The organism is Nonomuraea sp. NPDC004186, assembly GCF_053603495.1.
Window position 1 is genome coordinate 1 of the sequence record NZ_JBSGFQ010000041.1, and the last position, 102,203, is coordinate 102,203.

The following is a 102,203-nucleotide window of genomic DNA, read 5'->3' on the forward strand; positions in this document are numbered from 1 at the left end:
CACGTTGAGCCGGCCCTCACGCTTGGCGGCCTCGACCAGCCGGTCCATGGTGGCGAAGCCGGCCTTCATGGAGCTCGCCTGGACGTTGACCGGCGGCAAATTCTTGGGCTGGGAAGAGGTGGAGTGGGTGGACGACGCGCCGCATCCGGCGCTGGCGAGGATGGCTGCTGCGGCGGCGCAGGTACGTACGGTCACACAACGAATACTTACCGTTACATTCGTTCAGGTCGAGGAGGCGCGGCCGGAACGACCTTGGCGGCCACCAGCGTCTCCTCCGGGATCTCCACCACAGTGCCGTCTCGTTTGCGAACTTTGAGTAGTCCGTTCTCCCACGACACGAGGATGCCCACCGCATCTCGAAATCCCCCGGGAACGCGCCTACGGGTGGTGATGCGTGCACCTATATCCTGACTTGTGATCGCGATGATGAGACGTGCGGCCACGAGTTTGCCACCCTCCGTTTCGGCCAGCTGGCAAGCACGGCAATACTAGGGCGTAGCAAACCGCGGTCAGAGACATGCCATGGTGCGGAGAAGAAGGAGCTCGAGGTGACCTACGTCATCGCGCAGCCTTGCGTGGACGTCCTGGACAAGGCGTGCATCGAGGAGTGCCCCGTCGATTGCATCTACGAGGGCGAGCGCATGCTTTACATCCACCCCGACGAGTGCGTGGACTGCGGCGCGTGTGAGCCTGTATGCCCCGTCGAGGCGATTTTCTATGAGGACGACCTTCCCGAGCAGTGGAAGGACTTCTACAAGGCGAACGTGGACTTCTTCGAGGACCTCGGCTCGCCCGGTGGCGCCTCGAAGGTCGGGAAGATCGACAAGGACCACCCGGTGGTGGCCGCCCTGCCGCCGCAGGGCGAGGACCACTAGCCGATCCTGTCGCGCCGGGTACGGGGGGCATCCTGGCCGGATGCGCCCCGGTCGGCGTGCGCTTTTTGAGTACGGCACGCACAACCCTGGAGAACCGTGAACAAGTTGCCCGACTTCCCCTGGGACCGGCTGGAGCCGTACAAGGAGCGCGCGCTCGCACATCCCGACGGCATCGTCGATCTCTCGATCGGCACGCCCGTCGATCCCGTGCCGCAGATCGTCCAGGACGCTCTCGCGCAGGCGGCCGACAGCCCCGGCTACCCCTTCACGCACGGCACCAAGGCGCTGCGCGAGGCGGCGGCCGGGTGGCTGCGGCGCAGGCACGGCGTCTCCGTCGATCAGCAGGACGTGCTCCCGCTGATCGGCTCCAAGGAGTTCGTCGCCTGGCTGCCCACCTACCTGGGCGCCGGGCGGGTGGTCTTCCCCGAGCTGGCCTACCCCACCTACGACGTGGGCGCCCGGCTGGCCGGAGCGGTGGGCACGGCCTCCGACAGCACGCTCGCGCTCGGCCCCGAGCGCGTCGACCTCGTCTGGGTCAACTCCCCGGGCAACCCCACGGGCCGGGTGCTGCCCGCCGAACACCTGCGCAAGGTGGTCTCCTGGGCCCGTGAGCGCGGCGCCGTCGTGGCCTCCGACGAGTGCTACATCGAGCTCGGCTGGGAAGAGGAGCCGATCTCGATCCTCCATCCCGACGTCTGCGGCGGCTCCCACGAGGGGTTGCTCGCGGTCCACTCGCTCTCCAAGCGCTCCAACCTGGCCGGCTACCGCGCCGGGTTCGTGACGGGAGATCCCGTCCTGGTCAAGCGACTGCTGGAGACGCGCAAGCACGCCGGCATGATCATGCCCCAGCCCGTACAGGCCGCCATGACGGTCGCGTTCGGCGACGACGAGCACGCCGACCTGCAGCGCGAACGGTACGCCGCCCGCCGCGCCCTGCTGCGGCCCGCGCTGGAGCGGGCGGGGTGGCACATCGACCATTCGACGGCCGGTCTCTACTTCTGGGCGTCGAACGGGCAGAGCGCCTGGGATCAGGTCGGAAAGCTTTCCGAAATCGGCATTTTGGTCGCGCCCGGAGAGTTCTACGGATCGGCAGGTGAGCGGCACATCCGCATCGCGGTTACCGCGACTGATGAGCGGATCGGTGCGGCGGTGCGCCGCCTCCAGTAGGATCGCCCGTCATAGCCGGGCAATCCGGCTGACACGCATAAATTGATAAGGGCTTTTGCCGAGGCAGACCGCGAGTGGAGCGAGCTGATCGATGAGCATGACCTCCATGGTCGTACTCGGGCTGAGCATCGCCACCGTCCTTCTGTTGCTTGGGGCTTTTCTGGCCACCATGCGGCAGGACAGGAAGGGCCGTACGAGCGCGCCGCCGGTCGAGGTCGCCCCCATCGAGACCCCGCTGCCGGCGCCGGTGAGCGCGCCCGGGCATGCCGGCACCGACTACACCGACCCTCGCACGATCCGGGTCGGCGACCGGATCGAGGTGCATGGATCTCCCCGCCGGGTGCTCGGCGCGTTGTTCGTCTCCTGGCAGGGACAGCAGTGGGTCGAATACCTCCTCCGGGACAGCGCCCGCCGCTTCCAGTGGCTCTCCGTCGAGGCGCACGAGGGTGATACGCCCCATCTGGAGGTCCAGCTCTGGACGGACGTGCCCACGCAGGGGATGGTTCCGGCCAAGAGCACGCTGGTGATGGAGGGCGTGGAGTTCTCCCCGATCGAGCGGGGCACGGCGGCGTTCCGGAGCGAGGGCGACACCGGCCATCCTGACCGGGGCCTGCTGGACTTCGCGGACTATCGCGCCTCGGACGGGCGGCTGCTGTCGTTCGAACGCATCCAGGGGCAGTCGTGGACGGCCAGTTACGCCCAGCCCCTGCCGCCGGGCTCGATCACCATCGTCCGCCGCGCCTCCTGACCCTGCTCAGGAGAGCTCGACCTGGGTGGTGCCGGCCTTGCCGGCGGTCTGCCAGTTCTCGAGCTTGACGTCGTTCTTCCACGTCGCCCCCGCGTACCCGACCTGGCGCAGCGCGTACTTCTGCGAGAAGGACACCGACCAGGCGGCGATCAGCCAGCCGCGCCGCTCCGAGGTGACGGCCGTGCTGCCGAGAGCCCTGGCCAGCTGCTTGCGGGCCTCGGCGGTACGGGGCTGCGGCGGCGGGGTCTTCTTGCCCGGCGGATACCAGCAGTGGACGGCGCGCGGGACACGCCCGGTGAAGGCGGCGGCGAGCAGTTTGGCCTCCGTCTCGTGCTGCGCGTACGCGTAGCCGCCCGCCGAGCGCTGCACCTCCTGGGCCGCTTCGGCCAGCGGGATCTTGCGGTAGTTCTTGACCTTCTCCAGCGCGGCGAAGAACTTGTTCGTGGCGTAGACGGGGTCCATGAGCTGCTTCTTGGTGCCCCAGCCCTGCGACTCCCGCTGCTGGAACACGCCCACCGAGTCACGGTCGCCGTAGTCGAGGTTGTAGACCTTGGATTCCTGCAGCGCCGTCGCGTACGCGATCACGACGGCCCGCTCGGGCAGCCGGCGGCGGGCCGCGACGGCCGCGATGGTGGCGGAGATCTCGGCCTGCTCGAAGTCGAGCTCGCGCTCGCCGAGCGGGGTGCGCACGGTGCAGTGCGGCTCCGGCGCCACCGCCAGCGGCTTGGTCTTCTTCAGCAGGTGGAAGAGCCCCACGGAGATGCCCACGGCGAGCACGACGACGATGATCGCGATGGTGATGACTCCACGGGAGAAGCGCAGGCGCACCCTGAAGAACCTACCCGTGGCGGATAAGCTCCGTGGCCATGAGTGACGTGAGCACCACCTCACCGATTTCCCCGGTGGTGGACGAGTTGTGGGAGCGCCGGGCGGAGCTGTCGCCGGCCGACGCCGAGGCGCGCCGGCTGATCGTCGGCGCCGTCGACCTGCTCGACAGGGGCGAGGCCAGGGCCGCGCGCCTGGAGGGTGGCGAGGTGGTCGTGGACGAACGCGCCAAACGGGCCATCCTGCTCAGCTTCAAGGTGCTCGGCATGGCGCGCTCGCAGGTGGGCGACTTCCAGCACCACGACCGGGTCCCGCTCAAGAGCTCGCTCGACGGCGTGCGCGTGGTGCCCGGCGCGATCGCCCGCTGGGGCTCGTACCTGGCGCCCGGGGTGGTGCTGATGCCGTCGTTCACGAACATCGGCGCGTACGTGGACGAGGGGACCATGGTGGACACCTGGGCCACCGTCGGCTCGTGCGCGCAGATCGGGAAGAACGTCCACCTGTCCGGCGGGGCGGGCATCGGCGGCGTGCTGGAGCCGCCCAACGCCGTGCCGGTCGTCGTCGGGGACGGCGCGCTGATCGGCAGCCGCTCGATGATCGTCGAGGGCGCCCGGGTCGGCGAGGGCGCGGTCGTCGGCGCCGGGACGATCCTGTCCGGCTCGATCCCGGTGATCGACGTGCAGACCGGCGAGGAGCTGGCCCGCGGCCACGTCCCCGCGTGGTGCGTGGCCGTCGGCGGCACCCGGCAGAAGGAGTTCCCCGGCGGCACGTTCGGCCTGCCGTGCGTGCTGGTGCTCAAGCGCCTGGAGCCGGGGCAGCGACACGACAAGGCGGCGCTCAACGACGTGCTGCGCGAACACGGAGTGAACACCTGATGCTTGATCTCACGCAGGACGTACGCGCGCTGACCGCGGCGATCGTGGACATCGAGTCGGTGAGCGGCGACGAGCGGGCGCTGGCCGACGCGGTCGAGCGGGCGCTGTCCGCGCTGCCGCATCTCAAGATCGACCGGTCGGGCGAGACGGTCGTGGCCCGCACCGAGCTGGGCCGGTCCGAGCGGGTGCTGATCGCCGGGCACCTCGACACCGTCCCCATCGCCGGCAACCTGCCCAGCCGGGTGGAGGGCGACCTCCTCTACGGGTGCGGCACGTCCGACATGAAGGCCGGCGTGGCGGTCGCGCTCAAGCTGGCGGCCACCGTCCCCGCTCCCGACAAGGACGTCACGTACGTCTTCTACGACTGCGAGGAGGTCGAGGCCGAGCGCAACGGCCTCAACCGCGTGGCCAGGGACCACCCCGACTGGCTGGCGGCCGACTTCGCGGTGCTCATGGAGCCGACCGACGGGACGATCGAGGGCGGCTGCCAGGGCACGCTGCGCGCCGAGGTCACCGTCAGGGGCAAGCGGGCCCACAGCGCCAGGTCGTGGTTCGGGGTCAACGCCATTCACGGGATCGAGCCGGTCCTCGCCAGGCTGAACGCGTACGAGGCGCGGCTGCCGGTGGTCGACGGCCTCGAATACCACGAGGGCCTGAACGCGGTCGGCGTCCGGGGCGGGGTCGCGGGCAACGTCATCCCCGACCTGTGCGTGGTGTCCGTCAACTACCGGTTCGCTCCCGATCTGACGATCGAGCAGGCGCAGGAGCACGTACGCGAGGTCTTCGACGGGTTCGAGGTGAGCTTCGTCGACGCCGCGCCCGGGGCCAGGCCGGGGCTGACGCACCCGGTGGCGGCGGCCTTCACCGAGGCGGTCGGCGGCACGCCGCGCGCCAAGCTGGGCTGGACGGACGTCGCCCGCTTCTCCGCGCTGGGGGTGCCCGCCGTGAACTACGGTCCCGGGGATCCGAACCTGGCGCACCAGCAGGGCGAGTACGTGTCGCTGTCGAAGATCGTCGAGAGCGAGCGGGCCATGCTCAACTGGCTCACAAAATGAAAGTGGCCTTCCTCGCCGGCCATTTGGCGGGGAAGACCACTTTCAGTCCCGAGCAGCACCCTCGTGCAGTTAGACGCAGGGGGGTCGAAATACGGTTCCCTGGTTTTTCCAAGTTTTTTTGGAGCCTGGGTTCACCGGTCTGACCTGCGGTGTTCGCGCTCAGGACGCCCATCTCGCCCGAAGAGGGCTAGCGTGACCAGCATGGAACAGTCACGTCCTGAACGCCGTCAGGGCCAGGCGGTCGTACGCGGCCGCCTGGTGCCCAGCTCCACGCACGACCAGCGCCTGCTCGCCCGCCAGGGGTCCTCTGACTGGGTCCACATGGACCCGTGGCGGGTGCTGCGGATCCAGGCCGAGTTCGTGGAGGGGTTCGGCCAGCTCGCCGAGCTGCCGCCGGCGGTCACGGTCTTCGGCTCGGCGCGCACCGCGGAGGGGGCGCCCGACTACCGGCAGGGCCGAGCGCTCGGCCAGGCGCTGGCCGAGGCGGGCTACGCGGTGATCACGGGCGGCGGCCCGGGCGTCATGGAGGCGGCCAACCGGGGCGCGAGCGAGGTGGACGGCGCGATGTCGGTCGGGCTCGGCATCGAGCTCCCGTTCGAGCAGAGCATGAACGACTATGTCGACCTCGGCATCGAGTTCCGCTACTTCTTCGTGCGCAAGACGATGTTCGTCAAGTACTCGTGCGGCTTCATCGCCCTGCCCGGCGGGTTCGGCACGCTGGACGAGCTGTTCGAGGCGCTGACACTGGTGCAGACCCACAAGGTCACCTCCTTCCCCGTGGTCCTGATGGGCTCGGAGTTCTGGGGCGGGCTGCTCGACTGGATCAAGAGCACCCTGCTCGGCACCGGCAAGATCGCCGCCCCGGACCTCGACCTGATCACCCTCACCGACGACGTGGACGAGGCCGTGCGCATCATCGTGGACGCCGACCTGGCCCGCTCCAGGCAGCGCGAAGAGGAGCTGGAAGCCGCCGCGGCCCAGTACGCCGAGCCCCAGTAGGCTTCCTGGATGTGAATATCTGCGTCTACTGCGCCTCCAGCCTGAACATCGACAAGAAGTACATCGATCTGGCCGGACACGTGGGCGCCGAGCTCGCCAAGCGGGGTCACACCCTGGTGAGCGGCGGCGCCACGGTCTCCTGCATGGGCGCGGTCGGCTCGGCCGTCCGGGCGGGCGGCGGCCGCACGATCGGCGTGATCCCGCAGGTGCTGGTGGACGTCGAGGTGGCGGACGAGGAGTCGGACGAGCTGATCGTCACCACCGACATGCGCGAGCGCAAGGGGATCATGGACGCCCGCTCCGACGCGTTCCTCGTGCTGCCCGGCGGCATCGGCACGCTGGAGGAGCTCTTCGAGATCTGGACCGCGCGGGTGCTCGGCATCCACGACCGGCCCCTGGTGATCCTCGACCCCTGGGGTCTGTACGACCCGCTCAAGCAGCTGATGAACCACCTGTACGACGAGGGCTTCACCCGGCCCGACGTCTTCGACGCGATCTCGTGGACCTCCACGGTGGAGGAGGCGTTCGCCCACCTGGAGGCGCGTCCGCAGCCGGTCCGGCCCAGCGTCGCCGAACTCGGCGAGGCGGTCGGCTGACCGGCGCGCTCACCGCCCGGAGACGCACGGACTGCGGCAAGTGCGGGACCTCATGCCCCGATGGTGTGAGTACGATGCCAATGTGCTGGTCATTCTCGCCATCGCCGCCATCGCCATCTTGGCGTGTGTGGTCTTGGTCTCCCTCGGTAGGGGCGGTGAGCTGACCGAGTTCCCGCCGGATGTGCCGCCTCTCGACCTGCCCGAGCCCGGACAGTTGACGGCGGTCGACTTCATGGCGCTCCAACTTCCGGTCAATCTGGTCGGCTATCACACGGCGAGCGTCGACGAGACCCTGCGCAGGGCCGCCAACGCGATCAGCGCGCGTGACACGCGGATCGCGGTGCTGGAGCAGCGGGTCTCCGAGCTGCTGTCGAGCCGGTTGCACGCGCGCCAGGAGATCTACGCCGCGCCGGGGGCGGGGCTGCGTACCGACCACGCCCCAGAAGCCCCGGCGGTGGCGCGCGAGCTGCCGGAGTCCGGCGATCCCGTGGAGGTGAGCGGCGCCACGGTGTCCTGGGACAGCACGCCGGACCTGCGGCGGGCGCCGGAGGACCCGGAGTGGCGGATCCCGCCGGGCGACGGCGAGCCGGCCCCGGTGGCCGCTCCGGACGAGCAGGCCCAGGCGGAGTCTCCCGACGGCGAGGCCCCAGCGGCCGAAAGCACAGCGGCCGAAAGCACAGCGGCCGAGACCGCAGCGGCCGAGGAGGCCGCCGCCGTTGTCGAGCCCTCCGTCGACGAGAAGCCGGACGAGAAGCTCGACGAGACCGTCGAAGCCGCCGAGGACGACGTGGTCTCCGAGCCGGTGGACGAGTCCAAGGACGGCGCGGAGGCCACGCAGGCCGCGCCACTGGCCAAGGACGGGGACGGGCGCCCGTGACCGAGCTGATCCGGTGCTCCTGGACGGGCATGGCGGGCAACGCGGCCTACATCGCCTACCACGACGACGAGTGGGGCCGCCCGCTCACGGGCGACGACGCGGTCTTCGAGCGCGTGGCCCTGGAGGCGTTCCAGTCGGGCCTGTCGTGGCTGACGATCCTGCGCAAGCGGGAGAACTTCCGCGCGGCCTTCGACCGGTTCTCGATCGCCAAGGTGGCCGCGTACACCGAGCAGGACGTGGAGCGCCTGCTCGGCGACGAGGGCATCGTGCGCAACCGGGCCAAGATCGAGGCCGTGGTCGGCAACGCCAGGGCCGCCATGGACCTTTCCGAGGGCCTGTCGGACCTGGTGTGGCGCTACGCCGACCCGGAGGCCCCCATGCCGAAGAGCATGGCCGACGTGCCCGCCACCACGTCCGGCTCCAAGGCGCTGGCCAAGGAGCTGAAGAAGCACGGTTTCAGGTTCGTCGGCCCGACCACGGCCTACGCGTTGATGCAGGCCATCGGCCTGGTCAACGATCACATCGAGGGCTGCGTGGCCCGTTCGCGCTGAGCTCGAAGGCGTGGGTCGCGCCGAGTGACCCGCCGAGCTCGACGGTCACGGCGGTCGTCCCCCCGGCCCGCGCCGTGACGGTGTCGTCGGCCCTGATGAGCCCGCCCAGCGGGTGGTCGAACGTGATCGTCACGACGTCCACCGTCCGGCTCGGGTCGGCCACCGCCACGGCCACCCGCCCGCCGGCGCGCCGCACGATCACCACGCACGGCGCGTCCACCGCGATCTCCCCGAGGGTCCCGGCCGTCCAGAACACGACCGCGAGCAGCCCCCGCGCCCGCACGGCCTGCAACTCGGCGGTGTTGGCGGCCACCCGCACGGGACGCCGCCCGCGGTACCTGCGGGTCTGCTCGCGCGCCGCGCCCGGCAGCACCGTGTACGCGTAGGAGGTGCTCACGGGGTTGACGCCGTGGTCGATCCAGAGGCTCGCGTAACGCCGCGTGACGGGCTCGACCGCGCCGCCGGTGTCGTCGCCCGCGTTGATGTCGCGCCACCTGCCCGTACGCGTCTCCACGGCGCACTGAGCGCCGTCCAGCACGTAGCCCGCGACACCGGGCAGGTGCGCCCAGCCGTCGCCGACGTGCGGCCGCGCGTCCGTGGCCCGGTTCTCCACCACGGTCACCACCCCGCGCCCGTCCGAGCCGGTGATGCCGCTGCCGAGCGCCACCACGGCCGCGTCGAGGAAGAACCACGACTTGCGCGCCCGCAGGCTCGCGTCCTCGCTCGTCAGCTCCATGACGGCGGCCCCGTACCGGCCGTCGAGCACCGCGCCGCCGGCCCACGCACCGGGCGGGCAGTGGGCGCGGAAGGAGAGGTCCGCGCGCTCGCGGTCGTCCACGGTGGTCCCGGGCAGCCGGTACGGGTCCACCGTCGGCCAGAAGCCCTCGCCGAACTGGCCCAGGTCGCTCGTGTAGAGGTAGGTCATGCCGTCGCCGGTGTACCAGCCGTGCAGGTTCTCGCCGTTGATCGCCTCGTACGCGGCGATCCGGCGCGACGAGAGGCTGAGCGCGAACGACCAGGTGGGCCGCCGGTGCACGATCCGGTCCATCGAGGGGAACACGAAGTGCCCGACGGGCCCGGGAGCGGCCTCGACGTTCACGTCGCGCAGCACCGCGACCGCCCGCCGGGTCTCCGGCACGTCCGCGTGCTCCAGGTAGGGGAGGGCCTTGCCACGCTCGATCCACCCCTTGGCCAGCTCCCGGAAGCGGCCGGCGTACGGCTCCGGCGCGCTCTGGGCCAGCAGCAGGACGGCGCCGATCAGGCCATGGCCGGCCACGGCGTCGGAGAACGCCTGCCGCGTGGCCGCCCGCCCCCTGACCGTGTCCATCAGCAGCCCGTCATGGACGAACGGCGCGTACGACCGCTCGACCGCGTCCAGGACCACGGGCAGGCCCGGATCGCGGACCTGCCACGGCGAACCGTCCAGGAGCGCGAGCGCCTCGGCGACCGCGATGATCAGCGACAGGCCGTAGGAGCCGGTGTACGCGACGCACTCGTGCTGGATGAACGACCCGTCGCGGTAGAAGCCGTCGCCGGACTCGACGTGGCGGAAGACGCTCCTGAGCCCGCCGTCGCGCACGTCCGACAGGCCGTCGCGGGCCAGCGCCAGCTTGTTCGCGCTGCGTCCCGCGATGCCGCGGAAGGCGACGATGGAGGCCTTGTCGGCCCGGTTGGCGCCGCTCTCGCCCGCCTGCGGGTTGCCGGCCCGGCGGTCGGCGTCCGGGCAGAACCGGTCCACGGCCACCAGGTAGGCGTCGAGCCTGGCGCCGTCGAGCCGGTCGCCGAGCAGCACGCACAACCGGGTCAGGTGGGCGGGCGTGCCGATCTCCCAGAACCACCAGTTGCCCGTCTCGGGGAGCCGCTCGTTGTAGTGGCGCTCGTGGAGCACGTCGAGCGCGTCCACCACCCGGGCCGCGACGGCGTCGTCGCCGTGCTGCGCGGTGCCGGGCGTGGCCCAGGCCGTGGCGATGCGCCGAAGGCGGCCGTAGCTGCCCGTGACGTTGCCGGGGCCGCCGGCCGGCGGCAGGTCCGGCCAGAGCGTTCCGGGCGCCATCGAGGCCAGCAGGCCGCCTGCGGCCCCGCTCAGCCTGGCCAGCGGCCCGGCGTAGACAGGATCGGAGACGTCGATCCCGCCGCCGGTGAGCAGGCCGAGCGCGCCCGCGCGGAGAACGTCGAACGCGGGCACGCCTCCGGCGGCGGCCTCCTGCGCGGCCATGGGCAGGCCTCGGGCGGCGGCCTTCTGCGCGGCCGGGTCCGGTGCGGACGTCACTCGGCGCGGAACGTCGGGCGTTCCTTGGCGAGGAAGGCGCGGGTGGCGTTCAGGTGATCCAGGGTGGCGGCGCATTCGTCCTGGAGGTCGGCCTCCATGGCGAGCGAGTCGGGCAGCGAGTGGGTCGCGGCGTAGGCCAGCGCCCGCTTGGTGGCGGCGTAGGCGAGGGCCGGGCCGTGCGCGAGGCGTACGGCCAGCTCGTGGGCGGTCTTCAGGACGTCGTCGGCGGGCACCACGCGCGTGACCAGGCCCAGCTCCAGCGCGCGGGCCGCGTCGAGCGGCTCGCCGAGCAGCAGCAGCTCGGCCGCGCGGCTCCGGCCGACCAGGCGCTGCAGCGTCCAGGAGGCGCCGGAGTCGGGCGCCAGGCCGATGCCGGCGAACGCCAGCGCGAACTTCGCCTTCTCCGAGGCCACCCGCAGGTCGCAGGCGAAGGCCAGGGACGCGCCCGCGCCCGCGGCGACGCCGTTGACCGCGGCCACCACCGGCTTGGCCATGGTGGTGATCAGCTCCACGATCGGGTTGTAGTGGACGCGGACCGTGTCGGCCAGGCCGCGGCCCGCCTCCAGGTTGCCGGCGTGCTCGCGAAGATCCTGGCCCGCGCAGAAGGCCCGGCCCGAGCCGGTCAGCAGCACGGCCCTGATCGCGGCGTCGCCCGCCGCGCGGCGCAGCGCGTCGAGGAGCGCGTCCTTGGTCTCGGCGGTCAGCGAGTTCATGGCGTCGGGGCGGTCGAGCGTGATGGTGGCGACCGTGTCGGCCACGTCATAGCGGATCAAAGTAACTCCCTCTCGACGAACGCGGCGGCCGCGGGCAGCAGCCGGGCGGCCTCCTGCTCGAAGTACGCCCTGGCCTTCTCGCCCGGCCAGCCCGCGGGCAGCAGCTCCGGCGGCAGGCCCGGGTCGCGGAACAGGAAGTTGCGCCAGCCGTGCACGAGCCTGCTCCGGGTGGCGAACACCTGGTCCGCCGGTGCTCTCTCGGGCAGCGTGCTGATCAGCGTGACAGCCTCGGCGAGCCAGTGCTCGTACGCCTCGCCGATGGCGGTCAGATCCCACGCCCTGGCCACCAGCTCCCGCGGGTCGCCCTCCAGCGCCGAGTCGAACCTGTCGGCCCGCACCCCCTCGCCGTCGAGCAGGTTGTCCAGCTCGATCGAGGATCGTGGACCGATCCACGTCGTCTCGGACAAGGACGCGTACCCGAGGAAGGCCAGGTCGGCCCTGAGCCGCTCCCTGCGCGGCCGCTCCTTCACCGGCGCGAAGACGATCACGTGCCACCGGCCGTGCCAGGTCAGCGTCCCGGCTCGGTAAATTCTGAGCGCGGCCTCGTCCAGGCGCCGGCCGCATTTCGGGGTCAGCCCGTAGCCGGCTCCCTGCGGCAGTTTCACCGGCCGCAGCCACCCTTGGCGCACCATTCGTGACACAGCGGTGCGGACGGCGGGAGGGGCTATTTCCAGGGGTTTCATGAGCCTTACGAGCGAGGCGACGGACGCCTGTCCACCGCGCGAGCGCAGGTGGTCTCCATAGAGATCGAACAGAGCGGCGCGAGCGTGCACGAAGTCCAGTTTGGACGCCATCGCACGGCTCGACAACGCATTCTGGGAGGAGATCGTTACCCATGAGCGCTCTCGATGCGGGAGAATAGGACATCACAGAAGACGTGAATGCGCCGACCACCCCTCACGGGCGGTCGGAAATCGCGGGCCGCGGGAGCCCAAGGCAGGAAGGGATGCACGCATGGCGGCGATGAAGCCGCGGACCGGCGATGGTCCGCTCGAGGTCACCAAGGAAGGGCGCGGCATTGTCATGCGGGTCCCCCTGGAGGGTGGCGGCCGGCTCGTCGTGGAGATTTCCGCCGACGAGGCGAAGGCGCTCGGCGAGGCGTTGAAGAACGTCGTCGGCTGAGAGCTCCCGAGAGACCACCTTTTCCACGACCCTGGCGTAATCCGGCGCCAGGGTCGCTGACGTTCGAGGAGAGAATCCGTGCCGATTGAGACCACTGCGTCGGTGGTCGCCCAGGTTCCCGACGGAGCCGAGCTGCTGGCCGTTCCCTTTGACTCCACCCTCAGCCCCGAGGTCGAGCTGCACCTGCCGGTGTCCGACCTGCTGGCCCACTACGAGGCCAAGGGGGAGGCGGGGGAGATCGTCGAGGTTCCCGTGGCCAGGGGCGGCGGTGTCGGCCGCGTCCTGCTCTACGGAGTGGGCGACGGCTCGCCGCGGGCCCTGCGCAAGGCCGGCGCCGCGCTCGCCCGCAGAGCCAGGGGCAGGGACACGCTGACCGTGGTCGCGCCCGACGGCGACGTGGCGGCGTTCGCCGAGGCGGCGCTGCTCGCGGCGTACTCGTTCAAGATCGGCAACGGGGGCAAGAAGCCGGTGCGGGCGCTGGCCCTCGCGGGCGCGGACGCGGCGCAGGTGCGGCGCGCGCAGGTCGTGGCGCAGGCGGTGGCGCTCGCCCGCGACCTGGCCAACACGCCTTCCTCCGTCAAGAACCCCGCGTGGCTGGCCGAGCGGGCCGCCGAGGTCGGGGTGCCCGCGCGGATCTGGGACGAGGAGCAGCTGCAGGCCGACGGGTTCGGCGGCATCCTCGCGGTCGGCAGGGGCTCGGCCAGCCCGCCCCGCCTCATCCAGCTCTCCTACACCCCCGCCGAGCCCACCGACCGGCACGTGGTGCTGGTGGGCAAGGGGATCACGTTCGACTCGGGCGGGCTGTCGCTCAAGCCCAACGAGAACATGAAGACCCAGAAGACCGACATGGCGGGCGGCGCGGTGGTGATCGCCGTGCTCGGCGCGCTGGCCGAGCTGGGCGCTCCCGTACGGGTCACCGGGCTGATCGCCTCCGCCGAGAACATGCCCTCGGGCACGGCGCAGCGGCCCAGCGACGTGATCAAGCATTACGGCGGGCGCACGGTCGAGGTGCTCAACACCGACGCCGAGGGCCGGCTGGTGCTGGCCGACGCCCTCGCCTACGCCGACGCCGTCCTCGACCCCGACGAGGTCGTGGACATCGCCACCCTCACCGGGGCGATCACGGTGGCGCTCGGCCGCAACGTCGGCGCCGTCTACGCCTCCGACGACGCTCTGGCCAAGGGGCTCCTGGACGCCGGGCAGGTGAGCGACGACCGGCTGTGGCGGATGCCGCTGATCGAGGACTACACGCCCGCGCTGGAGTCGTCGATCGCCGACCTGGCCAACGTCGAGGCCGGGTCCAGGTTCGGGGCCGGGTCGATCACGGCGGCGCTGTTCCTGCGGGAGTTCGCGGGACGGCGGCCGTGGGCGCACCTCGACATCGCCGGCGTCGGGCGCAGCACGGTGGACGAGGGCACGCTGACCAAGGGCGCCACGGGATTCGGCGTCCGCCTCCTGCTGGAGTGGCTCACCCGCGCCTAGCAGCCGGCTCGCTCGCGGCTGGGCGGCCCACCGGGGCCGGCCGGCTCGCGCAGGCAGCGCTCCGCCCGAGTGGCTCGCCTGCGGCTAGTCGGCGATCTTGATGGCGGCCAGCAGGCCGTCGCCCAGCGGTATGAGCACCGAGCGCAGGCGGTCGTCCGACTGCACCAGCTTGCCCACCTCGCGCAGCGCCACCGTGTCGGTGTCGCGTTGCGCGGGGTCGGCCACCCGGTTGTGCCACAGCATGTTGCCGAAGGCCACGATGCCGCCCACGCGCAGCAGGCGGACCGCCTCGGCGAGGTAGTCGGCGTACTCCTGCCTCGCGCCGTCGGCGAACACCATGTCGTAGCCGCCGTCCGACAGCCGCGGCAGCACGTCGAGCGCCCGGCCCGAGATGAGCCGCACCCGCCCGCCGGAGAAGCCCGCCTCCGCGAACGCCTGTCTGGCCAGCCGCTGGTGCTCGGGCTCGACGTCCACGCTCGTGAGCGTCCCGTCCGTACGCATGCCGCGCAGCAGCCACAGCCCCGAGACGCCGCAGCCCGTGCCGATCTCGACGACGGATTTGGCGTTGACGGCGGTGGCGAGGAAGCACAGTGCCGCCCCGCCGCCGGGAAGGATGGGTGTGGCCCCCATCTCCAGCCCGCGCTGTCGCGCCGTGTGCAGGAGCTCATCTTCCTGATGGAACTGCTCCGCATAGGCCAGAGTGGCCTCCACCGGGTTGGTCATCGGCCGCCTCCCCCGCTTTCGTGCGATTGGTCCACGTGATTGGCACCGATCGCAGCCTAGGGGAGACACGCCAGGACGGGAACTCAGGAGGGACCTAAGGCGTTGCAGGTTTAAACGGGCTTTGCCGGTCCGGAAGGCAGGCAGTGCGCACGAAGGGACGAAACCAGGCACTATGGCGGTAGCGGTGGTCCCAAAGAGAGGAGTTCTGGTGGACGAAAGCGACCACCAGGCGGATGCTCCCGTGTCGTCTGATTGGACACCTCCCACATGGGAGGAAGTGGTGCGGACTCACTCCGCACGCGTGTATCGGCTGGCATACCGGCTGACCGGCAATGTCCACGACGCGGAAGACCTCACCCAGGAGGTCTTCGTCCGCGTCTTCAGGTCGCTGTCGAGCTACACCCCGGGCACGTTCGAGGGGTGGCTGCACCGGATCACGACGAACCTGTTCCTCGACATGGCGCGGCGCAAGCAGCGCATCAGGTTCGAGGGGCTGGCCGACGACGCCGCCGAGCGGCTGCGTGGCCGTGAGCCGTCCCCGGCGCAGGCGTTCGATGACGCCCACCTGGAGCCCGACATCCAGGCCGCCCTCGACGCGCTCGCCCCCGAGTTCCGGGCCGCGATCGTGCTGTGTGACATCGAGGGCCTTTCTTACGAGGAGATCGCGGCCACGCTCGGCGTCAAGCTGGGTACGGTCCGAAGCCGTATTCACCGTGGCCGGGCGCAGTTGCGGGAGGCACTCGATCATCGAGCCCCCCGTAATTCTCAACTCCCCCCGACCGTGATCCGTGGGGAGGAATTCTGATGGCTCATCTTGGAGAACGCGTGTCCGCGCTCGTGGACGGCGAGCTCAACCACACCGAGCGCGAGCGCGCGCTGGCTCATCTGACCTTCTGTGCCGACTGTCGGCAAGAGGTCGAGTCGGTACGGGCGCTGAAGTCGCGCCTGCGCTCCCTGGAGGGGCCGGCGATGCCGGCCGATCTGACGATGTCCCTGCTCCGGATGGCGGAGCCGGGCGGCCCGCTGCCGCCGAGGGAGCGCCCTTTTCCGTCCCGCACCTTCGGCGGGGTGCCCATCCCTGGGCCGCACACCATCGCTCCGCTGGACAACCGCCCGCGGAGGGACGCCACTGGTGGGGCCTCGGGCCCTGGTCGCGGCGGTAGGCGGCGTTCGGCCTACGTGGCCGTAGGGGTGGTCTCCGCGGCCGTCGCGCTCGGCACCTTCTTCGCGGCCACCGGCGTCGGACAGAACAACCCGGCGCCGCCGGTGGAGCTGTTCCAGCAGCCGCGCACCTCGCCGGCGGGCGCGCCCTCGACGGCCACTCCTTGACCTGGGGTTGACCTCCGGCTATGCCTGGGAGACTTGGACTTGGCGTACTTGGCAGCGCGCTGGGCATACGATCTGGGTTCGGGATTTGTCACAAGCGATTCCTGACAAATGCTTTATGACCCTCGTATGCCGCAAGAGCGAGGATTGCGGTGGCCGAGCCAAGGAGTGGTGAGACTTAGATGACCGACGAGACGCGCCCCACCGAAGGACGCACGCCGTCGGACTACCCCGAACCACAGGGGCGGCCGGACTTCCTGCCCGCGGACGACTCGCCTGACCAGGCCGGCCGGTTGCCTGAGCCGCCGGCCTCGTTCGGCACCTCTTGGGGCGACCCGTCGGGTCGCCCCTCTTCGGGTGTCCCCCCGTATGGTGGCCCGACCTCCGGCGCTCCCACGTTCACCAGTCCCTCGTTCGGCTCCCCGAGCTCCTACGAGAGCCCTTCGTACAGTCACGAGGGCAGCGGCCCGTCGTTCAGCGCCTCCTACGACAGCGGCTCCGCGTTCGGAAGCCCTTCCTACGACAGCGGCTCCACGTTCGGAAGCCCTTCACACGAGAGCGCCGGCCCCTCCTACGGGAGCGGCCCCTCGTATGGGAGCGCTCCGTCCTACGGCAGCGGTCCGTCCTATGGGAGCGGTCCGACGTATGGCGGCGGACCGGACAACGGGACGCGTGCCTACGAGAGCCCGCTGTTCGGCGGCCCTTCCCCGTCCGGTCCCACCGGCGCCAACACTCCGCCGCCACCGCCCCGTCAGGCGCTTCCCCTGGGCGCGGGCTGGGCGCCGCCGCCTCCCGGCGCGGACGCGGGCTCCTCGGGGGGCAGGCGCGGGCCGAGCACGGTCCTGCTCGTCTCGACCGCCGTGGCCATCGCTCTGGTGGCCTCGCTGCTCGGCAGCGTCGGCACCTACCTGCTCACCAAGCCGAGTGACGGCAACGACCCCGGCTACAGCCTCGGCCCCCTGCCGACCGGCGGCGCCGCCAACCGGGAGCCCGGATCGGTGGCGGGCGTGGCCGCGCGGGTGCTGCCCAGCGTGGTCTCGATCGAGGCCGGCACCACCACCGAGGGCGCGACCGGGTCCGGCTTCCTGATCAAGAACGGCTACGTGGTGACCAACAACCACGTCGTCGCGCTGGCCGCCAAGGGCGGCGAGATCCGGATCATGTTCAACAACCGCAAGACCACCCCGGGCAAGATCGTGGGCCGCGACCCCGGCTCGGACCTGGCCGTGATCAAGCCCGAGGACACGTTCGGGACGCCGGAGATCACCCTCGGCAACTCCGACCAGGTCGTGGTCGGCGACCCGGTCATCGCGATCGGCTCCCCGCTGGGCCTCACGGGCACGGTGACGACGGGCATCGTCAGCTCGCTCAACCGCCCGGTCATCGCGGGCGACGAGACGGGCGCCGGCACGGAGGAGCCCGCCTACATCAGCGCCATCCAGACGGACGCCGCCATCAACCCGGGCAACTCGGGCGGCCCGCTGGTGAACGGCAAGGGCGAGGTCGTCGGCGTGAACTCGGCCATCGCCACCCTCGGCCGCTCGGTGAACAGCCAGAGCGGCAGCATCGGCCTGGGCTTCGCGATCCCCGTCAACCAGACGCGGCGCGTGGCCGAAGAGCTGATCACCACCGGCAAGGCCAAGCGGCCCAGGATCGGCGTTGTCCTGGACAAGGACTACAAGGGCCAGGGCGTGAAGATCGCGTCGGCTCCCAGCGGCGGCCGCCAGCCGGTGGACGTCAACGGGCCGGCGGACAAGGCCGGGCTGAAGGCGGGCGACGTCATCCTGGAGATCGACGGGCTGACCCTGCAGGACGGGAACGAGCTGATCGCCCTGATCCGCAGCAAGGCGCCGGGCGCCAAGATCACCATCAAGTACCAGCGCGCCGGCCAGGAACGCACCGCCACCCTCACCGTGGTCGCCGACGACGAGCCCACCCCGACGCCGTCCTGATCCGCCCGGCCGTCCTTGTCGGCGGCCCTGTGCGCTTCTTCACAGCGGCGCGGGCGGTTCGGCGTCCGTCCTTCGGGTTCTTCATCGCGGCGCGGGCAGTTTGGTGTCCGTCCTTCGGTTTTTGAAGGCCGCGCACGGTGGGGACGACCCGCGCCGCCTTTGGTTTCCGTCCTTCGAGTTTTTACGGCTGCGCACGGCAGGCACCACCCGCCGACCCGGGTGACCGGCCCTCCAGGGAGACGCTTACCAGCTTCCCGGCCGCGCCGCCGTAACGGACGGTGCGACCGGCTGGGTGGTAGACGCGTTGACCAGGGCCGAAGGGGTGTATGCGGGGAAAGTCGGTGATATGACCGAGGGGGGACGACCGACCTACGCCCGGGAGCCCTTAGTCTGTGGATAGGCCGGGGTTGTCCTCGGAGTGATTGGACTGCGGTAGGAGCTCACGGTGTTCGGACTCGGGTGGATGGAGATCGGAGCGCTGATCGTCATCGCGCTGCTCGTCTTCGGTCCCGACAAGCTGCCTCAGGCCGCATCTCAGGCCGGCAAGACGCTGCGCAACCTGCGCCGGATGGCGAACAACGCGCGTGACGACCTGCGTTCCGGGCTGGGCCCGGAGTTCGCCAATTTCGACCCCGCCGACCTCAACCCGAGGAACTTCGTCCGCAAGCACCTGCTCGACGACCTCGAGGACGACTGGAACGACAACAACCGGCCTCGGGAGCTGGAGCCCGCCACGACGGCTCCGTACTCGCCCGAGCCGGTGGACGAGCTCGGCTACGGGGAGATTCCCCCTTACGACTCAGAGGCCACCTGACGGGCCAGGGAAGGCTCGTCGCCGTCCATACGGCCCGCCGCCTCCCGGACGGCACACGGGGGCTCAAACAGCCCGCCACCCGTCCTCCTGGACCATCGTCGCCCACAAGCGCTCATATGGCCCTCTGAGGGTCCTCCACGCCCGTTCGGGCGCGCCTGGTCAACGCTGTTGACCACCCAGCCGGTCACGCCTGCCCGTTGCGGCGGCGCGCCGGGGAAGCCGGTGAGCGTTCCCCTGGAAGGCCGGTCACCCGGGTCGGTGGGTGGCGCCTGCCGTGCGCAGCCGTAAAGGATCCGAAGGACGGGCGCTGAGGACGGCGTGGATGCTCGCCGTGCGTAGCCGTGAAGGACCTCAAGGGGACTGAGAACGGCGCCCGCCCGGAGGACGGGCGCCGGAAATCAGGCAAGTGCCGAAAATCAGCGGTTGGGGGAGAGGCCGAGTTGGAGGCCCTTGAGGCTGGTGGAGCGCTTGCTGAGGCTGGAGGCGATATTGCGGAGTTCGGCCGCCGCCGGTGCGTCGGGCTCCGTCAGGACCAGCGGCTTGCCCTCGTCGCCGCCCTCGCGGAGCCGGAGGTCGATCGGGACCTGGCCCAGGAGCGGGACGCGGGCGCCCAGCGTGCGGGTGAGCGCGTCGGCGACCGTCTGGCCGCCACCCTCCCCGAACACGGCGATGCGCTCGTCGCAGTGGGGGCACGGCAGCCAGGCCATGTTCTCGATGACGCCGGCGATCTGCTGGTGCGTCTGCGCGGCGATCGAGCCCGCCCGCTCGGCCACCTCGGCGGCGGCCATCTGCGGCGTCGTCACGACCAGGATCTCCGCCGTGGGCAGCCGCTGCGCCACCGAGATCGCGATGTCGCCCGTGCCCGGGGGCAGGTCGAGGAGGAGGACGTCGAGGTCGCCCCAGTAGACGTCGGCCAGGAACTGGTGGAGCGCCCGGTCGAGCATCGGCCCGCGCCAGACCACCGGCGTGTTGCCCTCCGGCTTGAACATCCCGACCGAGATGACCTTGATGTCGTGGGCCACCGGCGGCATGATCATGTCTTCGACCTTGGTAGGCCGCTCGGCGGCACCCAGCATGCGCGGGATGCTGTGGCCGTAGATGTCGGCGTCGACGATGCCGACCTTCATGCCGCTGGAGGCCATCGCGGCGGCCAGGTTGACCGTCACGGACGATTTGCCGACCCCGCCCTTGCCGCTGGCCACCGCGAACACGCGGGTCAGCGAGCCCGGCTGGTTGAACGGGATCTCCTTCTCCGGCCCCCGGTTGCCCCGCAGCTTGGTCTGCAGCTGCTTGCGCTGCTCGGTGCTCATGACATCAAGCTCGATCTGGACGCCCGCCACGCCGTCGAGCTTGGCGACGGCGTTGGTGACGTCGCGGCGGATGGTGTCCTTCAGCGGACAGCCCGCCACGGTGAGGAAGATGCCCACGCGCACCACGCCGTCGGGAGCGATATCGATGCTCTTGACCATGTCGAGGTCCGTGATCGGGCGACGGATCTCGGGGTCGATGACGTTGGCGAGAGCCGCCGTCACCTGTTCCTGGGTAGGTGCCATCGAAGTCTCGGCACGAGGGAGTGCCGTCCCTCCTTTGTCGGTATATGTGTGACAGGCGCAGGACGCCAGTGAGGATGCCCCTCCATGGTATGAACCGGCGGCCTCACTGAGTTAATCCGTGCTGTTAGATGTCTGTGCAACAACGTCCTAAGGTTACTCCGTGACTCTTCTGCGCGACGAGGGCCTGACCGCCGAGGAGCTGGCGGTCTGGCGGATGATGCAGCGCGCCCAGGTGCGCATCACCCGGCATCTGGAGGCGGAGCTGCTCGTCGCCCACGATCTGCCGCTGGCCTCGTACGAGGTGCTCGTGCAACTGGCCGAGGCGCCGGAGCGGCGGCTGCGCATGAACGATCTCGCGGGCCGTGTCCTGCTCTCCCGCAGCGGCCTGACCAGGCTCATCGACCGGCTGCAGCGGGACGGGCTGGTGTCGCGGGAGGCCTGCGCGAACGACGCCCGCGGGCTGTTCGCCGTGCTGACGGACGCCGGCGCGGAGCGGCTGGCCGAGGCCACCCCGACCTACCTGGGCGGCGTCCGGACCCAGTTCCTCGACCTGCTGGGCGCGGAGGAGATCACCCGCGTCCGGGCGATGGTCGCCAAGCTGGACCTCAGCGACTCTCCTTGAGCTCCTCGGCGAGGCGTCCGAGCTCGGCGCGCAGGTAGTCGCGCGTGGCCAGCTCGTTCAGCGCCAGGCGCAGCCCCGCGATCTCGCGGGTCAGATACTCGATCTCGGCCTGGTTGCGGTCGGCGGTCTCGCGGTCCTGCTCGTACTGGATGCGGTCCCGGTCGCCCTGGCGGTTCTGGGCCAGCAGGATCAGCGGCGCGGCGTAGCTGGCCTGCAGCGACAGCATCAGCGTCAGGAAGATGAACGGATACGGGTCGAACTTGAGGTTCGGTGGCGTGAACGCGTTCCAGATGACCCAGATCGCGACGACCACGGTCATGTAGACGATGAAGCGCGCGGTGCCGAGGAAGCGGGCGATCTGCTCCGACAGGCGGCCGAACGCCTCCGGGTCGTAGTGCGGCCGCAGCGAGCGGCGCAGGGCCCGGGGCTCGTCAAGCCGTTCGGTCGTCATGATCGTCGGTCCCCTCACGCCAGTCCTCGGGCAGGATGTGGTCGAGCACGTCGTCCACCGTCACCGCGCCGACGAGCCGGCCCAGCTCGTCCACGACCGGGGCGGCGACGAGGTTGTAGTTGGCCAGGTAGCGGGTGACCGCGCGCAGCGTGAAGTCCGGCCTGATCGGGTCGATCGACGGGTCGATCACGCCGCCGAGCAGCGTCGACGGCGGCTCGCGCAGCAGCCGCTGGAAGTGCGAGACGCCCAGGTACGTGCCCGTCGGCGTCTCGGTGGGCGGCCGGGCCACGTAGACCTGCGCCGCCACGGCGGGCGTGAGGTCCTGCTGCCTGATGTGGGCCAGCGCCTCGGCCACCGTGGCGGTGGGGGGCAGGATGACCGGTTCGCTGGTCATCACGCCGCCCGCGCTGGTCTCAGGGTAGGTCAGCAGGCGCCGCACGGGGGCGGCCTCCCCGGGCTCCATCAGGGCCAGCAGCTTGGCCGCCTGGTCCTCCGGGAGGTCGTGCAGCAGGTCGGCCGCGTCGTCGGGGCCCATCTCCTCCAGCACGTCGGCCGCCCGCTCGGGCTCCAGCGTGCCGAGGATGGAGATCTGGTCGTCGGGCGGAAGCTCTTCGAGCACGTCGGCGAGCCGCACGTCGTTCAGGGCTCGGGCGATCTCGATGCGCCGCTTGCTCGGCAGCTCGTGCAGCGCGCTGGCCATGTCGGCGGCCCGCAGCGACTCGAACGCGGAGATCAGCCCGGCCGCCCCCTGGTCCTTCTGCAGCCTGTCGAACCCGGAGACCTCCTCCCACTCGACGATCCGCGGGTCGCGCCGCCTGCCCTTGTAGAGGGCAACCTGGGTGATCTCCCAGTGGGACGGCTTGATCTCCTCCATGGCCACGTCGTAGACGGTCATGGGCTCGCCCTTGTGGGTGACGCCCAGGTCCAGCATCTCGCCGATCACCAGCGTCTCGGTGGCGCGCTGCTCGAACCTGCGCATGTTGAGCCGCCCGGTGAAGACCACGGCCCCCGTCTCGATGCGGCGTACCCGGGTGATGGGCAGGAACACCCTGCGGCGCGGCTGCACCTCCACCACCAGGCCGTGCACCGTGGGCCGGAGGCCGATGCGCAGGCCGACCACCACGTCCCTGACCCGGCCGATCTGGTCGCCCGCGGGGTCGAAGACCGGGGTGCCCGGCAGCCGGGCCACGAAGATCTTCACGTGGCCAGGCTAACAGTGCTGCCCCATTGCGCCCCGCACGCCTCTCATGTCAGTATCAAACGTGCTTAACGGTAATTACTGCCCAGGTGGTGCGCGATGAGGTACGCGGGGCTCGGGCTCGCCTTCGTGTCCTCCTGGTGTTTCGCGTTCTCGGGTCCGATGGCCAAGTACCTGATCACCGCCGGGTTGGCGCCGATCGAGGCCGTCTGGACGCGGATGGCGGGCGCGGGGCTGCTGCTGCTGGCCGTGCTGGCCGTGGTGAAGCCCAAGGCGCTGCGGATCCCCAGGTCCAGGCTGCCGTTCTTCGGGCTGTACGCGGTGATGGCGGTGGCCGGGGTGCAGTCGCTGTATTTCGTGGCGATCACGCGGCTGCCGGTGGGGATCGCGCTGCTGCTGGAGTTCATGGCGCCGGTGATGGTGGTGGCCTGGGTGCGGTTCGTACGGAAAGTACGGCTCGCGCGGGCGGCCTACATCGGGGCGGTCGTCGCGGTCCTGGGCCTCGGGATCGTGGTCGAGGCGTGGCAGGGGATGCGGCTGGACGCGCTGGGCCTGGTGCTCGGCCTGCTGGCCGGGGCGTGCTGCGCCGGATATTTCCTGATGAACGATAGCTTCGGCGACGACGTTGACCCGCTCGGCCTCATCGCCTGGGGGATGGCGGGGGCGGCCGTGGTGCTGATCCCGTTCGCCCGGCCGTGGGACATCCCGTGGGCGGCCTTCACGGCCACCGTCGCGCCGGAGGGCGGCCGGACGTTGCCGGTGCTGGGCGCGTACCTGTGGATGGTGCTGGTCGCGACCGTGATCGCGTACATCCTGGGTGTGAACGCCGTGCGGCGGCTGTCGGCCGCGGTGGGGGCCACGGTCGCCTCGCTCGAGGTCATCGGCGGCGCGGTGGTGGCCTGGGCCCTGGTCGGCGAGACGCTGGGCGTCTTCCAGATCGTGGGCGGCCTGCTCGTGCTGTCCGGCGCGCTGCTCGCCCAGACCGCCACGGCGAGCCCCTCGCCGTCACCGGCGGCGGAGGTCGAGGCGGAGCCCGTCGCCGTCAGAGGCTGACTCTCGAAGCCCGTCGCCGTCAGAGGCTGACTCTCGAGGCGCGGCCAGGAGCCGGCCTCGTCAGCGGCGGTCGGGGGTGAGGCGCAGGACCGTGGAGTCGCGGGCCCAGCGCTCGGTGAGGTGCTCGCTGTCGAGGGCGTTGAGCCGCTCCTTGGCCAGCGCGGCCACGGCGTCGGCCGCCGCGGCCTGGTCGACGACCGCGACCGCGGCCTCGAACTCCACCAGCCTGGCGCCGTTGTCCTTGCTGCGCAGCGTGACCTGGACCCGGTCGAGCGCGTCGAGGCCGGGCAGCGCCTGCTCCTCGCCGCCCGTCACCAGGTAGATCGCGCCGTCGTGCCAGGTGTGCCAGGCCAGGCGGGGGCGGTCGAGGGTGAGCCAGAGGATGCCGGACTTCTTGGCGCCCTCCTCGATGGCCGCGGTGTCGTCGCTCACAGCTTCGACTGTAGTCCGTTCAGCGCGAGGACCCGAGCCGCTCCGAGGCGAACGAGCTGATCTCCCGGGTTTCCCGCGAGATCGAGGCCCGCATGGGAGCGACCTGGCCGGGCCAGTAGCGTGTGCGCATGCGCTCACGCCGTTCCGTGCTCGCCGTGCCAGGCAGCAACCCCAGGTTCCTGGAGAAGGCCCAGACCCTGCCCGTCGACGAGGTCTTCCTCGACCTCGAGGACGCGGTCGCGCCGCTGGCCAAGGAGGAGGCGCGCAAGAACATCGTGACCGCGCTCCGCGAGGGCGACTGGTCCGGCAAGACGCGCGTGGTCAGGGTCAACGACCTCACGACGCACTGGACGTACCGGGACGTGATCGAGGTCGTCGAGGGGGCGGGGGAGTTCCTCGACTGCCTGATCCTGCCCAAGGTGCAGGACCCGACCGAGGTCGTCTGGCTCGACACGCTGCTCACCCAGATCGAGAAGACCATGGGGTACGAGGTGGGCCGCATCGGCATCGAGGCGCAGATCGAGAACGCCCGAGGCCTGGTGAACGCCGACGCCATCGCCGGCTCGTCCAAGCGCCTGGAGGCGCTCGTCTTCGGGCCGGCGGACTTCATGGCGTCGATCAACATGCGGACGCTCGTCGTCGGCGAGCAGCCGCCCGGCTACGTCGAGGGCGACGCCTACCACTACATCCTCATGCGGCTGCTCATGGCGGCCAGGATGCACGACCTGCAGGTCATCGACGGGCCCTACCTGCAGATCAAGGACGTCGAGGGCTTCAGACGGGCCGCCAGGAGGTCGGCGGCGCTCGGGTTCGACGGGAAGTGGGTGCTGCATCCCGCCCAGGTGGACGCGGCCAACGAGGTCTTCTCGCCGTCGCAGGACGACTATGACCACGCCGAGCTCATCCTGGAGGCGTACGAGTACTACACCTCGGTCGAGAAGCGCGGCGCGGCCATGCTGGGCGACGAGATGATCGACGAGGCCTCGCGCAAGATGGCGCTCGTCGTGGCGGCCAAGGGGCGGGCCGCCGGGCTGAGGCGTACGAAGAGCTTCACACCTTGATGCCGATGGCGGTGAAGAACCAGAACGACGACGTCAGCCAGAGCCCGATCAGCGCGGTGAACGCCAGCCCGCCGAGCACCGGCAGCGTCCAGCCGGGCGCGTCATGCTTGGGCAGGGCCAGCATCTTCGCCGTGAACACGCCGTAGAAGAAGCAGCCGAGCAGCGAGTGCGCGAGCACTCGCGGCACGTCGTACTGCAGGCCCAGAGCGTAGAGGCAGTGGAAGGCGACGGGGATCGTGAGCAGGAACGCGATCCGCCCCGACCAGCGGTGCACGCCGGGCGGGATCGTGACCCCGAGCCTGCCCCACATCGACAGGGCCGAGACGACCTGCACGATCGCGAGCACGAACGCCCCCGTCGTCAGCCACGCCTTCATCGGCAGCGCGCCGGAGAACCCGGCCACGCCCACGGCGAACCCGGTGGGCGTGTGCACGCGCCCGTAGACGCCGAGCGCGAGCGCCGCCAGGCCGCCGGCCAGCAGCGGAACGAGGAGCGGGGTCAGGCCGCGGGACTGCTGGGGTACGGCGGTCATTGCATCTCCTCGATGAAGCCGTCCACGTCCTCAGGCTGGATCGTGGTGTCGCCGACGGTCACGGGCGCTGTGGGCTGGTCGTCCCGCAGCTGGGGGATCGGCACCTGCGTGTCGCCCTCGAACGCGGCGCCGACCTGGGTGTAGCCGCCTCCCGGGTTCTTCAGCACGATCCAGCCGGCCCGGAGCTTGGCGCCCCTGACGAGCGCGGTGGCGCGGTAGAGGCCCGACGGCTTGACCACCGTGGGCGCGACGAAGGTCCACTTCTTGCCGCCGAACGCGACCGAGCCCCTGGCCCGGCCGCCGCCCAGCTCGGCGGTGACCTTGGCGCTGCCGAGGCCGGTCAGCCGCAGCTCGCCGTCGGACTCGCTGCCCTTGAACCAGGCCTCGGCCTTGCCGTCGCAGAAGTAGCCGACGGCCTTGCCGTCTCTGATCGAGATCGCGATGAGGCCGCCGTTGCCCTTGACGTAGCCTCCGTAGTCCGCCTTCGCGATCTTCTTCGGTTCTGTTCGCTGAGGCGAGGGCGTGGCGTCCGCCTCGGCCTCCGATGAGCGTGACGGGGCCGCGGTGGTCTCGCCCGCCGACGGTGCCTCCGCGGCGGTGTTGGCGGCCTCGTCGTTGGCCGCCGGTGTCGCGGTGACGCTGGCGACACCCAGCCCCACGGCGAGCACTGCTCCCGCCGCGAGGGTGATGACAGGTCCCAGCCTTGACATGGACTGCTCCCAGGGTCGAAATGCCGTACGTCTCCGAGCATCCGCCTAAATCGGTGGGCCGTCTGTGAACTATTGCGCATCGCGCGGACAGAATGGATAGATGCAGGAGAATCCAGGGCACCAGCCGCCCGTCTACGGCACGCAGCCGCCGGTCCACCCGTATCAGCCGCCGCCCTGGTTCCTGCCGACGCCCATCGGTGCGAGTTACGACCACCTGGCGCGGAATGCCGCGACCCGGCCATGGCGGACGATCGTGGGCACGCTGGTCGTCGCCACCGGGTTCGTCGTGATCGGCGCGGTGGTGGTGTGGGCCGGCGTGGTGATGTCGCTGCTCCTCGGGATCCCCGCGCCGCTGGAGGCCGAGGGGCAGCTGTTCGGCGATCCGGTGTTCTCGCTGGTCGTGGTGTTGCTGTCGCTCGCGCCCGTGCTGCCCCTCGTGTACGGCACCGCGGCGCTCGTCCAGCGCAGGCGCCCCGGCACGCTCTCGTCCGTGGCCGGGCGGCTGCGCTGGCGCTGGCTGCTGACCTGCGCGGGCCTGGCGGTGCTGGCCCTGCTGCTGGGGCAGGGCGCGCAGGCGCTCGCGCTGACGGCGGCCGGCGAGGACGCCGACCTGTTCGGCTGGGGTGGATGGTCGGGGTTCCTGCCCGCGCTCGTCGTGATCGTGCTGCTGGTGCCGTTCCAGGCGGCCGCCGAGGAGTACGTCTTCCGCGGCTGGTTCGTGCAGGCCGTCGGGGCGCATATCCGGAATCCGGCCTGGTCCATCGTGCTCGGCTCCGCGCTGTTCATGTCGCTGCACGGGTATTCGTGGGCGGGGCTCGTGGACGTGTTCGGGTTCGGGGTCGTGATGGGCTTTCTCACGGTGCGCACCGGAGGGCTGGAGTCGGCGATCTCCCTGCACGTGCTGAACAACCTGCTGGCCTTCGGGCAGGCCGCCGCGGCCGGGCACCTGGCCGACGCGCTGGACCAGGGAAAGGTGCCGGTGCCCTGGCAGGCGTTGTCCGGAACGGTGGTGCAGCTCGGGGTGTATGCGTTTGGTGTGTTGTATCTAGCCAAAAAACAGTCAATTAAGACTATCTCGGAATAAATCGGTCCTGGGGTGCCGGGAATCTCGCTAGAGAGGTCTCGCTATTCCGGCTGAGTCATGCTGGTCTGGTCCTGTGGAACGGACCAGCGTCCTCGTTCCACCCGTACGACGTTCGACCCCATAGGAGGTAGGGCGCGTGGCCTCCGGCCCCAGCGAACCGCCACGGCGACCGCCGGAAGACGACGAACCTCGTCCCGAGGGCGCCTCTGAACCGCATTCCTCCGAAGAACCGAGGATCAGCCATTCGCCGCCGGGTCCCACCGACGATCGCACCAGGGGTTTACCGCTGAGCTCACCCTGGGGCATGCCGCCGTTCGCCGCGCCCATCCCGGACGACGAGCCGCAGGAGCCGCCCAAGGGGCGCCGGCCGTACAGCTCGCCGACGGCCGAGCCCGAGGTCGAGCCGCGCCGCCGCCCCCGCCGCGTCGTCAACCGCCCGGACAAGCTCGTCGCGGGCACCCCGCTCCATCCGCCGCGGGAGGCGCCCGAACGGTCCGAGCCGGACGCGGAGCCCGCCCCCGAGCGGTCGTCCCGGCCCGCGCCGCCGTACCGGCTGGTGTATCCCGTCCCGGAACGCGCCGAGGCCGCCGCGCCCGCGGAGGAGCCGACGGAGTACGACGAGACCCCCGAGACCCCCGAGGTTCCAGAGGTCCCCGAGGCCCCGGAGCAGGACGGCGAGCCCGAGGTGCGGCGCGTCGGACGCCCGCCGGCGGGCCGCCCCACGAGGCCGGACCTCCTCGTCGCCACCGACGGGGCGCGCCAGGGGTCGAGCGGCCGGCACCACAGAGGCCCGGCACCCTCCGCCGTGCGCAGGTCCAGCCCCGTACGCCGCCGCAACAGGTCCACCCCCGTCGCCCTGACCCTGGCCGTGGCGATCCTGGTGGCCGCCGGCGTGCTCGTGTGGCAGTGGACCTCGGACGAGGCCCCCGGGCTGCGGCTGGAGGCGGGCACGGGGCGCTCGGGGGACGAGCTGTTCACCGTGCCGGCCGCGGGAGAGGGCGCCAACCAGAAGCTCAACGACATGACGTCCGTGGGCCGCGCGGTCGTGGCGGTCGGCAGCGACACGACGAGCCCGACCCCGCGCCCGCTCTTCCTGTTCTCGCCGGACGGCGGCAAAACCTGGCAGCTCGGCCAGGTGAACGGCGCCTCCACCCCCACGGTCCAGCGGGTCGTCGGCGGCGGCGGGCGCTGGCTGGCCAGCGGCGGCGACGGCGTGTCCGGCGAACGCGGCCTGTGGACCAGCACCGACGGGTTCAGCTGGACGGCCGTGGAGGCGGCGGGCCTGGCCGCGTTCAGGGCCGGTGACCAGATCAACGACATCGCCAGGACCGCCTCCGGTTTCGTGGCCGTGGGACGCACGACGGGAGACGACGGCGGTTCGGGCCCCGCGGCCTGGCGCTCCGCCGACGGCCGGACCTGGGAGCGGGTGGAGACCCGGGAACTGGAGGTACGCGAGATCAGGGCGGTGGTCGCCAAGGGCGACACGGTCGTCGCCATCGGAGACCCCGCGGTCGGCGAGGGATCGCGGGTGCTCCGATCGGCGGACGGCGGGCGGGACTGGCAGGCGACCGCGTTCCAGCTGCCCGAGGTCGCGCCGCACACCGGGATGGTGGCCGTGTCGCCCAAGAGGTTCGTGCTGGTGCCGACGCGCTTCCCCACGTTCACCGGTGACCTGCGCGTCTACTGCTCGCCGACCGGGGCGCAGTGGTCGCAGTGCGGCTCCATCGGCGGCCTGAGCGGCGAGAGCACGGGCGTGGAGACGTTGATCTCCTACCCGTCGGGCATCGCGGCGATCACGCAGGCCGGCCTGGGCCGCTACTCGGTGCTGACCAGCACCGACGGGCGCTCGTGGAGCAAGCGGACCGACCTCGGCAACCTGCCGGGCGCGACGCTGCGCGGGTTCACGATCGCCGACGGCGGCACCCTGTTCGCCGGTGGCGACCAGGCGGTGTCCGACGTCGACAACCAGCTCGTGCTCATGGCCGCGCCCCCGCGCGACGGCGCCTCACGCGTCCAGCTCGGCCAGGTCGAGGGCCTGACCAGGATCGCCCGCGAGACCAACGCGCTGGCGAGCTTCGCCGGCCGGTACGTCGCCGTCGGCTCGGCCTCCGGCGACGCGGGCCTGTGGACGATCAGGGACTGGGTGAGCTGGAAGTCCATGAGCCTCGGCGGCCCGGGCAAGCAGACGCTGGAGGACGTGGCGCACGGCAGCCGCGGCTGGCTGGCCGTCGGCTCTACCGAGACGAACGTGGCCCTCACCGACCCGCTCCTCGTCACCTCCGCCGACGGGGAGAGCTGGAAGAAGGTGAACGTCACCGGCGACCTGGCCCGCGACCCGAACGCCCCCTCCCTGGAGACCCACGTCGTGACGGCCGGCAAGGAGGGCTACGTGCTGGCCGGCGAGGCCAAGGACCAGATGGGCGCGACGAGCGCCGCCATGTGGTTCACCCCCGATCTGCGCAAGTTCACCAGGTCGAAGAAGCTGCCGCAGGGCGGCTCCGGGGTGCGGATCTACGACGCCGTCGCCACCGGGGACGGCGGCTACGTGGCCGTGGGCGGCTCGGGCGGGGCCGACCAGGAGAGCAGCGTGGTCTGGCACTCCTCGGACGGCGTGAACTGGAGCGCGCGCAAGCGCGTGGTCCCGCCGGACGCCACGTCGGCCGGGCTACGACGGGTCACGACTTATCAGGACAAGCTGGTGGCCGTCGGCACGGCCGTGTCGGGAGGTTCGCGGCGCGCCTTCGCGGCGGTCTCGGACGACGACGGCTCGACCTGGCAGACAGCCTGGCTGCCCGCGGACCAGGCGGCGGCGGTGTACGACCTGGCCGCAGCGGACGAGGGGCTGGTGGCCGTGGGCTGGCACGGCGTGCCGGGAGAGGGCGACAGCGCGGCCTGGACCTCGCAGGACGGCCTGTCGTGGAACCGCATGGCGCTGACCAAGGACCGGCTGGCCGGGCAGGGGGCGCAGTGGCTGACGGCGGTGGCCGTGTCGGGGTCGGAGGTCGTGGCGCTCGGGCGGTCCACCACGTACAACGCCGACCACCTGATCCTCTGGACCTCCAGCCTCACCTCGAACCGGTAGGACCGAGCGGTGCCACTTCAGGCGCCGCTCCAGCCGGGACCGGGCGGATGGGCCGGGCGGATGGGGCCGTGTCAGCGGGGCAGCACGCCCCAGTCGGTCAGCGACTCCAGGAGGCCGGCGGTGAGCGGCAGCCGCGCCAGCTCGTCCGTGCCGCACCAGCGCACGTCGTCGGCGTCGTCCCCGGCCACGGGCACGCCTCCCGTCACGGTGGCGAGGTAGTCGCGGATCACGTACGTGGCCCCGCCGAGGCCGGGGCGGTCCACCGTGCCCGCCAGGCGGCCCACCTCCACGCGCAGCCCGGTCTCCTCCAGCACCTCGCGCCGCACGCCGTCGGCGTCCGTCTCCCCGGCCTCCAGGCGGCCACCGGGGAGAGACCACAGCCCCATGCCCGGCGGACGTCCCCGCTTGATAAGGAGCAACCGATCAGAGGAGTCGAAAATAATCGCGCCGACACAATTTACGCGCACATGACCAAGATTACGACGGGACAACGGGAAGCGGCCTTGACGGGCCGGTGCCGGAGAAAGCACCGTGGGTAGTTGTGAGAGCGGCTCCTACCTGTCCACGGTGCTTTGGCCCGCTTCACGGGCCGAGTGCGTGGTCGAGCGCCTACCGATGCGACGCGCACGGTGATGTCCTGCCCTACCAGCCTCCGTGGCCGCCGACCGGTACGGCGCTGGAGGCCATCCGGAAGAGCGCCGTGGTGCCCGTGTGGCTGCCATGGCCGTTGCCCGCCGGCTGGCTGGTGACCGGCTTCGGGGAGGTCGGTGACGAGCGCACCGGCGCCCGGGCCAGCGTGGTCGCGCTGACGGGGCCGTCGCTGACGGAAGGCCCCGCCGACCTGCTCGTCATCGCGGAGGAGCCGGGCATCGGGCTCGGCGCGGCGTTCGCCGGGCTGGACGGCCCCGACCCGGGCGAGGGGTTCGACTCGGGGCCGCCGAACGCCAAGATCGGCGTGCTCGGGCATCCCACCGCGCTGTGGTGCGTGGACGGCGCCGACGACCGGGCCGTCTACGCGGGCGAGGCGCTCGGCAACTGGCTGTGGGCCATCGCGTGGCCGGCCGACGCCGGCTGCATGATCGCGCTCGCCGAGCTGTCGTTGCTCGATGTCCGCGATCACGAGCTGGACGTGCCGTTCGGTGCGTTCTCGCCCCGGCTCGAGGATTAGGCGCGCTTTCACGCTCCTGATTCGCGCTCTGATGCAGACGGGCTAGAGTTCGGAGGCGTGACAGCGCGTATCGAGCGAGTGGTGACCGAGGGCGTCGTCGACATCGACGGCACCGAGCACAAGGTCGAGAACAACACCTGGATCATCGGTGACGACGACGAAGTCATCGTCATCGACGCGGCGCGTGACGCCGAGAAGATCCTTGAGCAGGTGGGCGAGCGGGAAGTGCTGGCCGTCATCTGCACGGCGGGGCTGCCCGACCACGTCTCCGCGGCCATCGAGGTGGCCAGCCGGGACGAGGCCGTGGTCGCCCTGCACCCCAAGGACAAGCCGCTGTGGCGGGAGACCTGGCGGGAGACCTGGCCCGACATCGACATGGAGGACGACGGCATCTTCGGTGTGGCCGACGTCCAGCTCGACGTCATGGAGACGCCCGGCATCTCACCCGGCGGAGTGTCGCTCTACTGCGAGGGGCTCGGGGCCGTCTTCACCGGCAAGGCCCTGCAGGCCGACGGGCCCGGCAAGCTGGGCGGCGAATACCCCGCCCTGCCCGACCAGCTGACCTCGATCGGCGGGCGGCTGTTCACGCTGCCGGCCGAGACGCGGGTGCTGGCCGCCCACGGCGACGAGGTCACGATCGGCGACCTCGAGCCGCACTTCGACGACTGGGTGTCGGGCTCGCTGACCCGTACGGAAAGCGCCGATGACGGCCCCCTGACCGACGGGACCAAGCTCTCCGGGATCAAGCTCGACCCCGACGACGAGTGACGCTCAGGAGCGCCTTCACGAGGTGGAGGCCATGAGCGCGGCTCAGGGGCAGCTTCCGCTGGACGGGATGCCGCGGCGGCTCTACTCCTGCACGCCGTCGCGGTTGAACGCGTGGCTCGACTGCCGCCGCCGCTACCGGTTCAGCTACCTGGACCGGCCGCAGCCGTCCAAGGGCCCCGCGTGGGCGCACAACAGCGTCGGGGCGAGCGTGCACAACGCGCTGGCGGGGTGGTGGCGGGAGCCGTACGACCGCAGGACCCCGCTGACCGCCGCCATCCTGATCACGAACGGGTGGATCGCCGAGGGGTTCAGGGACGTCGAGCAGTCGGCCCACTGGCTGGGCCGGGCCCGCGACCTCGTCTCCGGATACGTCGCGACCTTAGATCCGAGCGACGATCCGGTGGGCGTCGAGCGCACGGTCGCGACCCGTACCAAGGTCATGGCCCTCTCCGGCCGCATCGACCGGCTCGACCGGCGCGGTGACGAGCTGGTCGTGGTCGACTACAAGACCGGCCGCCGGCCGCTCACCGAGGACGACGCCCGCTCGTCCCTCGCCCTGGCCGTGTACGCGGTCGCGGCCTCCACGATGATGCGCACGCCCTGCCGTACGGTCGAGCTCCACCACCTGCCGACCGGCGAGATCCTGGAGTGGCGGCACACCGAGGAGTCGCTGGCCCGCCACATCGGGCGCGCCGAGGACGTCGCCACGGAGGCGTCGGCGGCCGACGAGCGCTACCGCGCGCTCGTGCCCGCGCCCGCCAAAAAGGGTTCCGCCGCCTCGCGCACCGCTTCGGGAGAGCGGCCGTCCGTCGGACCGGCGGCGGTGCCGGACGAGATTGACGAGCTGTTCGCGCCGAGCCCCGGCCCGATCTGCTCCTGGTGCGACTTCCGCCGCCACTGCCCGGAGGGCCGGTCGGCGGCCCCCGACCGCAACGCCTGGGACGGCCTCGCCGAGTGACCCGCCTGCCGGGGCGAGCGGCGGAGGGGACCGCTCGCCTCGGCTGATGGCTTTTGCCGAGGGATGCCCAGTTTCCCGCAGAGAACAGTGGTAATGACGGGAAAGTGGCACCTATCGGGCGGTTACCCGCGGCAGTGGCGCTGGGCACACTCTTCAACCCCCTGAACTCGTCCATGATCGCCGTGGCCCTGGCCAGCATCGAGGCCGAGTTCCACGTGGGCATCGCGGCCGTGACGTGGCTGGCCGCCGGGTTCTACCTGGCCGGCATCCTCGTTCCGCCCGTGATGGGCACGCTGGCCGACAGGCTGGGCCCGCGGCTGGTGTTCTGCGCCGGGCTGGTGACGATGGCCGTCACGGGCGTGCTGGCCGCGCTGGCCCCCTCGTACCCGGCGCTGGTCGGGATCAGGCTGCTGCAGGCGTTCGGGAGCTGCGCGACGATGCCCGCCGGGATGGCGATCGTCCAGGCCGTGATGCCGGGCGAGGACGGGAGACCGCCGCCGCGCGTGATCGCGACGATCTCCATGGTGCTCACCGCCAGCGCCGCCGCCGGTCCGGTGCTCGGCGGGTTCCTGGTCTCGTTGTGGGGCTGGCGGGCGATCTTCCTGGTCAACGTCCCACTCGCGGCGATCGCGCTCACCGCGGCGCTGCGCTGGCTGCCCAAGGTCCGCGTGGACGGCGCCCAACACGCCCTGCTGCCCCGGCTGAGGCCCGGGCTGCTGGCCACGTGCGGCCAGTTCGCCCTGGTCAACGTGGTATTCTACTCGGCGTTCTTCGTGGTGCCGCTGTGGGCGCAGCGCTCGGCGGGACTGCCCGCCCACATCGCCGGCCTGCTGGTGCTCCCCATGGCCGGGCTGGCGATCGTCATGACGCCGGTCGCGGTGGCGCTGGCCGCGCGGGCGGGGATGCGGACCGTGCTGGTGGCCAGCGCGGCGCTGCTGCTCGCCGGCTCCTGCCTGGTCCCCGCCGTCGGCCCCGTCTGGCTGGTGCTGGTGGCGGCGGGGCTGCTGGGGGTGGCGTCGGCGCTCAGCCAGTTCGGGCTCAACTCGCTGGTCTTCGTGCACGCAGACAGGAGCGAGACCGGGGTCGCCGTCGGGTTCTTCCAGTCGTCCAGGTACGTGGGCGCCGCGACCGCGTCTACCCTGCTCGGCGTGCTGTTCGACGGCGGGGGCATGGGCCGCAGCGGATGGACGATGGCCGCCGTGTCGGCGGTCGTGCTGGTGGGCGGCACGCTCCTGCCGGTCAGGCGGCCGGCTCCGGCGGCCACCGGCGGGGATCGGTCAGGCCCTTGAGCCCCTTGCTCACGTCGTACCCGGCCGCGCCGAGACGCTCCCTGGCGGCCCGCAGCATCTCCCTCGTGGCCGGCATGAACGCGTGGTCGTGCACCGGCTCCGGCAGCGAGTTCATCCCCAGCCTGAACGCCCTCAGCGCGGCCGTGACCGTCGAGCGCGGCACCTCCGGCAGCGCCCCGTACATCCGCCTGGCCCAGTCAGGCAGCGTGTAGTAGCACAGCGCGCCGAACGGGAAGTAGGCGGGCTTGCCCGCCGACAGGAGCCTGAGCTCGTGCGGCAGCCTCGGCCACATCAGGAAGCGCACGGCCGAGGCCGCCTTCTCCGTGACGCGCAGGCCGGCGCGCGCCTGCTTGAAGTAGGCGTCCATCTCCGCGCACGAGCCGGGCACGTCCTCGGGGTGCAGGCCCACGTACGCGGCGCTCTTGCGCTGCTCGCAGAGGTAGCGGTCGGCCTGGCGCTCGGTGAGGCCCAGCCCGCCGCGCCTGGCCACCTCCAGGTACGACGACACCTCCGCGCAGTGCACCCACAGCAGCAGCTCGGGATCGTCCACCCGATGGGTCCGGCCGGTGTCGGGATCGTGGATGCGCAGCGCCTTGTGGATGCCGCGCACCCGCCTGCCGATCTCGTCGGCCTGCTCCGGGCTGCCGAACGTCACCCGCCCCACGAAGTCCGCCGTGCGGCGCAGCCGCCCGAACGGGTCCTCCTGGAAGTTGGAGTTCTGCCAGACACCGCGCATGGCCAGCGGGTGCAGCGCCTGCAGCATGAGACCGCGTACGCCACCCACCCACATCGACCGGTCGAGATGCACCTGCCACGTCGCGCTCTGCGGTGGCTGCGCGACGATGTCCTCGATGTTCGCCATAGTAAGTAAAGAATTACATGGCATTGGACCTGGTGTCCAAATAGTGTTTCTCGGCCGAGTTCCAGAACCTCACCAGCGCCGCCGCCGTCGTCTCCGGCGCCTCGACGGCGGGCGAGTGGACGGCGCCGGGCACGACCACGGACTCGGCCCCGAGCCTGGCCGCCATCTCCGACTGCGCCTCGGGCGGCCACCCGTCGTCGTGTTCGCCGTACAGCACCAGCGTGGGCACCTCGACCTGGCGCAGCTCGTCGGTGCGGTCGTGCATGCTCAGCACCTGCTCGGCCATGCAGGCCAGCGCGGTCGGAGAGTTGGTGAGCAGGCGCTTGCGCAGGAACGCCAGGATCTCGTCGGACACGTCGTTGGACAGCGCCTCGGGCTCCAGCCGGTGGTGCCACACGTGCTCCAGGCCGAACGCCTGGACCTCTTCCATGATCTTGCGGCCGTTGACCGCCCGCTTGCCCTCGATGCCCGAGGGCCCGGACCCCATCAGCGTGAACGACGCGAACCTCGTGCGCCCGTCGATCACCGCCTCCCTGGCCACCAGGCCGCCGAAGGAGTGGCCCACCAGGTGAACGGGGTCGCCGCCGCCGATGATCTGGGCGAGCGCGTCGACGTCGGCGCCGAGCGCGGGGCAGGTGTAGGCGGCGGGGTCGTCGGGGCCCGGCGTCTCGTACTGGCCGCGCAGATCGACGGCGATCACCCTGCGTCCCGAGTGGGCCAGGGTCATCAGCACCGCGAGGAAGTCCTCCTTGCTGCCTGTCAGGCCGGGGACCAGGAGGGCGGGCCAGCGCTCAATCACACCACTGACCGGGAGGGCCTCCAGGACCGCGAACGTGCCCTGTGGCGTTTCGATCTTCTGTGGTGCGACGCCAGGAGGCAGATCGAGGAATCGCGGCGTACTCACGTGGGGCAACAATACCCAGAGGTCAGCGGCTCGACACCGTCATGGGCATCACGCAGGGCAAATGCGGCTCCTCGCCGGAAGCCCCCCGGACGCGCCCAGAGCGCCTCAGGAGGGCCCGCGGGCCCTTACCCAGAAGGCGCGCACCCGATGCGGGTACGCGCCTCCCAGGCGGTGCTCAGACGGCGCTCAGCCCGTGCGGCGGCGGTTGCCGCCCCCGCCACGGGGCTGGCGGCGCTGCTGCTTGCGCTCCGTGGCCGCCGACGGGGCGATGTCGTCGTCGTCCGAAGCCAGGTCGGGCGACTGGAAGATCACCGTGAACGGGTTCGGCGGGACGATCCGCTCCGGCTCCGTGCGCACCGGCGGAGGCGGCGTCGAGAGGAAGCTCGGCGCCGGCTCGCTGACCGGAGGAGCGGGCGGGGCCTCGGCGACCGGCACCGGGTCGGCGGCGCGGCGGGAGCGGGTGCTCTTCGCCGGCGCCTCCTCGACGGTGTCGGCCTCAGGGGCCGCCGTGACGGCGGCGGCCCGCCGCGACCGGGTGGCCTTGACGGGTGCCTCGGGGGCCTCGGCGAGCGCCTGCTTCGACCGGACGGCCTTGACGGGTGCCTCGGGGGCCTCGGCGAGCGCCTGCTCGATGGCAGACGAAGCCGCCCCCCTCCGCGTACGCGTCCGCTTCGGCTCGGCGGCCGCCTCGATCTCGTCCGTCGAGAAGATCGCGGGAGTCTCCTCCGTCTTGGCATCCACGAGCTCGACCTCCTGAGTCTCGACGGCTGCGGTCTCAGCCAGCTCCTTGCCGCCACGGGTGCGGCGGCGCTGGCGCGGCGTACGGGCAGGGCGCTCTTCGCGGCGCTCTTCGCGCTCGTCGCGGCGACGGCCGCCACGAACACGTGCCCTGCCGGTCTCCCCGAGATCCTCGAGGCGCTCCGCGGACAGCCCCGCACGCGATCGGCTCGCGTGCGGCAGGACGCCCTTGGTGCCCTCGGGGATGTTCAGCTCGGAGTAGACGTGAGGCGAGGTGGAGTAGGTCTCCTCGGGATCGGCGAAGTCGAGCCCGAGCATCTGGTTGATCATCTTCCAGCGGGTCAGCTCCTCCCACTCCACGAACGTGACCGAGATGCCCGTGCGCCCGGCCCGGCCGGTGCGGCCGATGCGGTGCACGTACGTCTTGTCGTCCGTGGGGCAGTCGTAGTTGACCACGTGGGTGACGTCGTCGATGTCGATGCCGCGGGCCGCCACGTCGGTGGCCACCAGCACGTCGATCTTGCCGTTGCGGAACGCGCGCAGGGCCTGCTCGCGCTGGCCCTGGCCGAGGTCGCCGTGCACGGCCGCGACGGCGAAGCCGCGCGTGTCGAGCTGTTCGGCGACCATGTCGCAGGCCCGCTTGGTCTCGCAGAAGACCATCGTGAGCCCGCGGCCCTCGGCCTGCAGCAGCCGGCCGACGATCTCGATCTTGTCCATGCGGTGCGCGCGCCACACGAGCTGGCGGACCTGCGGCGTGGTCTCTCCCTCGCCGCTCTCGTGCTCGGCGCGTACGTGCGTCGGACGGTTGAGGTACTTACGGGACAGCGTGACGATCTCACCCGGCATGGTCGCCGAGAACAGCATCGTCTGCCGCTGTCCGGGGATCAGGTTGAAGATCCGCTCTACGTCGGGCAGGAAGCCCAGGTCGAGCATGCGGTCGGCCTCGTCGAGCACCAGGGTCGTGACCTGGCTCAGGTCGAGGTGCTTCTGCTTGACCAGGTCGAGCAGGCGGCCGGGGGTGCCGACGATGACGTCGACCCCGGCCTTGAGCGCCTCGATCTGCGGCTCGTACGCGCGCCCGCCGTAAACGGTCAGAACCCGGGATCCGAGCTTGCCGGCGGCGGTGACGAGGTCTTCGCTGACCTGCGTGGCCAGCTCGCGGGTCGGTACGACGACGAGCCCGCGGGGCTTCTTGCGGTTCTTGCGCGGCTTGCCGATGCTCTGGAGCATGGCGATGCCGAACGCGTAGGTCTTGCCCGTGCCGGTGCGCGCCTGGCCGATAAGGTCCTGGCCGCTCAGGGCAAGCGGGAGAGCCATCTCTTGGATGGGGAACGGTGTGACGATGCCCTCGGTCTCGAGGGCATCGGCGATCTCAGGTGTGACTCCGAGGTCTCGGAAAGTCGTCAGCGTGGCCTGCCTCAGTTCTCAAATGAAGGCGGGCCTGCCGGGACCGACGGGCATGAAACAGCCCCCGTTACGTGGGTCCTCGCGGTAGAGCCAGCCCTCTCGCGTCATCAGCGACCGCGCACCCGGAAGTGGGGGTATTCGGGAGAAACCCCCGAATTTACACAGTGCGGTCGCACTTTCACAGAGCAGTGTACTCGATACCACAACGCTGGCCGAGCTTACGTATGTTCCCGAAGATTCACGGAAGTACGCTGCCACTCATGAAGGAGTCTCCAGGAGTCGTCGATCTGCTCGGGGTGCTCGCCTACGCCGAGCTTAGTGCGTACGCGCGGATGACCGAGGACGCCGCCACGCTGGCGCCCTCGCTGGCCGACCGCGCGGCGCTGAGCGAGCTGGCCGTGACCGAGTACGCCCATTTCCGCCTGCTGCGTGACCGCCTGGCCGAGTTCGGGGCCGATCCCGACGAGGCGATGTCGCCGTTCGTCGGCGCGCTCGACGCCTGGCACACGCAGACCAGGCCGGCCGACTGGCTGCAGGCGCTGGTCAAGACGTACGTCGGGGACGGGATCGCGCTCGACTTCTACCGGGAGGCGGCCAGGCACCTCGATCCCTCGATCGCCAAGCTGGTGGACGAGGTGCTGGTGGACGAGGGGCGCTCGCAGTTCGCGGTCGAGCGGGTCAGGGCCGGGATCGAGGCGTCGCCCGCGGTCGCCGGACGGCTGGCGCTGTGGGCGCGCCGGCTCGTTGGCGAGGCGCTGAGCCAGGGGCAGCAGGTCGCCTCGGCACGGCCCGAGCTGGCGCTGTTGCTGGTGTCGGGGGAGGGTGCCGCCGATATTTCCCGACTTTTCGCGACGTTGACGGAGGCCCACAACAAACGCATGGCCGCCCTGGGCCTCTGACCATCCCCGAACATGGCAACCACCGGGACGGCGATGGTTGCCATGCGGGCCACGGCCAGCGTTGCGCCATCCCGGCCGCTCCACCGGCGCCGAGGTGGGTGTGAGGGCTCGTGTCGCGCCACCCCGGCCGCTCCGGTGGCGCCGAGGTGGCTGTGGGGCCGTTGCGCCGCTCCCCGCACGCCTTCTCGCCGACGCAGCGCTGAGGGCGTGCTTTTGGGGTGGCCGTTGGGTGCGCACCGCCCCGCGAGCCCGGGGCGATCGGGCGCGGTCGCCATGCGCCGACCTCTCGCAGCCGCATCGCCCCACGGGTGCGGGGCGATCGCCGGGGGTGGTGGCAAGCCCTGGGAGGGGTACGGCCGGGTGAGCCGTACCCCCAGGTCAGGAAACTCCTAGAGGGTGCCGCCGAACCCGACGGGCCGGGCCTGGTCCTCACCGATCTCAACGAAACCGATCGAGGCCACCGGCACCACCACCCGCCTGCCCTTCAGGTCGGTCAGGGCGAACACGCCACGCTCGACCGACAACGCGTTCCTGATCTCCTCTTCGACCTGCTCAGCGGAGAGTTCGGTCTCGACAACGATTTCGCGGTGTACAGAGCGTACGCCGATCTTGACTTCCATCGTGGCTCCCTAGTCGACGGGTTGGCTCACTCCCATCGTGGCGGCTCGAAGCCGGGAAGGGGCCAATGATCGCGCCCAGCGAACGGGTTATGCCGTACGCGGAAAACCGCTGATGCCGCGCCAGGCCAGCCGGGCCATGAGTTGTTCGGCCGCGTCCTTCGGGATCGAGCCGTGCTGGGTCACCCAGTAGCGGGCGCTCACCTCGGCCATGCCGACCAGCCCCACGCCGAGCAGGTGAGCCTCGTCGCTGGTGCAGCCGGTGTCCTCCTGGATGAGCACGGAGACCATCTCCGCGCACTCCTGCAGCGAGCGTTCCACGCGCTGCCGCACCGGCGCGACGTTGCGCAGGTCGGACTCGAACACCAGCCGGAACGCCTCGCCCTGCGTCGAGACGAAGTCGAAGAACGCGCTGAACGTGGCCTGCACGCGGAGTTTGTTCTCGTGGGTGGAGGCCAGCGCCTCCCGGCAGCGGTTGACCATGTCGTCGACGTGGAGGTCGAGCAGCGCCAGATAGAGCTCGAGCTTGCCGGGGAAGTGCTGGTAGAGCACCGGCTTGCTGACCCCCGCACGATCGGCGATCTCGTCCATGGCGGCCGCGTGATAGCCGTTCTCCACGAACACTTCCTGCGCGGCGCTCAGGAGCTGCCGGCGGCGGGCGAGTCGGGGCAGCCGGGTGCCCCGGGGCTTCGCGTCCGGGGTTGCGGTCACGCGGGTCTCCATAGGTCTCTCAGCGGGCTGTGCGGACATCCTACGTGCGGGCAGAGCAGATGTTCATTGCCTTGCTCCGCTCCCCAGTCCGGGCAACGGCGCTCCTCAGCGCCACGAGGCGGGCTCGGTCGCCGCGGAGCCGTACTCAGCGATATTCGTCGTCGTCGAGATCCACCACGCGGTCCTGATCGGCCGCGTCGGCGGGGTCGACGTCGAGCGGCAGCTCGCGGCGCTGCCTGCCGGCGCTCTGGCGGATCTCGAAATGCTGCTCCGCGGCGTCTGCCTCGGGCGTCTCGATCGACAGCTCTGCCTCGTCCTGGTCGTAGGAGAGCTCGTCCCCGCGTGTGTCCATCTCCGACATCTTCTGGTCCCCCTCTTGGTGTGGACGGCACCAGCCTACGCCCGGCCGAAAAGGTCGCCGCGTTTCTCCACTCTGGCGAGTACGTCGGCCGCCGTGAACACCAGCTCCTCAGGCCGTTCGCAGCCCTCGACCTCCGTCCACCTCAGCGGTGTCGAGACGGTCGGCAGCTCCCTGGCCCGCAGCGAGTAGGGCGCCACGGTGGTCTTGGCCGGGTTGTTCTGGCTCCAGTCGATGAACACCTTGCCGGGCCTGGCCTTCTTCGTCATCACGCTGACGACCTGCCGGGGGTGCTCCTTCTCGAGGAACTGGGCCAGCCTCTTGGCGTACGCGGAGGGCTCCTCGCGGCCGTCCCAGTCCGCGTACAGCTGCATGCCCTTGTTCCCGCTGGTCTTCGGCAGGGCGGTGAGCCCGTCGGCCGCCAGCACCTCGCGCAGCATGAGGGCCACCCGGCAGCACTCCACGATGGTCGCGGGCGGGCCGGGATCGAGGTCGAACACGAGCGTGTCGGGCGGCAGCGCCTCGCCGTCCTCGTCGACGCGCCACTGGGGCACGTGCAGCTCGAGCGCGGCCAGGTTGGCGTAGTAGACGAGCGTGGGCAGGTCCTCGATGACGGCGAAGTCGATGGCCTCGCGGTTCTTGGTGCTGCCGGGGACGGGGAGCTTGACCCGCCTGACCCAGTCCGGGGTGTGGTCGGGGGCGTTCTTCTCGAAGAAGGACTGGCCGCCGACGCCGTTCGGGTAGCGCTTGACGGTCAGGGGCCTGCCCCGGAGGTGGGGGAGGAGCACGGGGGCCACGCGGCTGTAGTAGTCGATGACCTCGGCCTTGGTGAAGCCGTACTCGGGGTAGAGGACCTTGTCCAGGTTGCTCAGCGTCAGCGCTCGCCCGTCGACCTTTACCGGCACCTTCGCCGGGCTGTTCACAGCGTCACCTCCGGGGGGAGCTTGTCGGGGCGCAGGCCACGCCACACGGGGTGGCGCAGCCGCTGCTCGTCGGTCCACATCGTGTAGGCCACCTCCCCGACCAGATCCGGCCTAACCCACCGATTTCGCCACGGAACCGCGTTGCTGAACGGGCTGTGCGGGATCTCCAGCGGCCGCATCCGCCGGTGGAGCTCGTCGAGCACGGTGTCGGTGAACCCGGTCCCGACGTGCCCCACGTACGCGAGCCCACGATCGGTGAACATCCCCATCACCAGCGAGCCGATCCCGCCCGCCCGGCGCCCCTTGCCGGGCTTCCAGCCGCCGATCACGACCTCTCTGGTACGCAGGTGCTTCACCTTGATCCACCACGGGGACCGGGTACCCGGCCGGTAGGGGGAGTCCAGCCGCTTGGCGACCACACCCTCCAGGCCCTGCTCGGAGGTGGCCGTGAGCAGGTCGGAGTCGCCGGGGAAGTACGGGGGCGCGCCGACGTCCAGCTCGTCGAGCAGTGCCCGCCGGTCGCGGTAGGGCAGGTCGAACATCGGCGTGCCGTCGAGATAGAGCAGGTCGAACGGCATGTACGTGATGGGATACAGCTCCAGCATGACCGGCTCGGGATCGGTCAGGTGCATCCTGTGCTGCAACCGCTCGAAGCTGGGCCTGCCGCGCTTGTCGAGCGCGACGACCTCGCCGTCGATGATCGCGTTCTTGATCCCGAAACCGGATATTTCCGGATACCTCCGCGTGTATTCGACCCCGTGCCGCCCCGTCACCCTCAGTCCGCCGTCAAGATGGACGACGGCGCGGATGCCGTCCCACTTGACCTCCAGTCCGTACCTCTCGCGATCAGGGGGTAGTTCCCCAGGTACGGCCAGCATCGGTTCGACGGGGTATGGCATTGGTTGCCCCATGACGGGTATGTGCCCATTGGCGAATGATTGAGAGCTGAGGAGTGACCATGCGCAGCATCTGGAAGGGTGCGATCTCCTTTGGCCTGGTCACGATACCCGTCAAGCTCTACTCCGCCACCGAGCAGAAGGACGTGACGTTCCACCAGGTCCATCGCGAGGACGGCGGCCGGATCCGCTACAAGCGCGTGTGCACGCAGGACGGCGAAGAGGTGCCGTACTCCGACATCGCCAAAGGCTACGAACTGCCGACGGGCGAGATCGTCGTGCTCACCGACGAGGACTTCGAGGATCTGCCGCTGAGCACGTCCCGCAGGATCGACGTCCTCCAGTTCGCCCCGGCCGAGCAGATCGACCCGATCTACTTCGCCAAGTCGTACTACCTGGAGCCCGACGCGCAGGGGGCGAAGCCGTACGTGCTGCTGCGCAACGCCCTGGAGAGCTCGGGCCAGGTGGCGGTGGTCAAGGTGGCGCTGCGCCAGCGCGAGTCCCTGGCCACGCTGCGGGTACGGGACGGCGTCTTCGTCCTGGAGACCATGCTCTGGCCCGACGAGATCCGCACGCCGGACTTCGGCTTCCTCGAGGAGGACATCGAGGTACGGCCTCAGGAGCTCCAGATGGCCGAGTCCCTGATCAGCACCATGGAGTCGGACTTCGACCCGAGCGAGTACCACGACACGTACCGCGAGGCGCTGCAGCAGGTGATCGAGGCGAAGGTGGCGGGCAAGGAGGTCATCCCGGCCCGCGAGGAAGAGGAAGCCGGACCGGCGGTCGACCTCATGGCCGCGCTGCGCGCCAGCGTGGAGGCCGCGAAGCGGGAGCGGGAGGGCGGGGCCGCCAAGCCCAAGAAGGCCGCCGCCAAGTCCAAGGACGAGGAGAAGGCTCCCGCCAAGCGCAAGCCTCGCAAGACGGCCTGAACACTTTCAGAACCTCTCTCAGCGGTTCCGCATGCCTCCCTAAGGGAGGCGCTCCACGGCCTCGCCGACGCTTCTCGCGTTGAGCCTCTGGCCGCCTTTCTCAGGCATTCACCCCACCGCGAGGTGGGGTTCTCCGTGCTGCCCTCGGGGCCTCTTCGACGCGATCACCGAATAGGACATATCCGGATAAGTCGTCTCATTTCGCTCTATAAATCTTTAATGCAAGCAATAAGATTGTTAATGCATAGCAAAACCGGCTAGGTGCCGTTTGTTGGGCTGCTGTCTGGAAATGACACATCATGGATGGCTCTTCGGCAGGCGTCCAAGACCTCTTTCCGGGATAACCGGAAATGTCGAGAACGGGGCAATCGATCCTTTAGGGGGAAAACGCAATGCCCAAGCTCAAGACTGTTTTCGCGGGTCTCGCCGTCAGCACGGCGCTGACCGGTGGCGTGGTAGCCGCGGGCGCGGCCACGACCTCGGCCAGCGCCGGCGCCGCCGCTCAGGTCAAGTCCGCCGCCTCCGTCCTCGCCAATGGCTGCGGCGGCGGGGGCTGGCGCCGCTGCGGCTGGGGCGGCGGCGGCTGGGGCGGCGGCTGGGGCTGGCGTCGTCACCACCAGAACAGCCGCGTACGGGTCAACGTCCACAACCGGAACATCAACATCAACCGGTTCGAGCGCGAGCGCGAGCGCGAGCACCACCACCACAACAACGGCGACAACTGGTCATAGCCGTGTGCTGACGGCGTGGGGATGACCGCGTTCTCGTGGTTGGGGGATTTCCCCGCGCCTCCACGGCGGCCTTTCGACAAGGGCTCCCCAGACCTTAGGGCTGGGGAGCCCTGCTGTGTCCGGATCTATGTGAGGTGCGGCGTTTGCGCAGAATCATGGGGATGTCTGTGGTGGGCCAAATGACGGCAATTCCAGTTTGCTTGCTGTTTCAGCCGGAAATATGCATGATGCGGATGATTCGTTAAGGATCATCCGGGGCGTTTCCTAGTCGATCGGGTTTTTGGGGATTGGCCGGGAACGTGAGGAACGGGGCAATCGAACCTGTAGGGGGAAAACGCAATGCCCAAGCTCAAAAGTGTTATGGCCGGCCTCGCCCTGAGCACGGCCTTCTCCGGCGGCGTGGTCGGCGTGGGCGCGGCCATGTCCGCGGCCGACGCGGCGACCCAGGTCGGCACCGCCACCTCCGTCCTGGCCAGGGGCTGCGGCGGCGGCGGGGGCTGGGGCCGCTGTGGCTGGGGCGGCGGCTGGGGCGGCGGACGCTGGGCCAACTGGCGCCACCACCGCATGCCCCGCATCAAGATCATCATCATCAACACGAACCGCAACCGCAACGTGCAGCAGCGCATGGACGAGCGCCACGAGATGGACCACCACGAGGACAACAACCAGCCCACGTGGCAGTAGAGCTCACCGCACAGGCGAACCGGTGGCGCGGGCCGCGCCACACCAGGAGTCCCCTGAGCGATGAAGCTCCGGCCACGCCGATCGAGTGCCCGTATTCACCGGGTCCCGACGTCTGCCCCGACAGCGACGACGTCGACCCACCGAATACGGGCACTCGACGTGTCTCCTACCGCCGGCGCCCGAAGACGGTCCCGGTCGTGGCCAGTGGGGGGCCACTCCCGAAGAGGGCCGGACCGCCCTCTTCTCGGGGAACGGACGGTCCATGGCGATGACGGCCGGCGCCGGGGGACAGGGGCGCTCGGCTTGTCGGAGGCCGCATGAGGCGGGGCGACGACCGTAGAAACAGAAGTGAGTGCCCGTATTCGCTTGGGCGGCGCCGGTCGGAGGGTGGCGCCGGTCCCGATGAATACGGACACTCGTTTGGCGTGGGCGGATGTCATCGCTCGGGGAACTCCGCCCGCTACGGCGGCCTCAGAGGCGCGCCAATGCTCAGCTCAGTGTCTGAGTCCTACCACTCGTCACGGTGGCCACCGTTGATGTTGTGGTTCTGGTTGACGATGACGATCCGGACCCGGGCGCCCCTGTCGTGACGGCCCCAGCCGCCGCCCCAGCCGCGACCGCCCCAGGCCCAGGGGCCGCCCCAGCGGCCACCCCAGCGGCCGCCCCAGCCCCCGCCGCACCGGCGCCAGCCCCCGCCGCGGCAGTTGCCGGCGAGGACGGGTGCGGCGGACTTGACCTGGACGGCAGCGCCGGCCGGCGACGTGGCCGCGCCCGCGGCTACCACGCCACCGGTCAGCGCCGAGCTGACGGCGAGACCCGCGATAACACTCTTGAGCTTGGGCATTGTTTTCCCCCTAAAGGTTCGATTGCCCTGTTTCACGCCCCCCGGCACAGGCGGATACAGATCCGGCCGCATCGGGGAAACGCTACGGACGATTCCTAGGGAATCTCCCGCACGCTGCATATTTCCGGACAAATCACCAGCAAACCGGAACTGCCTTGATTTGGTGGACCACAGACTCCCTCATGGCCGAAACAAAAGATTCCACCCCACTTAGCCCCGTCTCCTGCCGTACTGGTATAAGTCCGCCGGCCACTGCAGCCTCGCCGTGCAACGCAGTGAGGGCTCCCCCGGCCAAAGGCCGGGAGAGCCCTCACTAAACCCCCCGCGGAAGACGAGAAGATTGGACCTACCCGAAGGTGCGGACGTTCATCCTCCCGCCATTAACACACGGCTTTGTTACCAGGTACGCCGGCGGCGCTCCGGCCTGTTGTCGTTGACGTTGTCGTTGCGGATGACGACGCAGACCTCGCCGCCGCGGCGGTGGCGACCCCACCAGCCGCCGCCCCAGCCGCCGCCCCAGCCGCCGTGGTGACGGCGGCACTGCCGGCGGTGACGGTCACGGTCGCGACGGTCGATGACGATGTTGCGGCCGAGGTCGTCATCGAGAAGGCCGTCGTCGATGCCCTCGTCGAAGTCGTCGTCGATGCCGGTGAGGATGGATGAGGTGTTGAGCTTGATGGCGTCGGCGCTGACCGCAGTGGTGGCCGCGCCCGCGCTGACCATGCCGCCGGTCAGCGCCGTGCTGACGGCGAGGCCTGCGATAACACTCTTGAGCTTGGGCATTGCGTTTTCCCCCTAAAGGATCGATTGCCCCGTTCTCGACGTTTCCGGGTACCTGAAAACAGGTCTTGGACGGCTGCTGAAGAGTCATCCATTGAATGTCATTTCCGGGGCGACGGGCGGGCAAACTGGAGAGACCCTATTTTGCTATGCATTAACAATCTTATTGCTCGCATTAAAGATCTATCCAATGAAATGGCATGATATGTCCGATTGTGGCGCAATTGATAGGGCGGCCACGCATGGCAATGCTCGCGCGCCGGCCTGGCCTGTCGTCATCGGCCGTGCCGGTTCTGCGAGTGGTGATTTGCCTGCCTGCGGTGCCGCCCCCGGACCGATGAAAGTCCGCGAACATATCGATGGCCATTACGCCGGACGCTTCGCCTACGCCCGGCGTCATTATTCGGAGGACGCCATTGTGCGCCCTCCGAAAATGTCTCCCGCTTTTTGCGGCACCCGGCGGTGGTGCGTTCGAGGCTGGTCTGTCCCGCCATTAACGGTGCGTTCCTCAACCGTCACGCTAAGTGCTGCTGGTTGTCATGCTTTCCGACCTTGGTGCGCCATAAACGATGAACGGTGCCTTTTGCCACACTCTTGGCATGCGATGAGATCGATTAGACCTCTAAGCCGCGATATATGGCGATATGTCCGAACGCGGCGATGATCGCCACCGATCCGCCCGCCGGCCCGGATCCGGGTGCCGCGCCGGGCCCCGAGACGCCACCACCCTCGCTGGGGGTCGCATCAGCGGGGTGTTTGAGGCATGTGTGACGGTGTGTACCTGATGCCGGAAAAGGTGATGTAAGCGGGCTTCTGTACCGAATCCAGACCCCACCCAGGCGGGGTGGTTATCGTTGAGAGAACGAGAAGGAACGGCGGGGAGGACGCATGATGGCGAAGCCGGTCCCGGACTGGCCGGGTCGCATGATCGGCTCGGTGCACGTCCGATCGACGAGTGACCACCGGGGACAACGTGAGCAGGCCGTCTTCGTGCACGGACTGGCCGGGTCGGCCACCAACTGGACCGACCTCATGGACGAGCTCAAGGACACGGTCACCGGCCACGCCCTCGACCTCCCGGGCGCGGGCTTCTCGCCCGCCCCGGCCGACGGCGACTACACCGTCGCCGGCCACGCCAGGGCCGTGGCCGAGCTGATGGAGCACACGGGCCCGGCCCACCTGTTCGGCAACTCGCTCGGGGGCGCCGTCGCCGTCCGGGTGGCCGCCACCCGCCCCGACCTGGTCCGCTCGCTCACCCTCGTCTCCCCGGCCCTGCCCGACCTGCTCCCCAGGTACGGCCCCGTCCGGGTGGCCGCCGCCGCGGTGCCCGTACTGGGCGAATGGGTGGCGAGCAGGCTCCGCCTGGTGCCCGCCGAGCATCGTGTCAACGCCTCCGTGGCCATGGTCTGGGCCAACACCGACTCCGTCCATCCCGTACGCCTGCGCGACGCGATCGACGAGCTCCGCAGGCGCGACGACCTCCCCTACTCCGGCGAGGCCATGATCGGGTCGGCCAGGGGCATCGTGGCCGAATACTTCCGCCGCGGCGAGGACAACCTGTGGCGCCAGGCGGCCAACGTCAAGGCCCCGACCCTGATCGTGCACGGCAGGCATGACCGGCTGGTCCGGCCCGCCATGGCCGCGAAGGCATACCGTACGTTCCCGCAGGTCCGGCTTGTCTTGCTGCCGACGGCGGGTCACGTGGCGATGATGGAGATGCCGCAGGTCGTGGCGGCGGAAGCACGCCGTCTGATCCGTGAGACTCGATTGGGGAATGCCCCACTCGCCAGCTAGGTTTCAAGGTGAGATAGGACCCCCTGGAACGGGAGCGTAGAAAGTGTCGTTGCCACCGCTGGTCGAGCCGGCCGCAGAGCTGACCGTCGACGAAGTGCGCCGCTACTCGCGCCACCTGATCATCCCCGATGTGGGTATGGCGGGGCAGAAGCGGCTGAAGAACGCCAAGGTGCTGTGTGTGGGCGCCGGGGGCCTGGGCTCGCCCGCGCTGATGTACCTCGCGGCGGCGGGCGTCGGCACCCTCGGCATCATCGACTTCGACGTGGTCGATGAGTCCAACCTGCAGCGCCAGATCATCCACGGCCAGTCCGACGTGGGCAGGCTGAAGGCCGAGAGCGCCGCGGCGTCCGTCCGCGAGATCAACCCCCTGGTCGACGTCGTCATCCACAACACGGCGCTGACCACGGAAAACGTCATGGAGATCTTCTCCGGCTACGACCTCATCGTCGACGGCACCGACAACTTCGCCACGCGCTACATGGTGAACGACGCCGCGGTGCTGCTCGGCAAGCCGTACGTCTGGGGCTCGATCTACCGGTTCGACGGCCAGGCCAGCGTGTTCTGGGCCGAGCACGGGCCCTGCTACCGCTGCCTCTACCCGGAGCCCCCGCCTCCCGGCATGGTGCCGTCGTGCGCCGAGGGCGGCGTGCTCGGCGTGCTGTGCGCGTCGATCGGCTCCATCCAGGTCAACGAGGCCATCAAGCTGCTGACGGGCATCGGCGACCCGCTGGTCGGGCGGCTGATGATCTACGACGCCCTGGAGATGAAGTACCGCGACGTCAAGGTCCGCAAGGACCCCGAGTGCGTCCTGTGCGGCAAGAACCCGACGGTCACGCAGCTCCTCGACGACTACGAGGCCTTCTGCGGCGCCATCTCGGACGAGGCCGCCGAGGCCGCCAGCGGCTCCACGATCACCGCGGCGGAGCTCAAGGGCATGCAGGACCGCGGCGAGAGCATCTTCCTCGTCGACGTCCGCGAGCCCAACGAGTACGAGATCGTCTCGATCCCCGGTGCCACGCTGATCCCCAAGGGTGAGTTCCTCAACGGCTCCGCCCTGGAGAAGCTGCCGCAGGACAAGCGCATCGTGCTCCACTGCAAGTCCGGCGCGCGCTCGGCCGAGGCCCTGGCCATCGTCAAGAACGCCGGGTTCTCCGACGCCGTGCACGTCGGCGGCGGCGTTCTGAGCTGGGTCAAGACCGTGGACCCGAGCCTGCCCTCCTACTGATGGTTTCCGGAGTGTTATCCGGAAGGCCCGGTTAAGGTCGGTGGCGTGAACACTGCCCGTCCGTGGCCGACGCTCGTGGTGGCCTCCGCGCTGACCCTGGTCTGCGCGGTGGCCGCCGGGGTGTCGGGCAGCGCGGCGGGCACGGAGCTCACCCGGGGCCCCAGCGCCGCCGAGCTCCAGGCGGCGGCCAGACGCGAGGTCGCCGAGCGCTGGCGCACCTGGCCCAGCGGACGTATCTTCCCCGCCACATTGCCGTACTCCGCCGAGCAGGGCGGCCGGGAACGTGCCAGCCGGATCGGCATCTCGCCCGGGACCGCCTGCGACCCGGTCGACCCCAAGGCGGTCAAGGCCCTGCGCAAGGCGGGCTGCAAGGGCCTGCTGCGGGCCACCTACATCGACGCGCTGCGCGGCGTGCTCGTCACGATCGGCGTGGTCGCGCTGCGTGACGAGCCGGACGCCGTACGCGCGAAAGCCGCCTTCTCCGACAGCGGCAAACCCGTGCCGGGCCTGTATCCGCTGGCCTTCAGCGGCACGGTCGCCGACCGCTTCACCCCCGGCGTGCGCCAGGCCGGCTCGGTACGGCAGGCGGGGCCGTACCTGGTGCTGACCACGGCGGGCCAGGTGGACGGCCGGCCCGCGGACGCGGCGGACGAGCAGCGGCCCTCGATCTTCGCCTTCGCGACCGAGATCTCCGAGCGGGTGCTGACCGACCTGAGCACGCCGCGGATGCCCGACTGCACGGCCGAGGAGTGGCGGTGCTGAGCCGGGGCAGTACGGGGGTCATGCTCAGGCGGGGAACGGCGGCCGTGGCGGCCGGGATGCTGTTGTACGCCGCCGCGCCGGCGTGGGCGGACGACGTACGCGGCGGGCAGCGGCCGGTCATCAAGACGCTGGCGCTGACCGAGGCGTGGCGCACCAGCAAGGGCGGCGGCGTGACGGTGGCGGTGCTCGACTCCGGCGTCGATCTGCACCATCGCGACCTGGCCGGCTCGGTGCGGGTGGGCAAGGACTTCACCGACGGCGCGAACCCGCCGGGGGTCGCCCCGAGCCGCCTGCACGGCACGTACATGGCCTCTCTGATCGCCGGGCACGGCCACGGCGATGGGGGAAATCTGGGGATCATCGGCGTTGCGCCCGAAGCGGACGTACTGTCAGTAAGGGTCATCCTTGAGGACGAGGAGCCGGGTTTCCGGGAGTTCAACTCGGCGGAGCGCTTCGAGGACGTGGTGGCCCAAGGCATTCGCTACGCGGTGGACGAGGGTGCGGACGTGATCAACATGTCGATCTCCAAAGAGCTGGCGACCAGGGAGGAGCGGGCGGCCATCCGCTACGCCATCTCCAAGGGCGTCGTGCTCGTGGCCGCCGCCGGCAACGACGGCGACCGGAAGATCGACGGCGACTTCGCCCCCTACTCCTATCCGGCCGCGTTCCCCGGGGTGGTCTCGGTGGGAGCGACGGACCGGCGGCTGCGGCGGGCCACGTTCTCCAACTGGAACTCCTCCGTGCTGGTGGCCGCCCCGGGCGTGGACATCATGGGCGCGGGCCCGGGCGACGAGTACTGGGTCGGCAGGGGCACCTCGCAGGCGACCGCGCTGGTCTCGGGCATAGCCGCCCTCATCAAAGCCAAATATCCGGGCATGTCGCCGCCGCTCGTGGCCCGCGCCCTGACGGCCAGCGCCACCGACAGGCCCCCGGGCGGGTACGACACCGGCACCGGCTTCGGCGTCGTGAACGCGGCCAGAGCCCTGTCCGAGGCCCGCAAGCTGGCCGGCTACACCGAGGCCGCCGCGGGCGACCAGGCCCACGACCCGGCCGCGCCGCTGGCCGGCGGCCGGACGGCCCCCGTCCAGGTCATCGTCAGGGACGAGAGGCGCGTCACCGTCTACGCGGCCGTCGCCGCCGCGGCGGCCGTCGGCGCGTTCGCTTCCCTGGGTGTCATATTCATCCTGGTCAGGCGAGTACGTCGGGTGTACAGCTCACAAGACGCATGATCCGCCTACTAAGGGGGACGAAATAGACACGGGACGCCAACGGCTCCCCAGCCCGCCCCACGCAGGGAGGCAACGGGCAGGGAGGACGGCGAGGATGAGGCGGTGGTGAGGGCTCGTAGGTCGACTTCAGGGCTACCGCGTTCCGAGGGCGGGGCCACGCCGGAACGGAGGAATCCGCTCGGTGCCACCACCGGCCGGCGGTCGCGTGTGCGTACGTGGCCGGCCGCGGGTTCACGCACGCGTGCGGCCGCCAGGGACCGCGTCGAGAGGGAGACGCTCCAGCAGGGCGTCCGGTATCGGCGCATCTTCGTGATGCTGCTGAGCGTCATCGTGGTCGTGTCGTCCGTGGTCGTGCTGCTCGGCACGGTCGGCCTGTTCGCCGAGACCCGCTCGCGCCCCCTGACCCCCTCCGAGCAGAACCAGTACAAACAGGAGGAGATCGCCAGGCGCTGGCAGGCGTGGCCGGCGACGGGCGTCTTCCCGGAAGAGGTCAAGTACCTCGGGCTCGACCGGGCCCAGCAGTACGCCAGGCGCGTCGGCATCGCCCCCGAGACCGAGTGCGGCAAGGGCGTGGACGCCTCCGTGGCCGGGGTCCTGGAGAACCACGGCTGCGTCACGATGCTGCGGGCCACGTACGTCGACCAGACGGCCTCGTTCGTGATCACGGTCGGGGTGGCCGTGCTGAAGGACGAGGCGTCCAGGGTCTCGGCGAGCGAGGAGCTCACCCAGGACGACCGCGTGGGCGTGCTGCCCGTCGCCTTCCCCGGCACGGTGACCGAACGCTTCGGCCCCGACCAGCGCCAGCGCACCGGCTGGGTGGGCGCCGGGCCGTACATCGTGTTCTCCACGGCCGGCTACGCCGACGGCCGGACCAGGGCCGCGATCCCGCCGGAGGAGATCCTGCACTCCGAGCTGTGGCCGGCCGCGAAGTCCGTCGGCAACCAGATCGCCTACTTCCTCGCGGACCCGCCCAAGGTGCCGCCCTGCACCCAGGGGAACGTGTGCTAGCGACCGTACGCGCGCTCACCGCGGCCCTCCTCGTACTGGTCGGACCCACCGCCGACCCCGTGCGGGAGCAGCAGCAGTGGGTGCTCGACGCCCTCAACGTCGAACAGGCCTGGACCGTCACCAAGGGCGAGGGCGTCACCGTCGCCGTCGTGGACAGCGGCGTGGACGACCAGGTCAAGGAGCTGAAGGGCCGGGTGACCGCGGGCCCCGACATGACCGCGGGCGCGGTGGTCAAGGAGGCGGCGCCGGGCCGGCACGGCACCGCCATGGCCGGGCTGATCGCGGCCTCGGGGCAGGACGACGGGCTGGTCGGCGTCGCCCCCGAGTCGCGCATCCTGTCGCTGCCCATGGTCACCGACGACAACCCCGAGCTGGGCGTCCCGCCGCTGGACGATGAGGAGCAGACCTCGGAGAGCCCCCTCGCGCGGGCCCTGCGGTACGCGGCCAACCACGGCGCCAAGGTCATCAGCATGTCCATCGGCTCCTACGGCCCGGTCAGGTCCGAGCGCGAGGCCGTCTCGTACGCGCTCGGCAAGGGCGTCGTCCTGGTCGCCGCCGTGGGCAACGACGGCCTGACCAACTACGCCAGGGAGAACGGCACCTCCTACTGGAGCTTCCCGGCCGGCTATCCGGGGGTCATCGGCGTGGCGGCCACCGACAAGCAGGGCAAACGGGCCACGTTCAGCAGCGACAACCTCTCCGTGCTGGTCGCCGCGCCCGGCGTGGGCGTGCCGGTGGTCAAGCGCAAGAGCGGCTACGAGCTCTCCGAGGGCACCAGCTCGGCCGCCGCGCTCGTGGCGGGCGTGGCCGCGCTCGTCAAGTCGCGCTATCCGGACCTGCCGCCCGAGCAGGTCGCCCAGGCGCTGGCCTCCAGCGCGCGGGGCCGGCCCGCCCCGGGATACGACGACCAGACCGGGTTCGGGGTGGTCGACGCGGCCGCGGCGCTCAACGCCGCCGAGCGGCTGACCAGAGAGCAGCGCAGCGTCATGTCAGGTCAGGACCACTTCGGGCAGGGCGAGGACTCACCCGTGCCGACCAGGCCGGGGCCCGATCCGCTGCGGCTGTGGTTGTACGGGGGAGGCGTGCTGGTCGCGCTGGTCATGTTCTGTGGCGCGATCATCGTGCTCAATCAGCGCAAGGAACAGTAAAGATCCGCTATGGTCCCGCGTCATGGGATACGAGCTGCGGGTGGTGCGCGAGTCGCCACTCGCCTTCGCGGAGCTCGCGAGGGCCATCGCACCGGCCGGTTTCGGGCTGCGCGGAGATGATGAGATCGTGGCCGCGCACAGGGGCGGCACGCACGCGGTGGCGCGCTGGCAGGGCCACCTGGTCGGCGAGCCCGGCTCCGACTGGCAGGTCGCGCAACTCGTCCGGCTCTCGGCCGCGCTCGGCGCCCGGCTTGTGGGCGAGGACGGCGAGGTCTACGCGCTGCGCGACGGCGTCATCGAGGTCGTGACGGGCGGCAGCGCGATGGAGATCGGCAAGTTCGAAGAGATCATCGAAGCGGGCCCGGCGGCATGGACCCCCTGAACCCCTTCGCCGAGCGGGTGCTCGACCTCGTCGAGCGCATCCCGCCCGGCAAGGTCATGGCCTACGGCGACATCGCCGAATACCTCGGCGAGGGCGGCCCCCGCCAGGTCGGCAAGGTGATGTCGACGTGGGGCGGCGGCGTGCCGTGGTGGCGCGTCGTCCACGCCGACGGCACCTGCGCGGCCCCTGACCACCTGCAACGCTGCCTGGCCCATTGGCGCGAGGAAGGCACCCCGTTACGGGGCGAACGGGTGAGCATGAGAGAAGCTCGCTGGGACGGGCCTTCAGCGGATTTTCAGTAAGGGTCATGACCTGCCGTTTCGCCGAACCGGCGAATTTGTGACATGTGACTCGCATTACCATGGGCAGAACACTGAATGGCGGCCCGAAAGGCGGTGCCACCCCAATGGCCACCGGCGTCACAGCCCAGAGCCAGGGCGGCGATTCGCTCGCCGACCGCCTCAAGGCTGTCCAGGATCTTTGTGATCGTGGAGAGCCCCTCGAAGCGGTCATGCGAGCCGTCGGCCCCGGCGGTCGCGACGCGGCGTACGACACCGAGGTGCTGAGCGGCCCACTCGGGTCCCGCATGGACCTCGCGGTCAAGCGCGGCGCGGCACGGCGGCGCGAGATGCTCGACCTCGTCCGGCCCTACCTCGCGGCCGTGGACGCGCGCGTCAAGCACGACCTGCCGGTCGCGCGGCGTGTCATATGTCACCTGATCGAGCACCGGCCCGACGAGGAACTCGTCGAGGGCGAGACGCTCACCAAGGTCGTGACGGCCGCCGCCGAACCGTCCAAGCGCATCCGCAAGGGCCTGCGCTGGTACGCGGACCTGCCCTTCCGCGACGAGCTCTCACCCGACCTCTACCGGCTGCGGCGCGCCGACATGGTGCCGGTGACCCACATCGACGACATCGTCTGGGTCGACGGCAAGCTGCGCGTCACCGGGTTCGCGTACCTGGCGGGGCTCTCCGTCCGCAGCCGCAGGTTCAACTGGGCGACCGTGGTGCTGCGCGGGCCGCGCTGGCTGCCGCCCATCCGCATGCGCACGCGGCGCGTGCTCGCGCCCGAGGCCACCCATGGCGCGCGCGAGCCCGGCTGCAACTACGACTGGTCCGGGTTCAGCGCCGAGTTGAGCCCGTGGCCGCTGCGCTGGCGCGGCGCCGTACGCGATGTGGTGTCCGCCGTGCGGCGGCGGATGCGGCACCGCCCGTCCGTGCCCGACACGACCACCTGGCGGGCCGAGATCGTGTTCTGGAGCCGGGGCGCGCGGGCCACGGGCCTGCTGCGCGGCTCCTCGGTCGGCCGTCCCGAGCGTCCTACCGGGCTCAAGCTGAAGCCGGGCCTGTGGATCCGGCCGGTGTGGACGTCCGACCGGGCGCTGCAGATCGTGCTCCAGCCCAACCGGGCCGAGCTGAAGGGCGTGTCCGTCGAGGGCGAGCGCCTGGAGCTGAAGATCTCCCTGCCCGGCCGCACGGTGACCAAGGGCCACGCCCGCCTGGGCGGGCACCGCATCGCCGCCGACTTCACCCCGGCCGGCGACGGCACGGAGGTCACGGTGGGGCTGGCCGTGCCCACCCTGCTGCAGGAGAAGGACGGGCGGCGGCTCTGGGTCGAGCCCAAGGGCGACCCGGCGGCCTCCGTCATGCTCGCCGACCTCGTGGAGACCCGCACGCCCGTGGGCGACCGCGAGATCACCGTGCTCGGCGACCGCCGTGACCGCGTGGTCGTCTCCGCCCACCGCATCCGGCCGGTGATCACCTCGGCCGTCTGGGAGGGCTCCGCGCTCCTGCTGCGCGGCCACTATCCCGACGCCCCCGGCCCCCGCACGCTGACGCTGCGGCACCGCTCCGGGCTGTCCTATCTGCTTCCTATGGAGCGCTCCGGCGAGGAGTTCTCCGTACGCGTCGAGCCCTCGGCCATGGACCGCTTCGGCGAGCCCGTGCCGCTCGCCTCCGGCACCTGGAACATGTCGATCCGGCACCCGTCGGGCGAGATCGTGCCGCTGCGCATGGACCACGCGGCCCTGCCGGGGCTCGACGAGGAGCCGCGCACGCTCGACGGGCACACGTACCGGATGATCTCCACCCGGTTCGACGTGCCGGTCGTGACGGTCGAGGAGGCCCGGCCCGCCGACGAGCGGGGTGTGGCCGGCACCCACGTGCTGCGCCGCGTGTTCTACCCGGCCCAGCGCACCGAGCCGCTGAACGACGCGACCGTCTACGTCGTCAACGACGGCCGCCTCTACGCCGACAGCGTCCGCGCCATCTACGAGGAGCGGCTGCGGCGGGGCGACGACCGCGAGCACATCTGGGTCGTCAAGGACGGCGCCTTCGTGCCGCCCGGCGGCGCGACCGTGATCCGCGCGGGCAGCCGCGAGCACCACGCCGCGCTGGCCAGATCCCGCCACATCGTGACCAACTCGTTCCTGCCGGTGTGGTTCAGGGCCCGCGAGGACCAGGTCGTGCTGCAGACCTGGCACGGCACCCCGGCCAAGCACATCGGCAACGACCAGTCCCACATGGCGCGCGACCCGAGGCCGCCGATCTGGCACCGCCAGGCGGCGGAGGTGCGCGGCTGGGACCTGCTGCTGTCGCAGTCGCCGTGGGCCACGCCGGTGCTGCGCAAGGCGTTCGGCTACAAGGGCGAGATCCTGGAGAGCGGGCTGCCGCGCAACGACGTCCTCAACTCGCCCGACCGCGAGGCGCTGGCCGCCGCCGTGCGCGAGCGGCTGGGGCTCGTGGAGGGCAAGCGGGTGATCCTGTACGCGCCCACGTGGCGGGACTACGACCGCAAGAACGCCATGGTCAAGCTCGACCTCGCCAAGGCGCGCGAGGCCCTCGGGGCCGATCACGAGATCCTGGTGCGGGCGCATCCGATGCAGGCGGTGCCGGCCGTCCCGGACATCGCCCACGACGTCACCACTTATCCCGATATTGCCGACTTGCTGTTGGTGGCGGATGTGCTGGTGACGGACTACTCGTCGGTCATGTTCGACTTCGTGTGCACCGGCCGGCCGATCGTGTTCTACGGCTACGACCTGGCCAAATACTCGACCAAGCGAGGGCTCTATCTGGACCTGGGCGAGCAGGCGCCGGGGCCGGTGCTGTCGACGTCGGCCGACGTGATCGAGGCCCTGCGCGACATCGACTCCGTGTCGGCGGCCCACGCCGACCGCTACGAAGCCTTCCGCGCCACCTTCGCCCCCCGCGACGACGGCAAGGCCACGGCGCGCGTCGTCGATCATCTCTTCTCGTAGTCGCCGCTCCACGGGCGGGCCGCTTCCCCGCCCGTGGGGGCTTTCATCCTTTACGGCTGCGCACGGCGGGCCGCGCGCCCGTCAAGGCCTTCGTTCTTTACGGCTGCGCACGGTGGGCCGCACGCCCCGACGTCAGTGGCCGTCCGTCATGGCCGGTCGTGAAGGCTCACGGGCTGCTCGCCGTGACGACGCACATCCTTGACCGGCTCCGTGGTCAAGGACGCGCCACTCCCCGCCCCCACTCACCCGCCGCCCCGCACCACCCGCCCGGGGCCGACCCCGTCAGCGCCCGTTCGCCGTACGACGTCCAGCGCCTTCAACGCGAGCTCTCCGTACGGCGCCTCGCCCCGTCCTGGCCGTCCTGAGCGGTGGCGTTAGAAGAGGTTTGGGAGGTCGGGGAGGAGGAAGCGGCGGTTGGGGTCGTAGTCGGAGGTGAGGTCTTCGGTGCGGTGGAATCCGCCGTTCGGGAGGTTCTCCACCAGGAGGTAGAGAAGGGATGACATGGTGGTGCCGCAGACGATCTCGCCGCTCTCGATGAGCTTGCGGAGGCGCGAGGCGTGCACCCACTCCACCCGCTCCGCCTCGCACGGGTCCGACGGCGGGCCGATGCGGGTGGCCGAGTCGGCGCGGTAGATGTGGTGCAGGCTGTCGGTGAAGCCGTTGGTCGGCTGGATCGACAGCAGCGGGCGCAGGGGGCCGGGACGCCAGCCCGTCTCCTCCTCGACCTCGCGCGCGGCCGCCGCCTGAGGCATCTCGCCCTCGTCCACCTGGCCCAGCGGGATCTCCCAGCCCCACGTGTCGGTGATGAAGCGATGCCGCCAGATCAGCAGCACCCGGTCCTGGTCGTCGGTGACGACCGCCCCCGCGCCGGGTGCGATGCGTACGAGCCGGTGGTCGAGGCGGCGCCCGTCGGGCAGCTCCACATCCGCCACCCGGATGTCCAGCCACGGGTCCGCGTACAGCGACCTCTCGGAGTGGACCTGCCACCGCATGCGATCAACCTCCACACCGAGGCGAAATGTTGACCCTACGTTACAAGCCGGAACGCTCCGTGGGCGAGGTTGCCGATCACTTCCGCAGTTCGATGTCGAGCGCCAGGGGCGACGTGTGGATGTCGTACGTACGGAAGCGCGTCCGCGCGATGAAGTCCTCGAACTCCGGCTTGGTGTACGCCCGCCGAGGCAGGAAGGACCGCAGGGCGAACTTCGTGAAGACCCTGGACAGGCCGCTGATCCCCATCCGGGCCACGTCGGCGTCCACGGCCTCCTTGGACACGTCCCTGCGCAGATCGATGACGAGGGCGTGGCCGCCGGGCCGCAGCACCCGGTGCATCTCGTGGAGCGACCCGACGGGGTCGGAGAAGTTCTTGAACGCGGCGCAGCAGACGACGAAGTCGAAGCTCCCGTCCTCGAACGGCATCGCGGAGGCGTTCCCGCGGCGGAAGTCCACCCGGACCCCGGCCTCGGCGGCCTTCGCGCGGGCGATCTCGACGAACGTCTGGCTGATGTCGAGCCCCGTGACCGTGTAGTCGCCGGTCCCGGCCAGGGCGATCGACAGGTTGCCGGGCCCGGGGGCCACCTCTAACACCTCGCTGCCCGGCTCGGCCAGCTCGCGCACCCGTTCGACCTGGTCGGAGAACCGGTCGGGTGACCTGTCGTTGCTCGCGGCGTACCAGCGGGCGATCGCGCCCTCCATGCCGACGCCCTTGTATCCCTTGTCAGTCATAGAAACACGATATGTCGCGTCTAGGAGAAGTCAAGATATATCGCGGCAACGCCGTCGGCGAACATGAGGGCGGCGTGTCGCGCGAGAAAGTGGAGATTCGCCCCGATACGGTAGGCGGATCGCGTGGGGAGACCGGGCAAGTCGGCACGATCTGTCCCTGTGGTCTGGTGGAATCTAGTGCTGTGAGTGGTCAGACCTGGCGGTTGGTGCGACGCGGCAACAGTGGACCTGTTGCGCCCCCTGTGCTCGATGAGCACCAGCGTGCCGTGGTCGCCCACCGGAGCGGCCCGCTGCTCGTCCTCGCAGGTCCGGGCACCGGCAAGACCACCACGATAGTCGAGAGCATCGTCGACAGGATCGAGCGCCGCGGCGTCGACCCCGAGCGCGTGCTCATCCTCACCTTCAGTCGCAAGGCCGCCGAGGAGCTGCGCCAGCGGGTCACCGCCCGCCTGCGCCGCACCACCCGCACGCCGCTGGCCCTCACCTTCCACTCCTACGCGTACGCGCTCCTGCGCCGCGAGGCCGTGCTCGAGGGCAAGGCCCCGCCGCGCCTGCTGACCGGCCCCGAGCAGCTCCTGGAGATCCGGCGGCTGCTCCACGGCGAGCTGGAGAGCGGCGCGCTCGACTGGCCGGTGTCGCTGCGCGAGCCGCTCAAGACGCGGGGTTTCGCCGAGGAGCTGCGCGACTTCCTGTCCAGGGCCAACGAGCGCGGGCTCGACCCCGAGCGGCTGATCGCCCTCGGCAGGCTGCACGGCAGGGGCGACTGGGCGGCGGCGGGCAGGTTCGCCGAGCGCTACCAGGACAGGTTCGACCTCGACCCGGAGGAGACCTACGACTACGCCGAGCTGATCGGGGCCGCCTCGGCGTTACTGGCCCGGCCGGAGGTGCGCGAGCGGGAGCGGGCGGCGCACGACGTGGTGTTCGTGGACGAATACCAGGACACCGACCCGGCACAGGAGTTCCTGCTGGCCCAGCTCGCCGGCGACGGGGCCGACCTGGTCGCCGTCGGTGACCCCGACCAGTCGATCTACGGCTTCAGGGGCGCCGACGTGCAGGGCATCATGAAGTTCCCCGAGCGGTTCAAGACCAGGGACGGCCGCGAGGCGCCGGTGCTGGCGCTGCGGGTGTGCCGCAGGAGCGGGGCCGACCTGCTGGAGGCCTCCCGCCGAGTTGCGGCCCGGCTTCCGGTGGCGCCCATGCCCGACCACGCGTACGGGCACGAGCACGACCACCGCGACCTGGCGCCGCTGCCCGACGCGGACGCCGGCGACGCGCGGGTGCTGCTGGCCGACAGCACCAGCCAGGAGGCGGCGATCGTGGCCGACACCCTGCGGCGCGCGCACCTGATCGACGGGGTGCCGTGGCACCGGATGGCGGTGCTGGTCCGCTCGGCCAAGCGCCAGGTGCCGCTGCTGCGCCGGGCGCTGGTCAACGCGGGCGTGCCGACGATGATCGCGGGCGACGAGGTGCCGATCGCGCAGGAGCCCGGCGTGCGGCCGCTGCTCACCATGCTCCGCGTGGCCATGGACCCCGCCCAGCTCGACGAGGGCGTGGCCGAGGAGCTGCTGACGGGGCCGCTCGGCGGCACGGACATGATCGGCGTACGCCGCCTCCGCCGCGCACTCAAGATCGCCGAGAACGAGGCGGAGGGCACGCGCTCGTCCGGCGAGCTGCTGGTCGCGGCCGTGCAGGACGTCAGGGAGCTCATCCGCGTCGAAGATCACGTCGCCGTCCCCGCCGAGCGCGTGGCCAAGCTCCTTGCCGCCGCCCGCGAGGCCGCGCAGGAGGAGGGGACGGCGGAGGACCTCCTGTGGGCCGTGTGGCACGCCAGCGGCCTGGCCGGGCGCTGGACCGAGCAGAGCCTGCAGGGCGGCCCCAGGGGCGCGCAGGCCGACCGCGACCTCGACGCCGTGGTGGCCCTGTTCGACCACGCGGCCCGGTTCGTGGACCGGATGCCCAAGGCGGGCCCCGAGGTGTTCATCGACGATCTGGCCGCCCAGGAGATCCCCGGCGACACGCTGGCCGACCGGGCCCCCGACGGCGACGCCGTACGCGTGCTGACCGCCCACCGCTCCAAGGGCCTCGAATGGGACGTCGTGGTCGTCGCGGGCGTGCAGGAGGGCGTCTGGCCGGACCTGCGGCTGCGCGGGTCGCTGCTCGGCGTGGAAGACCTCGTCGAGGTGGTCGAGGGCACCAAGCCCAACGCCGCCTCGCTGGTCTCCAAGCTGCTGGCCGAGGAGCGCAGGCTGTTCTACGTGGCCGCCACCAGGGCCAGGCGCAGGCTGGTGGTGACCGCGGTGGGCGGTGAGGACACCGACGAGCGCCCGTCCAGGTTCCTGTCGGAGCTGATGCCGGGAGCGGTGGAGTCGGCCACGGTGGACGACCGGGCCCGCTGGCTGAACATGTCCGCCCTGGTGGCCGACCTGCGCAGCGCGGTGACCGACCCCACCAAGCCCAGGAAGATGCGGCAGAAGGCGGCCAGGCAGCTCGCGCGCCTCGCCGCCGCGGGCGTCCAGGGGGCCCACCCCAACGACTGGTACGCCCTCACGCCCATCTCCGACGACCGCCCGCTGAGCTGGCCCGACGACGTCGTCAGCATCTCGCCCTCGGCGGTCGAGAGCTTCACCAAGTGCGGCCTGCGCTGGCTGCTGGAGACGGCCGTCGGCGCCGCGGGCACCAGCACCGCCCAGGGCCTGGGCAACATCATCCACGCACTGGCCGTCCTGGCGGCCACCGACCTGCCCAGCGAGGACCTCCTGGGCGACCGCCTCAACCAGGTCTGGAACGACCTCGACTTCGGTGGCGTCTGGTACAACCGCAAGCAGCGCCAGGTCGCCGAGCAGATGATCGGCAAGTTCCTGCGCTGGCACAAGGAAAATCCGCGCGAGCTGGTGGCCCTGGAGGAGGCGTTCACGGCGATGGTCACCGAGGGCGTCCAGATCAAGGGCCGCGTCGACCGGGTCGAGCGCGACTCCGACAACCGCGCCGTGATCATCGACCTCAAGACCGGCGGCTCCAAGCCCAAGGCCGGCGACCTCGACCGCCACCCCCAGCTCGGCGTCTACCAGCTCGCCGCGCTGCTCGGGGCCTTCGCGCGCCACGGCATGACCGAGCCGGGCGGCGCCGCGCTCGTCCAGGTCGGCAAGGCGGCGGGCAAGAACGACGCGCTGGAGCAGGCGCAGCCCCCGCTGGCCGACGACAAGGACCCGGGCTGGGCCAAGGACCTGGTCGACACGGTGGCGACCGGCATGTCGGGCCCGTTCTTCCAGGCCAAGGTCAACGACGGCTGCCGCACGTGCGCGGCCAGGGCGAGCTGCCCGGTCAACGACAACGGGGGCCAGGTGTGCTGACCCCCGCCGAACTCGCCGGCAAGCTCGGCATCCTGCCCCCCACCCGTGAGCAGGCCACGGTCATCGAGTCCCCGCTGGAGCCCATGGTCGTCATGGCCGGCGCGGGCTCGGGCAAGAGCGAGACCATGGCCGGTCGCGTGGTCTGGCTGGTCGCCAACGGCCTGGTCAAACCGGAAAACGTGCTGGGCCTGACCTTCACCCGCAAGGCCGCCGCCGAGCTGGCCAACCGGGTCAGGGAGCGGCTGAACGGCCTGGCCGAGGCGGGCCTCGTGGAGCCGGGCGCGCTCGACAACGAGCCGACCGTGTCCACCTACCACGCCTACGCCGCCCGCCTGGTCACCGACCACGCCCTGCGCGAAGGGCTGGAGCCCACCATGCGCCTGGTCACGCCCGCGGTGTCGTGGCAGCTCGCGTCGCGGGTGGTGGCGATGTACGACGGGCCGATGGACCGGATCGAGCTGGGCCCGCCGTCGGTCACCGCCGCGGTGCTGGAGCTGGCCGGCGAGCTGTCGGAGCACCTGCGCTCGGCCGGCGACGTGCGGCGGATGGGGGAGTGGCTGCAGGGCAGGCTCGACCTCCTGCCCGGCAGGACGACCGTGGCCCAGCGCAAGCCGCTCGGCGTCCAGTCCGCCAGGGAGCAGCTGCTGCCGATGGTGGAGGCGTACGAACGGCTCAAGCGCGGCCGGGAGGTCATCGACTACGGCGACCAGATGTCGCTGGCCGCCAGGATCGCCGCCAACCACAAGGAGGTCGGCGAGATCGAGCGCGGCCGCTACTCCGTGGTCCTGCTCGACGAATACCAGGACACCAGCCACGCCCAGCTCGTCCTGCTGCGCTCCCTTTACGGCGGCGGCCACCCGGTCACCGCCGTGGGCGACCCCTGCCAGTCCATCTACGGCTGGCGCGGCGCCTCCGCGGGCAACCTCCGCCGCTTCCCCCAGGACTTCCGCGACAGCTCCGGCGACCCCGCCGAGGTCCGCCAGCTCAGCGTCAGCTTCCGCAACGGCGACCGGGTGCTCGACGTCGCCGCCCGCGTCCAGCTCCCGCTGCGCATGGAGGCCCGCGAGGTGCCGGTCCTGGTCCCCGGCCCCAACCGGGTCGACCGCGGCCGGGTCACCTGCGCCTTCCACGAGACGGCCGAGGACGAGGCGAAGTGGGTCGCCGACGGCATCGCCAGGATCCTCGGCGCGGAGACGGCGCCCGACGGCCTGCCCTGGGGCGAGAAGGAGCGCAAGAAGACGCTCGCCGTGCAGCCCCAGGACGTCGCGATCCTGGCGCGCAAGCGCTCGCAGTTCCCCGCGCTGCGCAGGGCGCTGGAGGAGCGCGACATCCCGGTCGAGGTGGTCGGTCTCGGCGGCCTGCTGACCGTGCCCGAGGTGACCGACATCGTGGCCACCCTGCGCGTCCTGTACGACGCGACGGCCGGCGACGCGCTGGCCAGGTTGCTGGCCGGGCCACGCTGGCGGATCGGGCCCGCCGACCTGCGCGTGCTGGGCGAGCACGCCAGGCTGCTGGCCCGCGAGCTGAGCGAGAGCGGCCGGGAGGAGGATCCGCTCGACCAGGTGGTGGCCGACCTCGCCGAGGAGCGCGGCAGCCTGGTGGACGCGCTGGACGAGCTGCCCGACCGGGAGGAGTGGCTGGAGGCGTTCTCGCCGCTGGCCCGCACCAGGCTGGTGGCGCTCGCCCAGGAGCTGCGCCGGCTCAGGGCGCACACCGCGCAGCCGCTCCCCGATCTGATCAGCGAGGTCGAGCGCACGATCGGCCTCGATGTCGAGGTGGCCGCGCGCAGCGGCACGACGAGCACGTTCGCGGCGCGGGCCGACCTCGACGCGTTCCTCGACGCCGCGTCCAGGTTCGCGGGCGACGCGGAAGACCCGACGCTGGGCGCCTTCCTGGCCTACCTCCAGGCGGCGGAGAGCGAGGAGTTCGGGCTGGAGGCGGGCCGGGTCGGCGACAGCAACAGCGTCAAGCTCATGACCGTGCACGCCTCCAAGGGTTTGGAGTGGCCGATCGTGGTCGTGCCGGGCCTGTCGCAGCTCGTCAGCTCGAAGGGGACGATCGCGACGGGCAGCATCTTCCCCGCCACGCCGGTCATGAACAGCCGCTGGACCGAAAACCCGCGCAAGCTCCCCTACCCGCTCCGCGGCGACGCCGCCGACCTGCCGAGGCTGAGCGGGCTGAGCAAGGAGGAGCTCGGCGCGTTCGACGAGCACTGCCGCGAGCGCGACCTGATGGAGGAGCGCAGGCTGGCGTACGTGGCCGTGACCCGCGCCCATTACCACCTGATCGCCTCCGGCTACCGCTGGGGGAGCGCCACCAAGCCGCTGGAGCCGTCCGACTTCCTGCTGGAGATCCGCGACACCGCCGACCGCGTCTCGGTCTGGGCCGGCGACCTGGCCGACGGCGCCACCAACCCGCTGCTCGCCGAGCCCGCCGAGGCGATCTGGCCGGTCACGCCCGAGGGCCTGCGCTACGAGTCCGTGCTCGACGGCGCTCGCCTGGTCGAGGACGCCCTGGCCGGGGCGCTCGCCGACGACGAGGAGGACGACGAGCAGCTGCGGGCGTTCGAGGAGGAGCGGCTGCGGGCCTGGGAGCGCGACACCGACCTGCTGCTGCGCGAGCGGGAGCTGCACCGGCGCCGGCCCGCCACGATCGTCGAGCTGCCGGTCAAGCTGACCGTGTCGTCGCTGGTCACGCTGGCCGGCGACCCGCGCGAGCTGGCCCGCAGGATCCGCCGCCCCGTCCCGGTCAAGCCCGCGCCGCTGGCGCGCCGGGGCACGTCGTTCCACAAGTGGCTGGAGACGCGGTGGGACCAGCAGCGGCTGATCGACGATCTGGAGCTGTACGACGAGGAGCTCGAAGAGGCGGATGTGCGCCTCGCCGAGCTGCAGGAGCGGTTCGAGCAGAGCGAGTGGGCCGATCGGCGGCCGGTCGATCTGGAGGTGCCGTTCGAGACCATGATCGCCGACCGGCTCGTGCGCGGGCGGATGGACGCGGTCTTCGAGCTGCCCGACGGCGGCTACGAGGTCGTCGACTGGAAGACCGGCGAGCCGCCCAGGGGGAAGAAGGCCACCCGGGTGGCGGCGGTGCAGCTCGCGGCGTACCGGCTGGCCTGGTCGCACCTGGCGGGGGTGCCGCTGGAGAAGGTGCGGGCGGCCTTCCACTTCGTACGCGCCAACCGCACCGTGCGCCCGGTCGACCTGCTCGACGCCGACGGCCTGGTCGCGCTCATCGAGGGGGTCAGGCTCGTAGATGGTGGAAAGCCGGCTTCGGATGCATGAGGAAGTCGTGGTGGGAGATGTTCCAGGCGTAGGCGCCGGCCATCTCGAAGACCACGGTGTCCCCGACGCGAGCCGAGGTCACGATTTTTCGGGAAAAAACGTCCTTTGGGGTGCATAGCTGGCCGACGAACGTGATCGGCTCGTCCGCCAGGCCCGGCCCCTTGCCCGTGGGCAGGATCGTGAACGGCTGGTCGTGGCCCTTGGTCGCCGGCGTCCGCAAGTGGTGGGTGCCGCCCAGCAGGATCGCGTACGACTCGCCGCGCACCCGCTTCACGTCCACGACCCTGGTCACGTAGGAGCCGCAGTACGCCGTCAGCGCCCGGCCGGGCTCGATCCGCAGGCGTTTCCCGCCCCGGACGGCCGCCAGGCCCGCCCCGTACGCCGCCCAGTCGAACCTGGACTCCGGCGCCGCGTACGACACCGCCATGCCGCCGCCCAGGTTGACCTCCTCGTGCTCGTTGTCCAGCAGGGCCTTGGCGAGGGTCAGGAGCTGAGGGGCGTCCAGGCCGCTGGCCAGGTGGGTGTGCAGGCCGCGCAGGCGTACCCGCTCGGTGAACAGCGGCAGGCACTCCGCCACGCCCTGCTCGTCCATGCCGAACGGCCCGCTCATCGTGAGCGCGGCGCCCTCGACCGGCAGGTCGGGGTTGAGCCTGAGCAGCACGTCGGCCTCCAGGCCGGTGGCGAGGAGGCGGCGCAGCTCGTTCGGGGACTCGACGTGGATGCGGTGGTGCGGCAGGCGCAGCTCGGCGTCGGTCTTGCCGGGACCCCCGAGCGCGACCGGCTTGCCCGGGAACAGCGTCGTGACGTGCGCGTGCTCGCCCGCCGACGACGCCTCGAACCCGTCCACGTGCCCGGCCAGCACGCGCAGCAGCTCGGCGTCCGGATTGGCCTTGACGGCGTAGTAGAGCTCGACCCCGCCGAGCGCCCGCCGTACGGAGGCGGCGTGCTCGTCCAGCGCGGGCAGGTCGTACAGGTAGGCGGGGGCCTCACCGAGGCGCAGCGCGGCGTCCTGGACGCGGTCGGTGATCATGCGAGCGGGTTCGCGATCGGGACGTAACCGGCGGCGCGGTCGGCCGCCCGCGCCCAGCGGACGCCCAGGTTCGCCTTGGCGGGCAGCGGCGCGCCGGCCAGCAGGTTCGACAGGGGCAGCGGCCGGCCGAGCTCGTCCGCCTGGCCGGCGAGCAGGTCGCGGGCGATCCGCCACAGCTCGCGCAGCAGCCCGTCGTCCGCTCCCGCGACAGTGGCGGCGATCTCGGTGAGGTGGTTGACGAGCAGGCAGTACACCACGCGGGCCCAGCCGCGCTCGGCGTCGTAGGTGAGGGCCGCGGCCACCTCGGGGTGCAGGCCGGCGAGGTCGTGGCGGCCGGCGACGAGCTTGGTGCCCTCCAGGTCACGGAAGACGGCCTCCGCGGGGAGCCCGTCCGCGTCCAGGCCGACCAGGACGTTCTGCAGGTGGGGCTCCAGAACGACGCCGTACGCGAAATACAGCTCCAGGACGGGCAGCGCGACCGCCGCCACGTACGCCCGCCACCAGGCGAGCGGGTCCTTGACCGGCGCGCCGAGGGCGAGCGCGGCGGCCAGCACCGGGGTCACGCCGGGGGAGCAGGCGGTCCAGGGGCTCTGCCGGACGATCACGCCCAGGCCCTCGTGGAGCCGGGTGCCGAGGGCCGCCGAGCGGTAGCCGGGCTCGGGGAGCCAGCGGGTGGCGGGGTGCCTGTTGGCGACCTCCTTGAGGATCGGGCCCAGGCGGGAGGTGAGCTCCACGGCGCCGGCCAGCTCGTACCAGGCGTTCTTGCGCACGCAGTTCGTGATCCGCACGTCCAGGGAGAACTTCAGGCACGCCTCCGCGCCGGGCGCGTACACGGTCCGTACGGACGACGTCGGCAGGACCACCGGCCCCTGCCCCAGGTCGATCAGCTCGGCCCCGAACGCGGGCCTCAGCAGCTCCACCTGCCACGGATGCGCCGGAAGCAGGCGGTAGCCGCGCGGCGCCTCGCCCATCGTGTCGAGCACCGACGCGTCGCCGCCCTCGGCCAGCACGTCCTCGCGCACGCCGAGCAGCCGGACGGGGAACTCGGCGTGTGCCTCGGGCGCGTAGCGCAACCAGCCGTCCCCGCCGCGCGCCTTGGGGCTGGGGTGGAAGGGATGGCCGAACACCAGCGACTGCTCCGAGGCCAGCCACGGATCGGCGGGCGGGACGGCGTCCTCCCGCGCGCGCAGGATCATGGCCACCGCCTCGCGGCTGGCCGTCACCTGCTCGGCGAACTCGCCGTTCGCCCCGTGGAGGTCGGACTCGACCATCCGTACCAGCTCGCCGGTCGTCAGCGGCTGCCAGGCGCCCTCCTCAAGGCGCTCAGGCCGGCCGTCGAAGCGCAGCGCCGCGCCGCCGTGGGTGCGGACCCGCAGCAGCGTGCCCGCCACCCGCAGCAGCAGGTACGGCGGCGCGGGCCAGACCAGACCGCGCGGCCCGGCCACCTCCCGCACGCAGCAGCGCAGCAGGGCCGCCAGCGTCGCCTCCTCGGCTGTTTCCTCAGCCGGCGCAGAGGGCGCGTCGAGGGCCGGAGCGTGCATTCAAGCTCTCCTCAGGTAGTTGGGCCCGCTGGTGCCGTAGAACTTGTTGACGTCGCGGGCGCCGGAGCGTTCCTTCGCGACGAGCGTCCCAGCGGTGATCATGGACTTGCCGGTGAGCCTGGCCGCGTCCAGGGTCCTGGCGCGCAGGATCCTGGCCATGGGGTCCTCGCCGTACTCGTGGAGGGCCTCGGCCAGCGTGCCGCGCAGCAGTGCCGCGGCCTCGGCGTGCGGCATCGCCCCGAACGCCACGGCCGCGGCGGCCAGATGCAGCGTGATGGTCACGAACACGTCGGCCAGCGCGTGCGGATCGTCGTTCAGCATCCGCTCGTCGGCGAACGCGGGCACCTCGATCCCGGCCGCCCGCAGCCTCGCGGGTGAGGCCAGCAGCCCGTCGTTGTCCTTGACGAGCAGCCGCGTCCGGTCGCCTTGGAAGACGAGGGCGAGGTTCTGCTGGTGGGCTTCGAGGGCGACGCCGTAGCGCACGAAGAGCCGTACGTTCCAGCGCAGCAGCAGCCGCAGGTAGGCGGGGACGACGTCGCCCACCTCGTCGAGCACCCCGGGCGCGCCCAGCGCGGCCACCGGCACGATCTTCCCCTCGGGCAGCCGCCTGACCATCCAGGCCAGGTACTCGTGCCCGGCGTGCGCGTGGACCTGCTCGTCGGCCAGCACCACGTCCGGGCCGGCCAGCTCGCGGAGCAGCAGCTCGGCCTTCGCCCCGTCGCCGAGCGTGCCCGGCTTGATCGACCGTCTGTTCCGGGCGCCCAGGGTGCTGATGGGGAGGGGCAGCTTGAGATGGGTACGGGGGTCGATCTCGACGGTCCGCATGGACAGGGTGGGCCGCACGGTCAACCGCGCCTCGTCGAGCAGCCGTACCCCGTCGATCTTCCGCACCTCGCCGGCCGTCAGCGGGTGGACGGGGAACAGCACCTCGTCCGGCCCCACCTCCCACCCGCCCGCGTCGGCGGGGAAACGCTCGGCGGAGCCCGGCGCGAGCGCCCGGCGGGGCACGGCAGCCCACCGCAGCTCGAACGAGGGCGCGAACTCCGGCGCGTACGCCAGCAGCTCCTCCTCCGACAGCCCCACCCGCGCCCGGGACGTCGGATAGACGGGATGGTCCACGAAGGCGGCCAGCGCCTCATAGGACGGCCCCCGCGCGAGCACCTCCCCGGCATGCGAGTCGTGCAGCTCCAGAGCGGTCAGGGCCGCCAGGCACTCCTCGAAGAAGGCCGCGACCCCCTCCGAGTCCGCCGGGTCCGCCACCTCGACCAGCGTCTCCAGCACCTGCTCCAGCCCGAGCCGCTCCTCCGAGGTCACCACGAAGTCCTGGAACAGCGCGCCGGGCTCCAGTCGCACCCACCGGCCGTCCGCCAGAAGCAGCCCCGCGCCGTCCTTGGTCCGGCTGATCCGGGAGGACAGCCCGCCGTAGTCCTCGCGCAGCAACGCGTTCAGGACCCGGGCGGCCAGATAGGCCTCCCGATCGCTCATTCGACCACCCACGGACGCGCGGCCCGGTAGGCCTCGACGGCCGCGTCCACGGCGGCCCGGGAGGGCCCGACGGCACGTACGACGCCCAGATAGTCCCGGTTCGTGTGCGTGAGCGAGATGACGTCCCCGACGGCCCGCAGCGGCCGGTGCCACAGCCGGACGTCCCCTTCGACGAAGGTCTCGGCACCGGGGGCGTCCTTGACGGTCCCGGCCCGGTCGGCGACGAGGCTGACCGCACTCCCGTACGACGAAATTTCCGGAATGTCGGGCACAGCCTCCCCGAGATGCACCCGCAGGATCCACTCGAACAGCGGCACCCCGAGCACATCACCGAGCAGGAAGTCGCAATGGTCGCCGATCACCCGGTAGTTCACCTCGACGATGCGGGGCCCTCGCGGAGTGACCACGTACTCGGTGTGGCACGCCCCGAACCCGACCCCCAGCGCCCGCAGCGCCGCCAGCACGTGCTCGTGCGTCCCGTCCCGCGGCGCCCAGTCGAGCCGTTCCTCGATGAAGTACGGCAGCGCCCCCAGCGTCGTCTCGAACCCGCCGAGCACCCGCGTCCCGGACGCGTCCCCCAGCGTCTCCAGCGTCCGCAGCGGCCCTTCCAGGTACTCCTCGACGACCAGCGTCTCGCCCGGCCGCCGCTTCCTGACCAGGGCCACCGCGCCGGCCAGGTCGCGTTCGACGAGCATGACGTCCTCGCTGGCCACGCCCTCACGCGGTTTCAGCACGACCGGGTAGGGGAGGCGCTCGGGCACCGGATCGCCGGGGGCGAGCCGGATCGACCACACCTGCTCGACCCCGGCCTCGAGGAGCCTGCGACGCGTCAGGAACTTGTTCTTGGCGGCCACGCAGGCCCGCCAGTCCTTCCCGGGCAGCCCGAAGTAGGCCGCCGCGAGCGCCGTCTCCGCCTGCAGGTGGTCGGAGTTGGTGAAGATCGCGTCCGGCCTGCCGAGGCTCTCGACGGCGTCGATGAGGGCCCGCGGGTCGCGCACGTCGCACGCCACCGCGTACGGATGCAGCTCCGGCCGATCCGTCAGGACCGTGACCTCCAGCCCCAGCGCCTCGGCCGCGGGCAGGAAGCCGTCCGTCACGGAATCGGTTGTTTTGAGCGCGGTCAGGTAGAGCCGCAACGCGAAGGCACCCCCGAAGGATCAGGTAAGGCTAACCTAACTCGTCGATCTTAGCCCGAGAGAGATCACCCCGGGGCCCGGATACCGTAATCGCCGGCTAACTGCGAGGTCATAGGATGACAGGGGATTTCGGGAGGGGACGGCCTGTGGAGACGACCGCGGAAGAGCAACTCATCGGGCCCCTGCTTCTGGCACGCGGCACCATCGACAGATCCTCGGCGCTGCGGGCCAACGAGCAGTGGCTGGAGCAGGCGTGGACCGATCCGTCGACCAGGGTGCTGGTGATCGACGACGGTCACACGCTGGTGCGGCGGTCGGGAGACGCGGTGCAGGCGGTGCTCTACGCGCCGGCCGACGCGCCGCCGGGCGAGCGCTACCTGCTCGGGGTCGAGGACGGTGTCGCCTACTTCGCGGTGGCGGCGCCGCTGCCCAGCGGCCCCGGGCGCGACGTCAACGGGCGCGTGACGGTGCCCATGAGCCTGCGCGACACGCCCGAGGGTGAGCCGGTGGCGGCCGGGCTGCGCCAGGTCGGGGGCCTGCTCGGCGACCGTGACGCCGGCCTGCTGGTCTACGCGGTGGCGCTGGAGGCCTGGCACACGACCCACGAATACTGTCCGCGCTGCGGCACCCGCACCGACGTGCGGGCCGGCGGGCACATCCGCGTCTGCCCGCAGGACGGCAGCCAGCACTTCCCCCGCGTCGACCCCGCGGTGATCATGCTGGTCCGCGACGAGGACGACCGCTGCCTGCTCGCCCGCGGCCCGCAGTGGCCGGAGGGGCGGCTGTCGATCCTGGCGGGGTTCGTGGAGCCGGGGGAGTCGCTGGAGCACGCCGTCGCCCGTGAGGTGGCGGAGGAGGTCGGCGTCACCGTCGTCCGCCCGCGCTATCTCGGCAGCCAGCCCTGGCCGTTCCCGCGCAGCCTCATGCTGGGCTTCTTCGCCGAGGCGATCTCGACCGAGCTCACGCCGGACGCCGAGGAGATCGCCGAGGCCCGCTGGTTCTCGCGCGAGGAGCTGGCGCGAGCGCTGGAGTCCGGCGAGCTGCGCCTGCCCCCGCCGGTGTCGATCGCCCGCCGCCTGATCGAGACCTGGTACGGCGGCGAGCTGACCGGCGACTGGTGATCAGGCGGCCCCGAGCAGGGCCTTGACCTCGAGAGCTGAAGGGTTCGTGCGCACGACGCGGCCGTCGGGGGTGTCGATCACCACGGTCGGCACCACCTGGTTGCCGTTGTTGACGCTCATCACGAACTCGGCCGCCGACGGGTCGCGCTCGATGTCGATGTCCTTGAAGCTGATGCCCTCGCGGGTGAGCTGGGACTTGAGCCGCTTGCAGGGGCCGCACCAGGTGGTGCTGTAGACGGTGAGCGCCATGTCGGGAGATCCCTCCGGAGATCAGGAAAATAGGCGCTCCTTGCAACAACCGGACTGTGCAAGTTCATTCCTGAGGCGGGGGTGTCCCGCCTCGGGCGCTCAGCCGATGCGCTCGGCGATCCAGGCCTGCACCTGCTCGGCCACTCCGGGCTCGCGATAGAGCGGGTTGCTGTGGTTGATGCCCGGCTGGGTGATCACCGTCACGGGCACGCCCACCTGCCCCAGCATCGTCTTGAGCACCTGGCTCTGCAGCGGCGGCACGAACTCGTCCTTGGAGTGCACGGTCAGCATCGGCGCGTCCTTGCGGCTGGCGTGCCAGGCCACCTCCATGCTGGCCCAGACCCGCGAGCACTTGCCCTTGGGCGCGCAGCCTCCGGCCAGGCGGATGGCGGCCGTACGGAGCTTGCGCTTGTTGGGGTCGTCGGACTTCTCGCCGTCGGAGTAGGCGCGCAGCGGCGAGATGATCGGCGACAGGCCCACGACGCCCTTGAGGCCGGAGATGCCGTCGCCGTACGTGCCCACGGCCGCCGCGATGTGGCCGCCGGCGGAGAAGCCCACCACCACGTAGTTGCTCGGGTCGAACGCCCACCGCTCGGCGTGCTTGCGGGCCAGCGCGATGGCGGCCAGCGCGTCCGAGCGCTGCGCGGGCCACACCGCGTCGCCGGAGAGCCGGTAGTTGAGGTTGAAGACCGTGTAGCCCAGCTCGGCGTACTGGCGGACGATCTCCTTCATGTAGCGCTTGTCGCCGCCCGACCACCAGCCGCCGTGGATCAGGAAGACGCCGGGGCGCTGCTGGCCGTCGGGCGTCCACCAGACGTCCATGGCTTGACGTGCCTGGGGGCCGTACGAGACGGTCTCGGAGGCGAAGTCGCCGAGACCGTACTGGTCGACGACATCGGTGGGGCCGGGCGTCGGCTCCTTGTTGGCGCTGGCGGCCACGGGTGTGAGCACGACGGCAGCGAGCGCGAGCACGCCCGCGAAAACCGCAGTTCGCACGGCCTTCCTTTCCCCCATGCAGATGGTCGGACCCATTGTGAGGGAAGAGACCGGTTCTTTGCATCTGGTGGCTATGAACATACGTCGGCCCGCATGTTGCCAGAATAAAGAGGCTGTCCGCTACACCTGCGAGTATGTACGGGTGAACAATATGGATGACGTCCTGTCCGGTCTCGACCCCGAGCAGCGCGCGGTGGCCGAGGCGGTGCGCGGTCCGGTGTGTGTGCTGGCCGGCGCGGGCACCGGCAAGACCAGGGCGATCACCCATCGCATCGCGCACGCGGTCCGCAGCGGGGTGGTAGACGCGCAGAGCGTGCTCGCTGTGACGTTCACCACTCGGGCGGCGGGGGAGCTGCGCCAGCGGCTGCGCGCGCTCGGGGCGCCCGGTGTGCAGGCCCGCACGTTCCACGCGGCGGCGCTGCGGCAGCTCACCTACTTCTGGCCGAGGGTCATCGGCGGCGCGGCGCCCTCGGTGATCGAGTCCAAGCTCCCGGTGCTGGCGGAGGCCTGCCGCCAGGTCCGGAAAACTCCGGACCGGTCCGAGTTGCGGGACATCGCGGCCGAGCTCGAGTGGGCCAAGGTCACCCAGATCGGGCCGGAGGACTACGTGACGGCCGCGGCGAAATACCACCGCACGCCCCCGGTCCCGCCGGAGGAGGTCGCTCGCCTTTATGAGGCGTACGAGCAGATCAGGCGCGAACGCCACCTGGTCGACTTCGAGACCATCCTCGAGCTGACCGCCGCCGTGATGACCGAGCACAAGGAGGTCGCGGGGCAGATCCGCCAGCAGTACCGCTACTTCGTGGTGGACGAGTACCAGGACGTCAACCCGCTGCAGAAGCTCCTGCTCGACACCTGGCTCGGGGGCCGCGACGACCTCTGCGTGGTCGGCGACCCCAACCAGACGATCTACTCCTTCACCGGCGCCACCCCGCGCTACCTGACGGGCTTCGCGGTCGAGCACCCCGACGCCGCCGTCATCAAGCTGGTGCGCGACTACCGCTCGACCCCGCAGGTGGTCGAGCTGGCCAACCGGCTGATCGTCAGATCCCCGCACCGGCTCGACCTGGTGGCCCAGCGCCCCGACGGCCCCAAGCCGTCCATCTCCGACTACGACGACGAGCCCGCCGAGGCAGCGGGGGCGGCCCGCGCGATCAGGAAGCTGCTGGACAAGGGCGTGCCCTCGCGGGAGATCGCGATCCTGTTCCGCGTCAACTCGCAGTCGGAGGCGTACGAGGAGGCCCTGTCCAAGGCCGAGATCCCGTACGTGCTGCGCGGCGCCGAGCGCTTCTTCGACCGCCCGGAGGTCCGGCAGGCGGTCGTCCTCCTGCGCGGCGCGGCCCGCGCCTATGCCGGGGAGCCGCTGGCCGCCGAGGTCCACCACATCCTGACCGGCATCGGCCTGACCCCGTCCCCGCCGGGCGGCGGCAAGGCCAGGGAGAAGTGGGAGTCCCTGAAGGCGCTGGCGGACCTGGCGGAGGACATGGCGGCCGAGGGCGCCGACCTGCCCGCGTTCGTGGCCGAGCTGGAGCGCCGGGCCTCCGAGCAGCACGCCCCGCCCGTGGAGGGCGTCACCCTGGCCTCGCTCCACGCCGCCAAGGGCCTGGAGTGGGACGCCGTCTTCCTGGTCGGCCTGACCGACGGCATGCTCCCGATCATCTACGCCGAGTCCCCGGAGCAGATCGAGGAGGAGCGCCGCCTCCTCTATGTGGGTGTCACCCGCGCCCGGGAGCACCTCTCCCTCTCCTGGGCCGGCGCCCGCGCCCCCGGCGCCCGCAGGACCCGCCGTCCCTCCCGTTTCCTCGACGGTCTCGGCTCCCGCGCCTCCTCCGCGTCCCCGCCCCGCGTCTCGACCGCCCCTCGCGAACGGCGTGCGGTGGCGGCGCCGGTGAGCTGCCGGGTGTGCGCGAAGACGCTGGTGGCGGCCGCCGAGCAGAAGCTGGGGCGCTGCTCCACGTGCCCGGCGGACTACGACGAGGCCCTCCTCGAACGCCTGAAGGCCTGGCGCACCGCCACCGCCAAGGAGGCCAAGGTCCCGCCGTACGTCGTCTTCACGGACGTGACCCTCCAGGCCATCGCGGAGCGCGCGCCTTCCACGGAGCAGGAGCTGCTGTCGATAGCGGGCATCGGCAAGATCAAGGTGGACCGCTACGGCGAGGCCGTCCTGTCTCTCTGTCGCGCCGACTGACAGCCCCGCTTTAGTCCCATATAAGAGGCACGTCAGACTTGTCCCCAACACCCGAGATCCCAAGGGGGACGGATACGTGAACGAGGCGCTGAAGGAGCTGCTGGATCTGCTCGACCTGGAGCAGATCGAGCTCGACATCTTCCGGGGACGGAGCCCGGAGGAACGCATCCAGCGCGTCTTCGGTGGTCAGGTGGCGGCCCAGGCCCTCGTGGCGGCCGGCCGTACGGTGCCGAAGGACCGTCACGTCCACTCTCTGCACGCCTACTTCATCCGCCCGGGTGACCCCTCCATCCCGATCATCTACAACGTCGACCGCCTCCGCGACGGCCGTTCGTTCACCACCCGCAGGATCGTCGCCGTCCAGCACGGCAAGGCGATCTTCACGATGTCGGCGTCGTTCCACATCGCCGAGGAGGGCGTGACGCATCAGGCGTCCGTCATGCCGCAGGTGCCCGACCCCGAGACGCTCCCCACGTTCCGGGAGCGGATGTTCGAGGCGGTCGGCGACCACCCCGAGCTCCGCGAGTGGTTCTCGCGCCCCCGCCCGGTGGACGCCAGGTACGTCTCGCCGCTCACCTGGGAGGCGTTCAAGAACCCCGACCTGCGCAGCGCCGAGACCAACGTGTGGTTCCGCTACCACGCCGACCTGCCGGACGACCCGCTCCTGCACGTGGTGCTGGCCGCGTACGCGTCCGACTTCACGCTGGTCGACACGATCCTGCTGGCCCACGGCATGGCCTGGGGCGCCTCCAACGTCTCCGGCGCCTCGCTGGACCACGCCATGTGGTTCCACCGCCCCTTCAGGGCCGACGACTGGTTGCTCTATGCTCAGGAATCCCCCTGGTCGGGGGGAGCTCGGGGACTCGCACGCGGCGAGATGTTCACTGCCTCGGGCGAGCTCGTGGTCTCGGTCGTCCAAGAGGCCATGATCCGCCTGACGAAATAGTGCCGACACGCCGCGTGCAATAGGCCGCCAGGCGCGGTCAATGTAACAAAATCGCAGGTAGAAAATATGTTGCCCCTTCCCGGGTTCCCGGTTTAGGGTCATGGTCAAGCGAGTCGGACACTACTGTTCCGACGATCCAGAGAGTGGAGGTGAGTCACCGTGATCAGCATTCAGATGGCAGCTACGCAGTGGCTCGCTTCCGCATGCCGTGACTCGGTGAGACTCGTTGACGGTCCCACCAAGCTGCGGCAGGAGAAGTCTGCCCGTAGCCAGGCCGCCGCCTACGGCGCGCGCGCCCACTTCGGCGCTGCCACGCCAGCTGCTCCTGTCTACACCGCACGTATCGAACTGCCGGCTTACCAGCTCACCAATGGTGGACTGTGGGGTCCGCAACCCTGGAGGGATACACCGGTCATAACCTGACCGGCGTATACAGCCCCCAGGCCGCGGATCCTGCAGACGGATCCGCGGCCTTACTTATTTGTCCGTGATTCCCGACCACCTACGAGGTGTCCGACCAAGATCAAAAAGATCTGACAAAAGGAGAAAGCAGATGGGGGCGAAGACGATCATGGACCTGATCGACGAAGCCAAGATCCCCTGCCGTACCGACCCTGACCTGTGGTTCGCCGAGTCGCCGGAGGACGTCGAGTTCGCCAAGGCTCTCTGCGGCGGCTGCCCGATCCAGAAGGCCTGCCTGGCCCGCGCGCTCGAGCGCGAGGAGCCGTGGGGCGTCTGGGGCGGCGAACTCATCCTCAGGGGAGCGATCGTTCCCCGTAAGCGTCCGCGCGGGCGTCCCCGCAAGCACCCGGTCGCTGCCTGAACACCGCACCTTCAACCAGAAAGCGAACAAACCAATGAGCACTCAGATCACGAGGAGCCGAGCAGTGCCGGATCTCATCCATGACCTGGTGAGTGACCGAATACAAACCCTCCACCGCGAGGCGGAGGAGCAACGCCTCATCGCGCGCGTCACCCGTGTGCAGCGTGCGCGGCGCAAGGTCCAGCGGGCGAACGACCGCCTCCGCGAAGCCCTGAGCCGCCAGATCTGACCGGGGAGATCCTGCCGCCGGCGCAGGATCTCCCCGCAGATCCCTTTTCAGAGAGCCGGGCGCCCGAAGCGCCCGGCTCTCCGCGTATAGCTACGCCCCCGAACCTCGCCGCCCGCACCCCGCACCCCGGAACCCCGGACCCCGCACCCCGGAACCCCGGACCCCGGACCCCGCAGGCCGCGTCCGCAGTGCGCGGCCCGTCGGACGCCATCGCCTTCGGGTGTCGCATCCCCGGAGCCGCCGCCGGTGATCGCTCAGGCCGTCGGCCGTACACCCGTCGTCCGTGACGGATGCGCGACGAACTCCTCCTCCGCCCGCCACAGCCGGGCTGCCATCCAGGCGACCCCGATCGCCGCCACCACGAGCCCGGCCAAGTACACCGGCACCGGCACCACGCTCCGCAACGACCCCGGAACCATCCCCACCGCATAGAGCACCACCCCGACCGCGGGCATGGCCCCGCTCCTGATCGCCGCCACGCTGAAGGTCAGCACCCCCGCCAACAGCACGGCCGACGTGATGAGGAATGCCCGCCCCGTGCTCCCCGCCAGCAGTTCGCTGACCGTGCCCCCGCCGAGGTAGGGGAAGACGAAGTGCAGGATGTACTCGATGGCGAACGCCCCGGCCAGCCCGGCCGAGTTGAGCACGTACCCGATGAGTCCGAGACCGCCTGCCGTACCCCGAACGATCAGGTAGATGCCGGTGATCGCGAGGAGACCCGTCAGCGCCCCGAACGGCGCGATGGCGTGTGTGAACGCCGTCTCAGGCAGCAGCCCGGCGCGCCGGGCCGAGTTCACCACGAGCAGGACGGCGCACACGAACCCGGCCGCCGCCGTGACCCGGTAGACACCCATCTCTGGAGCCCTTTCTCTCGGTGATATCAAGCGATAACGCTCGTTATGATGCGCGTTATCGCCGGATATGGTGAGAGCGTGCCGAGAGACGTAAGCACCCCGAAAGAACTCGGCGCGCTGCGCCAGGGCCTGCTCGACGCGGCCATGCGCGTTCTCCGCGAACAGGGCGCCCTCCACCTCACCCTCCGCCGTGTCGCGGACGTCGCGGGCACCTCCACCATGGGCATCTACACCTGCTTCGGCAGCCGCTCCGGCCTCCTGGAAGCGATCTACGAGTACGGCTTCAGCCTCCTCCACGACGCCATGACCTCGTCACTGAACGGCCACGCCGACCCGCTGGCCCGGATCATGGCGGTGGCACGCGGCTACCGGGAGTTCGCGCTGGCGGATCCCGCGCTCTATGCGCTGATGTTCGAGCGCCCGCTTCCCGACTTCGACCCGTCACCCCAGCGCCGGAACGACGCCCTCAACCTCACCTTCGACCTCCTCACCCAAGCCACCTCGGCCGCGGCCCAGGCCGGGCTCATCCAGTCGAACGACCCGATACGTGCGGCGTACCTGGTGTGGACCACGATCCACGGCATCGTCAGCATCGAGCTGACCTGCTCACTCCGCAGCCCGCTACCGGGCTGGTTCCTGAACTCGCGCGAGGAAGGCGAACGCGTACTCACCGAAGGCGTCCGCGCCCTCCTCGCGGGCCTCACCTGAACGACCGCGGAAGCGGCGCCCGGCCGCCTGCCGTGATGTCGGCACCACGGGAAGAAGGCCCCTCGCGAACGGCACCGACTCCTACCGGCCGGCCAAGACTCAGACCGCCACAGCCAAGAAATCCACAGCGGGCTGACAATTCACGACCCACTCGACGAGCAGTCGGTAGTCGCGGCTACTCCGTGGGCCGGCGTGCCTGTCTTACTTCCCGGTCGACTGCCCAGGCGTCCGCCACCGTGCCCAGGTGCCCGAGCTTGTCGGGGTTGATCACCGCGCGGATCGTCTGGATCTGCCCGTCGAGTACGTCGAGCGTCAGGGTGTGGAGCACCTTGCCGTCCCGGTCGCGGAAGATCGCGCCCGGCTGGCCGTTGACCTCGTGCGGCTCGCCCGTCACGCCGATCAGAGCCATCCGAGGGAAGGCGGAGGCGAGCAGCCGGGCCACGTTCTGGGCGCCGACGACGGCCTTGGCCAGTTGCGGGGCCTTCCCGCCGCCGTCGCCGACCATCGACACGTCGGCAGCCAGCAGGTGCTGCAGTCCGACCACGTCGCCTTCGCGGAGGGCATCGAAGAACCGCGATGCCAGCTCGTCCCGCTCTTTGCGATCCGCCTCGAAGCGGGGTCGGCCTGCGGCCATATGGCGCCGCGCCCGTACCGCCAGCTGGCGGCACGCCGCCTCCGAGCGCCCCACGGCCGACGCGACCTCGGGAAAGCCGAAGTCGAACACCTCCCGCAGCACGAAGACCGCCCGCTCAAGCGGGGACAGCCGCTCCAGCAGCAGCAAGGCCGCCATCGACAACGAGTCGGCCAGCTCCGCCGACCGTTCCGGGTCCTGGTACGGGTCGGCGAGCAGCGGCTCGGGAAGCCACGGCCCGACGTACTCCTCCCGCCGGACGCGGGCCGAGCGCAGCACGTCGATGGAGATCCGGGTCACCGTGGCCGACAGGAACGCCTTGGTCGACCTGGGCTCGGTCGGGGTGGCCTCGAAGCGCAGCCAGGTCTCCTGAACCGCGTCCTCGGCCTCGCTCACGCTGCCCAGAATCCGGTAGGCGAGCGAGAACAGCAGCGGCCGCAGCCCCTGAAACTCCTCGGCCCTGCTCATGCCAACTCCTCCTTGAAACCCTGCCGCCACGAGGGGCAGCGCAACTGCCGGCCGAGCTCCCGCTTGGCCTTGCCGTCGGACAAGCCGCGCTCCTCGCCCATCATCGTCACCACCACCTGCCCGCCCAGCAGCGGGGCCGCCCATACGGGCACCCACGTCGGCCGCTTCGCTCCCGCGCGCTCCGCCAGATGGGGCAGCTCCGCTCCCGCCTGCCACGAACACTCGCATGATCATCTCCCTCCGTGAACGACCACCGGCCCCCCTACGGACCGGGGTCAGAAGATCGGAAACTGTGCGTCGTCGCCTGTCAGCCGGTAAAGGCCCCAGGACCGAAGCGGCCCCACGCGACGAACGCCGCAACCGCGAGATAGATCAGATTCAGCACCACGAACGCGGCTTCCCCACGTCGGCCGTGGGTGATCATCGCGCCGACCATCAGCAGGATCCAGCACACCGCGGTCACCGCCACCAGAACCGGCGCGATGCCGAGCACGGCGGGCATGATCAAGCCCACCGCGGCCAGGAGCTCAAGGACGCCCAGGGTCCTGACGAAGCCGGCGCTGGCGTCCGCGGTCCATCCCCCACCACGGAACACAGCCAGCTTCTCCCTGGGCACGAACGTCTTGCTGATCCCGCCGCTCACCGCCACCGCGGCCAGCAGCCCGGCAGCGATCCACAACGCGAGGTTCATCGTCCACTCCTTGACAGAGAATTGCCTGCACCCCCTAGACGAGACAGCAACCCCCGCCAGTGACATCGCGTGCGTACGGCCATCTCGGGCACGTCCTCACCCCGCCGGCACGCTGATACCCGCTACCAGCCCGCAAAGGGCTCCCGATTGTGAGGACGCTCACACCGTGTCACAGCTCAGCAGGGTGTCTCGTCTCAGAGGGCATGACGAACTCGGAACAGACCACAGTGCTGATCACCGGCGCCAACAAGGGGCTCGGTTTTGAGGCGGCCAGGCGGCTCGGGGAGCAGGGCTGGACGATCTTCCTCGGCTCGCGCGACGAAGAGCGAGGGCGGGCGGCCGCCGCCAAGCTGACCGACGGCGGCGCGAACGTGGTCATGGTCCCCCTGGACGTGACCTCGGACGAGTCGGTGAAGGACGCGGTACGGCTCGTTCGCGAGCACACCGACCGACTGGATGTATTGATCAACAACGCCGGCGCGCCGGGAAGCGTCGTCGCGCCTGCGGACGCGACGGCTGACGAGATTCACTCCGTCTACGACACCAACGTGTACGGACCGATCAGGGTCACGCACGCGTTCCTTCCCTTGCTGCAGGCAGCGGACAATCCGCGGGTGGTGATGGTGTCCAGCGCCGTCGGCGCCTTCGCGGTCGTGACCGATCCGGAGCAGCCCGCCTCGAAGATGCACGAGCTCGCCTACAGCTCGTCGAAGGCGGCACTGAACATGATCACCGTCCGGTACGCCCAGGCGCTCCCAGAGATCAAATTCAACCTGGTCACTCCCGGAGAAGTCGCCAACCGCAAGTTCGCCGCCACCGACATGAACCATCACACCGGCCAGCTGACGGTCACCGAGGGCACCGACCCGATCGTCAAGCTCGCGATGATCGATGCCGACGGGCCAACCGGCATCTTCATCGACCGCCTTGGCCCCGTTGCCTGGTGACGGCCCGGGGCTCGGGCGCCGGTCGCGTGGTGATTGCCCGGGGCTCGGGTAACGGCTGCGTGGTGACTGGCCGGGGCTCGGGTAACGGCTGCCTGGCGACGGCCCGGGACTCGGGCACCGGTACCCACCGGTAGGTAGCGTCCGCGGGCACGGTCGCCCGTGACGCCTACAGGCCACGCCTCGCATTGCCATAACGGTTCCGGTGCCCTGACCTGCGAGAAAGTCATCTCTTGGTGCGTGGCTCCTGGCCTCAGTTCGACTCTGCCGGAAGATGTGCCCTGATGCTCGGCTCTCGGCGTCGGTTCGACACTGCCAGGGGGATGTGCCGTGTTGCTCACCCACCGGCGCCGGCTCAGCACCCTGGAGGGGGTGTGCTGACCATCAGCGCCGGTGGGATCACCGAGCATGGCACGGGCACATGCACGGGCCTTGTGGACCGAGCCGGGCCGGAGGTCACGGACCCGGACGGGCCGTTCCGGAAGCCGGATCGGTCACGGACATCAGGGCGCCGCACTTACTTCAGGCACCATGACGCCGAACCGTGCGCGAGCTCATGCCAGCCTGACCGCGTTCGTGCTACCCGCGCCATGGGGGGTGGGGGAGCGAGTGGGTCCGCGGAGGTGGTGAGCAGGCGCGCGGATCGGCGCATGTGGATCCTTTCGCGTTAGTAACGGCTTGCACTCGTATCATTACACAGCGAAGTCAGAAGTTAACCTGATGTTCAGTAAAATTCCTGCGGCCCGCCAACAAGCCGCCGGATCAGCCCCAACGGCCGGGACGATCAACCGATGGCCAGGGCCTCGTCGTTGGGATCGTCGGCGAAGCCGGGGACCCAGCGGATCACCTCGTCGCGGAAGCGCGCCGTGGTGCCCAGCTGGCACAGGACGCCGATGCCTGCCGCGTGGACCCGGTGGATGAGCACGTACGAGGCAGGCAGGTTGAGCTGGCGGACCACGTTGGTGGGCCGCAGATCCGTCACGCTCGCGGCCTGGGCCTGCAGCCACTCCCGGCTGAACGTGAACTCCTCCACCGCCGTGGGCTCCACGTACGGCGCGAGAAAGGCCCGCAGCGCGTCCGGATCGATCTCGATGTCGCTGCGGATGAACCCTTCCCGGCGCAGGCCCGCCGTGACGGTCTCCATGTCGCCCTCGTTGAAGATCCTCGTCAGCCGCCCGAACGCCTTGGGGTAGCCCCCGGGCAGGCGGTTGACCGCGCCGAAGTCGAGGACTCCGAGCTTGCCGTTGGCCAGCATGCGGAAGTTGCCCGGGTGCGGGTCGGCGTGGAGCATCCCGACCCGCGCGGGGGAGCAGAAGAGGAAGCGTACGAAGAGTAATCCCGCCCGGTCGCGCTGCTCCTTGGTGCCCTCGGTGATGACGCGGGACAGCGGGGTGCCGTCCATCCACTCGCTGACCAGCACCAGCTCGTTGGCCGCGACCACATCGGGGACGTGGAAGTCGGGATCATCGTTGAACTCCAGCGCGAAGGCGTGTTGGGCCTCGGCCTCCCGGAGATAGTCGAGCTCCTCCGCGACCCGTTCGCGCAGCTCCGCCAGCACGGCCTTCACGTCGAGGCCGGGCAGCAGCACGCCGAACAGTTTGCCCAGCCGCGCCAGCTGCGCGAAGTCGCCGAGCAGAGCCTTGCCCGCCCCCGGATACTGGATCTTGACGGCTACCTCCCTGCCGTCGTGCCACACGGCCTTGTGCACCTGGCCGATGGACGCCGCGGCCGTCGGCTGGTCGTCGAACGACAGGAAGTTTTCTCGCCAGTCGTCACCCAACTGCTCGGTGAGCACCTTGTGGACGGTGGACACGGGCAGCGGGGGAGCGGCGTCCTGAAGCTTGGTCAGCGTGGCTCGATAGGGACCGACGATCTCCTGCGGCAGCGCCGCCTCGAAGATGGACAGCGCCTGCCCGAGCTTCATCGCGCCGCCCTTGAGCTCGCCGAGCACCTTGAAGATCTGCTCGGCCGTACGCTGCTGAACCTCCTGAGCCACGATCTCCGCAGACTTGCCGCCGAGCCGCTTGCCCAGCCCGAGAGCGGCGCGGCCGGCGAAACCGAGCGGAAGGGCGGCCAGCTTGGCGGAACGCGTGACAGCACGGCGCGGAAGATCGCTCACCCTCATGCGCGGAACCTCGACGAGATACCGCTTCCCCCCTTCATGGTCATCCTCTGAGCACGTCAGTCGCGGTTAGGAGACATGACCATTCTTAGCGAATATGGATTGTTTCGCATACAACGACATTGCGGATGTATGGTCCACGACCGTCTTTTCCAGCGCCAATCAGGTGTTACGTCCATTGTGCCGTTGGTCACAGCCGACTCTCTGCCATCAAGGTAGGCGAGCGCATGGCCCGCCACCGCCGCCGCGACCAGCGCCGCCAGGGTGACGTCGCAGGCGATCTCGCCCGGCGGATATCCGCCCAACCGGGCGGTGACGATCGGCCACATCGGGTCGCGATCCCGCCGCGTCAGGTCCAGGCAGTGCAGGCACGCCGTCTTCCCCGGGATGACCAGCGGGCCCACGGTCCCGTGCCCTTCGAAGGCCGAGGCCAGGAGGTGCGGGATGCCGAGCGCGGTCAACTCGTTGACCAGCACCCCGTCGAGAGGGGCGACGGGTGTGAGTATGACGAGGTCGGGGCGGTCCGACTGATCCCCGAGGTAGGGGCCTCCCGCCATCGCGTTGACGGACGGCCGCGGCACGCTCTCGTCTTCCTCGGTTTGGGGGATGCGGGCGCCTTGCGTAGCTCGGGTGGTGCGAGGACCTTTCCCGGCTTGCGGGCGTTGGGGTTGGGCGGGCTGGGCTGTCGGAGTTCCTTCGGCGCCGCGGCTGTTTGCGGTGGCGCGGCGGTTGTCTTTTGCGCGGGTGGTGGGCAGGGCTGGGTTGGTGCCGGTGGTGCCGGTGGTGCCGGTGGTGCCGGTGGTGCCGGTGGTGGCGATGGTCTGGGGTGGGTTGGCGCCGGCGGTGGCCATGGGCTGGGCCGCGGCGGTGCCAGCGGTGGGCTGGGCCGTGGTTGTGCCGATGGTGGGCTGGGGTGGGGCGGTGGCGGTGGGCTGGGGTGGGGTGGTGGCAGTGGGCTGAGGTGCGGCGGTGTGGAAGGGGGCGGGAGGTGCGGTATCGGTGGAGGCGGCCGGACTGCGCCGCGCCGTGGGGGTGCGGCCGCCTGAGGTGAGTCGCCGGGCGACCGTCGCGGCGCCGACCTCGCGGGGGAGGCCCACCTCCGCCCACGTCAGGCCTCCCGGTGTGATGTCGCACGGGCGTGCCGTGGCCGGGTCGAGGATCCGGATGGTGCCGACTCCGGAGGCGGCGAGCAGGGCGGCCACCTGTGCGCCCACCCGGCCCGCCCCGTAGACGCGCACCCGCCGCTCGCGGCGGCGGGCGATGAGGCCGATCGCGCCGTCGGGGGCGGTCGAGGCGAGGTCGAGGGCATCGAGGTCCGGTCGCAGGCGGTCCCGTTCGGCCAGGGAGAGGTCGGCGATCGGCGCGGAGCTGGTGGCGGCGTCGTGGAGAGCGCCTTGGGCGGCGAGCTGATCCAGCAGGGAGCGGGCGCGGATCTCGTCCAGGCCGGCGGCGGCCGCGTCTCTCAGGACGCACTCCAGGTCGCGGGTGCCGTCGAGGCCCTCTATCCATCGACGGACGGCCTCGGTCAGGCCGCTCAACATGACGGCCCGGAGAGGGTGTGCGCCGTACTGGAGTGTGTGCTTGTCGCGGATGATGCGCCGGAGGGCGGGCTTCACACGTGGCCTCATGGCGGGAAGGGTTCCATGCCGGAGCAAGATCCCGAGGGGGTTCGGTGATGGCTGTGGATAACTACGGGTCGTGAAGGCGCCTGTGGAAGCAAGCAGGTCAGAGCACCGATGGGCGGCATATCCGGTTGATGACAGGCAAGGCCCGCCTCCGGTTGGCCGGGGAGGGCTGGGGCGGTTGCGGGTGAGCCCTGTGGAGGGGGTGGGAACGTGGTCGCCGGCGGTGGCTGTCGGGTGGTGTGGTGTGGGTGGTTGGGGTGTGGGAGTGGCCCTTGAGGGTCGGAATGTGGTCTTGGGCGGCGGCTGTCGGGTGGTGTGGTGCGGGTGGCTGAGGTGTGGGAGGGGCCCTTGGGCACGAAAGGGTGGCCTCAGGGTTCCAAACGCAGGGGCGTGACGCGGCCAAGGAGGGCGGCTGAGGGGGATCGTTAGATAAAGGTCTGGTAAATCAAGCTTTCCCGAAAAATGACCGAATGTCGGAAGCTCGAGGGGCCGGAATGAAGATCATTTAGAACGCTCCCATCACCACAAGACCCCGCAAACTACCCCAGAACCAAGACCGCCAAGGCTTGGAAGCCGTGCTGAGGTGGGAATCTTCCGTCTGGCCCGTGACCACGGCCTCCGCCCGCATGATCAGGCGCTCGACGCTCATCGGGAAACGCCGCATGCCCAAATTCACCGGCTCTTAATCATCTGACCAGCAGAAACAACGTCCACCCTCTGTGGAATTTCGCCAGGGTCGGCTACCGTGCATATGTGCCCCCCGAGACAGTCGAGGTTCGTCGCAGTTCTCGTCGCCGGCGTACGGTCTCCGCCTACCGCGACGGCGACAAGACGATCGTGCTCCTGCCCGCCTGGCTGAGTGGCGAAGACGCAGATGAATGGGTGAGCCGGATGCTGGATCGGCTGGCTGCGAAGGAACGCCGACGAAGGCCCACCGACGAGGCGCTGCTCGAACGAGCCAGAGAACTGTCAGCGAAATTCCTCGACGGCATGGCGGAGCCGGCGAGCGTGCGCTGGGTCGACAACCAGCAGCACCGATGGGGCTCGTGCACCCCCGAGAACGGCACGATCAGGATCTCGACCAGGCTCAAGGGCCTGCCCGAATGGGTCATCAACTACGTGATCATCCACGAGCTGGTGCATCTGCTGGTGCCCAGCCACGGTGCCAAGTTCTGGGCGCTGGTAGAACAGTATCCCAAGGCAGAACGCGCGCGCGGGTTTCTGGAGGGATTCTCGGCCGCGGCCCAGACGGCACCGGAGGAGTGTTGACGCGCATCGCCGCGGTCCTGGTACGACAGCGCATGGCACAGGCGGCGCCCCCGGGCGTGGATCCTGCACGCTTCCTCGAAGCGGTCGCGGAGGACACCTACGAGATGGTCGCGGGGCTGGAGCTCGTCACCCCGGTCCTGATCACCAGCGTTCCCGAGCTGGAGGAGATCGTCTGGCCGGGCACCGAAGTAATCACGATAAAAGACGACGAACCGCTAAAAATCATCCTTCAGCGCCTCAAGGCCGACCAAGTCGCTGTGATCAGCGCGGACGCGCCCGACCTGCCGCCCCTCCTCGTCGGCAAGCTGTTCAGGGAGCTCGGCAGGGCCGAGATCACCATCTGCCCGGCGGAGAACGGCGGCGCCGTGGCCATGGCCTGCGCGCTCCCCCCGCCCACCTGGGCGGACCCCGACCTCGACGACGAGCGGATCGTGGCCACCCTGCGCGCCCAGGCCCCGGGCCCCCGCAAGGTCGCCACCACCCCGGGCTGGCACCGCCTGCGCACCCCCGAAGACGTCGAACGCCTCGACCCCGGCCTGGAAGGCTGGGAAAGCACCAGGGCGCTGATCAGGGCACGGTGAGCTCGGCCAGCACCGCCCGGTGGTCGGTCTTCGGCACGTCGCGCACGCTGACCTCCTTCACCCCCACCCGCTCGTCCACCAGTACGTGGTCGATCGTGATGATCGGCGGCACCCGCTTGTTCGCCGGCCACGTCGGTATCAGCCCGGCCCCCACGGTGTCGGCCGCGTCCTTGTAGCCGCGAGCCAGCAGCCCGCGCAGGGCGGCGTGGTCGAGGGAGGCGTTGAAGTCACCCGCGATGATCCGGATCCGGTCAGGGGAAGTGGAGGGAAAGGCCGCCATGGCCTCGTTCCACTCGATGACCTGGGGTCCGAGCGGCGGGAACGGATGCGCATCGATGAACTCGATCGGCTTCCCGCCCGGCAGCGAGATCAGCGCGGCGGGCATCTGGTGCCCGACCGGCGGCATCAGGTTCCACAGCGGCTCCACCGGATGCCTGGAGTAGAGCCCGCTCCCGCCGGCGCTCCACTCGTCCTGCAGCACGCGGTACGGCATCAGCTCCTTGAGCCCGGCCTCGTCGAGGTCGGTGACCGCCCCGGGGGTGAGCTCCTGCGTGCTCAGCACGTCGGGCCGGAACTCGCGTACCAGCTTCATGATCGTCGCCGTGTCGGCCCGGCCGAACAGCATGTTGATAGTCATGACCTTCAGCGGCCTGCCCGTGGTGGCCTCCGCCCTGCCCAGAGCCCTGGGCAGCACGCTGAAGCCGAGTGCGGTCGTGGCCAGCAGCGCGACGGCGGTCGCCGCCCGCTTACGCCCGACCGCGGCGATCAGGAGCGGGACCAGCGAGCCGGCCGCGGCGTACGGGGTGGCGGTCATGATCTGCGTGGGCAGCGACCCCCGCTCGAGACCGGCCACCCGCACCACGGCCCACGCCGCGAACGGGGTCACGGCCAGCCAGGTCAAAGTAGTCGCGGGAAACTTCCGGCGCTTGCGCCGGGGTGTCACGATCGTGCCGCCGACGGCAGAAGTCTCCACGCAGCCCCCTATTTGGAACGACGCAAAAGACTCTAGCCAAACGTGCGTGAGCCCGAGCTAAGAGCCGCCTGTCCACGTGCGGCCAGCCGCCGCGTCGCCTCGTCGGACAGCTCGGGGATCGCGTCCACGGGGAACCAGCGCAGGTCGAGCGACTCGTCGCTGATCACGGCCTCGGCGCCGGGCGGGGCCACGGCCGCGTACTCGACGTCGAGATGCCAGCTGTACGGGGGATGGCACCACACCTCGTGCCTGTCGACCGCGAGCGGCCCGGGCAGCAACTCAAGCCCGGAAATTCCCGACTCCTCCCATGCTTCCCGCAGAGCAACATCCACGAGCGACATGTCGGAAATCTCGCAGTGGCCACCCATGGGCAGCCACTTCTTGGCCTTCGGATGCAGCGTGAGCAGCACCTGCGTGCCGTCGTGCGACAGCACCGCCGTCGTCGCCGTCAGATGCCCCGGCACGCATTCCCGCAGCATCGCATCGTCATGCGCACGCAAATGCTCCAGGAACTCCAGGCGCAACGCCTCTTCCTCGGGCGTGGGCGCGCTCCACGCGGACAGCACCGCCACCGCGTCGCCGTGCAGGCTCAACTCTCGTCGCCCTTGTCGTCCTTGTCACCTTCGTCGTCCGGCTTCGCCTCCAGCTGGGAGATGTCCCAGGCCGCCTCACCGCGTACGAACGCGTCGGGATCGTCGAGGTCGTCGGCCGTCGGCATGAGATCGGGGTGGCCCCACAGCGCGTCGCGCCCCTCGAACCCGCGCTCGCTCTCCAGCGCGCGCCACAGCGCCGCCGCCTCACGCAGCCGCCGGGGCCGCAGCTCCAGCCCCACCAGCGTGCCGAACGTCAGCTCCGCGGGCCCACCGGTCGCGCGCCGCCGGCGTACGGTCTCCGCCAGCGCCACGGCGGAGGGCAGCTTGCCCTCGGCGGCCTGGTCGACCACGGTGGCCACCCACCCCTCGACCAGGGCGAGCATCGTCTCCAGCCGCGCCAGAGCGGCCTTCTGCCGCTCGGTCTCCTCGGGCTTGAGCAGGTTGCCCCCGCTCAGCGCCTCCTGGATCGCCTGGGGATTGTTGATGTCGAGACCGCGGATCTGCTCCTCGAGCGCCGAGGTGTCGACCGTGATGCCCTTGGCGTATTCCTCGACCGCGCCCAGCAGGTGGGAGCGCAGCCACGGAACGTGCTGGAACAGCCGGTGGTGCGCGGCCTCGCGCAGCGCCAGGTAGAGCCGGATCTCGTCGGCCGGGATCTCCAGCCCCTCGCTGAATGAGGAGATGCCCCCGGGCAGCAGCGCGGCCGTGTCGGACAGCGGCAGGCCGATGTCGGTGGTGCCGACCACCTCGCGGGCCAGCGAACTGATCGCCTGCCCGATCTGCTGGCCGACCATCATGCCGCCCATCTGCTTGAGCATGCCGAGCAGCGGGCCGGCCATCTGCTGGGCCTCGGGAGGCAGCCCGGATCCGCCGAGCGCGCCGCCCATGGTCTCGACCATGCGCTCCGCGATCGGCTCGCAGAGCTTGCGCCAGACCGGGATGGTGTTCTCGATCCACTCGGACCGGCTCCAGGCCTGCGGGTTGGACACGCCGCTCGGCAGTGTCGTCGCCTCGTTCAGCCACAGGTCGGCCAGGCTCAGCGCGTCGACGATCTGACGGCGCTCGCCTTCCATGACGCTCGGATCGCCTTGGGCGACCACGGCGTGCCGGGCGATGTTCTTCGCCATGTCCCAGTTGACAGGGCCTGAACCCTGAGGCGCCGACAGCATGTCAGCGAACTGGCGCATCGCCTGAGCCATCTGCTCAGGGTTGCCGAACATGGCGAACGGGTTCTCGTTAGGGTCGTTTTCGCGACCTGGCAGGTCAGTCACCGCTCTACCTCGTGCAGGATGGAGGAGTCCACATCCGCCACGTTAGTCGTCCTACGGCGGATCAGTGCAAAGTGAGGACCTGGTGCCTACCTCGAAACGCCCGAGCCAACCCGTAGTAGCCGTCACCGGAGCGGCCTCCGGCATAGGCCGAGAGCTGCTCGCGAGGCTCGTATCCTCCGCGGATTTCCGCAGGGTGGTGGCCATTGACGAGGAGCGCGGTGATGTCGGGGAAGCCACGTGGAGAGTGATCGACGTACGGGATCCGCTCTTGGCGAACCGGATCTCCGACATCGACGTCCTGGTCCATCTGGCCGGTGACTACGCCGTCGACTCCGACCCGTCCGAGCGGCGCGCGTACAACCTGCGGGCCGCCCAGACGGTGCTGACCGCCTGCGCGGCGGCGCGCGTCCGGCGTGTGGTGCTGGTCACGAGCGCCATGGTGTACGGCGCCGCGCCCGACAACGAGGTGCCCCTGCCCGAAGACGCCCCCGTGGCGGCCGAGCCCGACACCGGCGTCGTGGGCGACTACCTGGAGATCGAGTCCCTGGTACGCCGGTCGCTGCGCAGCCACCCCGGCCTGGAGGTCACCGTGCTGCGCCCGGCCGCGGTCGTCGGCCCGGGAGTGGACACCGTCATCACCCGTCACTTCGAGTCGCCCAGGCTCCTGACGGTCAAGGGCTGCAACCCGCGCTGGCAGTTCTGCCACATCGACGACCTGGTCTCGGCACTTGACCTGGCCGCCCGCGGTGTCGTCACGGGCGTGGTCGCCGTCGGCTCCGACGGATGGATGGAGCAGGAGCAGGTCGAGGAGCTGTCGAGCATCCGCCGGTTCGAGCTGCCCGCGGGGCTGACGTTCAGCACGGCCCAGCGCCTCCACCGGCTCGGCATCACCCCGGCCCCGGCGACCGACCTGCACTACGTCGTCTACCCGTGGGTCGTCGACTGCACGGCGCTGCGCGAGGCGGGCTGGAAGCCCTCGTGGACGAACGAGGCCGCGTTCGAGGAGCTCCTGGAGCTGCGCGAGAACAGGACGACCGTGGTCGGCCGGCGCCTGCCCGTCAAGGAGGCCACGCTCACCGCGGCCGGCGCCACCGTGGCCGTCATCGGCACCGCCGCGATCGTCCGCCAGGTGCGCAAGAAGCGGCGCGCCTGAGAAATCCGCCGTCAACCCGGCCTTGACCAGGTACGACGGCGTTTCGGGAGTCCAGCGGGCGGATTTCTTGTTGGTAGGCTCTTTGCGTGGACGTCATCCGGTTGCTCGGCATTCGTGATACCGCCCTCTCCGTCGACGAGGTGCTGGCCGCCGTGGGCGACCACGCCGCCGGCGGCACCGCCCTCTTCGTGGGCACCGTGCGCGAGCAGGACCACGGAAAACCGGTGACCGGGCTCTCCTACTCGGCCCACCCCTCGGCGGAGGCCGAGCTGCGGCAGGTCGCCGAGAAGGTGGCCGCCGACTTCCCCGTGACGGCGCTGGCCGCCGTCCACCGCGTGGGCGATCTGGAGCTGGGCGAGGCGGCCGTCATCGTCGCGGTGGCCGCACCCCACAGGGACGAGGCGTTCAAGGCTTCGAGACGGCTGATCGACGACCTGAAGGCAAACGTCCCCATCTGGAAACACCAGGTGTTCGCCGACGGTGAGACCGAATGGGTCGGCGCCGGCGAATAAGCTCATCGACATGTCACGACGCGCCCTGACCCTTCTGCTCGCGGGATTCCTTGTGCTCGCGCTCGGCGTGGTGGGCGCGTTCAGTCCGGTCCCGTACGTCGTGCTGAGCCCCGGCCCGACCGAGAACACGATCGGCGAGGTCGACAAGAAGCCCGTGATCTCGATCAAGGGGCGGGAGACCTACCCGACCAGCGGCGCGCTGAGCCTGGTCACGGTGGCCTACCAAGGCGGCCCGGCCGCCCAGATCGACCTGCTGACGGCGTTGCGCGGCTGGATCGACCCGACCGTGGCGGTGGTCCCGCAGGAGACCATCTTCGCTCCCAACCGCGACCCCAAGGAGGTCGAGGAGGAGAACACGGTCGAGATGACCAACTCCCAGGACTCCGCCAGGGCCGCCGCCCTCAGCGAGCTCAAGATCCCCTTCAACATGGTCGTGACCGTGGTCTCCACGGAAAAGGGCCGGCCCGCCGACGGCAAGCTGCTGAAGGGCGACGAGATCAACTCCGTGGACGGCAAGCCCGCGAAGGACGTCGACGTCGTGGGTGACGCGGTCAAGGCGCACAAGCCGGGTGACAACGTGGCCTTCTCCGTCACCAGGGGAGGCCAGAAGCTCGACGTCACCGTGCCCACCGTGGCCGGGCCCAAGGGGCAGACCCTCGTGGGTGTGGTCATGCAGGCCAAGTACAAGTTCCCGTTCGACGTCGACATCAACGTCGGCGACGTCGGCGGGCCGAGCGCGGGGCTGATGTTCTCGCTCGGCATAGTCGACAAGCTGACGCCCGGTGAGATCACCGGCGGCAAGCGGATCGCCGGCACCGGCACGATCCAGCCGTCGGGTGAGGTCGGCGCGATCGGCGGCATCGCCCAGAAGATGGTGGGCGCGAAAGACTCCGGCGCGACGGTCTTCCTGACGCCCGCCGACAACTGCGCCGAGGCCATGCAAGCCGTGCCCGACGGGCTCCGGCTGGTCAGGGCCGACACGCTGCATGACGCGGTGCTCGCGCTCGACGCGCTGCGCACGGGCAAGGGAAACGTGCCCGCGTGCGAGGCCGGATGAAACTTCTGGAGCTCGCCGTGCGTTAGCCGTAGGGCTGGCACTGCGGTGTAAGTTGCCAGACACGGACCGTTTCTTCATCACGACGAGGGGTTGGCCTTGAGCTTCCGGACCCCAGGAGCCGGTAGGGCGATGCGCTTGCCCCGCCGTCCGAGACTGCTTCTGCCTGTGGCGATCGCTCTGGTGGCGATCGTGGCGCTATTTTTCCTATTTTCCGGTATTTATACCGACTATCTATGGTTTGACGCGGCCAGGTACACGTCGATCTTCACCGGCGTCCTGCTGACCGAGATCGTGCTGTTCCTGGTCGGCGCGCTGCTGATGGTCGGCATCGCGGGCGGCAACATGCTGCTGGCCTTCCGGACGCGGCCGATGTTCGGGCCGGCGATGTTCGGCGGGGGCAGCGGCGCCGATCGCTACCGCATGGCGCTCGACCCCCACCGCAAGCTGATCTTCATCGTCGGCATGGGCCTGCTCGCCCTCTTCTCCGGCTCCTCCTTCGCCGGACAGTGGGAGACGTGGCTGAAGTTCGTCAACGGCGAGTCGTTCGGCAAGCAGGACACGCTGTTCGGGCTGGACATCTCGTTCTACGTGTTCGACTATCCGTTCATCCGGATGGTGCTGAACTTCCTGTTCACCGCCGTGATCATCTCGATCGTGCTGGCGGCGATCACGCACTACCTGTACGGCGGGTTCCGGCTGCAGTCCCCGGGCGTGCACGCCTCCAGGGCGGCCCGCGTCCACCTGTCGGTGCTGCTCGGCGTCTTCGTCCTGCTGAAGGCCGTCGCCTACTGGGTTGACACCTACGGCCTGGTCTTCTCCGACCGCGGCTTCGTCCACGGCGCGTCCTACACCGACGTCAACGCCGTCCTGCCGGCCAAGACCATCCTCGCGATCATCGCGCTGATCTGTGCCGTCCTGTTCTTCGCCGGCGTCTTCCGGCCCGGCGGCATGCTCCCCGGCGTCTCGGCCGGCCTGCTCGTGCTCTCGGCCATCCTGATCGGCGGCGTCTACCCGGCGCTGGTCGAGCAGTTCCAGGTCAAGCCCAACCAGCAGGGCAAGGAAGCGGCCTACATCCAGCGCAACATCAACGCCACGCGCGAGGCGTACAACATCGACAAGACCGAGGTCGAAAACTACAACGCCGAGTCCGACCCGTCCAAGGTCCAGAAGGAGGGCGACGCCTCCGTCTCCGGCGTCCGGCTGCTCGACCCGGCGCTGCTGTCCTCGACGTACGAGCAGACGCAGCGCATCCGCGGTTTCTACAACTTCGGCGACACGCTCGACGTCGACCGCTATCCCGACAGCACCGGCAAGCTGGTCGACCATGTCGTCGGCGTGCGCGAGATGACCGGTCCGCCCGAGGGCCAGAACAACTGGATCAACCGGGCCCTGGTCTACACGCACGGCTACGGCTTCGTCGCCGCGCCGGGCAACCAGGTCGACGGCGGCGGCCTGCCCAACTACGACGCCAAGGACATGCCGGTCACCGGCCCCCTGGCGACCACCACCGGGCTGCGCCAGCCGCGCATCTACTTCGGCGAGGAGCCGGCCGCCGAGGAGTACATCATCGCGGGCGGCAACCCGAAGACGAAGGAGCTCGACTACCCGCAGACGGGCGGCACGGGCCAGGCCGACAACATCTACGACGGCAAGGGCGGCGTCCGCGTCGGCTCGTTCCTCAACAGGCTCGTCTACGCCGCCAAGTACGGCGAGGCGAACATCCTGCTGTCGGGCGACGTCAACGACAACTCCCAGATCCTGTACGTGCGCAACCCGCGCGACAGGGTCCAGAAGGTCGCGCCCTTCCTCACGCTCGACGGCAACCCCTACCCGGCGATCGTCGACGGGCGCATCACCTGGATCCTCGACGGCTACACCACGTCCAACGACTACCCGTACTCGCAGAGCGAGAGCCTCGGCGACATGACGCGCGACGCGTCCACCGACCGCCGCGTGATCGCCCAGCAGCCGAGCGACAAGGTCAACTACATCCGCAACTCCGTCAAGGCCACGGTCGACGCCTACGACGGCACGGTCACGCTCTACGGCTGGGACACCAACGACCCGCTGCTCAAGACCTGGAGCAAGGCGTTCCCGGGAGTCATCCGCCCGGCCTCGGAGATGAGCGCCGACCTGCGCAACCACGTCCGCTACCCCGAAGACCTCTTCAAGGTGCAGCGCTACACGCTGTCGCGCTACCACATCACCAACCCGGCCGCCTTCTACAACGGCCAGGACTTCTGGAACGTCCCGGGCGACCCCACGCAGAACGACAAGAACATCAAGCAGCCGCCCTACTATCTGACCACCACGATGCCGGGCGGCACGCCGACGTTCTCGCTCACCACGACGTTCGTGCCGCGGCAGGGGAGCGCCAACCTGTCGGCGTTCATGGCGGTCGACTCGTCGGCCGGCTCCGGCTACGGCCGGCTGCGCATCCTGCGCATGCCGTCCAACACTCCCATCCCGGGCCCCGGACAGGTGCAGAACGCCTTCCAGAGCCGCCTAGCCGGTCAGCTCAACGTGATGGGCGTGGGTAGCTCGTCGCTCCGGTACGGCAACCTGCTGACGCTGCCGTACGCGGGCGGCCTGCTCTACGTCGAGCCGGTGTACGTCCAGGTGGCCGCGGGCGGTGGCCAGGAGCCGTACCCGATCCTGCAGCGGGTCCTGGTGTCGTACGGCAACAAGATCGGCGTCGGGCCGGACCTGGAGAAGGCGCTCGCGGAGGTCTTCGGCGGCCAGCAACAGCAGCCGAACACCCCCACCGAGCAGAACGTCCCCAACCAGGCCAACACGGCGATCAACTCGGCGATCGCCAACGCCAAGAAGGCGTACGAGGACGCGCAGAAGGCCCTGCAGTCCAGTCCGCCCAACTGGGACGCCTACGGCGAGGCGCAGAAGAGGCTGGAGGAGGCGCTGAAGGCGCTGGAAGGGGCCAACGCCCAGCAGCCCAAGCCCTCGGCGACCCCGTCGGCCACTCCATCCGCCGGTCCGTCGGCGACCCCGTCGGTCGCGCCGTCGAGCACGCCTTCCGTCTCGCCATCGCCTACGGGATCGCAGGCGGCGGGCACGTCCTAGCCCAATCGGTTTGCGTCCACCCCTCGTCGCCCACTAGTCTTTAAAAGCAACAACGCGACGCGGGGTGGAGCAGTTCGGTAGCTCGCTGGGCTCATAACCCAGAGGTCGCAGGTTCAAATCCTGCCCCCGCTACCAGTCCAGAAGCCCGGACTCCTTAATCGGAGTCCGGGCTTTTGCTATTTGGTCCCACGGGGGTCCGGCGATGCGTTCCCCGCCCTGCCGCTGCCCGAGACACCGCCGCTCCGTCAGCGGCGCCAGCCGTGGACGGTCGCGCGTGGGCCGTCCACGGCCCTCCCTCAAGGGGACGGCGGGCGGTTCGGAGTCGGCGTTGGTCAAAGCACCGTCGCGGGCCCTGTATAGTTATATCCAGAGACACCGACGCGGGGTGGAGCAGTTCGGTAGCTCGCTGGGCTCATAACCCAGAGGTCGCAGGTTCAAATCCTGTCCCCGCTACAAAGCCAGAGTCCCTGGTCACCGGAGAGATCCGGAGACCAGGGACTCTGTCGTTTTCCGACCTTGCCGCCATCGTCGCGAAAATGATTACATCATTACATGAGTGAACCCACGCTGTACGACTGGGCAGGCGGCACTGAGGCGTTCGAGCGGCTGACCGAAGCGTTCTACCGCACGGTCGTCAAGGACGACCTGATCGGCCCGCTGTTCGCGCACATGGACCCCGATCACCCCAAATATGTGGCGATGTGGCTCAGCGAGGTCTTCGGCGGCCCCGACCGGTACACCAAGGAACGCGGCGGCTACCCGAACATGCTCCGCCACCACCTCGCCAAGGCCATCACCGAGCCCCAGCGCCGCAGGTGGGTGAATCTCCTCATGGACGCGGCCGACGAAGTGGGACTGCCTGACGACCCCGAGTTCAGGGCGGCGTTCGCCGGCTACGTCGAATGGGGCACCAGGCTGGCCAGGCACAACTCCCAGCCGGACGCCACGCCTCCGCTTGAAGCTCCCGTGCCCCACTGGGGTTGGGGGGTCGCGCCGCCGTACCAGCCGTAACCTGGAGGAATGGGGAGCACGTCCCGCGGGAGGCTGCGCGTTCATCTGGGTGCGGCGCCCGGCGTGGGCAAGACGTACGACATGCTGAGCGAGGCGCACCGCGCCCGCGAACGTGGCAAGGACGTGGTCGTGGGCTTCGTCGAGACCCACGGCCGCGCCAGGACGGCCGGCCTGCTCGACGGACTCGAGGTCCTGCCGAGGCGGACGATGACCTACCGCGGCGCGACGTTCACCGAACTGGACGTCGATGCCGTCATCGCCCGCGCCCCCACCGTGGTGCTGATCGATGAGCTCGCCCACACGAACGTTCCCGGCTCCCGCAACGTCAAGCGCTGGCAGGACATCGACGAAGTGCTCGACGCCGGCATCGACGTCGTCTCCACCCTCAACATCCAGCACCTCGAATCCCTGAACGACGTGGTCGAGCAGATCACCGGAGTGTCGCAGCGGGAGACCGTACCCGACGAGGTGGTGCGGCGGGCCGACCAGATCGAGCTCGTCGACATGGCGCCCGAGGCGCTGCGCCGGCGGATGGCACACGGGAACGTCTACCCGCCCGATCGCGTCGACGCCGCGCTGGCCAACTACTTCCGCGTCGGCAACCTGACCGCCTTGAGGGAGATCGCCCTGATCTGGCTGGCGGACAAGGTGGACGAGCAACTCGACCAATATCGCGCCGAACATGCCATAGCGGGCACCTGGGAGGCCCGCGAGCGCGTGGTGGTCGCCCTCACTGGAGGCCCGGAAGGGGACACGCTCATCCGCCGGGCCGCACGCATCGCGGCCAGGAGCAAGGGGGCCGATCTGCTGGCCGTGCACGTCACGAGCGCCGACGGCCTGACCTCCGGCGGCGACCCCGCGAACCTGGTGCACCAGCGGGCCCTCGTCGAGGCCCTCGGCGGTTCCTACCACCAGGTGGTCGGCGACGACATTCCGCATGCGCTGCTGGAGTTCGCCCGTGGCGTGAACGCCACCCAGCTCGTGCTGGGCGCGTCGCGAAGAGGACGGCTCGCGCAGATCGTCGCGCGCGGCGTGGGTGTGACGACGACGGCGCTGTCCGGGCCGATCGACGTGCACATGGTGACGCACGAGGCGACCAGGACGGGCCGGGGGCGGGCGCGGTCGAGCGCCGCGCTGACGCGCCGGCGGCGGCTGTCCGGCTGGGGGCTGGCGCTGCTCGGGCCGCCACTGCTCACGGTCGCGCTCCAACCGCTGGGCCTGTCGCTGCCCAGCGAGATCCCGCTCTTCCTGCTGCTGGTCGTCGGGGTGGCCCTGGTGGGCGGCATGTGGCCGGCGTTGACGGCGGCGGTGCTCGGGTTCGGGCTGCTCAACTGGTTCTTCACGCCGCCGCTGCACACGTTGACGATCGCCGAGCCGCAGAACGTGCTCGCGCTGACCACGTTCGTGCTGGTGGCGGTCATGGTCAGCACGGTCGTCGACCTGGCGGCCAGGCGCAGCAGGGAAGCGGCGCGCTCGCGGGCGGACGCCGAGGTGCTGTCCACGCTGGCGGGTCACGTGCTGAGGGGTGACGCGGCGTTGCCGTCGCTGCTGGCCAGGACGCGGGAGACGTTCGGGTTCGGCTCGGTGACCCTGCTGGAGCGTACGGACGACTGGCACATCGTCGCGACCTCGGGCGGCGTGCCGTGCACGAGCCCGGGTACGGCCGACACCGACGTCGTGATCGACGAACGGCTCGTGCTCGCCGCCCGGGGGCGCCTGCTGGACGCGAGCGACCGGCGGGTGCTGGAGGCGTTCGCGGCGGAGGCGGCGGTCGCCCTGCGCGAGCAGCGGCTGCGCGAGGCGGCCGAGCAGGCCGAGCCGCTGGCCGAGGCCGACAGGATGCGCACCGCTCTGCTGGCCGCCGTCAGCCACGACCTGCGTACGCCGCTCGCCTCGGCCAAGGCTGCGGTCGAGAGCCTGCGCAGCACCGACGTGACCTGGTCGGACGAGGACCGCGGCGAGCTGCTGGCCACCGCCGACGAGTCGCTGATCAAGCTGGACCGGCTCGTCGCGAACCTCCTCGACATGAGCCGCCTCCAAGCAGGCGTGCTCGGCGTGAACCTGGAGCCCGTGGCGATCGAGGACGTGCTGCCGCACGCCATCGACGACCTCGGCCCGCTACGCGACCAGATCCGCAGCGACCTCCCGCCCATCGTCCCCGAGATCATGGCCGACCCCGCTCTGCTGGAGCGCGTGCTCGTCAACGTCATGTCGAACGCCGTCCGCTACAGCCCCGACGGCGAGCCCGTGCTCGTCAACGCCAGTTGGCACGGCGACAACGTGGAGATCCGCATCATCGACCGGGGCCCCGGCATTCCGCCGGAAGCGCATGAAAGGGTGTTCATGCCGTTCCAGCGGCTCGGCGACCGCGCCAGCCACACGGGCGTGGGGCTCGGCCTGGCGCTCTCGCGCGGTCTCACCGAGGCGATGGGTGGCACGCTCGTGCTGGAGGACACGCCCGGAGGGGGACTGACCATGACCGTCTCGCTGCGGAGACATCCGTGACCCGCGTGCTCGTGGTGGACGACGAGCCGCAGATCCTGCGTGCGCTGCGCGTCAACCTGGCCGCCCGGCAGTACGAGGTGGCCGTCGCGGCCGACGGCGGCTCGGCGCTGCGCCAGGCCGCCGAATGGCATCCCGATCTGGTCATCCTCGATCTCGGGCTGCCCGATCTGGATGGCGTGGAGGTGATCGAGGGGCTGCGCGGCTGGACCGCCGTGCCGATCATCGTCCTCTCGGGGCGCGCGGACAGCACCGACAAGGTGGACGCGCTCGACGCCGGCGCCGACGACTACGTGACGAAGCCGTTCAGCGTCGACGAGCTGCTCGCCCGCGTCCGCGCGGTGACCCGCCGCACGGGCCAGCACGAGGAGGAGACCGCCACGGTGCGGCTGGGCGATCACGTGATCGACCTCTCCAGCAAGACGATCTCGGGAGGGGTACGGCTGACGCCGACGGAGTGGCACTTCCTGGAGATCCTGCTGCGCAACCCGGGCAAGCTGATCAGCCAGCGCCAGCTGCTGCGGGAGGTCTGGGGAGACTCCTACCTCAAGGAGACGCACTACCTGCGCCAGTACATGGCCCAGCTCCGGCGCAAGCTCGAACGGGATCCCGCCCGTCCGGTGCATCTGCTGACCGAGTCGGGAATGGGCTACCGGTTCCAGCCGTCGGCTTCCTCCGAGTAGCAGTGGGCTGACGGCCTGACGAGCATCACGACCGCTCGCTGTGCGGCCCAGCCCAGGAGCAGGATCCCGAAGGCCACCTGCACGACCCGCATCCAGAGGGAAGAGCTCTGATCGGCATAAACCACGACGCCGACCCACATAAGGCCGAATATCCCGACTAGTGCGACTGCCGCCCAGTTCAACCCGCGCTGCCACATATGCGAAGTCTTACAGCCGGTCAGCCAAGGCCGGGTATGGGCCGAGTGCTCATCGGGTCAGCGGCTAATGCGGGAGGGTCCGTCTCATGCCGACGCACCGGCGCAGGCGCATTCCGCGCGGGCGCTGGGGGACGGACTCCTCCAGGCAGGCGAGCAGCAGGGCCGCCGTACGGGCGTCCGCCAGGATGCGCTGCACGGCCTCGCCGTCCTCCGGCATCTGGCCGCGCTCGGACAGCTCGTGCTTGAGGAACGCCATGGGGTCGGGCGCGTCCGCGATGTCGGCCGCCACCGTCGCCCGCGCCGCCGTGAGCAGACGCAGGTAGTGGGTACGGAGTACGGCCTCGCGCATGCGGGCGTGTTCGAGGTCGTCGATCAGCGTCCTTGCGATTCTCAGCAGGTCTCCGGCATGGGTCGCCTCGTCGGCGAGGAAGGCACGGATGTCGTCGAACTCCGAGCGAGTCATAGCGGGCACCTCCGAGAGCGCAGTCTGCTCGTAGGTACTTCGTACCTGGCAGCGATTGCGGATGACTTGCCGACGGCTTGACAGCTGGGGCGCCGACCTGGGTGTCCTTGGTGAGGTTTGGGCGTTGCGTGGTGAGGGAACAACCACGTGATTACCTGAGTGGCGCGAAGTGGGTGCGTCGGGCTGCTAGAGTTGCTTCGCGCAGGGCGGCCGAGGGAGTCCACAGAGACTCCCGGAGACGCCCGGCAAATCCCACTTACTTCGAGGGTCGCCCTTCGGTGGATTCGCACCGGTTCGGATGGCCTGCTAAGTTAGAGGGGTTGTCCCGGAAGCGGGGCGGGTCTTAATTCCAGCAGGTCGAGCAAGTCGGGTCAATTTGACAGGGACTTGAACGGCTGAAAGAATAAAGACACAACGAAATGAACGCCTCCGAGCGAAAGACCGGAACGGTTTTGAGCGAGGAAGTACGCGTCCGTTTCTTGAGAACTCAACAGTGTGTTAAAAGCCAGTGCATGAGATACACATGCATATCCCCGTCATTTATTGACGGAAATTGCTTGGATTCACAATCCAAACGGTAGACATTGTTTGGAGAGTTTGATCCTGGCTCAGGACGAACGCTGGCGGCGTGCTTAAC

General features: G+C 70.4%; 96 protein-coding genes, 2 tRNA genes and 1 pseudogene. 57 read left to right on the forward strand and 42 right to left on the reverse strand.

The annotated features are described in order from the left end of the window. Both ACWEPL_RS30050 and ACWEPL_RS30055 read right to left on the reverse strand, forming a co-directional pair. Positions 1-195, reverse strand: a pseudogene (locus ACWEPL_RS30050) (ABC transporter substrate-binding protein); the annotation flags it as partial. Between the two features lie 17 nt (positions 196-212). Further along, positions 213-443 (reverse strand): putative acetyltransferase, encoded by a 231-nt coding sequence (locus ACWEPL_RS30055; protein WP_192787934.1) that lies wholly within the window; start codon positions 441-443, stop codon positions 213-215. A 105-nt stretch (positions 444-548) separates the two neighbouring features. On the opposite strand from ACWEPL_RS30055, the gene fdxA reads away from it, so the two are divergent. The 3 genes from fdxA (at position 549) to ACWEPL_RS30070 (ending at position 2,790) form a co-directional block, all read left to right on the forward strand. Continuing rightward, positions 549-875, forward strand: a complete 327-nt coding sequence (gene fdxA, locus ACWEPL_RS30060; protein ID WP_080047500.1) for a ferredoxin — start codon at positions 549-551, stop codon at positions 873-875. 96 nt (positions 876-971) lie between these two features. Continuing rightward, positions 972-2,042 carry a succinyldiaminopimelate transaminase gene (gene dapC / locus ACWEPL_RS30065; RefSeq protein ID WP_452438138.1) on the forward strand — a complete coding sequence of 357 codons (1,071 nt, stop codon included), beginning with the start codon at positions 972-974 and terminating at the stop codon, positions 2,040-2,042. 91 nt (positions 2,043-2,133) lie between these two features. Next, the gene (locus ACWEPL_RS30070; protein ID WP_363970932.1) at positions 2,134-2,790 is read left to right on the forward strand and encodes a DUF4178 domain-containing protein; all 657 of its coding nucleotides are present in this window, start codon (positions 2,134-2,136) and stop codon (positions 2,788-2,790) included. A gap of 6 nt (positions 2,791-2,796) precedes the next feature. Here the strand turns inward: ACWEPL_RS30070 and ACWEPL_RS30075 are convergent, their stop codons facing one another. Further along, on the reverse strand, positions 2,797-3,618 hold the full coding sequence (locus tag ACWEPL_RS30075; protein ID WP_452438139.1) for a hypothetical protein: 822 nt from the start codon (positions 3,616-3,618) through the stop codon (positions 2,797-2,799). Between the two features lie 38 nt (positions 3,619-3,656). On the opposite strand from ACWEPL_RS30075, the gene ACWEPL_RS30080 reads away from it, so the two are divergent. The 6 genes from ACWEPL_RS30080 to ACWEPL_RS30105 all read left to right on the forward strand — a co-directional run bounded on the left by ACWEPL_RS30080 (position 3,657) and on the right by ACWEPL_RS30105 (position 8,568). Next, complete coding sequence (locus ACWEPL_RS30080; protein WP_319709156.1) at positions 3,657-4,490, forward strand: 2,3,4,5-tetrahydropyridine-2,6-dicarboxylate N-succinyltransferase; 834 nt, start codon at positions 3,657-3,659, stop codon at positions 4,488-4,490. Further along, a complete protein-coding gene (gene dapE / locus ACWEPL_RS30085; RefSeq protein ID WP_452438140.1) occupies positions 4,490-5,545 on the forward strand; it encodes a succinyl-diaminopimelate desuccinylase in 1,056 nt (351 codons plus the stop codon). Before ACWEPL_RS30080 ends, dapE begins: the two co-directional genes overlap by 1 nt. A gap of 201 nt (positions 5,546-5,746) precedes the next feature. Continuing rightward, entirely contained in the window at positions 5,747-6,544 is a 798-nt protein-coding gene (locus ACWEPL_RS30090) for an LOG family protein (protein ID WP_363970938.1), read from the forward strand. Positions 6,545-6,555: 11 nt separating this feature from the next. Then, positions 6,556-7,140 (forward strand): LOG family protein, encoded by a 585-nt coding sequence (locus ACWEPL_RS30095; RefSeq protein WP_350725504.1) that lies wholly within the window; start codon positions 6,556-6,558, stop codon positions 7,138-7,140. Positions 7,141-7,222: 82 nt separating this feature from the next. Beyond that, positions 7,223-8,017 carry a hypothetical protein gene (locus ACWEPL_RS30100; protein ID WP_452438141.1) on the forward strand — a complete coding sequence of 265 codons (795 nt, stop codon included), beginning with the start codon at positions 7,223-7,225 and terminating at the stop codon, positions 8,015-8,017. Then, positions 8,014-8,568: a DNA-3-methyladenine glycosylase I gene (locus ACWEPL_RS30105; protein WP_452438142.1), complete on the forward strand. Its 555-nt coding sequence runs from the start codon at positions 8,014-8,016 to the stop codon at positions 8,566-8,568. Before ACWEPL_RS30100 ends, ACWEPL_RS30105 begins: the two co-directional genes overlap by 4 nt. Here ACWEPL_RS30105 and ACWEPL_RS30110 read toward each other — a convergent pair. Genes ACWEPL_RS30110 through ACWEPL_RS30120 form a run of 3 tightly spaced genes read right to left on the reverse strand, consistent with a single transcriptional unit; the run spans position 8,528 to position 12,404 of the window. Then, positions 8,528-10,837: a polysaccharide lyase 8 family protein gene (locus ACWEPL_RS30110; protein ID WP_452438143.1), complete on the reverse strand. Its 2,310-nt coding sequence runs from the start codon at positions 10,835-10,837 to the stop codon at positions 8,528-8,530. The two genes, ACWEPL_RS30105 and ACWEPL_RS30110, sit on opposite strands and share 41 nt — an antisense overlap. After that, positions 10,834-11,610 (reverse strand): enoyl-CoA hydratase-related protein, encoded by a 777-nt coding sequence (locus ACWEPL_RS30115; protein ID WP_452438144.1) that lies wholly within the window; start codon positions 11,608-11,610, stop codon positions 10,834-10,836. Before ACWEPL_RS30115 ends, ACWEPL_RS30110 begins: the two co-directional genes overlap by 4 nt. Then, positions 11,607-12,404 carry a PaaX family transcriptional regulator gene (locus ACWEPL_RS30120; RefSeq protein WP_355197185.1) on the reverse strand — a complete coding sequence of 266 codons (798 nt, stop codon included), beginning with the start codon at positions 12,402-12,404 and terminating at the stop codon, positions 11,607-11,609. The genes ACWEPL_RS30115 and ACWEPL_RS30120 overlap by 4 nt, the downstream gene beginning before the upstream one ends. Positions 12,405-12,564: 160 nt before the next feature. On the opposite strand from ACWEPL_RS30120, the gene ACWEPL_RS30125 reads away from it, so the two are divergent. Then, positions 12,565-12,732 (forward strand): DUF3117 domain-containing protein, encoded by a 168-nt coding sequence (locus ACWEPL_RS30125; protein WP_020545024.1) that lies wholly within the window; start codon positions 12,565-12,567, stop codon positions 12,730-12,732. 78 nt (positions 12,733-12,810) lie between these two features. Beyond that, a complete protein-coding gene (locus ACWEPL_RS30130) occupies positions 12,811-14,214 on the forward strand; it encodes a leucyl aminopeptidase (RefSeq protein ID WP_452438145.1) in 1,404 nt (467 codons plus the stop codon). 84 nt (positions 14,215-14,298) lie between these two features. Here ACWEPL_RS30130 and ACWEPL_RS30135 read toward each other — a convergent pair whose 3' ends face one another. Further along, complete coding sequence (locus tag ACWEPL_RS30135) at positions 14,299-14,937, reverse strand: O-methyltransferase (protein WP_363970948.1); 639 nt, start codon at positions 14,935-14,937, stop codon at positions 14,299-14,301. A gap of 172 nt (positions 14,938-15,109) precedes the next feature. On the opposite strand from ACWEPL_RS30135, the gene sigE reads away from it, so the two are divergent. From sigE to ACWEPL_RS30155, 4 genes are all read left to right on the forward strand, one after another. After that, a complete protein-coding gene (gene sigE / locus ACWEPL_RS30140) occupies positions 15,110-15,742 on the forward strand; it encodes an RNA polymerase sigma factor SigE (protein WP_350725491.1) in 633 nt (210 codons plus the stop codon). After that, positions 15,742-16,266 (forward strand): anti-sigma factor family protein, encoded by a 525-nt coding sequence (locus ACWEPL_RS30145; RefSeq protein WP_357733431.1) that lies wholly within the window; start codon positions 15,742-15,744, stop codon positions 16,264-16,266. The genes sigE and ACWEPL_RS30145 overlap by 1 nt, the downstream gene beginning before the upstream one ends. Positions 16,267-16,445: 179 nt before the next feature. After that, on the forward strand, positions 16,446-18,215 hold the full coding sequence (locus ACWEPL_RS30150; protein WP_452438146.1) for a trypsin-like peptidase domain-containing protein: 1,770 nt from the start codon (positions 16,446-16,448) through the stop codon (positions 18,213-18,215). 445 nt (positions 18,216-18,660) lie between these two features. After that, positions 18,661-19,029 (forward strand): sec-independent translocase, encoded by a 369-nt coding sequence (locus tag ACWEPL_RS30155; protein ID WP_350725486.1) that lies wholly within the window; start codon positions 18,661-18,663, stop codon positions 19,027-19,029. A gap of 416 nt (positions 19,030-19,445) precedes the next feature. Here ACWEPL_RS30155 and ACWEPL_RS30160 read toward each other — a convergent pair whose 3' ends face one another. Continuing rightward, positions 19,446-20,582, reverse strand: a complete 1,137-nt coding sequence (locus ACWEPL_RS30160; protein WP_452438147.1) for an Mrp/NBP35 family ATP-binding protein — start codon at positions 20,580-20,582, stop codon at positions 19,446-19,448. 160 nt (positions 20,583-20,742) lie between these two features. Between ACWEPL_RS30160 and ACWEPL_RS30165 the strand changes: the two genes are divergently transcribed. Beyond that, positions 20,743-21,204: a MarR family winged helix-turn-helix transcriptional regulator gene (locus ACWEPL_RS30165; protein WP_452438148.1), complete on the forward strand. Its 462-nt coding sequence runs from the start codon at positions 20,743-20,745 to the stop codon at positions 21,202-21,204. Here ACWEPL_RS30165 and ACWEPL_RS30170 read toward each other — a convergent pair. Further along, positions 21,188-21,655 carry a DUF1003 domain-containing protein gene (locus ACWEPL_RS30170; protein ID WP_355197177.1) on the reverse strand — a complete coding sequence of 156 codons (468 nt, stop codon included), beginning with the start codon at positions 21,653-21,655 and terminating at the stop codon, positions 21,188-21,190. The genes ACWEPL_RS30165 and ACWEPL_RS30170 overlap by 17 nt on opposite strands. After that, a complete protein-coding gene (locus tag ACWEPL_RS30175) occupies positions 21,636-22,856 on the reverse strand; it encodes a magnesium transporter MgtE N-terminal domain-containing protein (RefSeq protein ID WP_363970958.1) in 1,221 nt (406 codons plus the stop codon). Before ACWEPL_RS30175 ends, ACWEPL_RS30170 begins: the two co-directional genes overlap by 20 nt. A 96-nt stretch (positions 22,857-22,952) precedes the next feature. Here ACWEPL_RS30175 and ACWEPL_RS30180 point away from each other — a divergent pair, with 96 nt between their 5' ends. Continuing rightward, positions 22,953-23,906 (forward strand): EamA family transporter, encoded by a 954-nt coding sequence (locus ACWEPL_RS30180; protein ID WP_363970960.1) that lies wholly within the window; start codon positions 22,953-22,955, stop codon positions 23,904-23,906. A gap of 60 nt (positions 23,907-23,966) precedes the next feature. Here the strand turns inward: ACWEPL_RS30180 and ACWEPL_RS30185 are convergent, their stop codons facing one another. Then, entirely contained in the window at positions 23,967-24,338 is a 372-nt protein-coding gene (locus ACWEPL_RS30185; protein ID WP_363970961.1) for a hypothetical protein, read from the reverse strand. A 128-nt stretch (positions 24,339-24,466) separates the two neighbouring features. On the opposite strand from ACWEPL_RS30185, the gene ACWEPL_RS30190 reads away from it, so the two are divergent. Then, complete coding sequence (locus tag ACWEPL_RS30190) at positions 24,467-25,399, forward strand: HpcH/HpaI aldolase/citrate lyase family protein (protein WP_355197171.1); 933 nt, start codon at positions 24,467-24,469, stop codon at positions 25,397-25,399. Here ACWEPL_RS30190 and ACWEPL_RS30195 read toward each other — a convergent pair. Then, the gene (locus ACWEPL_RS30195; protein ID WP_350725471.1) at positions 25,389-25,931 is read right to left on the reverse strand and encodes a DUF6529 family protein; all 543 of its coding nucleotides are present in this window, start codon (positions 25,929-25,931) and stop codon (positions 25,389-25,391) included. The two genes, ACWEPL_RS30190 and ACWEPL_RS30195, sit on opposite strands and share 11 nt — an antisense overlap. Next, positions 25,928-26,641 carry a hypothetical protein gene (locus ACWEPL_RS30200; protein WP_363970964.1) on the reverse strand — a complete coding sequence of 238 codons (714 nt, stop codon included), beginning with the start codon at positions 26,639-26,641 and terminating at the stop codon, positions 25,928-25,930. The genes ACWEPL_RS30195 and ACWEPL_RS30200 overlap by 4 nt, the downstream gene beginning before the upstream one ends. Before the next feature lie 100 nt (positions 26,642-26,741). Here ACWEPL_RS30200 and ACWEPL_RS30205 point away from each other — a divergent pair, with 100 nt between their 5' ends. Together ACWEPL_RS30205 and ACWEPL_RS30210 are read left to right on the forward strand one after the other, a co-directional pair. Further along, positions 26,742-27,725, forward strand: coding sequence for a CPBP family intramembrane glutamic endopeptidase (locus tag ACWEPL_RS30205; RefSeq protein ID WP_363970966.1), 984 nt, complete (start codon positions 26,742-26,744; stop codon positions 27,723-27,725). Between the two features lie 304 nt (positions 27,726-28,029). Then, positions 28,030-30,807, forward strand: coding sequence for a hypothetical protein (locus ACWEPL_RS30210; RefSeq protein ID WP_452438149.1), 2,778 nt, complete (start codon positions 28,030-28,032; stop codon positions 30,805-30,807). 71 nt (positions 30,808-30,878) lie between these two features. On the opposite strand, the gene ACWEPL_RS30215 is transcribed toward ACWEPL_RS30210, so the two are convergent. Next, complete coding sequence (locus tag ACWEPL_RS30215) at positions 30,879-31,274, reverse strand: NUDIX hydrolase (protein ID WP_452438150.1); 396 nt, start codon at positions 31,272-31,274, stop codon at positions 30,879-30,881. Positions 31,275-31,348: 74 nt separating this feature from the next. On the opposite strand from ACWEPL_RS30215, the gene ACWEPL_RS30220 reads away from it, so the two are divergent. The 4 genes from ACWEPL_RS30220 (at position 31,349) to ACWEPL_RS30235 (ending at position 34,990) form a co-directional block, all read left to right on the forward strand. Next, positions 31,349-31,975 (forward strand): DUF6758 family protein, encoded by a 627-nt coding sequence (locus tag ACWEPL_RS30220; protein WP_363970970.1) that lies wholly within the window; start codon positions 31,349-31,351, stop codon positions 31,973-31,975. A 57-nt stretch (positions 31,976-32,032) separates the two neighbouring features. Continuing rightward, on the forward strand, positions 32,033-32,743 hold the full coding sequence (locus ACWEPL_RS30225) for an MBL fold metallo-hydrolase (protein ID WP_449957214.1): 711 nt from the start codon (positions 32,033-32,035) through the stop codon (positions 32,741-32,743). Between the two features lie 31 nt (positions 32,744-32,774). Then, entirely contained in the window at positions 32,775-33,701 is a 927-nt protein-coding gene (locus ACWEPL_RS30230; protein ID WP_452438151.1) for a RecB family exonuclease, read from the forward strand. A 134-nt stretch (positions 33,702-33,835) separates the two neighbouring features. Further along, complete coding sequence (locus ACWEPL_RS30235) at positions 33,836-34,990, forward strand: MFS transporter (protein WP_452438152.1); 1,155 nt, start codon at positions 33,836-33,838, stop codon at positions 34,988-34,990. Here the strand turns inward: ACWEPL_RS30235 and ACWEPL_RS30240 are convergent. The 3 genes from ACWEPL_RS30240 to ACWEPL_RS30250 form a co-directional block, all read right to left on the reverse strand. Then, complete coding sequence (locus ACWEPL_RS30240) at positions 34,941-35,852, reverse strand: oxygenase MpaB family protein (protein WP_452438153.1); 912 nt, start codon at positions 35,850-35,852, stop codon at positions 34,941-34,943. The genes ACWEPL_RS30235 and ACWEPL_RS30240 overlap by 50 nt on opposite strands. Positions 35,853-35,865: 13 nt before the next feature. After that, positions 35,866-36,756, reverse strand: a complete 891-nt coding sequence (locus ACWEPL_RS30245) for an alpha/beta fold hydrolase (RefSeq protein WP_452438154.1) — start codon at positions 36,754-36,756, stop codon at positions 35,866-35,868. Between the two features lie 186 nt (positions 36,757-36,942). Further along, a complete protein-coding gene (locus ACWEPL_RS30250; protein ID WP_452438155.1) occupies positions 36,943-38,811 on the reverse strand; it encodes a DEAD/DEAH box helicase in 1,869 nt (622 codons plus the stop codon). A 350-nt stretch (positions 38,812-39,161) separates the two neighbouring features. Here ACWEPL_RS30250 and ACWEPL_RS30255 point away from each other — a divergent pair, with 350 nt between their 5' ends. After that, entirely contained in the window at positions 39,162-39,800 is a 639-nt protein-coding gene (locus ACWEPL_RS30255) for a ferritin-like fold-containing protein (protein ID WP_363970985.1), read from the forward strand. A gap of 389 nt (positions 39,801-40,189) precedes the next feature. Here the strand turns inward: ACWEPL_RS30255 and ACWEPL_RS30260 are convergent, their stop codons facing one another. The 5 genes from ACWEPL_RS30260 to ligD (ACWEPL_RS30280) all read right to left on the reverse strand — a co-directional run bounded on the left by ACWEPL_RS30260 (position 40,190) and on the right by ligD (ACWEPL_RS30280) (position 43,308). Next, on the reverse strand, positions 40,190-40,420 hold the full coding sequence (locus ACWEPL_RS30260; RefSeq protein ID WP_363970989.1) for a DUF3107 domain-containing protein: 231 nt from the start codon (positions 40,418-40,420) through the stop codon (positions 40,190-40,192). 87 nt (positions 40,421-40,507) lie between these two features. Then, the gene (locus ACWEPL_RS30265; RefSeq protein ID WP_313043020.1) at positions 40,508-41,128 is read right to left on the reverse strand and encodes a TetR/AcrR family transcriptional regulator; all 621 of its coding nucleotides are present in this window, start codon (positions 41,126-41,128) and stop codon (positions 40,508-40,510) included. A gap of 145 nt (positions 41,129-41,273) precedes the next feature. Further along, positions 41,274-41,480: a hypothetical protein gene (locus ACWEPL_RS30270; protein WP_355197151.1), complete on the reverse strand. Its 207-nt coding sequence runs from the start codon at positions 41,478-41,480 to the stop codon at positions 41,274-41,276. A gap of 44 nt (positions 41,481-41,524) precedes the next feature. Then, on the reverse strand, positions 41,525-42,409 hold the full coding sequence (ligD, locus tag ACWEPL_RS30275) for a non-homologous end-joining DNA ligase (protein ID WP_355197149.1): 885 nt from the start codon (positions 42,407-42,409) through the stop codon (positions 41,525-41,527). Next, positions 42,406-43,308, reverse strand: a complete 903-nt coding sequence (ligD, locus tag ACWEPL_RS30280; protein ID WP_452438157.1) for a non-homologous end-joining DNA ligase — start codon at positions 43,306-43,308, stop codon at positions 42,406-42,408. Before ligD (ACWEPL_RS30280) ends, ligD (ACWEPL_RS30275) begins: the two co-directional genes overlap by 4 nt. 59 nt (positions 43,309-43,367) lie before the next feature. Here ligD (ACWEPL_RS30280) and ku point away from each other — a divergent pair, with 59 nt between their 5' ends. The 3 genes from ku to ACWEPL_RS30295 all read left to right on the forward strand — a co-directional run bounded on the left by ku (position 43,368) and on the right by ACWEPL_RS30295 (position 45,649). Continuing rightward, positions 43,368-44,234 (forward strand): non-homologous end joining protein Ku, encoded by an 867-nt coding sequence (gene ku / locus ACWEPL_RS30285; protein ID WP_363970997.1) that lies wholly within the window; start codon positions 43,368-43,370, stop codon positions 44,232-44,234. A gap of 392 nt (positions 44,235-44,626) precedes the next feature. Next, a complete protein-coding gene (locus tag ACWEPL_RS30290) occupies positions 44,627-44,965 on the forward strand; it encodes a hypothetical protein (RefSeq protein WP_355197145.1) in 339 nt (112 codons plus the stop codon). Positions 44,966-45,304: 339 nt separating this feature from the next. Further along, positions 45,305-45,649: a hypothetical protein gene (locus tag ACWEPL_RS30295; protein ID WP_363970999.1), complete on the forward strand. Its 345-nt coding sequence runs from the start codon at positions 45,305-45,307 to the stop codon at positions 45,647-45,649. A gap of 508 nt (positions 45,650-46,157) precedes the next feature. Here the strand turns inward: ACWEPL_RS30295 and ACWEPL_RS30300 are convergent. Both ACWEPL_RS30300 and ACWEPL_RS30305 read right to left on the reverse strand, forming a co-directional pair. Then, positions 46,158-46,493 carry a hypothetical protein gene (locus ACWEPL_RS30300; RefSeq protein WP_452438158.1) on the reverse strand — a complete coding sequence of 112 codons (336 nt, stop codon included), beginning with the start codon at positions 46,491-46,493 and terminating at the stop codon, positions 46,158-46,160. Positions 46,494-46,889: 396 nt separating this feature from the next. After that, a complete protein-coding gene (locus ACWEPL_RS30305) occupies positions 46,890-47,276 on the reverse strand; it encodes a hypothetical protein (RefSeq protein WP_363971003.1) in 387 nt (128 codons plus the stop codon). A gap of 885 nt (positions 47,277-48,161) precedes the next feature. On the opposite strand from ACWEPL_RS30305, the gene ACWEPL_RS30310 reads away from it, so the two are divergent. From ACWEPL_RS30310 to ACWEPL_RS30350, 9 genes are all read left to right on the forward strand, one after another. Then, positions 48,162-49,067, forward strand: coding sequence for an alpha/beta fold hydrolase (locus ACWEPL_RS30310; RefSeq protein WP_350725430.1), 906 nt, complete (start codon positions 48,162-48,164; stop codon positions 49,065-49,067). A gap of 43 nt (positions 49,068-49,110) precedes the next feature. Then, on the forward strand, positions 49,111-50,292 hold the full coding sequence (gene moeZ / locus ACWEPL_RS30315) for an adenylyltransferase/sulfurtransferase MoeZ (protein ID WP_350725428.1): 1,182 nt from the start codon (positions 49,111-49,113) through the stop codon (positions 50,290-50,292). 45 nt (positions 50,293-50,337) lie between these two features. Beyond that, a complete protein-coding gene (locus tag ACWEPL_RS30320; protein WP_350725426.1) occupies positions 50,338-51,054 on the forward strand; it encodes a hypothetical protein in 717 nt (238 codons plus the stop codon). Continuing rightward, on the forward strand, positions 51,048-52,283 hold the full coding sequence (locus tag ACWEPL_RS30325; RefSeq protein WP_452438159.1) for a S8 family serine peptidase: 1,236 nt from the start codon (positions 51,048-51,050) through the stop codon (positions 52,281-52,283). Before ACWEPL_RS30320 ends, ACWEPL_RS30325 begins: the two co-directional genes overlap by 7 nt. Positions 52,284-52,490: 207 nt before the next feature. Beyond that, positions 52,491-53,291, forward strand: coding sequence for a hypothetical protein (locus ACWEPL_RS30330; protein ID WP_363971009.1), 801 nt, complete (start codon positions 52,491-52,493; stop codon positions 53,289-53,291). Beyond that, a complete protein-coding gene (locus ACWEPL_RS30335; RefSeq protein WP_452438160.1) occupies positions 53,285-54,439 on the forward strand; it encodes a S8 family serine peptidase in 1,155 nt (384 codons plus the stop codon). Before ACWEPL_RS30330 ends, ACWEPL_RS30335 begins: the two co-directional genes overlap by 7 nt. A gap of 22 nt (positions 54,440-54,461) precedes the next feature. Then, positions 54,462-54,821: a hypothetical protein gene (locus ACWEPL_RS30340; RefSeq protein WP_350725418.1), complete on the forward strand. Its 360-nt coding sequence runs from the start codon at positions 54,462-54,464 to the stop codon at positions 54,819-54,821. Continuing rightward, positions 54,809-55,123: an MGMT family protein gene (locus tag ACWEPL_RS30345; RefSeq protein WP_363971014.1), complete on the forward strand. Its 315-nt coding sequence runs from the start codon at positions 54,809-54,811 to the stop codon at positions 55,121-55,123. The genes ACWEPL_RS30340 and ACWEPL_RS30345 overlap by 13 nt, the downstream gene beginning before the upstream one ends. Before the next feature lie 209 nt (positions 55,124-55,332). After that, a complete protein-coding gene (locus ACWEPL_RS30350; protein WP_452438161.1) occupies positions 55,333-58,080 on the forward strand; it encodes a CDP-glycerol glycerophosphotransferase family protein in 2,748 nt (915 codons plus the stop codon). Between the two features lie 374 nt (positions 58,081-58,454). Here ACWEPL_RS30350 and ACWEPL_RS30355 read toward each other — a convergent pair whose 3' ends face one another. Next, positions 58,455-59,072 (reverse strand): NUDIX domain-containing protein, encoded by a 618-nt coding sequence (locus ACWEPL_RS30355; RefSeq protein ID WP_452438162.1) that lies wholly within the window; start codon positions 59,070-59,072, stop codon positions 58,455-58,457. Positions 59,073-59,148: 76 nt separating this feature from the next. Then, positions 59,149-59,805, reverse strand: coding sequence for a class I SAM-dependent methyltransferase (locus tag ACWEPL_RS30360; RefSeq protein ID WP_452438163.1), 657 nt, complete (start codon positions 59,803-59,805; stop codon positions 59,149-59,151). Positions 59,806-60,047: 242 nt separating this feature from the next. Between ACWEPL_RS30360 and ACWEPL_RS30365 the strand changes: the two genes are divergently transcribed. Continuing rightward, positions 60,048-63,155 carry an ATP-dependent helicase gene (locus tag ACWEPL_RS30365; protein WP_452438164.1) on the forward strand — a complete coding sequence of 1,036 codons (3,108 nt, stop codon included), beginning with the start codon at positions 60,048-60,050 and terminating at the stop codon, positions 63,153-63,155. Further along, positions 63,149-66,436, forward strand: a complete 3,288-nt coding sequence (locus ACWEPL_RS30370; RefSeq protein WP_452438165.1) for an ATP-dependent helicase — start codon at positions 63,149-63,151, stop codon at positions 66,434-66,436. The genes ACWEPL_RS30365 and ACWEPL_RS30370 overlap by 7 nt, the downstream gene beginning before the upstream one ends. Here the strand turns inward: ACWEPL_RS30370 and ACWEPL_RS30375 are convergent. Genes ACWEPL_RS30375 through ACWEPL_RS30390 form a run of 4 tightly spaced genes read right to left on the reverse strand, consistent with a single transcriptional unit; the run spans position 66,396 to position 71,628 of the window. Then, on the reverse strand, positions 66,396-67,466 hold the full coding sequence (locus ACWEPL_RS30375) for a type III PLP-dependent enzyme (RefSeq protein WP_452438166.1): 1,071 nt from the start codon (positions 67,464-67,466) through the stop codon (positions 66,396-66,398). The two genes, ACWEPL_RS30370 and ACWEPL_RS30375, sit on opposite strands and share 41 nt — an antisense overlap. Continuing rightward, positions 67,463-69,007, reverse strand: a complete 1,545-nt coding sequence (locus ACWEPL_RS30380; protein ID WP_452438167.1) for an IucA/IucC family protein — start codon at positions 69,005-69,007, stop codon at positions 67,463-67,465. Before ACWEPL_RS30380 ends, ACWEPL_RS30375 begins: the two co-directional genes overlap by 4 nt. Next, positions 69,008-70,492, reverse strand: coding sequence for an IucA/IucC family protein (locus tag ACWEPL_RS30385; RefSeq protein WP_452438168.1), 1,485 nt, complete (start codon positions 70,490-70,492; stop codon positions 69,008-69,010). Further along, complete coding sequence (locus tag ACWEPL_RS30390) at positions 70,489-71,628, reverse strand: siderophore biosynthesis protein (RefSeq protein WP_452438169.1); 1,140 nt, start codon at positions 71,626-71,628, stop codon at positions 70,489-70,491. Before ACWEPL_RS30390 ends, ACWEPL_RS30385 begins: the two co-directional genes overlap by 4 nt. 146 nt (positions 71,629-71,774) lie before the next feature. On the opposite strand from ACWEPL_RS30390, the gene nudC reads away from it, so the two are divergent. Then, positions 71,775-72,749 (forward strand): NAD(+) diphosphatase, encoded by a 975-nt coding sequence (gene nudC, locus ACWEPL_RS30395; protein WP_452438170.1) that lies wholly within the window; start codon positions 71,775-71,777, stop codon positions 72,747-72,749. Here nudC and ACWEPL_RS30400 read toward each other — a convergent pair whose 3' ends face one another. Both ACWEPL_RS30400 and ACWEPL_RS30405 read right to left on the reverse strand, forming a co-directional pair. Continuing rightward, positions 72,750-72,998, reverse strand: coding sequence for a mycoredoxin (locus ACWEPL_RS30400; protein WP_185068413.1), 249 nt, complete (start codon positions 72,996-72,998; stop codon positions 72,750-72,752). Between the two features lie 99 nt (positions 72,999-73,097). Further along, positions 73,098-73,994, reverse strand: coding sequence for an alpha/beta hydrolase (locus tag ACWEPL_RS30405; RefSeq protein WP_350725394.1), 897 nt, complete (start codon positions 73,992-73,994; stop codon positions 73,098-73,100). 151 nt (positions 73,995-74,145) lie between these two features. Here ACWEPL_RS30405 and ACWEPL_RS30410 point away from each other — a divergent pair, with 151 nt between their 5' ends. The 4 genes from ACWEPL_RS30410 (at position 74,146) to ACWEPL_RS30425 (ending at position 78,180) form a co-directional block, all read left to right on the forward strand. Beyond that, positions 74,146-76,182, forward strand: a complete 2,037-nt coding sequence (locus tag ACWEPL_RS30410; protein ID WP_452438171.1) for an ATP-dependent DNA helicase UvrD2 — start codon at positions 74,146-74,148, stop codon at positions 76,180-76,182. Between the two features lie 76 nt (positions 76,183-76,258). Further along, positions 76,259-77,128, forward strand: a complete 870-nt coding sequence (gene tesB, locus ACWEPL_RS30415; protein ID WP_363971040.1) for an acyl-CoA thioesterase II — start codon at positions 76,259-76,261, stop codon at positions 77,126-77,128. A gap of 553 nt (positions 77,129-77,681) precedes the next feature. After that, positions 77,682-77,951: a WhiB family transcriptional regulator gene (locus ACWEPL_RS30420; protein ID WP_350725390.1), complete on the forward strand. Its 270-nt coding sequence runs from the start codon at positions 77,682-77,684 to the stop codon at positions 77,949-77,951. Positions 77,952-78,015: 64 nt separating this feature from the next. Beyond that, the gene (locus ACWEPL_RS30425; protein ID WP_363971042.1) at positions 78,016-78,180 is read left to right on the forward strand and encodes a hypothetical protein; all 165 of its coding nucleotides are present in this window, start codon (positions 78,016-78,018) and stop codon (positions 78,178-78,180) included. Between the two features lie 254 nt (positions 78,181-78,434). Here ACWEPL_RS30425 and ACWEPL_RS30430 read toward each other — a convergent pair whose 3' ends face one another. Continuing rightward, complete coding sequence (locus ACWEPL_RS30430) at positions 78,435-79,034, reverse strand: hypothetical protein (protein WP_452438172.1); 600 nt, start codon at positions 79,032-79,034, stop codon at positions 78,435-78,437. A 78-nt stretch (positions 79,035-79,112) separates the two neighbouring features. Between ACWEPL_RS30430 and ACWEPL_RS30435 the strand changes: the two genes are divergently transcribed. Further along, entirely contained in the window at positions 79,113-79,742 is a 630-nt protein-coding gene (locus ACWEPL_RS30435; protein WP_363971046.1) for a TetR/AcrR family transcriptional regulator, read from the forward strand. A 175-nt stretch (positions 79,743-79,917) separates the two neighbouring features. Here the strand turns inward: ACWEPL_RS30435 and ACWEPL_RS30440 are convergent, their stop codons facing one another. The 3 genes from ACWEPL_RS30440 to ACWEPL_RS30450 all read right to left on the reverse strand — a co-directional run bounded on the left by ACWEPL_RS30440 (position 79,918) and on the right by ACWEPL_RS30450 (position 81,532). Then, on the reverse strand, positions 79,918-80,841 hold the full coding sequence (locus ACWEPL_RS30440; RefSeq protein WP_452438173.1) for an RNA polymerase sigma-70 factor: 924 nt from the start codon (positions 80,839-80,841) through the stop codon (positions 79,918-79,920). Further along, positions 80,838-80,993 (reverse strand): hypothetical protein, encoded by a 156-nt coding sequence (locus tag ACWEPL_RS30445; protein WP_363971050.1) that lies wholly within the window; start codon positions 80,991-80,993, stop codon positions 80,838-80,840. The genes ACWEPL_RS30440 and ACWEPL_RS30445 overlap by 4 nt, the downstream gene beginning before the upstream one ends. Positions 80,994-81,148: 155 nt before the next feature. Next, the gene (locus ACWEPL_RS30450; protein ID WP_363971052.1) at positions 81,149-81,532 is read right to left on the reverse strand and encodes a DoxX family protein; all 384 of its coding nucleotides are present in this window, start codon (positions 81,530-81,532) and stop codon (positions 81,149-81,151) included. Positions 81,533-81,759: 227 nt separating this feature from the next. Here ACWEPL_RS30450 and ACWEPL_RS30455 point away from each other — a divergent pair, with 227 nt between their 5' ends. Further along, positions 81,760-82,479, forward strand: a complete 720-nt coding sequence (locus ACWEPL_RS30455; protein ID WP_452438174.1) for an SDR family NAD(P)-dependent oxidoreductase — start codon at positions 81,760-81,762, stop codon at positions 82,477-82,479. 781 nt (positions 82,480-83,260) lie between these two features. Here the strand turns inward: ACWEPL_RS30455 and ACWEPL_RS30460 are convergent. Then, the gene (locus ACWEPL_RS30460) at positions 83,261-84,601 is read right to left on the reverse strand and encodes an ABC1 kinase family protein (protein ID WP_452438175.1); all 1,341 of its coding nucleotides are present in this window, start codon (positions 84,599-84,601) and stop codon (positions 83,261-83,263) included. A 56-nt stretch (positions 84,602-84,657) separates the two neighbouring features. Then, positions 84,658-86,214, reverse strand: a complete 1,557-nt coding sequence (locus ACWEPL_RS30465) for a hypothetical protein (protein ID WP_452438176.1) — start codon at positions 86,212-86,214, stop codon at positions 84,658-84,660. 846 nt (positions 86,215-87,060) lie between these two features. On the opposite strand from ACWEPL_RS30465, the gene ACWEPL_RS30470 reads away from it, so the two are divergent. Beyond that, complete coding sequence (locus ACWEPL_RS30470) at positions 87,061-87,492, forward strand: M48 metallopeptidase family protein (protein ID WP_452438177.1); 432 nt, start codon at positions 87,061-87,063, stop codon at positions 87,490-87,492. Next, positions 87,489-88,073, forward strand: coding sequence for a hypothetical protein (locus ACWEPL_RS30475; protein ID WP_397374638.1), 585 nt, complete (start codon positions 87,489-87,491; stop codon positions 88,071-88,073). The genes ACWEPL_RS30470 and ACWEPL_RS30475 overlap by 4 nt, the downstream gene beginning before the upstream one ends. Here the strand turns inward: ACWEPL_RS30475 and ACWEPL_RS30480 are convergent. From ACWEPL_RS30480 to ACWEPL_RS30490, 3 genes are read right to left on the reverse strand one after another with little or no spacing between them, the layout of a single operon-like run. After that, entirely contained in the window at positions 88,060-89,046 is a 987-nt protein-coding gene (locus ACWEPL_RS30480) for an endonuclease/exonuclease/phosphatase family protein (RefSeq protein WP_452438178.1), read from the reverse strand. The genes ACWEPL_RS30475 and ACWEPL_RS30480 overlap by 14 nt on opposite strands. A gap of 32 nt (positions 89,047-89,078) precedes the next feature. Further along, positions 89,079-89,639: an NUDIX hydrolase gene (locus tag ACWEPL_RS30485; RefSeq protein ID WP_363971062.1), complete on the reverse strand. Its 561-nt coding sequence runs from the start codon at positions 89,637-89,639 to the stop codon at positions 89,079-89,081. After that, entirely contained in the window at positions 89,636-90,859 is a 1,224-nt protein-coding gene (locus ACWEPL_RS30490; RefSeq protein ID WP_452438182.1) for a zinc-dependent metalloprotease, read from the reverse strand. The genes ACWEPL_RS30485 and ACWEPL_RS30490 overlap by 4 nt, the downstream gene beginning before the upstream one ends. Positions 90,860-90,989: 130 nt before the next feature. Between ACWEPL_RS30490 and ACWEPL_RS30495 the strand changes: the two genes are divergently transcribed. From ACWEPL_RS30495 to ACWEPL_RS30535, 9 genes are all read left to right on the forward strand, one after another. Continuing rightward, positions 90,990-92,063, forward strand: coding sequence for an NAD-dependent epimerase/dehydratase family protein (locus tag ACWEPL_RS30495; RefSeq protein WP_363971101.1), 1,074 nt, complete (start codon positions 90,990-90,992; stop codon positions 92,061-92,063). An 86-nt stretch (positions 92,064-92,149) separates the two neighbouring features. Further along, positions 92,150-92,575, forward strand: a complete 426-nt coding sequence (locus ACWEPL_RS30500; RefSeq protein WP_350725367.1) for a molybdenum cofactor biosynthesis protein MoaE — start codon at positions 92,150-92,152, stop codon at positions 92,573-92,575. A 10-nt stretch (positions 92,576-92,585) separates the two neighbouring features. Continuing rightward, the gene (locus ACWEPL_RS30505) at positions 92,586-93,632 is read left to right on the forward strand and encodes a YlbL family protein (protein WP_363971065.1); all 1,047 of its coding nucleotides are present in this window, start codon (positions 92,586-92,588) and stop codon (positions 93,630-93,632) included. A 129-nt stretch (positions 93,633-93,761) separates the two neighbouring features. Continuing rightward, positions 93,762-96,710 carry a UPF0182 family membrane protein gene (locus ACWEPL_RS30510; RefSeq protein ID WP_452438179.1) on the forward strand — a complete coding sequence of 983 codons (2,949 nt, stop codon included), beginning with the start codon at positions 93,762-93,764 and terminating at the stop codon, positions 96,708-96,710. 58 nt (positions 96,711-96,768) lie between these two features. Then, a tRNA-Met gene (locus ACWEPL_RS30515) sits at positions 96,769-96,845 on the forward strand. A gap of 244 nt (positions 96,846-97,089) precedes the next feature. Beyond that, a tRNA-Met gene (locus ACWEPL_RS30520) sits at positions 97,090-97,163 on the forward strand. A gap of 99 nt (positions 97,164-97,262) precedes the next feature. After that, positions 97,263-97,721 carry a group II truncated hemoglobin gene (locus ACWEPL_RS30525; RefSeq protein ID WP_452438180.1) on the forward strand — a complete coding sequence of 153 codons (459 nt, stop codon included), beginning with the start codon at positions 97,263-97,265 and terminating at the stop codon, positions 97,719-97,721. A gap of 9 nt (positions 97,722-97,730) precedes the next feature. Then, entirely contained in the window at positions 97,731-100,226 is a 2,496-nt protein-coding gene (locus ACWEPL_RS30530) for a DUF4118 domain-containing protein (protein ID WP_452438181.1), read from the forward strand. Continuing rightward, positions 100,223-100,906, forward strand: coding sequence for a response regulator (locus tag ACWEPL_RS30535; RefSeq protein ID WP_355197088.1), 684 nt, complete (start codon positions 100,223-100,225; stop codon positions 100,904-100,906). The genes ACWEPL_RS30530 and ACWEPL_RS30535 overlap by 4 nt, the downstream gene beginning before the upstream one ends. A 261-nt stretch (positions 100,907-101,167) precedes the next feature. On the opposite strand, the gene ACWEPL_RS30540 is transcribed toward ACWEPL_RS30535, so the two are convergent. Then, complete coding sequence (locus tag ACWEPL_RS30540; RefSeq protein ID WP_363971073.1) at positions 101,168-101,566, reverse strand: hypothetical protein; 399 nt, start codon at positions 101,564-101,566, stop codon at positions 101,168-101,170. Positions 101,567-102,203: the final 637 nt, after the last annotated feature.

Excerpts from the sequence above, each read along its gene's own strand:
- ACWEPL_RS30070 (WP_363970932.1), top strand. The coding sequence starts at position 2,134 with ATGAGCATGACCTCCATGGTCGTACTCGGGCTGAGCATCGCCACCGTC.
- ACWEPL_RS30080 (WP_319709156.1), top strand. The coding sequence starts at position 3,657 with ATGAGTGACGTGAGCACCACCTCACCGATTTCCCCGGTGGTGGACGAG.
- dapE (WP_452438140.1), top strand. The coding sequence starts at position 4,490 with ATGCTTGATCTCACGCAGGACGTACGCGCGCTGACCGCGGCGATCGTG.
- ACWEPL_RS30090 (WP_363970938.1), top strand. The coding sequence starts at position 5,747 with ATGGAACAGTCACGTCCTGAACGCCGTCAGGGCCAGGCGGTCGTACGC.
- ACWEPL_RS30120 (WP_355197185.1), bottom strand. The coding sequence starts at position 12,404 with ATGGCGTCCAAACTGGACTTCGTGCACGCTCGCGCCGCTCTGTTCGAT.
- ACWEPL_RS30125 (WP_020545024.1), top strand. The coding sequence starts at position 12,565 with ATGGCGGCGATGAAGCCGCGGACCGGCGATGGTCCGCTCGAGGTCACC.
- ACWEPL_RS30135 (WP_363970948.1), bottom strand. The coding sequence starts at position 14,937 with ATGACCAACCCGGTGGAGGCCACTCTGGCCTATGCGGAGCAGTTCCAT.
- sigE (WP_350725491.1), top strand. The coding sequence starts at position 15,110 with ATGGCGGTAGCGGTGGTCCCAAAGAGAGGAGTTCTGGTGGACGAAAGC.
- ACWEPL_RS30145 (WP_357733431.1), top strand. The coding sequence starts at position 15,742 with ATGGCTCATCTTGGAGAACGCGTGTCCGCGCTCGTGGACGGCGAGCTC.
- ACWEPL_RS30150 (WP_452438146.1), top strand. The coding sequence starts at position 16,446 with ATGACCGACGAGACGCGCCCCACCGAAGGACGCACGCCGTCGGACTAC.
- ACWEPL_RS30160 (WP_452438147.1), bottom strand. The coding sequence starts at position 20,582 with ATGGCACCTACCCAGGAACAGGTGACGGCGGCTCTCGCCAACGTCATC.
- ACWEPL_RS30170 (WP_355197177.1), bottom strand. The coding sequence starts at position 21,655 with ATGACGACCGAACGGCTTGACGAGCCCCGGGCCCTGCGCCGCTCGCTG.
- ACWEPL_RS30180 (WP_363970960.1), top strand. The coding sequence starts at position 22,953 with ATGAGGTACGCGGGGCTCGGGCTCGCCTTCGTGTCCTCCTGGTGTTTC.
- ACWEPL_RS30190 (WP_355197171.1), top strand. The coding sequence starts at position 24,467 with ATGCGCTCACGCCGTTCCGTGCTCGCCGTGCCAGGCAGCAACCCCAGG.
- ACWEPL_RS30195 (WP_350725471.1), bottom strand. The coding sequence starts at position 25,931 with ATGACCGCCGTACCCCAGCAGTCCCGCGGCCTGACCCCGCTCCTCGTT.
- ACWEPL_RS30200 (WP_363970964.1), bottom strand. The coding sequence starts at position 26,641 with ATGTCAAGGCTGGGACCTGTCATCACCCTCGCGGCGGGAGCAGTGCTC.
- ACWEPL_RS30205 (WP_363970966.1), top strand. The coding sequence starts at position 26,742 with ATGCAGGAGAATCCAGGGCACCAGCCGCCCGTCTACGGCACGCAGCCG.
- ACWEPL_RS30210 (WP_452438149.1), top strand. The coding sequence starts at position 28,030 with ATGCCGCCGTTCGCCGCGCCCATCCCGGACGACGAGCCGCAGGAGCCG.
- ACWEPL_RS30230 (WP_452438151.1), top strand. The coding sequence starts at position 32,775 with ATGAGCGCGGCTCAGGGGCAGCTTCCGCTGGACGGGATGCCGCGGCGG.
- ACWEPL_RS30240 (WP_452438153.1), bottom strand. The coding sequence starts at position 35,852 with ATGGCGAACATCGAGGACATCGTCGCGCAGCCACCGCAGAGCGCGACG.
- ACWEPL_RS30250 (WP_452438155.1), bottom strand. The coding sequence starts at position 38,811 with ATGGCTCTCCCGCTTGCCCTGAGCGGCCAGGACCTTATCGGCCAGGCG.
- ACWEPL_RS30255 (WP_363970985.1), top strand. The coding sequence starts at position 39,162 with ATGAAGGAGTCTCCAGGAGTCGTCGATCTGCTCGGGGTGCTCGCCTAC.
- ACWEPL_RS30260 (WP_363970989.1), bottom strand. The coding sequence starts at position 40,420 with ATGGAAGTCAAGATCGGCGTACGCTCTGTACACCGCGAAATCGTTGTC.
- ACWEPL_RS30270 (WP_355197151.1), bottom strand. The coding sequence starts at position 41,480 with ATGGACACACGCGGGGACGAGCTCTCCTACGACCAGGACGAGGCAGAG.
- ligD (WP_452438157.1), bottom strand. The coding sequence starts at position 43,308 with ATGCCATACCCCGTCGAACCGATGCTGGCCGTACCTGGGGAACTACCC.
- ku (WP_363970997.1), top strand. The coding sequence starts at position 43,368 with ATGCGCAGCATCTGGAAGGGTGCGATCTCCTTTGGCCTGGTCACGATA.
- ACWEPL_RS30290 (WP_355197145.1), top strand. The coding sequence starts at position 44,627 with ATGCCCAAGCTCAAGACTGTTTTCGCGGGTCTCGCCGTCAGCACGGCG.
- ACWEPL_RS30295 (WP_363970999.1), top strand. The coding sequence starts at position 45,305 with ATGCCCAAGCTCAAAAGTGTTATGGCCGGCCTCGCCCTGAGCACGGCC.
- ACWEPL_RS30300 (WP_452438158.1), bottom strand. The coding sequence starts at position 46,493 with ATGCCCAAGCTCAAGAGTGTTATCGCGGGTCTCGCCGTCAGCTCGGCG.
- ACWEPL_RS30305 (WP_363971003.1), bottom strand. The coding sequence starts at position 47,276 with ATGCCCAAGCTCAAGAGTGTTATCGCAGGCCTCGCCGTCAGCACGGCG.
- ACWEPL_RS30310 (WP_350725430.1), top strand. The coding sequence starts at position 48,162 with ATGATGGCGAAGCCGGTCCCGGACTGGCCGGGTCGCATGATCGGCTCG.
- ACWEPL_RS30340 (WP_350725418.1), top strand. The coding sequence starts at position 54,462 with ATGGGATACGAGCTGCGGGTGGTGCGCGAGTCGCCACTCGCCTTCGCG.
- ACWEPL_RS30345 (WP_363971014.1), top strand. The coding sequence starts at position 54,809 with ATGGACCCCCTGAACCCCTTCGCCGAGCGGGTGCTCGACCTCGTCGAG.
- ACWEPL_RS30350 (WP_452438161.1), top strand. The coding sequence starts at position 55,333 with ATGCGAGCCGTCGGCCCCGGCGGTCGCGACGCGGCGTACGACACCGAG.
- ACWEPL_RS30355 (WP_452438162.1), bottom strand. The coding sequence starts at position 59,072 with ATGCGGTGGCAGGTCCACTCCGAGAGGTCGCTGTACGCGGACCCGTGG.
- ACWEPL_RS30360 (WP_452438163.1), bottom strand. The coding sequence starts at position 59,805 with ATGACTGACAAGGGATACAAGGGCGTCGGCATGGAGGGCGCGATCGCC.
- ACWEPL_RS30375 (WP_452438166.1), bottom strand. The coding sequence starts at position 67,466 with ATGATCACCGACCGCGTCCAGGACGCCGCGCTGCGCCTCGGTGAGGCC.
- ACWEPL_RS30380 (WP_452438167.1), bottom strand. The coding sequence starts at position 69,007 with ATGCACGCTCCGGCCCTCGACGCGCCCTCTGCGCCGGCTGAGGAAACA.
- ACWEPL_RS30385 (WP_452438168.1), bottom strand. The coding sequence starts at position 70,492 with ATGAGCGATCGGGAGGCCTATCTGGCCGCCCGGGTCCTGAACGCGTTG.
- ACWEPL_RS30400 (WP_185068413.1), bottom strand. The coding sequence starts at position 72,998 with ATGGCGCTCACCGTCTACAGCACCACCTGGTGCGGCCCCTGCAAGCGG.
- ACWEPL_RS30410 (WP_452438171.1), top strand. The coding sequence starts at position 74,146 with ATGGATGACGTCCTGTCCGGTCTCGACCCCGAGCAGCGCGCGGTGGCC.
- ACWEPL_RS30420 (WP_350725390.1), top strand. The coding sequence starts at position 77,682 with ATGGGGGCGAAGACGATCATGGACCTGATCGACGAAGCCAAGATCCCC.
- ACWEPL_RS30430 (WP_452438172.1), bottom strand. The coding sequence starts at position 79,034 with ATGGGTGTCTACCGGGTCACGGCGGCGGCCGGGTTCGTGTGCGCCGTC.
- ACWEPL_RS30440 (WP_452438173.1), bottom strand. The coding sequence starts at position 80,841 with ATGAGCAGGGCCGAGGAGTTTCAGGGGCTGCGGCCGCTGCTGTTCTCG.
- ACWEPL_RS30450 (WP_363971052.1), bottom strand. The coding sequence starts at position 81,532 with ATGAACCTCGCGTTGTGGATCGCTGCCGGGCTGCTGGCCGCGGTGGCG.
- ACWEPL_RS30460 (WP_452438175.1), bottom strand. The coding sequence starts at position 84,601 with ATGAGGGTGAGCGATCTTCCGCGCCGTGCTGTCACGCGTTCCGCCAAG.
- ACWEPL_RS30490 (WP_452438182.1), bottom strand. The coding sequence starts at position 90,859 with ATGTTCGGCAACCCTGAGCAGATGGCTCAGGCGATGCGCCAGTTCGCT.
- ACWEPL_RS30505 (WP_363971065.1), top strand. The coding sequence starts at position 92,586 with ATGTCACGACGCGCCCTGACCCTTCTGCTCGCGGGATTCCTTGTGCTC.
- ACWEPL_RS30510 (WP_452438179.1), top strand. The coding sequence starts at position 93,762 with ATGCGCTTGCCCCGCCGTCCGAGACTGCTTCTGCCTGTGGCGATCGCT.
- ACWEPL_RS30525 (WP_452438180.1), top strand. The coding sequence starts at position 97,263 with ATGAGTGAACCCACGCTGTACGACTGGGCAGGCGGCACTGAGGCGTTC.
- ACWEPL_RS30530 (WP_452438181.1), top strand. The coding sequence starts at position 97,731 with ATGGGGAGCACGTCCCGCGGGAGGCTGCGCGTTCATCTGGGTGCGGCG.
- ACWEPL_RS30540 (WP_363971073.1), bottom strand. The coding sequence starts at position 101,566 with ATGACTCGCTCGGAGTTCGACGACATCCGTGCCTTCCTCGCCGACGAG.